Annotated in this window: 95 protein-coding genes, 3 tRNA genes, 3 pseudogenes and 1 other annotated feature (1 of these 102 running past the window's edge); of the genes and pseudogenes, 90 read left to right on the forward strand and 11 right to left on the reverse strand. The window is 38.6% G+C overall.

What is annotated here, in order from left to right:
• Positions 1 to 249: 249 nt before the first annotated feature.
• The 18 genes from QM867_RS00005 to QM867_RS00090 all read left to right on the forward strand — a co-directional run bounded on the left by QM867_RS00005 (position 250) and on the right by QM867_RS00090 (position 16,995).
• On the forward strand, positions 250 to 1,272 hold the full coding sequence (locus QM867_RS00005) for a branched-chain amino acid aminotransferase (RefSeq protein ID WP_075227703.1): 1,023 nt from the start codon (positions 250 to 252) through the stop codon (positions 1,270 to 1,272).
• Positions 1,273 to 1,293: 21 nt separating this feature from the next.
• Entirely contained in the window at positions 1,294 to 3,261 is a 1,968-nt protein-coding gene (locus tag QM867_RS00010; RefSeq protein ID WP_075231267.1) for a peptide ABC transporter substrate-binding protein, read from the forward strand.
• Between the two features lie 34 nt (positions 3,262 to 3,295).
• On the forward strand, positions 3,296 to 3,985 hold the full coding sequence (locus QM867_RS00015) for a DUF969 domain-containing protein (RefSeq protein WP_045763732.1): 690 nt from the start codon (positions 3,296 to 3,298) through the stop codon (positions 3,983 to 3,985).
• Complete coding sequence (locus tag QM867_RS00020) at positions 3,982 to 4,905, forward strand: DUF979 domain-containing protein (RefSeq protein WP_153224839.1); 924 nt, start codon at positions 3,982 to 3,984, stop codon at positions 4,903 to 4,905. Before QM867_RS00015 ends, QM867_RS00020 begins: the two co-directional genes overlap by 4 nt.
• 13 nt (positions 4,906 to 4,918) lie before the next feature.
• Positions 4,919 to 5,563 carry a pyroglutamyl-peptidase I gene (gene pcp, locus QM867_RS00025; protein ID WP_153224840.1) on the forward strand — a complete coding sequence of 215 codons (645 nt, stop codon included), beginning with the start codon at positions 4,919 to 4,921 and terminating at the stop codon, positions 5,561 to 5,563.
• Positions 5,564 to 5,697: 134 nt separating this feature from the next.
• On the forward strand, positions 5,698 to 5,928 hold the full coding sequence (locus QM867_RS00030) for a DUF2969 domain-containing protein (RefSeq protein WP_000037108.1): 231 nt from the start codon (positions 5,698 to 5,700) through the stop codon (positions 5,926 to 5,928).
• A gap of 49 nt (positions 5,929 to 5,977) precedes the next feature.
• Positions 5,978 to 6,058: transfer RNA gene (locus QM867_RS00035), tRNA-Tyr, on the forward strand.
• A gap of 9 nt (positions 6,059 to 6,067) precedes the next feature.
• Positions 6,068 to 6,139, forward strand: a tRNA-Gln gene (locus tag QM867_RS00040).
• A gap of 162 nt (positions 6,140 to 6,301) precedes the next feature.
• Positions 6,302 to 7,504 carry a 30S ribosomal protein S1 gene (rpsA, locus tag QM867_RS00045; RefSeq protein WP_001001618.1) on the forward strand — a complete coding sequence of 401 codons (1,203 nt, stop codon included), beginning with the start codon at positions 6,302 to 6,304 and terminating at the stop codon, positions 7,502 to 7,504.
• 84 nt (positions 7,505 to 7,588) lie between these two features.
• On the forward strand, positions 7,589 to 8,086 hold the full coding sequence (locus tag QM867_RS00050) for a GAF domain-containing protein (RefSeq protein WP_414314852.1): 498 nt from the start codon (positions 7,589 to 7,591) through the stop codon (positions 8,084 to 8,086).
• Positions 8,086 to 9,750, forward strand: coding sequence for a DNA polymerase III subunit gamma/tau (dnaX, locus tag QM867_RS00055; protein WP_414314853.1), 1,665 nt, complete (start codon positions 8,086 to 8,088; stop codon positions 9,748 to 9,750). Before QM867_RS00050 ends, dnaX begins: the two co-directional genes overlap by 1 nt.
• Positions 9,751 to 9,772: 22 nt before the next feature.
• A complete protein-coding gene (locus QM867_RS00060) occupies positions 9,773 to 9,967 on the forward strand; it encodes a DUF3272 family protein (RefSeq protein WP_049503772.1) in 195 nt (64 codons plus the stop codon).
• A 153-nt stretch (positions 9,968 to 10,120) separates the two neighbouring features.
• Positions 10,121 to 10,891 (forward strand): Fe-S cluster assembly ATPase SufC, encoded by a 771-nt coding sequence (sufC, locus tag QM867_RS00065; protein WP_049503774.1) that lies wholly within the window; start codon positions 10,121 to 10,123, stop codon positions 10,889 to 10,891.
• Positions 10,892 to 10,918: 27 nt separating this feature from the next.
• Positions 10,919 to 12,181, forward strand: coding sequence for a Fe-S cluster assembly protein SufD (gene sufD / locus QM867_RS00070; protein ID WP_084945975.1), 1,263 nt, complete (start codon positions 10,919 to 10,921; stop codon positions 12,179 to 12,181).
• Positions 12,182 to 12,191: 10 nt separating this feature from the next.
• On the forward strand, positions 12,192 to 13,418 hold the full coding sequence (locus QM867_RS00075; protein ID WP_414314854.1) for a cysteine desulfurase: 1,227 nt from the start codon (positions 12,192 to 12,194) through the stop codon (positions 13,416 to 13,418).
• Complete coding sequence (sufU, locus tag QM867_RS00080) at positions 13,405 to 13,845, forward strand: Fe-S cluster assembly sulfur transfer protein SufU (RefSeq protein WP_153197539.1); 441 nt, start codon at positions 13,405 to 13,407, stop codon at positions 13,843 to 13,845. Before QM867_RS00075 ends, sufU begins: the two co-directional genes overlap by 14 nt.
• A gap of 57 nt (positions 13,846 to 13,902) precedes the next feature.
• Positions 13,903 to 15,315 carry a Fe-S cluster assembly protein SufB gene (gene sufB / locus QM867_RS00085; RefSeq protein WP_000797050.1) on the forward strand — a complete coding sequence of 471 codons (1,413 nt, stop codon included), beginning with the start codon at positions 13,903 to 13,905 and terminating at the stop codon, positions 15,313 to 15,315.
• A gap of 282 nt (positions 15,316 to 15,597) precedes the next feature.
• Positions 15,598 to 16,995 carry an APC family permease gene (locus QM867_RS00090; protein WP_414314855.1) on the forward strand — a complete coding sequence of 466 codons (1,398 nt, stop codon included), beginning with the start codon at positions 15,598 to 15,600 and terminating at the stop codon, positions 16,993 to 16,995.
• 36 nt (positions 16,996 to 17,031) lie between these two features.
• On the opposite strand, the gene pbp3 is transcribed toward QM867_RS00090, so the two are convergent.
• Positions 17,032 to 18,273 carry a D-alanyl-D-alanine carboxypeptidase PBP3 gene (gene pbp3, locus QM867_RS00095; RefSeq protein ID WP_414314856.1) on the reverse strand — a complete coding sequence of 414 codons (1,242 nt, stop codon included), beginning with the start codon at positions 18,271 to 18,273 and terminating at the stop codon, positions 17,032 to 17,034.
• A 106-nt stretch (positions 18,274 to 18,379) separates the two neighbouring features.
• Here pbp3 and QM867_RS00100 point away from each other — a divergent pair, with 106 nt between their 5' ends.
• The 15 genes from QM867_RS00100 (at position 18,380) to QM867_RS00170 (ending at position 32,449) form a co-directional block, all read left to right on the forward strand.
• Positions 18,380 to 19,489 (forward strand): AI-2E family transporter, encoded by a 1,110-nt coding sequence (locus tag QM867_RS00100; protein ID WP_414314857.1) that lies wholly within the window; start codon positions 18,380 to 18,382, stop codon positions 19,487 to 19,489.
• A gap of 413 nt (positions 19,490 to 19,902) precedes the next feature.
• Positions 19,903 to 21,099 carry an elongation factor Tu gene (tuf, locus tag QM867_RS00105; RefSeq protein ID WP_001040718.1) on the forward strand — a complete coding sequence of 399 codons (1,197 nt, stop codon included), beginning with the start codon at positions 19,903 to 19,905 and terminating at the stop codon, positions 21,097 to 21,099.
• A 157-nt stretch (positions 21,100 to 21,256) separates the two neighbouring features.
• Complete coding sequence (proB, locus tag QM867_RS00110) at positions 21,257 to 22,366, forward strand: glutamate 5-kinase (protein WP_414314858.1); 1,110 nt, start codon at positions 21,257 to 21,259, stop codon at positions 22,364 to 22,366.
• Positions 22,367 to 22,375: 9 nt separating this feature from the next.
• Positions 22,376 to 23,638 (forward strand): glutamate-5-semialdehyde dehydrogenase, encoded by a 1,263-nt coding sequence (locus QM867_RS00115; protein WP_414314859.1) that lies wholly within the window; start codon positions 22,376 to 22,378, stop codon positions 23,636 to 23,638.
• Positions 23,639 to 23,641: 3 nt separating this feature from the next.
• Complete coding sequence (gene proC, locus QM867_RS00120) at positions 23,642 to 24,439, forward strand: pyrroline-5-carboxylate reductase (RefSeq protein WP_281335438.1); 798 nt, start codon at positions 23,642 to 23,644, stop codon at positions 24,437 to 24,439.
• Positions 24,440 to 24,558: 119 nt separating this feature from the next.
• A complete protein-coding gene (gene tmk, locus QM867_RS00125) occupies positions 24,559 to 25,197 on the forward strand; it encodes a dTMP kinase (RefSeq protein WP_414314860.1) in 639 nt (212 codons plus the stop codon).
• On the forward strand, positions 25,194 to 26,090 hold the full coding sequence (locus QM867_RS00130; protein WP_414314861.1) for a DNA polymerase III subunit delta': 897 nt from the start codon (positions 25,194 to 25,196) through the stop codon (positions 26,088 to 26,090). The genes tmk and QM867_RS00130 overlap by 4 nt, the downstream gene beginning before the upstream one ends.
• A gap of 24 nt (positions 26,091 to 26,114) precedes the next feature.
• The gene (gene yabA / locus QM867_RS00135; protein WP_414314862.1) at positions 26,115 to 26,432 is read left to right on the forward strand and encodes a DNA replication initiation control protein YabA; all 318 of its coding nucleotides are present in this window, start codon (positions 26,115 to 26,117) and stop codon (positions 26,430 to 26,432) included.
• 2 nt (positions 26,433 to 26,434) lie between these two features.
• Complete coding sequence (gene rsmI / locus QM867_RS00140) at positions 26,435 to 27,313, forward strand: 16S rRNA (cytidine(1402)-2'-O)-methyltransferase (protein ID WP_414314863.1); 879 nt, start codon at positions 26,435 to 26,437, stop codon at positions 27,311 to 27,313.
• 134 nt (positions 27,314 to 27,447) lie between these two features.
• Positions 27,448 to 28,782 (forward strand): methylenetetrahydrofolate--tRNA-(uracil(54)-C(5))-methyltransferase (FADH(2)-oxidizing) TrmFO, encoded by a 1,335-nt coding sequence (gene trmFO, locus QM867_RS00145; RefSeq protein WP_414314864.1) that lies wholly within the window; start codon positions 27,448 to 27,450, stop codon positions 28,780 to 28,782.
• A gap of 86 nt (positions 28,783 to 28,868) precedes the next feature.
• Positions 28,869 to 29,603 carry a UMP kinase gene (gene pyrH, locus QM867_RS00150; protein WP_000433488.1) on the forward strand — a complete coding sequence of 245 codons (735 nt, stop codon included), beginning with the start codon at positions 28,869 to 28,871 and terminating at the stop codon, positions 29,601 to 29,603.
• Positions 29,604 to 29,611: 8 nt separating this feature from the next.
• Positions 29,612 to 30,169, forward strand: a complete 558-nt coding sequence (gene frr, locus QM867_RS00155) for a ribosome recycling factor (RefSeq protein ID WP_414314865.1) — start codon at positions 29,612 to 29,614, stop codon at positions 30,167 to 30,169.
• 60 nt (positions 30,170 to 30,229) lie between these two features.
• Positions 30,230 to 31,084: an RNA-binding virulence regulatory protein CvfB gene (cvfB, locus tag QM867_RS00160; protein WP_414314866.1), complete on the forward strand. Its 855-nt coding sequence runs from the start codon at positions 30,230 to 30,232 to the stop codon at positions 31,082 to 31,084.
• Positions 31,085 to 31,092: 8 nt separating this feature from the next.
• Positions 31,093 to 31,308, forward strand: a complete 216-nt coding sequence (locus tag QM867_RS00165) for a YozE family protein (RefSeq protein ID WP_414294210.1) — start codon at positions 31,093 to 31,095, stop codon at positions 31,306 to 31,308.
• A gap of 154 nt (positions 31,309 to 31,462) precedes the next feature.
• A complete protein-coding gene (locus QM867_RS00170) occupies positions 31,463 to 32,449 on the forward strand; it encodes a PhoH family protein (protein WP_414312814.1) in 987 nt (328 codons plus the stop codon).
• On the opposite strand, the pseudogene QM867_RS00175 reads toward QM867_RS00170, so the two are convergent.
• A pseudogene (locus QM867_RS00175) lies at positions 32,348 to 33,333 on the reverse strand (transposase). The gene QM867_RS00170 and the pseudogene QM867_RS00175 overlap by 102 nt on opposite strands.
• Before the next feature lie 312 nt (positions 33,334 to 33,645).
• Here QM867_RS00175 and QM867_RS00180 point away from each other — a divergent pair.
• Positions 33,646 to 40,242 carry a S8 family serine peptidase gene (locus QM867_RS00180; protein ID WP_414314867.1) on the forward strand — a complete coding sequence of 2,199 codons (6,597 nt, stop codon included), beginning with the start codon at positions 33,646 to 33,648 and terminating at the stop codon, positions 40,240 to 40,242.
• A gap of 352 nt (positions 40,243 to 40,594) precedes the next feature.
• On the opposite strand, the gene ald is transcribed toward QM867_RS00180, so the two are convergent.
• Positions 40,595 to 41,707 (reverse strand): alanine dehydrogenase, encoded by a 1,113-nt coding sequence (gene ald, locus QM867_RS00185; protein ID WP_000904721.1) that lies wholly within the window; start codon positions 41,705 to 41,707, stop codon positions 40,595 to 40,597.
• Positions 41,708 to 41,875: 168 nt separating this feature from the next.
• Here ald and QM867_RS00190 point away from each other — a divergent pair, with 168 nt between their 5' ends.
• From QM867_RS00190 to QM867_RS00250, 13 genes are all read left to right on the forward strand, one after another.
• Positions 41,876 to 42,445, forward strand: coding sequence for a GNAT family N-acetyltransferase (locus tag QM867_RS00190; RefSeq protein WP_414314868.1), 570 nt, complete (start codon positions 41,876 to 41,878; stop codon positions 42,443 to 42,445).
• 65 nt (positions 42,446 to 42,510) lie between these two features.
• On the forward strand, positions 42,511 to 43,152 hold the full coding sequence (locus tag QM867_RS00195; RefSeq protein WP_075231238.1) for a helix-hairpin-helix domain-containing protein: 642 nt from the start codon (positions 42,511 to 42,513) through the stop codon (positions 43,150 to 43,152).
• Complete coding sequence (locus tag QM867_RS00200) at positions 43,136 to 45,355, forward strand: ComEC/Rec2 family competence protein (protein ID WP_414314869.1); 2,220 nt, start codon at positions 43,136 to 43,138, stop codon at positions 45,353 to 45,355. The genes QM867_RS00195 and QM867_RS00200 overlap by 17 nt, the downstream gene beginning before the upstream one ends.
• 125 nt (positions 45,356 to 45,480) lie before the next feature.
• On the forward strand, positions 45,481 to 46,767 hold the full coding sequence (locus tag QM867_RS00205; RefSeq protein WP_000169115.1) for a peptidase U32 family protein: 1,287 nt from the start codon (positions 45,481 to 45,483) through the stop codon (positions 46,765 to 46,767).
• Positions 46,768 to 46,780: 13 nt separating this feature from the next.
• Positions 46,781 to 47,092 carry a CHY zinc finger protein gene (locus QM867_RS00210; RefSeq protein ID WP_414314870.1) on the forward strand — a complete coding sequence of 104 codons (312 nt, stop codon included), beginning with the start codon at positions 46,781 to 46,783 and terminating at the stop codon, positions 47,090 to 47,092.
• Positions 47,093 to 47,321: 229 nt separating this feature from the next.
• Complete coding sequence (locus tag QM867_RS00215) at positions 47,322 to 47,522, forward strand: F0F1 ATP synthase subunit C (protein WP_001054551.1); 201 nt, start codon at positions 47,322 to 47,324, stop codon at positions 47,520 to 47,522.
• A 32-nt stretch (positions 47,523 to 47,554) separates the two neighbouring features.
• Positions 47,555 to 48,271, forward strand: coding sequence for a F0F1 ATP synthase subunit A (gene atpB / locus QM867_RS00220; protein WP_000392935.1), 717 nt, complete (start codon positions 47,555 to 47,557; stop codon positions 48,269 to 48,271).
• Between the two features lie 18 nt (positions 48,272 to 48,289).
• Positions 48,290 to 48,784, forward strand: a complete 495-nt coding sequence (atpF, locus tag QM867_RS00225; protein ID WP_414314871.1) for a F0F1 ATP synthase subunit B — start codon at positions 48,290 to 48,292, stop codon at positions 48,782 to 48,784.
• A complete protein-coding gene (locus QM867_RS00230) occupies positions 48,784 to 49,320 on the forward strand; it encodes a F0F1 ATP synthase subunit delta (RefSeq protein ID WP_414314872.1) in 537 nt (178 codons plus the stop codon). Before atpF ends, QM867_RS00230 begins: the two co-directional genes overlap by 1 nt.
• A 14-nt stretch (positions 49,321 to 49,334) precedes the next feature.
• The gene (gene atpA / locus QM867_RS00235) at positions 49,335 to 50,840 is read left to right on the forward strand and encodes a F0F1 ATP synthase subunit alpha (RefSeq protein ID WP_049503616.1); all 1,506 of its coding nucleotides are present in this window, start codon (positions 49,335 to 49,337) and stop codon (positions 50,838 to 50,840) included.
• A 15-nt stretch (positions 50,841 to 50,855) separates the two neighbouring features.
• Positions 50,856 to 51,734 (forward strand): F0F1 ATP synthase subunit gamma, encoded by an 879-nt coding sequence (locus tag QM867_RS00240; RefSeq protein WP_045763457.1) that lies wholly within the window; start codon positions 50,856 to 50,858, stop codon positions 51,732 to 51,734.
• An 81-nt stretch (positions 51,735 to 51,815) separates the two neighbouring features.
• Positions 51,816 to 53,222, forward strand: coding sequence for a F0F1 ATP synthase subunit beta (gene atpD, locus QM867_RS00245; protein WP_000094353.1), 1,407 nt, complete (start codon positions 51,816 to 51,818; stop codon positions 53,220 to 53,222).
• 10 nt (positions 53,223 to 53,232) lie between these two features.
• Positions 53,233 to 53,652, forward strand: coding sequence for a F0F1 ATP synthase subunit epsilon (locus tag QM867_RS00250; protein WP_049503620.1), 420 nt, complete (start codon positions 53,233 to 53,235; stop codon positions 53,650 to 53,652).
• A gap of 41 nt (positions 53,653 to 53,693) precedes the next feature.
• Here QM867_RS00250 and QM867_RS00255 read toward each other — a convergent pair whose 3' ends face one another.
• Positions 53,694 to 54,701: a lactonase family protein gene (locus QM867_RS00255; RefSeq protein WP_414314873.1), complete on the reverse strand. Its 1,008-nt coding sequence runs from the start codon at positions 54,699 to 54,701 to the stop codon at positions 53,694 to 53,696.
• Positions 54,702 to 54,910: 209 nt separating this feature from the next.
• On the opposite strand from QM867_RS00255, the gene QM867_RS00260 reads away from it, so the two are divergent.
• The 5 genes from QM867_RS00260 (at position 54,911) to QM867_RS00280 (ending at position 59,356) form a co-directional block, all read left to right on the forward strand.
• Entirely contained in the window at positions 54,911 to 56,074 is a 1,164-nt protein-coding gene (locus QM867_RS00260) for an AI-2E family transporter (RefSeq protein WP_414314874.1), read from the forward strand.
• Positions 56,064 to 57,293: a tetratricopeptide repeat protein gene (locus QM867_RS00265; protein WP_414314875.1), complete on the forward strand. Its 1,230-nt coding sequence runs from the start codon at positions 56,064 to 56,066 to the stop codon at positions 57,291 to 57,293. The genes QM867_RS00260 and QM867_RS00265 overlap by 11 nt, the downstream gene beginning before the upstream one ends.
• 181 nt (positions 57,294 to 57,474) lie before the next feature.
• Positions 57,475 to 58,311, forward strand: coding sequence for a DegV family protein (locus QM867_RS00270; RefSeq protein WP_049509469.1), 837 nt, complete (start codon positions 57,475 to 57,477; stop codon positions 58,309 to 58,311).
• 106 nt (positions 58,312 to 58,417) lie between these two features.
• Entirely contained in the window at positions 58,418 to 58,693 is a 276-nt protein-coding gene (locus tag QM867_RS00275) for an HU family DNA-binding protein (protein WP_001284633.1), read from the forward strand.
• Between the two features lie 342 nt (positions 58,694 to 59,035).
• Positions 59,036 to 59,356 carry a heavy metal-binding domain-containing protein gene (locus QM867_RS00280; protein WP_414314876.1) on the forward strand — a complete coding sequence of 107 codons (321 nt, stop codon included), beginning with the start codon at positions 59,036 to 59,038 and terminating at the stop codon, positions 59,354 to 59,356.
• 45 nt (positions 59,357 to 59,401) lie between these two features.
• Here QM867_RS00280 and QM867_RS00285 read toward each other — a convergent pair whose 3' ends face one another.
• Positions 59,402 to 59,644: a type B 50S ribosomal protein L31 gene (locus QM867_RS00285; RefSeq protein WP_000710764.1), complete on the reverse strand. Its 243-nt coding sequence runs from the start codon at positions 59,642 to 59,644 to the stop codon at positions 59,402 to 59,404.
• Between the two features lie 96 nt (positions 59,645 to 59,740).
• Positions 59,741 to 60,676 carry a DHH family phosphoesterase gene (locus QM867_RS00290; RefSeq protein WP_153224980.1) on the reverse strand — a complete coding sequence of 312 codons (936 nt, stop codon included), beginning with the start codon at positions 60,674 to 60,676 and terminating at the stop codon, positions 59,741 to 59,743.
• Positions 60,677 to 60,779: 103 nt separating this feature from the next.
• Here QM867_RS00290 and QM867_RS00295 point away from each other — a divergent pair, with 103 nt between their 5' ends.
• From QM867_RS00295 to QM867_RS00445, 31 genes and pseudogenes are all read left to right on the forward strand, one after another.
• On the forward strand, positions 60,780 to 61,223 hold the full coding sequence (locus QM867_RS00295) for a flavodoxin (protein WP_001162134.1): 444 nt from the start codon (positions 60,780 to 60,782) through the stop codon (positions 61,221 to 61,223).
• A gap of 116 nt (positions 61,224 to 61,339) precedes the next feature.
• Positions 61,340 to 61,606, forward strand: coding sequence for a chorismate mutase (locus QM867_RS00300; RefSeq protein WP_153224979.1), 267 nt, complete (start codon positions 61,340 to 61,342; stop codon positions 61,604 to 61,606).
• Complete coding sequence (gene crcB, locus QM867_RS00305) at positions 61,603 to 61,977, forward strand: fluoride efflux transporter CrcB (RefSeq protein WP_153224978.1); 375 nt, start codon at positions 61,603 to 61,605, stop codon at positions 61,975 to 61,977. Before QM867_RS00300 ends, crcB (QM867_RS00305) begins: the two co-directional genes overlap by 4 nt.
• The gene (gene crcB, locus QM867_RS00310) at positions 61,971 to 62,318 is read left to right on the forward strand and encodes a fluoride efflux transporter CrcB (RefSeq protein ID WP_414314877.1); all 348 of its coding nucleotides are present in this window, start codon (positions 61,971 to 61,973) and stop codon (positions 62,316 to 62,318) included. The genes crcB (QM867_RS00305) and crcB (QM867_RS00310) overlap by 7 nt, the downstream gene beginning before the upstream one ends.
• Before the next feature lie 67 nt (positions 62,319 to 62,385).
• Positions 62,386 to 62,753: pseudogene (locus QM867_RS00315) on the forward strand (hypothetical protein).
• Positions 62,754 to 62,766: 13 nt separating this feature from the next.
• Entirely contained in the window at positions 62,767 to 63,228 is a 462-nt protein-coding gene (locus tag QM867_RS00320; protein ID WP_414314878.1) for a hypothetical protein, read from the forward strand.
• 1 nt (position 63,229) lies between these two features.
• On the forward strand, positions 63,230 to 63,901 hold the full coding sequence (locus QM867_RS00325) for a DUF2786 domain-containing protein (RefSeq protein ID WP_414314879.1): 672 nt from the start codon (positions 63,230 to 63,232) through the stop codon (positions 63,899 to 63,901).
• A 38-nt stretch (positions 63,902 to 63,939) separates the two neighbouring features.
• Positions 63,940 to 64,122 carry a hypothetical protein gene (locus QM867_RS00330; RefSeq protein WP_009729741.1) on the forward strand — a complete coding sequence of 61 codons (183 nt, stop codon included), beginning with the start codon at positions 63,940 to 63,942 and terminating at the stop codon, positions 64,120 to 64,122.
• Complete coding sequence (locus QM867_RS00335) at positions 64,122 to 65,246, forward strand: replication initiator protein A (protein WP_414314880.1); 1,125 nt, start codon at positions 64,122 to 64,124, stop codon at positions 65,244 to 65,246. Before QM867_RS00330 ends, QM867_RS00335 begins: the two co-directional genes overlap by 1 nt.
• 338 nt (positions 65,247 to 65,584) lie before the next feature.
• Positions 65,585 to 65,902: a hypothetical protein gene (locus QM867_RS00340; protein ID WP_101785728.1), complete on the forward strand. Its 318-nt coding sequence runs from the start codon at positions 65,585 to 65,587 to the stop codon at positions 65,900 to 65,902.
• 190 nt (positions 65,903 to 66,092) lie between these two features.
• Positions 66,093 to 68,690, forward strand: a complete 2,598-nt coding sequence (locus QM867_RS00345; protein ID WP_414314881.1) for an SEC10/PgrA surface exclusion domain-containing protein — start codon at positions 66,093 to 66,095, stop codon at positions 68,688 to 68,690.
• A gap of 148 nt (positions 68,691 to 68,838) precedes the next feature.
• Positions 68,839 to 73,113, forward strand: a complete 4,275-nt coding sequence (locus QM867_RS00350) for an SspB-related isopeptide-forming adhesin (RefSeq protein ID WP_414314882.1) — start codon at positions 68,839 to 68,841, stop codon at positions 73,111 to 73,113.
• A 73-nt stretch (positions 73,114 to 73,186) separates the two neighbouring features.
• Positions 73,187 to 73,606, forward strand: coding sequence for a hypothetical protein (locus QM867_RS00355; RefSeq protein ID WP_414314883.1), 420 nt, complete (start codon positions 73,187 to 73,189; stop codon positions 73,604 to 73,606).
• A 75-nt stretch (positions 73,607 to 73,681) separates the two neighbouring features.
• Positions 73,682 to 73,909 (forward strand): hypothetical protein, encoded by a 228-nt coding sequence (locus tag QM867_RS00360; protein ID WP_050087313.1) that lies wholly within the window; start codon positions 73,682 to 73,684, stop codon positions 73,907 to 73,909.
• A 9-nt stretch (positions 73,910 to 73,918) separates the two neighbouring features.
• Positions 73,919 to 74,668 carry a conjugal transfer protein TrbL gene (locus QM867_RS00365; RefSeq protein WP_414314884.1) on the forward strand — a complete coding sequence of 250 codons (750 nt, stop codon included), beginning with the start codon at positions 73,919 to 73,921 and terminating at the stop codon, positions 74,666 to 74,668.
• A gap of 56 nt (positions 74,669 to 74,724) precedes the next feature.
• Positions 74,725 to 75,099: a hypothetical protein gene (locus tag QM867_RS00370; protein WP_061863978.1), complete on the forward strand. Its 375-nt coding sequence runs from the start codon at positions 74,725 to 74,727 to the stop codon at positions 75,097 to 75,099.
• The gene (locus tag QM867_RS00375) at positions 75,041 to 77,404 is read left to right on the forward strand and encodes a VirB4-like conjugal transfer ATPase, CD1110 family (RefSeq protein ID WP_414314885.1); all 2,364 of its coding nucleotides are present in this window, start codon (positions 75,041 to 75,043) and stop codon (positions 77,402 to 77,404) included. Before QM867_RS00370 ends, QM867_RS00375 begins: the two co-directional genes overlap by 59 nt.
• A 10-nt stretch (positions 77,405 to 77,414) precedes the next feature.
• Entirely contained in the window at positions 77,415 to 80,117 is a 2,703-nt protein-coding gene (locus tag QM867_RS00380) for a phage tail tip lysozyme (RefSeq protein ID WP_414314886.1), read from the forward strand.
• A gap of 36 nt (positions 80,118 to 80,153) precedes the next feature.
• Positions 80,154 to 80,804 (forward strand): hypothetical protein, encoded by a 651-nt coding sequence (locus QM867_RS00385; RefSeq protein WP_414314887.1) that lies wholly within the window; start codon positions 80,154 to 80,156, stop codon positions 80,802 to 80,804.
• A gap of 10 nt (positions 80,805 to 80,814) precedes the next feature.
• Positions 80,815 to 81,054, forward strand: a complete 240-nt coding sequence (locus QM867_RS00390) for a hypothetical protein (RefSeq protein WP_414314888.1) — start codon at positions 80,815 to 80,817, stop codon at positions 81,052 to 81,054.
• The gene (locus tag QM867_RS00395; protein WP_414314889.1) at positions 81,047 to 81,949 is read left to right on the forward strand and encodes a hypothetical protein; all 903 of its coding nucleotides are present in this window, start codon (positions 81,047 to 81,049) and stop codon (positions 81,947 to 81,949) included. The genes QM867_RS00390 and QM867_RS00395 overlap by 8 nt, the downstream gene beginning before the upstream one ends.
• Position 81,950: 1 nt before the next feature.
• A complete protein-coding gene (locus QM867_RS00400; RefSeq protein WP_414314890.1) occupies positions 81,951 to 82,499 on the forward strand; it encodes a DUF3801 domain-containing protein in 549 nt (182 codons plus the stop codon).
• Positions 82,496 to 84,331 carry a VirD4-like conjugal transfer protein, CD1115 family gene (locus QM867_RS00405; protein ID WP_414314891.1) on the forward strand — a complete coding sequence of 612 codons (1,836 nt, stop codon included), beginning with the start codon at positions 82,496 to 82,498 and terminating at the stop codon, positions 84,329 to 84,331. The genes QM867_RS00400 and QM867_RS00405 overlap by 4 nt, the downstream gene beginning before the upstream one ends.
• Before the next feature lie 12 nt (positions 84,332 to 84,343).
• Positions 84,344 to 85,699, forward strand: coding sequence for a hypothetical protein (locus QM867_RS00410; RefSeq protein WP_414314892.1), 1,356 nt, complete (start codon positions 84,344 to 84,346; stop codon positions 85,697 to 85,699).
• Between the two features lie 11 nt (positions 85,700 to 85,710).
• Entirely contained in the window at positions 85,711 to 90,591 is a 4,881-nt protein-coding gene (locus tag QM867_RS00415) for a PBECR4 domain-containing protein (RefSeq protein WP_414314893.1), read from the forward strand.
• A 48-nt stretch (positions 90,592 to 90,639) separates the two neighbouring features.
• Complete coding sequence (locus QM867_RS00420; protein ID WP_084911294.1) at positions 90,640 to 90,948, forward strand: hypothetical protein; 309 nt, start codon at positions 90,640 to 90,642, stop codon at positions 90,946 to 90,948.
• A 220-nt stretch (positions 90,949 to 91,168) separates the two neighbouring features.
• Positions 91,169 to 91,537, forward strand: coding sequence for a plasmid mobilization protein (locus QM867_RS00425; protein ID WP_414314894.1), 369 nt, complete (start codon positions 91,169 to 91,171; stop codon positions 91,535 to 91,537).
• Positions 91,528 to 93,204: a helical hairpin domain-containing protein gene (locus QM867_RS00430; RefSeq protein WP_414314895.1), complete on the forward strand. Its 1,677-nt coding sequence runs from the start codon at positions 91,528 to 91,530 to the stop codon at positions 93,202 to 93,204. Before QM867_RS00425 ends, QM867_RS00430 begins: the two co-directional genes overlap by 10 nt.
• 131 nt (positions 93,205 to 93,335) lie before the next feature.
• Positions 93,336 to 94,703: an ISLre2 family transposase gene (locus QM867_RS00435; RefSeq protein WP_414314896.1), complete on the forward strand. Its 1,368-nt coding sequence runs from the start codon at positions 93,336 to 93,338 to the stop codon at positions 94,701 to 94,703.
• A gap of 378 nt (positions 94,704 to 95,081) precedes the next feature.
• On the forward strand, positions 95,082 to 95,429 hold the full coding sequence (rplS, locus tag QM867_RS00440) for a 50S ribosomal protein L19 (protein ID WP_001068669.1): 348 nt from the start codon (positions 95,082 to 95,084) through the stop codon (positions 95,427 to 95,429).
• A gap of 42 nt (positions 95,430 to 95,471) precedes the next feature.
• Positions 95,472 to 95,543 (forward strand) — tRNA-Arg (locus QM867_RS00445).
• Between the two features lie 54 nt (positions 95,544 to 95,597).
• On the opposite strand, the gene yidA is transcribed toward QM867_RS00445, so the two are convergent.
• Both yidA and QM867_RS00455 read right to left on the reverse strand, forming a co-directional pair.
• Positions 95,598 to 96,404 (reverse strand): sugar-phosphatase, encoded by an 807-nt coding sequence (gene yidA, locus QM867_RS00450; protein ID WP_153224976.1) that lies wholly within the window; start codon positions 96,402 to 96,404, stop codon positions 95,598 to 95,600.
• A 12-nt stretch (positions 96,405 to 96,416) separates the two neighbouring features.
• Entirely contained in the window at positions 96,417 to 97,721 is a 1,305-nt protein-coding gene (locus QM867_RS00455; RefSeq protein WP_315638990.1) for an HD domain-containing protein, read from the reverse strand.
• A gap of 71 nt (positions 97,722 to 97,792) precedes the next feature.
• Between QM867_RS00455 and QM867_RS00460 the strand changes: the two genes are divergently transcribed.
• On the forward strand, positions 97,793 to 98,170 hold the full coding sequence (locus QM867_RS00460; RefSeq protein ID WP_414314897.1) for a DUF1934 domain-containing protein: 378 nt from the start codon (positions 97,793 to 97,795) through the stop codon (positions 98,168 to 98,170).
• A 114-nt stretch (positions 98,171 to 98,284) separates the two neighbouring features.
• Here QM867_RS00460 and QM867_RS00465 read toward each other — a convergent pair whose 3' ends face one another.
• Positions 98,285 to 99,367: a DEAD/DEAH box helicase gene (locus tag QM867_RS00465; protein WP_414314898.1), complete on the reverse strand. Its 1,083-nt coding sequence runs from the start codon at positions 99,365 to 99,367 to the stop codon at positions 98,285 to 98,287.
• Positions 99,364 to 100,341, reverse strand: coding sequence for a Gfo/Idh/MocA family protein (locus QM867_RS00470; protein WP_414314899.1), 978 nt, complete (start codon positions 100,339 to 100,341; stop codon positions 99,364 to 99,366). The genes QM867_RS00465 and QM867_RS00470 overlap by 4 nt, the downstream gene beginning before the upstream one ends.
• Positions 100,342 to 100,486: 145 nt before the next feature.
• Between QM867_RS00470 and QM867_RS00475 the strand changes: the two genes are divergently transcribed.
• From QM867_RS00475 to QM867_RS00500, 6 genes are all read left to right on the forward strand, one after another.
• Positions 100,487 to 101,173, forward strand: coding sequence for a YoaK family protein (locus tag QM867_RS00475; protein ID WP_061863170.1), 687 nt, complete (start codon positions 100,487 to 100,489; stop codon positions 101,171 to 101,173).
• A 64-nt stretch (positions 101,174 to 101,237) separates the two neighbouring features.
• Positions 101,238 to 101,324, forward strand: a sequence feature (ribosomal protein L21 leader region).
• A gap of 35 nt (positions 101,325 to 101,359) precedes the next feature.
• A complete protein-coding gene (gene rplU, locus QM867_RS00480) occupies positions 101,360 to 101,674 on the forward strand; it encodes a 50S ribosomal protein L21 (RefSeq protein WP_000109137.1) in 315 nt (104 codons plus the stop codon).
• Positions 101,675 to 101,689: 15 nt separating this feature from the next.
• Positions 101,690 to 102,034, forward strand: a complete 345-nt coding sequence (locus QM867_RS00485; RefSeq protein ID WP_075229048.1) for a ribosomal-processing cysteine protease Prp — start codon at positions 101,690 to 101,692, stop codon at positions 102,032 to 102,034.
• A gap of 16 nt (positions 102,035 to 102,050) precedes the next feature.
• The gene (gene rpmA, locus QM867_RS00490) at positions 102,051 to 102,344 is read left to right on the forward strand and encodes a 50S ribosomal protein L27 (RefSeq protein ID WP_075229047.1); all 294 of its coding nucleotides are present in this window, start codon (positions 102,051 to 102,053) and stop codon (positions 102,342 to 102,344) included.
• Between the two features lie 312 nt (positions 102,345 to 102,656).
• The gene (locus QM867_RS00495; protein WP_414314900.1) at positions 102,657 to 108,578 is read left to right on the forward strand and encodes a ZmpA/ZmpB/ZmpC family metallo-endopeptidase; all 5,922 of its coding nucleotides are present in this window, start codon (positions 102,657 to 102,659) and stop codon (positions 108,576 to 108,578) included.
• Positions 108,579 to 108,619: 41 nt separating this feature from the next.
• Positions 108,620 to 114,502 carry an SIALI-17 repeat-containing surface protein gene (locus tag QM867_RS00500; protein WP_414314901.1) on the forward strand — a complete coding sequence of 1,961 codons (5,883 nt, stop codon included), beginning with the start codon at positions 108,620 to 108,622 and terminating at the stop codon, positions 114,500 to 114,502.
• Between the two features lie 50 nt (positions 114,503 to 114,552).
• On the opposite strand, the pseudogene QM867_RS00505 reads toward QM867_RS00500, so the two are convergent.
• Positions 114,553 to 115,343 (reverse strand): annotated as a pseudogene (locus QM867_RS00505) (transposase); it runs 513 nt beyond the window's last position.

Below are 115,343 nucleotides of genomic sequence, written 5' to 3' on the forward strand. Positions count from 1 at the left end.
GATAGAGAATATCCCTTTTTATTTTGTTCTAAATTCGATTTTTGAATGGAATATCAGATGATGAGACAACATATTTTTGAAAACAGAAAAAGACAAACACCAAAAATGACGTTTGTCTTCGTTCTGAATCAGTCCTAGTGACTGATTTTTTATAAGTAAAATTTTCAGAAAATTACAAATAATACTTGAATTTTTAGGAGAATAGTGTAGAATAGAACACAGAGCTTGATTAGAATAAAGGAGATTGTCATGACAGTTACGATTGATTGGGAAAATCTCGGTTTTTCCTATATGAAACTACCTTATCGTTATATCGCTAATTTTAAAAATGGACAATGGTCTCAAGGAGAATTAACAGAAGATGCAACCTTGCATATTTCAGAATCATCTCCAAGCCTTCACTATGGACAGCAAGCATTTGAAGGATTGAAAGCCTATCGTACAAAGGATGGCAGTATTCAACTCTTCCGTCCAGATGAAAATGCTAAACGACTCCAACGTACCTGTGATCGTCTCTTGATGCCACAAGTTCCAACAGAAATGTTTGTAGAGGCTTGTAAAGCCGTTGTTCGTGCAAATGAAGAATATGTACCCCCTTATGGAACTGGTGGAACTCTTTACCTTCGTCCGCTCTTGATTGGTGTTGGAGATATCATTGGGGTAAAACCAGCTGAGGAGTATATTTTTACCATCTTTGCTATGCCAGTTGGAAATTACTTTAAGGGTGGATTGGTTCCCACAAACTTCTTGATTCAAGACGAGTATGACCGTGCTGCACCAAATGGAACAGGAGCTGCCAAGGTTGGTGGTAACTATGCAGCTAGTCTTTTGCCAGGAAAAATGGCTAAATCTCGTCATTTCTCAGATGTTATTTATCTAGACCCATCAACCCACACCAAGATTGAAGAAGTCGGTTCAGCGAACTTCTTTGGAATTACAGCTGATAATGAGTTTGTAACCCCATTGAGTCCGTCAATTTTGCCATCGATTACCAAGTATTCATTGCTTTACTTGGCAGAGCATCGTTTAGGCTTGAAGCCTGTTGAGGGAAATGTACCAATTGATAACTTGGCTCGATTTGTAGAAGCAGGTGCCTGCGGTACTGCGGCAGTTATCTCACCAATTGGAGGAATCCAACATGGTGATGACTTCCACGTTTTCTACAGTGAGACAGAGGTTGGTCCAGTGACTCGTAAACTATACGATGAATTGACAGGTATTCAATTTGGTGACATTGAAGCACCAGAAGGTTGGATTGTAAAAGTAGATTAAAAATTATTAAAGGAGATCTTTATGAAAACGAAAAAGTGGATGTTAACAGCAGGAGTGGTCCTGAGTACAGCAGTTCTTCTTGTAGCCTGTGGTAAAGCCGACAAGGAAGCAGATGCGCCTACAACCTTCTCTTATGTCTATGGAGTAGACCCATCATCTTTGGACTACAGTATCGCAACTCGTACTTCAACAACTGATATCATCGGTAACGTTGTTGATGGTTTGTTGGAAAACGATGAATATGGAAATTTGATTCCTTCCCTCGCTGAGGATTGGAGTGTCTCACAAGACGGTTTGACTTATACTTATAAACTTCGTAAAGGGGTTAAATGGTACACGTCAGAAGGTGAAGAATACGCTGAAGTAACTGCGCATGATTTTGTTACAGGGTTGAAACACGTAGCTGATGGCAAATCAGACGGTGTCACTCTTATTCAAAACTCAATCAAGGGCTTGAATGAATATATGACTGGTGAGACTAATGATTTCTCTACAGTCGGTGTTAAGGCAGTAGATGACTATACTGTTGAGTACACTCTAAATGCACCTGAAACTTTCTGGAATTCAAAAGTAACTTCAGCAACTATGTTACCAGTAAATGAAGAATTCCTCAAAGCATCAGGTAAGAATTACGGAACGGTCAGCCCAGCTGGTATTCTTTATAACGGTCCATATATCTTGAAGACATTGACTTCAAAATCTTTAATCGAATATGAAAAGAACCCAAATTATTGGGATAAAGAGAAGGTTAAAATCGAGAAAGTTAAATTAACTTACTATGATGGTTCAGACCAAGAATCCTTGATCCGTAGCTTCTCTTCAGGTGTTTACACAACAGCTCGCCTCTTCCCAAGTAGCTCAAACTTTGCCTCAACTTTGGAACAATACGGAGATAAAATTACTTACAGCCCACAGGATTCAACTAGTTACTACTTTACCTTTAACGTAAACCGTCAATCTTTCAATAAGACAGCGAAAACAAGTGAAGAACAGAAAACTTCTACAAAAGAAGCAATGTTGAACAAGGACTTCCGTCAAGCAATCAACTTTGCCTTCAACCGTCATTCTTATGCTGCCCAGCTCAATGGTGAAGATGGTGCGGATAAGATTATTCGTAATAGCTTAGTACCAGATAACTTTGTACAATCTGGTGGTAAAAACTTTGGTGATATCGCTCAAAAAGAATTGGTCAACTATGGAGACCAATGGAAAGGTGTTGAGCTCGTTGACGGAAAAGATACCATCTACAATCCTGACAAAGCCAAAGCTTCATTTGAAAAAGCTAAGAAAGAATTGGAAGCAAAAGGTGTAACCTTCCCAATTCACTTGGATGTCCCAGTTGAACAAACAGATACCATTGCCGTTCAACAAAGCAATTCCTTCAAACAATCAATCGAGTCAACTCTTGGTTCTGAAAATGTCGTGATCGATGTCCTTCAGATGACTGATAACGAGAAGGAAAGCATTACATCTCAAGCACGTGTTCCTGCTCAAAAAGACTATGACTTGAACAGTACTGGATGGGCTCCAAGCTACCAAGATCCAGCAAGTTATCTCAATATCATGGATCCTAAGACCGGTTCTGCTATGAAACACCTTGGTATTACGAAAGGAAAAGACAAGGAAGTAGTAGCTCAACTAGGTTTGGACGAATATAAGAAACTCTTGGATGATGCAGTTTCTGAGACAAATGACTTGGATAAGAGATATGAAAAATATGCTAAAGCGCAAGCATGGCTCACTGATAGTTCTCTCTTGATGCCAACAGCTTCATCAGGTGGTTCACCAGTTGTCAGCAATATTGTTCCTTTCTCTAAACCATACTCACAAGTTGGTATTAAGGGTGATCCATACATCTTCAAGGGAATGAAATTGCAAAAAGAGATTGTATCTGCTAAAGAATATCAAGCAGCTCTTGAAAAATGGCAAAAAGAAAAATTGGAATCAAACAATAAATACCAAAAAGAATTAGAAAGTCATGTCAAATAAAACAGACTAGTACTTTTGGAATAAAGGGGCCTATATGGAATGGATTAAACTAATAGGGATAGTTATCATTGTGATTGGTTTTATCTATAAATTAGATACCATTGCAACGGTAGTCTTAGCTAGTTTAGTTACCGCTCTAGTTTCTGGAGTTTCTCTTGTTGAGTTCTTGGAAATTTTGGGAAAAGAATTTAGTAATCAACGAGTTCTGACGATTTTTATGGTAACCTTGCCACTGGTAGGTTTATCTGAAACTTTTGGCCTCAAGCAACGTTCGATTGACTTGATTCAAAAGATAAAGGGACTAACAGTTGGAAGTTTTTATACAGTGTATTTCTTTTTTCGGGAACTTGATGGTTTCTTTGCCATTCGTCTAGGAGGACATCCGCAGTTTGTAAGGCCTTTGGTTCAACCCATGGGACAAGCAGCAGCAGAGTCACAATTAGGTAGAAAATTAACGGAGCAGGAGAGCGAAGCGCTAAAAGCGCGTGCAGCAGCAAATGATAATTTCGCAAATTTCTTTGCTCAAAACACTTTCGTTGGTGCAGGTGGTGTCCTCTTGATAGGGGGCACACTGGACCAATTAGGTTACGAAAGTAATTATGCAGGAATTGCTTCAGCTTCGCTTATAGTTGCAGGAATTGCCCTATTTATAGTTGGGATTTACAATTACCTGTTTGATAGAAAACTGCTAGCAAATAAGGTTAGTAAAGGGAAAGAAGAATGACCAATCTAGCAAGACAGTTATTAGAGTTGACCTATATTGTGATTGGTTGTCAATTCCTTCACACGGCCTATTGTAGCTATAAAGACAAAACAAACCCAGTTCGATGTGGAACGGCTGGGTTTTGGGCTTTATTGGGCATCAGTTTTATCGGTGGTTCCTATCTACCTTCTGTCTGTATTGGAGTTATCGTAGTGCTATTAGCCCTGCTAACTCTCTTTAAACAGGTTCGTATCGGCACCTTACCGTCTCTGGATGAAGTCAAGGCAAATATTGAAGCTAAACGACTAAAGAATAAAATTTTTATTCCAGTCATGTTAATGGCTTTGATTGCTTTGGTATTAGCAAAAATGATCCCTGAGTTTAGTAAGATTGCTATCAGTCTTGCTGCATTTTTCGCAACCATCTCTCTTTTATTGATTACTAAGAGTTCTCCTAGAAGTTTGTTAGCAGAAAACAATCGCATGGTGCAACAAGTTTCAACCAGTGGGATTGTGCCTCAACTTTTAGGTGCTTTAGGGGCAATATTTACCGTAGCAGGAGTTGGAGACCTGATTTCTCACTTGATAAGTGGTTTAGTTCCATCGGGCAGTCGTTTTATGGGTGTGGTAGCTTATGTCCTTGGGATGGTTCTATTCTCCATGATAATGGGTAACGCCTTTGCTGCCTTTACTGTTATTACTGCTGGAATTGGTGTTCCCTTTGTATTTGCCTTGGGAGCTGATCCAATCGTGGCAGGTGCTCTTGCTATGACAGCAGGTTGTTGTGGAACTTTATTAAGCCCAATGGCTGCCAATTTCAATACCTTACCTGTAGTACTTTTGGATATGAAAGATCCAAATGGCGTTATCAAAGCGCAAGTAGGAGTAGCTATTATCATGATTATCATACATGTATTTTTGATGTACTTTTTGGCATTTTAGCAAAGGAAATAAAATGAAAATATTAGTTACAGGTTTTGATCCTTTTGGTGGTGAAAAGGTTAATCCAGCCTTGGAAGCTGTTAAATTATTACCGAAAGAAATCCATGGGGCTGAGGTTTATTGGGCAGAAATCCCAACGGTCTTTTATAAATCAGCAGAGATTTTAGAAACAGAAATTGAACGATATCAGCCAGATGTAGTGTTCTGCATCGGCCAGGCAGGTGGAAGAGCGAGTCTAACACCTGAGAGAGTCGCTATCAATCAAGATGATGCTAGAATTCCAGATAACCAAGGAAATCAGCCGATAGACACACCTATTCGACTAGATGGAGAAGCTGCCTATTTTAGCACACTCCCTATTAAAGCAATGGTACAAGCTGTAAAAGAGGAAGGGCTACCAGCTACAGTGTCCAATACAGCAGGAACCTTTGTTTGTAATCATTTGATGTACCAGGCTCTCTATTTAGCAGATAAAAAGTTTCCACATATGAGAGCAGGTTTTATGCATATTCCTTATATGACAGAACAGGTGATCAATAAACCTAATACAGCATCTATGAGTTTACCTGATATCGTCAGAGGTATCGAAGCTGCGATTGGTGCTATCGTAGATTATAAAGATAAGGACATAAAATTAGTGGGTGGGGCAACCCACTAACAATGAATCTTCCCTAGATTAAAAAATAAAATTTTGTCACAAAAACTCTTTATCAAGGTTGTCTTGATAAAGAGTTTTTTCTTGCCAGTTTTTTAAATTTCTTGTACAATAGGAAGAGTGAAAAGAGGTATCGTATGAGTAAAAAAGATAAAAAAATTGAAATTCAATTAACAGACGCAACTGTTTTAGTTGGTAAGGAAAAGTATGAAGGGTATACTTTAACGATTGGTAAAAAGGTTATTGGTGAAATTGCCGAATTAGACAATCAATTTGCGATCATAAAGAATGGAAATGTCGATAGTTTTTATAAAAAACTTGAAAAAGCTGTGGAAATTTTGATTGAAAACTATAATTTAGCAAAATAAAGCTTGTTTTTTGTAAATTTTCATGATATAATAGTTTTTGTTGAACATTGGAGAGATAGCGAAGAGGATAAACGCGGCGGACTGTAAATCCGCTCCTTCGGGTTCGGGGGTTCGAATCCCTCTCTCTCCATTTCACTTTTGGGGTATAGCCAAGCGGTAAGGCAAGGGACTTTGACTCCCTCATGCGTTGGTTCGAATCCAGCTACCCCAGTTCTTAGGTAATAAATTCAAGGATAAAAAGAAAAATATCTTAGGGTATTTTATTTTTATAATTGAAGGACGTGAACGATATAACATGTCTTTGCGGGTGCTTAGGAAAAAATTATAAGTATGTCAAGTTTAAGAAAAACTTGATTGTTGGAGGATTTTTTAGATGAACGAATTTGAAGATTTGCTAAATAGCGTTAGCCAAGTTGAGCCAGGTGATGTTGTTAGTGCTGAAGTATTGACAGTTGATGCTACTCAAGCTAACGTTGCAATCTCTGGAACTGGTGTTGAAGGTGTCTTGACTCTTCGCGAATTGACAAACGATCGCGATGCAGATATCAATGACTTTGTAAAAGTAGGTGAAGTATTGGATGTTCTTGTACTTCGTCAAGTAGTTGGTAAAGATACTGATACAGTAACATACCTTGTATCTAAAAAACGCCTTGAAGCTCGCAAAGCATGGGACAAACTTGTAGGACGTGAAGAAGAAGTTGTTACAGTTAAAGGAACTCGCGCTGTTAAGGGTGGACTTTCAGTAGAATTTGAAGGTGTACGTGGATTTATCCCAGCTTCAATGTTGGATACTCGTTTTGTACGTAACACTGAGCGTTTTGTAGGTCAAGAGTTTGATGCTAAAATCAAAGAAGTTGATCCTAAAGAAAACCGCTTCATCCTTTCACGTCGTGAAGTTGTAGAAGCAGCTACAGCAGCAGCTCGTGCTGAAGTATTCGGTAAATTGGCTGTTGGTGATGTAGTAACTGGTAAAGTTGCTCGTATCACAAGCTTCGGTGCTTTCATCGACCTTGGTGGTGTTGACGGATTGGTTCACTTGACTGAATTGTCACACGAACGTAACGTTTCACCAAAATCAGTTGTAACTGTTGGTGAAGAAGTTGAAGTGAAAATCCTTGATCTTAACGAAGAAGAAGGACGTGTATCACTTTCACTTAAAGCTACAACACCTGGACCATGGGATGGCGTTGAACAAAAATTGGCTAAAGGTGATGTTGTAGAAGGTACAGTTAAACGTTTGACTGACTTCGGTGCATTTGTTGAAGTATTGCCAGGTATCGATGGACTTGTTCACGTATCACAAATTTCACACAAACGTATTGAAAATCCAAAAGAAGCTCTTAAAGTTGGTCAAGAAGTTACAGTTAAAGTTCTTGAAGTTAACGCTGATGCAGAACGCGTTTCACTTTCTATCAAGGCTCTTGAAGAACGTCCAGCTCAAGAAGAAGGACAAAAAGAAGAAAAACGCGCTCCACGTCCACGTCGTCCAAAACGTCAAGAAAAACGTGACTTTGAACTTCCTGAAACTCAAACAGGATTCTCAATGGCTGACTTGTTCGGAGACATCGAACTTTAATTCATTCGAATTTGAAAAAAATCCTTTGTTTTTAAACAGAGGATTTTTCTTTTTTCTACTAGCATTTTTTGATATAATGGTTTTATGTTATATTCAGAAAAAGAATCACTTTATCAAACAATAAATGAACAGCTCTCTTATCTTTTAGAAGGAGAGCCCAATGTGTTGGCTAATCTATCAAATGCCAGTGCTCTGCTAAAAACAAACTTTCCCAATACTGTTTTTGCAGGTTTCTACCTATTCGATGGACATGAACTTATCTTGGGTCCTTTTCAAGGTGGAGTTTCTTGTGTGAGAATCTCTCTTGGTAAAGGGGTTTGTGGCGAATCAGCAGCTAGTCGTCAAACAGTGATTGTTGGTGATGTTAAAACCTATCCAAACTATATTTCTTGTGATAGTAGTGCTCGTAGTGAAATTGTTGTGCCGATGGTTAAAGAGGGACGTCTTCTGGGCGTTCTAGATTTAGATTCATCTCTTGTTGATGATTATGATGACTTGGATCTGAAATATCTAGAAGAGTTTGTTGCTATTTTGTTAGAGAAAACCGAATGGAATTTTTCAATGTTTGAGGAGAAAGCGTAATGTATCAGGCCCTTTATCGAAAATATAGAAGTCAAACATTTTCACAGTTAGTAGGCCAGGAAATTGTTGCAAAAACTCTGAAACAAGCCGTAGAGCAGGAAAAGATTAGCCATGCCTATCTATTTTCAGGGCCTCGTGGAACTGGAAAAACCAGTGTAGCCAAAATTTTTGCCAAGGCTATGAACTGCCCTAATCAAGAGGGAGGAGAACCTTGCAATAACTGTTATATCTGTCAAGCTGTAACAGACGGTAGCTTGGAAGACGTTATCGAAATGGACGCGGCCTCTAACAATGGAGTGGATGAAATTCGTGATATCCGTGATAAATCAACCTATGCTCCAAGTATAGCTCAGTATAAGGTCTATATCATTGATGAGGTTCATATGCTTTCAACAGGAGCCTTCAATGCCCTTTTGAAAACTCTTGAGGAACCAACTCCAAATGTAGTCTTTATTTTGGCAACGACTGAGCTTCATAAGATTCCTGCAACCATCTTATCTCGGGTTCAGAGATTTGAATTTAAGTCTATCAAGACTCAGGATATTCGAGACCATATCTTCCATATTTTAGAAAAGGAAGGGATTGATTATGAGTCTGAGGCTGTTGAGATTATCGCTCGTAGAGCAGAAGGTGGTATGCGGGATGCTTTGTCCATTTTAGACCAAGCATTGAGCTTGACTCAAGATGCTAGATTAACAACAGCTGTTTCCGAGGAAATTACGGGGACCATTAGTCTAAGTGCTTTGGACGATTATGTGGCTGCTTTGGCACAAAAGGATGTGCCTCGTGCTTTGGAAAATCTTGATTTGATTTTTGATAACGGAAAGAGCATGACACGATTTGTAACGGATTTGTTGCAGTATTTACGAGATATTTTGATTGTCCAAACTGGTGGGGAGAATACTCACTATAGTGATCTCTTTAAGGATAACCTAGGTCTTTCACAGGCTGTTTTGTTCGAGATGATTGGAATTACAACAAGTAGTTTAGCTGATATCAAGGCTAGCTTACAGCCTAAGATTTATGCTGAAATGATGACCATTCGTCTAGCTGAGCTTGAAGTTAAGCCTGAAATAACAGGTCAAGTCGCTGGTGAATTGGCAACACTAAGAGAAGAAGTTGCACGATTGAAACAGGCTCTAGCAAATGTTAATACAAGTCCCAAGCAGGCCACACCAGCACCAAGTCGCCCAGTTAACAGCAAGTCAATTTATCGCGTAGATCGCAATAAGGTTCAGTCTATTCTTCAAGAAGCTGTTGAAAATCCTGATTTAGCCCGTCAAAATCTAATCCGTCTCCAAAATGCTTGGGGAGAAGTTATTGAAAGCTTGTCAGGTCCAGATAAGGCACTTTTAGTCGGTTCTCAACCTGTTGCGGCTAATGAGCACCACGCGATTCTTGCATTTGAATCTAACTTCAATGCTGGCCAAACCATGAAACGTGATAATCTGAACACCATGTTTGGCAATATCCTTAGTCAAGCAGCGGGATTTTCACCAGAGATTCTTGCTATTTCCATGGAAGAATGGAAAGAAGTCAGGGCTGATTTCTCAGCTAAGGCTAAATCGTCACAAGGTCAACCAGTTAAGGAAGAAGTGGAAGAATCTGTCCTTCCTCAAGGATTTGAATTTCTAGCGGATAAAGTGACCATAGAAGAAGACTAAAAGGATATTGTGACATAATACGATGAACAGACAACAATTTATAATCATGGCCTTATTTACTGCTGCTGAGACCTATTTCCTTAATGAATCCATCATGGAGCAACGGTATATTATGGCCTTGCTTTGGGCTATTTTAATTCTAAGAAATTTTAGAGTCAGCTATATTATGGGTAAAATTGTCAACGCTATTGATGACCATTTTCGAGGAAAGAAGTAACCCTCAGCTTCTAGACAAAATTAAAGCCTTTTAGGCTTTTTTTTGTTATACTATTAAAGTATATTTATTGACATTTTATCGTTTTTTACTAGAAAAATAAGGACAATTTTCTAGCAAAAATGGTAAAACGGATTGAAAAAGAAAGGAACTATCATGTCAGTATTAGAGATCAAAGATCTTCACGTTGAAATTGAAGGAAAAGAAATTTTAAAAGGGGTCAATCTGACTCTTAAAACAGGAGAGATTGCAGCTATCATGGGACCAAATGGTACTGGTAAATCAACTCTTTCTGCCGCTATTATGGGAAATCCTAACTATGAAGTAACCAAAGGTGAAGTCTTGTTTGATGGCGTAAATATCCTTGAATTGGAAGTGGACGAGCGTGCGCGTATGGGACTTTTCCTTGCTATGCAATATCCATCAGAAATTCCTGGAATTACCAACGCTGAGTTTCTTCGTGCAGCTATAAATGCTGGTAAAGAAGATGATGAGAAGATTTCAGTGCGTGAGTTTATCACTAAGCTAGACGAAAAAATGGAATTGCTCAACATGAAAGAAGAAATGGCAGAGCGTTACCTCAACGAAGGTTTCTCAGGTGGTGAGAAAAAACGTAACGAAATTCTTCAACTCTTGATGTTGGAACCAACTTTTGCTCTTCTTGATGAGATTGACTCAGGTCTTGATATTGACGCTCTTAAAGTTGTATCTAAAGGTGTGAATGCTATGCGTGGTGAAGGCTTTGGTGCTATGATTATCACTCACTACCAACGTCTTTTGAACTACATCACACCAGACGTGGTACATGTGATGATGGAAGGGCGTGTTGTCCTTTCTGGTGGTCCAGAATTGGCTGCGCGTTTGGAACGTGAAGGATACGCAAAACTAGCTGAAGAACTTGGCTACGACTACAAGGAAGAATTGTAATTCCCTCGTATCTTTTAGGAGAAGTAAATGACTAAAGAAACTATTAAACTTTTTTCAGAAATGCACGCCGAACCAAGCTGGTTGGCTGATCTCCGTCAAAAAGCTTTTGACAAGATTGAGAGCCTAGAATTGCCAGTCATTGAGCGTGTCAAATTCCACCGTTGGAATCTGGGTGATGGAACTATTACAGAAAGTGAACCGTCAGCAAATGTCCCTGACTTCACTGCTCTAGACAATCACTTGAAGTTGGTGCAAGTAGGAACCCAGACTGTTTTTGAACAAACTCCAGTTGAGTTGGCTGAACAAGGAGTGGTCTTTACAGACTTCCATTCAGCTTTAGAAGAAATTCCAGAGCTGATCGAAGAATTCTTCATGTCATCTGTTAAGTATGACGATGACAAGTTGGCAGCTTATCACACTGCGTACTTTAACAGTGGTGCTGTTCTCTATATCCCTGATAACGTAGAAATCACAGAACCAATTGAAGGTATTTTCTACCAAGACAGCGATAGCGATGTGCCATTTAACAAGCATATTCTGATCATTGCAGGTAAAAACTCTAAAATCAGCTACCTCGAACGTTTAGAATCACGCGGTGAGGGGAGTGCTAAGGCGACTGCTAATATCACTGTTGAAGTGATTGCACGTTCTGGTGCTCAAGTGAAATTTGCTGCAATTGATCGTCTTGGTGAGAATGTCACTGCCTACATTAGCCGCCGTGGTAAATTAGGCAACGATGCAAGCATTGACTGGGCTATCGGTGTCATGAACGAAGGAAATGTCGTTGCGGATTTTGATAGTGACTTGATTGGTAACGGTAGCCATGCCGACCTTAAAGTCGTAGCTCTTTCAAGTGGTCGTCAGGTACAAGGAATTGATACGCGAGTGACTAACTATGGTTGCAACTCTATCGGTAATATCCTTCAACATGGGGTTATCCTTGAAAAAGCAACTTTGACCTTCAATGGTATTGGCCACATTATCAAGGGTGCTAAGGGAGCAGATGCGCAACAAGAAAGTCGTGTTCTCATGCTTTCAGACCAAGCGCGTTCAGATGCTAACCCAATTCTTTTAATTGATGAAAATGACGTTACTGCAGGTCACGCGGCTTCTATCGGTCAGGTAGATCCAGAAGATATGTACTACCTCATGAGCCGTGGCTTGGATAAGGCAACTGCAGAACGCTTGGTTGTCCGTGGTTTCCTTGGTTCAGTTATCGTTGAGATTCCAGTCAAGGAAGTTCGTGATGAAATGATTGCAACTATCGAAGAAAAATTGTCAAAACGCTAAGGGGAAGCCTATGTTAGATGTAGAAGTGATTCGTAAGGATTTTCCAATTTTAGACCAGATTGTCAACGATGAACCTCTGGTTTATCTGGATAATGCCGCGACGACACAAAAACCACTAGCAGTTCTGGAAGCCATTAATCGCTACTATAAGCAGGATAATGCCAATGTTCATCGTGGGGTTCATACCTTGGCTGAACGTGCGACAGCTTCCTATGAGGCTGCTCGTGAAACTATTCGTAAGTTTATCAATGCAGGCTCAACAAAGGAAGTTCTCTTTACCAGAGGTACCACAACTAGTCTCAACTGGGTAGCGCGCTTTGCTGGGGAAGTTCTGACTGAGGGAGACCAGGTCTTGATTTCTGTCATGGAACACCATTCCAACATCATTCCTTGGCAGGAAGTCTGTCGTAAGACTGGAGCTGAGCTGGTCTTTGTCTATCTCAAGGATGGAGCTCTGGATATGGAAGACTTGCGTTCTAAATTGACTGACAAAGTTAAATTTGTTTCACTAGCTCACGCATCAAACGTTCTTGGTGTGGTTAATCCTATCAAGGAAATCACTCAAATGGCTCATGAAGTTGGAGCTATTATGGTGGTGGATGGTGCTCAGTCTACACCGCATATGAAGATTGATGTCCAGTACTTGGATGTAGATTTCTTTACTTTCTCAGGTCACAAGATGGCTGGTCCGACAGGCATCGGTGTTCTTTATGGCAAAGAAAAGTATCTGGAACAAATGTCACCGGTGGAGTTTGGTGGCGAGATGATTGATTTCGTTTATGAACAATCTGCAAGCTGGAAGGAATTGCCTTGGAAATTCGAGGCTGGAACTCCTAACATGGCAGGTGCTATCGGACTTGCTGCTGCAGTGGATTATCTAGAAAACATCGGTATGGATGCCATTGAATCTCATGAACAGGAATTAATCGCATACGTCTATCCAAAACTGCAGGCGATTGAAGGACTGACCATTTATGGTTCACAGGACTTGACTCAACGTTCAGGTGTCATTGCCTTTAACCTAGGCGACCTTCATCCTCACGACCTTGCGACTGCTTTGGATTATGAAGGAGTGGCTGTTCGAGCAGGTCACCACTGCGCCCAACCCTTGCTTCAGTATTTGGATGTCCCAGCAACAGCTCGCGCAAGTTTTTATATCTACAATACCAAGGCAGATTGCGACAAGCTAGTCGATGCTTTAAAAAAGACAAAGGAGTTTTTCAATGGCACTTTCTAAACTAGATAGCCTTTATATGGCAGTGGTAGCGGACCATTCGAAAAATCCACATCACCAAGGAAAGTTGGAAGATGCTGAGCAAATCAGTCTCAACAACCCAACCTGTGGAGATGTCATCAATCTCTCTGTCAAGTTTGATGCAGAAGATCGATTGGAGGATATCGCTTTTCTAAACTCAGGCTGTACCATCTCAACTGCCTCTGCTAGTATGATGACAGATGCAGTTTTGGGAAAGACCAAACAAGAAATCTTAGAACTTGCGATTATTTTTTCTGAGATGGTTCAAGGGCAAAAAGATGAACGCCAAGACAAACTAGGCGATGCAGCCTTCTTGTCAGGTGTTGCCAAATTTCCTCAACGAATCAAGTGTGCAACCCTAGCTTGGAATGCCCTGAAGAAAACAATTGAAAATCAAGAAAATAAGTAAGGCAAGTTTCTTTTGCCTTATGAATCAGTAGAAATGAAGAATGAAAGAAAGGATATTATGGCTGAAGAAAGAGTAGAACCAAAACCAATTGACCTTGGTGAGTATAAATTTGGTTTCCATGATGATGTAGAGCCTGTCCTATCGACAGGAAAAGGATTGAATGAAGATGTTATTCGTGAACTATCAGCTGCAAAGGGAGAACCTGAGTGGATGTTAGAATTCCGTTTGAAGTCTTATGAAACCTTCAAAAAAATGCCCATGCAAACTTGGGGAGCAGACTTGTCAGAGATTGATTTTGATGACTTGATTTACTACCAAAAACCATCTGATAAACCAGCTCGTTCATGGGATGACGTTCCTGAAAAAATCAAAGAAACCTTTGAACGTATCGGGATTCCAGAAGCTGAGCGTGCCTATCTAGCAGGTGCCTCTGCCCAGTATGAGTCAGAAGTGGTTTACCACAACATGAAGGAAGAGTTCCAGAAATTGGGGATTATCTTTACAGATACGGATTCTGCCCTCAAGGAATACCCAGACTTGTTTAAACAATACTTTGCTAAGTTGGTACCGCCAACAGATAACAAGTTGGCTGCCCTCAACTCAGCAGTGTGGTCTGGTGGAACCTTTATCTACGTACCAAAAGGGGTTAAGGTTGATATCCCACTTCAAACTTACTTCCGTATTAACAACGAAAATACAGGTCAGTTTGAACGTACCTTGATTATCGTTGATGAGGGAGCAAGTGTCCACTACGTAGAAGGATGTACTGCACCTACTTATTCAAGTAACAGTTTGCACGCTGCCATCGTAGAAATCTTTGCCTTGGATGGAGCTTATATGCGTTATACAACCATCCAAAACTGGTCTGATAACGTTTATAACTTGGTTACTAAGCGTGCTAAGGCTCAAAAAGATGCTACTGTTGAGTGGATTGATGGGAACTTGGGTGCAAAAACGACTATGAAATACCCATCTGTTTACCTAGATGGAGAAGGGGCGCGTGGTACTATGCTCTCTATCGCCTTTGCCAATGCAGGACAACACCAAGACACAGGTGCTAAGATGATCCACAATGCTCCACATACAAGCTCGTCTATCGTGTCTAAATCCATCGCTAAAGGCGGAGGAAAGGTTGACTACCGTGGACAGGTAACCTTTAATAAAAATTCTAAGAAATCTGTTTCTCACATCGAGTGTGATACCATTATTATGGATGACTTGTCAGCATCAGATACTATTCCATTTAATGAAATTCATAACTCGCAAGTAGCTTTGGAACACGAAGCTAAGGTATCTAAGATTTCTGAAGAACAACTTTATTACCTCATGAGCCGTGGATTGTCAGAATCTGAGGCAACTGAGATGATTGTCATGGGATTTGTTGAACCCTTCACTAAAGAACTTCCGATGGAGTATGCTGTTGAGCTCAACCGCTTGATTAGCTATGAAATGGAAGGATCTGTCGGATAAACTTTATGAACAGAAACTGAGGCTGGGACAAAAGTCCTAGCCTCTCAATTGTCTTTGGATTGTTGAGCAAGACGCAGTGGTTGAGTGGGCTCTACTACGCTGATTTCATCAGCTTTTACAGCCCTACTCAACTGTGCGGAGGTGGGACGACGAAATCGAATTCTAACGAATTACTGATTTCTGTCCCACTCTCAGTTTTTTTGATGAAAAATGCTAATAAATATTCACAAAAATCCTTATATATGATAAAATAATACAATCTTATAAATTGGGAGATGAATGATGAATATTTTTAGAACCAAAGACGTTAGTCTAGGTAAAACAGAAATGCATCGCCATTTAAAACTATGGGACTTAATTCTCTTGGGAATTGGTGCTATGGTGGGAACAGGTATTTTTACGATTACAGGAACTGCTGCAGCAACATTAGCGGGGCCTGCTCTTGTTGTATCTATTGTAATTTCAGCTATCTGCGTTTCCTTATCAGCGCTCTTTTTTGCAGAATTTGCTTCTCGTGTTCCTGCAACGGGTGGAGCATATAGTTATTTATATGCAATTTTAGGAGAATTTCCAGCCTGGATTGCAGGTTGGCTGACTATCATGGAATTTATGACAGCTGTTTCTGGTGTTGCTTCTGGTTGGGCGGCCTATTTTAAAGGTTTGCTTAGCCATTATGGAATTTCCTTGCCACAAGCCTTGAATGGAACTTTTAATCCTGAACATGGTACTTATATTGATCTTTTACCGATTTTAGTAATTCTACTTGTTACAGGTGTTGTACTTTTAAATTCGAAAGCAGCTCTTCGTTTTAATTCTATTCTTGTCGTTTTAAAATTTTCTGCTCTTGCCTTATTTATCCTAGTTGGAATTTGGTACATTAAACCTGAAAATTGGTCAGATTTTGCACCATTTGGTTTTGGTCAAATTTACGGTGGAAGCACTGGAATTATGGCAGGTGCTTCACTCATGTTCTTTGGATTCTTAGGTTTTGAGTCCATTTCGATGGCAGTTGATGAAATTCAAAGTCCACAAAAGAATATTCCACGTGGGATTGTTTTATCCTTAACCATTGTAACCATTCTGTATGCTTTGGTTACCTTGATATTGACAGGTATCGTTCATTATAGCAAGCTCAATGTTGATGATGCAGTAGCTTTTTCTCTGAGAAGTATCGGTATTGGTTGGGCAGCTAATTATGTTTCACTCGTTGCAATTTTTACTTTGATTACGGTATGTATTTCCATGACTTACGCCTTGTCTCGAATGATTTATAGTTTGGCACGTGATGGACTATTACCTCAAAGCTTTAAAGAAGTGACCAAGACTAGTCGCGTCCCTAAGAATGCAACCATTTTAACAGGTGTTGTTTCAGCGATTGCAGCGGGAATTTTCCCACTGGCAAGTATCGCAGCCTTTCTCAATATCTGCACCTTAGCCTATCTCATTCTCCTAGCCTATGGGATCATCAAATTGAGAAAAGACAAGGGGATGCCCAAAGAGGGCGAGTTCAAAACTCCTCTGGTTCCTTTTTTACCAATCTTGTCTATTCTAATCTGCCTTTCATTTATGCTTCAGTATACCCTTGAAACATGGATGGCATTTGGAATTGCCTTGTTAATTGGAATTCTTATCTACTTTACTTATGGCTATAAACATTCAACTCTAGATGAAAATGAATAAAGAAAAAAATCGCGAAATTCGCGATTTTTCGATTTTTTATAACTTCTCGTTAACAAAACGAATGAAGCGATTCCACCAAACTTTTAAGAAGAAGGCTTTTTCGACATTTTTTTCTGCGACCATCTCAAAACTAGGTTTGTCAGTTGTAATGTATCCTTGACCAACTAGATCCTTGTCTTCATAAGTCAAATGTCCAACGACAGTTCCTGCCTCTAGTGGAGCAGTGTGTTCAGTCGTGTCTGCTGTGTAAGTAATAGTTGATTGTGTACGACTACCCAGACGTTGTACGATCTTGATATCTTCTTTTGCGACCGCTGTGACTGTGTCATCTTTTCCATCTAAAACAGGACTTTTACTATCCTCATAACTTTCACCCTGCTTGACGATGGTCTGGAGAGCAAAGGTAGAGGAAATATAATCTAAGAGAGAAGAAGTAGCTGTAAAGCGTGCATATGGATTGGTATCTTGGTTGTCAGCATTTAAAACAACAGTAATGATACGCATTCCTTTTTCGACTGTAGTACCTACAAAGGATGCTCCAGCCTTATCAGTCGTACCAGTTTTAAGTCCATCAACACCCCCACGATAGGCAGGCATTCCCTCCAACATATAGTTAGTAGAATTAATGGTCATACCAGCGAAAGTCGAAGAAGGTTTCTTGGTGATTTCTAAGACCTGAGGATACTTGAGGATGAGGTTGCGAGCAACGACAGCAACATCATAAGCGCTCAATTTATTTTCATCATCTTTCTTAGAACCAGGATAGATATTATTCCCAAGAGTTTCATTGTTAAGACCAGTTGTATTGACGAGGGTAGCATCTTGAATCCCCCATTCCAGTAGTTTGGCCTTCATCATATCAACGAAGTCTTTTTCAGAGCCAGCAATTTTTTCAGCTAGGGCAATGGCTGCACTGTTAGCACTGGATACCAGAGTAGCTTCTAGCAATTCCTCAACTGTGTAGTTACGAGCTTCCATAGGAACGTTACTCGCTTCAGAATTAGTAGTGAGCTGGTAAGGATAATCTGAGATTTCTACAGGAGTAGAAAGAGTGATTTTGCCTTGCTCTAGAGCTTCATATACTAGGTAAACGGTAAGTAGTTTACTGATAGAGGCAATTTCAACCGGTTGGGTCGCATCTTTTTCATACAAAATCTTACCACTGTTAGCCTCAACAGCGATGGCATGTTTTGCTGCGACATCAAAATCCTGAGCAAAAACAGTAGTAGCAGAACCAAATGAAATAAGCGTGATTAATGTTAAAAATAATTTCTTCATAGTAACTTTATTCTATCATAAAGACAAAAAATATTCTTGTTTTTATGATGAAGGCTATCAATCTTTTTTTGAAATATGGTAAAATAGGGAAAAGAGGAGGTGGCCTATGTTTCGGAGAAACAAACTATTCTTCTGGACAACTGAAATTCTACTAATAACCTTAATTTTCTATCTATGGAAAGAAATGGGTGCTATTATCACACCCTTTGTAAGTGTGCTGAATACAATTATGATCCCTTTTTTATTGGGAGGATTTTTGTATTACCTAACCAACCCAATTGTTATCTTTTTAGAGAAGGAATGTAAAATCAATCGAATCATTGGGATTTTGTTAACCCTTTGTGCCTTAGTTTGTGCACTCGTACTTAGTTTTGTTTATCTGCTGCCGATTTTGATTAATCAGTTAAGTAGCTTAATTTACTCGAGTCAAAACATTTACGGTCGTCTTCAAGATTTAGTCATTGAGTTATCAAAACATCCAGCCCAGCAAAATCTAGATATCCAACAAACTATTCAGCAACTGAACCTCTCTTATGTTGATATTTTGCAAAATATCTTGAACAGTGTGACAAATAGTGTTGGAAGTGTTCTATCTGCACTCGTAAGCACTGTATTGATTATCATCATGACACCAGTTTTCTTGATTTACTTATTACTTGATGGGCATAAATTTTTACCCATGCTAGAAAGAACTATATTAAAACGAGATAAATTGAACATATCTGGTTTATTGACAAACCTAAATACAACTATTTCTCGTTACATTAGTGGAGTGTCTATAGATGCAGTTATTATTGGATGTTTAGCTTTTATCGGTTATAGTGTGATTGGTCTAAGATATGCCTTGGTCTTCGCCATTTTTTCTGGATTGGCTAATTTGATTCCGTATGTAGGACCAAGCATTGGCTTGATTCCAATGATCATCTCAAATCTCTTCACCGATCCTCATAAAATGATTATTGCTGTCATTTATATGTTGATTATTCAGCAAGTTGATGGAAATATTTTATATCCACGTATTGTGGGTGGGGTTATGAAGGTTCACCCGATTACTATTTTAGTCTTGCTTTTATTATCAAGTAATATTTATGGTGTGATTGGGATGATTGTTGCTGTTCCAACCTATTCCATTTTAAAAGAGATTGCTAAATTCTTAGCGCGACTGTATGAAAATCATAAGGAAGCACAAGAAGTTAAGAAACATCTATCAGAATAAAGATGTCGGGATAAAAAATCCCGACCTTTTTTTGATCATTGTATCTTTGGCGCTGTAGTTGATCAAACTTTTTATTGGTTTTAAAACTCTCTAATCTCTTATGATGAAACTTTAATTTTTTCAATACACAACTTTTTACAAACAACTGAATGATTGAAGTCTTTCGGGGCTGAAAATAGGAAATTCAGACTTGGGTTATCGAATTATGGTCTATCGCCTTTTGCTAAAATAAGCCTATTTATAGATATTTTAAATAAATTGATAGAGGAAGTAGAGCGAGAATAAGAATAATTCACAAAAACTTTGTAAAACACTTGCAATTTAGCTGAAATTTGATAAAATAGTAAGGAAAGTTAGACTGTATTGCCTACTGTCTATCTATAAAATATATTTTATTGGAGGCTTTTACTCAAATGGCAAAAGAAAAATACGATCGTAGTAAACCACACGTTAACATTGGTACTATCGGACACGTTGACCACGGTAAAACTACCCTAACTGCAGCTATCACAACTGTTTTGGCACGTCGCTTGCCTTCAGCAGTTAACCAACCTAAAGACTATGCGTCTATCGATGCTGCTCCAGAAGAACGCGAACGCGGTATCACAATCAACACTGCGCACGTTGAGTACGAAACTGAAAAACGTCACTATGCTCACATCGACGCTCCAGGACACGCGGACTACGTTAAAAACATGATCACTGGTGCCGCTCAAATGGACGGAGCTATCCTTGTAGTAGCTTCAACTGACGGACCAATGCCACAAACTCGTGAGCACATCCTTCTTTCACGTCAGGTTGGTGTTAAACACCTTATCGTCTTCATGAACAAGATCGACTTGGTTGACGACGAAGAATTGCTTGAATTGGTTGAAATGGAAATCCGTGACCTTCTTTCAGAATACGACTTCCCAGGTGACGATCTTCCAGTTATCCAAGGTTCAGCTCTTAAAGCTCTTGAAGGTGACTCTAAATACGAAGATATCATCATGGAATTGATGAACACTGTTGATGAGTACATCCCAGAACCAGAACGTGACACTGACAAACCATTGCTTCTTCCAGTCGAAGACGTATTCTCAATCACTGGACGTGGTACAGTTGCTTCAGGACGTATCGACCGTGGTACTGTTCGTGTCAACGATGAAATCGAAATCGTTGGTATCAAAGAAGAAACTAAAAAAGCTGTTGTTACTGGTGTTGAAATGTTCCGTAAACAACTTGACGAAGGTCTTGCAGGAGACAACGTAGGTGTCCTTCTTCGTGGTGTTCAACGTGACGAAATCGAACGTGGACAAGTTATCGCTAAACCAGGTTCAATCAACCCACACACTAAATTCAAAGGTGAAGTTTACATCCTTACTAAAGAAGAAGGTGGACGTCACACTCCATTCTTCAACAACTACCGTCCACAATTCTACTTCCGTACTACTGACGTTACAGGTTCAATCGAACTTCCAGCAGGTACTGAAATGGTAATGCCAGGTGATAACGTGACAATCGACGTTGAGTTGATCCACCCAATCGCCGTAGAACAAGGTACTACATTCTCTATCCGTGAGGGTGGACGTACTGTTGGTTCAGGTATGGTTACAGAAATCGAAGCTTAATTCGATTTAGTTCCCAGAAGAACAATTATTTAAGTCAGACACTAAAAGAATCTTGCTATGCAAGGTTCTTTTTTTGTGATCAAAAGTGAGAGAGTTACTTTTTTACAATTTCATAAAATCATGGTAAAATGGTTAAATATTAAATTTGGAGAAAAATATGAAGTACAAGCGTATCGTATTTAAAGTGGGAACTTCATCCTTGACACATAAAGATGGAAGTTTATCTCGCAGTAAAGTAAAAGCTATCACACAACAGCTTGCAATGCTGCATGAAGCAGGTCATGAGCTGATTTTGGTATCTTCTGGGGCTGTTGCAGCAGGTTTTGGAGCCTTAGGATTTAAAAAACGACCGACCAAGATTGCGGATAAGCAGGCTTCAGCTGCAGTTGGTCAAGGATTGCTTCTGGAAGAATATACAACAAATTTGCTCTTAAGACAGATTGTTTCAGCGCAAATCTTGCTAACTCAGGATGATTTTGTCGATAAGCGACGTTATAAAAATGCTCATCAAGCTTTGTCAGTCCTGCTTAATCGTGGTGCGATTCCTATTATCAATGAAAATGACAGTGTCGTTATTGATGAACTCAAGGTCGGGGATAATGATACGCTCAGTGCTCAGGTTGCAGCAATGGTGCAGGCAGATCTTTTGGTCCTCTTAACAGATGTAGACGGTCTTTATACTGGTAATCCTAACTCGGATCCAAGAGCTAAACGTCTGGAGAGAATTGAGACCATCAATCGAGAAATTATAGATATGGCTGGTGGTGCTGGATCTTCAAATGGAACAGGTGGTATGTTGACGAAAATAAAAGCTGCTACCATTGCAACTGAGTCAGGTGTTCCCGTATATATCTGTTCTTCCTTAAAACCTGATGCTTTAATTGAAGCAGCTGAAGAAACTCTTGATGGTTCTTTCTTTGTTGCACAAGAAAAGGGACTTCGTACCCAGAAACAATGGCTAGCCTTTTATGCCAAAAGTCAGGGAGCAATTTGGGTTGATAAAGGGGCGGCAGAAGCCCTCTCTCAACATGGAAAGAGTCTCCTTTTATCAGGAGTTGTAGATGTTGAGAGCAATTTTTCTTATGGTGATATTGTAACGGTATTTGATAAGGAAACTGGAAAATCACTTGGGAAAGGACGCGTGCAATTTGGGGCATCTGCTTTGGAGGATATGTTACGTTCTCAAAAAGCTAAGGGGGTCTTGATTCACCGTGATGACTGGATTTCCATTACGCCTGAAATCCAACTACTCTTTACAGAATTTTAGAGGTAAACTATGGTAAGTACACAAGAACAATTTGAACTGGTACAGGCAGTTAAAAAAACCATCAATACTGCTAGTGAAACAGTAAAAAACCAAGCCTTGCTAGCTATGGCCGATCACTTATTGACAGCTACTGAGGAGATTTTAGCGGCTAATGCTCGCGATATGGAAGTAGCCAAAGGCAAAATCTCAGATGTGATGCTCGATCGTCTTTATTTGGATGCAAGTCGTATCCAAGCGATGGCAACAGGCATTCGTGATGTGGTTGCTTTACCAGATCCAATCGGTGAAGTCCTAGAAACAAGTCAGCTTGAAAATGGTTTGGTCATTACTAAGAAGCGTGTGGCTATGGGTGTTATTGGCATTATCTATGAAAGTCGTCCAAATGTGACTTCTGATGCAGCTGCCCTTGCTCTCAAGAGTGGAAATGCAGTTGTTCTTCGTAGCGGTAAGGATGCCTACCAAACAGCTCATGCTATTGTTACAGCCTTGAAGAAGGGCTTGGAAACTACCACCATTCATCCAGACGTCATTCAATTAGTAGAAGATACTAGCCGTGAAAGTAGTTATGCCATGATGAAGGCTAAGGGTTATCTAGATCTTCTTATTCCTCGTGGAGGGGCTGGCTTAATCAATGCCGTCGTTGAGAATGCTATTGTGCCAGTTATCGAGACAGGGACTGGGATTGTCCATGTTTATGTGGATAAGGATGCAGATGAAGACAAGGCTCTGTCTATCATCAATAATGCTAAAACAAGTCGTCCTTCTGTTTGTAATGCCATGGAGGTTCTGCTGGTTCATGAAGACAAGGCAGCAAGCTTCCTTCCTCGCTTGGAGCAAGTGCTGGTTGAGAATCGAAAAGAAGCTGGGTTGGAACCAATTCAATTGCGTTTGGATGAGAAAGCAAGTCGGTTCGTTTCAGGTCAAGCAGCTGAGGCCCAAGACTTTGACACCGAGTTTTTAGACTATATCCTAGCGGTTAAGGTCGTGAGCAGTTTAGAAGAAGCGGTTGAGCATATCGAAGCCCACAGTACCCATCATTCGGATGCCATTATGACGGAAAATGCTGAAGCTGCAACTTTCTTTACAGATCAAGTGGACTCTGCAGCTGTCTATGTCAATGCTTCAACTCGTTTCACCGATGGTGGCCAATTTGGTCTTGGTTGTGAAATGGGGATTTCTACTCAGAAACTGCATGCGCGTGGTCCAATGGGCTTAAAAGAATTGACTAGCTATAAGTATGTAGTTACTGGTGACGGACAGATAAGGGAGTAAGAGATGAAGATTGGATTTATAGGTTTGGGAAATATGGGTGCTAGTTTAGCTAAGGTAGTCTTGCAGGCAAAAACTAGTCATCAGATTCTCCTTGCTAATCGTAGTCAAGCTAAGGTGGATGCTTTTATTGCCAATTATGGTGGTCTGGCTTCTAGCAATGACGAAATCTTTGCAGAAGCAGATGTGATTTTTCTAGGAGTTAAACCAGCACAGTTCTCAGAACTGCTTTCTCAATATCAGCCAGTCCTTGAGAAACGAGAAAGTCTTCTTTTGATTTCCATGGCTGCTGGTTTGACCTTGGAAAAACTTGCTAGTCTTCTTCCAAGTCACCATAGGATTATTCGTATTATGCCTAATACCCCTGTTGCTATTGGGCAAGGAGTGATTAGTTATGCCTTGTCTGCAAATTGTCATCCAGAAGACAATGAACTATTTTGTCAACTGTTAGCCAAGGCTGGCCAGTTAGTTGAATTAAGCGATGCTTTAATAGATGCAGCAACAGGGCTTGCAGGCTGTGGACCAGCCTTTGTCTATCTATTTATCGAAGCCTTGGCGGATGCAGGTGTTCAGACAGGATTGCCACGAGAAATGGCTCTGAAAATGGCGGCTCAAACAGTAGTTGGTGCAGGTCAAATGGTACTAGAAAGTCAGCAACATCCTGGAGTCTTAAAAGACCAAGTTTGCAGCCCTGGAGGTTCGACCATTGCTGGTGTAGCAAGTCTAGAAGAACATGCTTTTAGAGGAACCGTTATGGATGCTGTCAACCAAGCCTACAAAAAAACTCAAGAATTAGGTAAATAAGAGGTGAGTGTTAAAACTCACCCTCTTTTTTTCTTACAAAGAAGGAAATGAAAAAAGCTTTTCACAAATCCCCATTTTTTTGATAGAATAGAAGAGAGAAAAATAGAAATGAGTCAGACATGTCAAAAGGATTTTTAGTCTCTCTTGAGGGACCAGAGGGAGCAGGAAAAACAAGCGTTCTTGAAGCCCTAATCCCTGTATTAGAGAATAGGGGAGTAGAAGTTTTAACAACGCGCGAACCAGGTGGGGTCTTAATTGGAGAAAAAATTCGCGAAGTTATCCTAGATCCTAGTCACACTGAAATGGATCCTAAGACTGAGCTTCTCCTCTATATTGCTAGTCGTCGACAACACTTGGTGGAAAAGGTCTTACCAGCACTTGCAGCTGGAAAACTGGTTATCATGGATCGCTTTATCGATAGTTCTGTTGCTTATCAGGGCTTTGGGCGTGGTTTAGATATCGATGCCATTGATTGGCTTAATGAATTTGCGACTGATGGACTGAAACCTGATTTGACTCTTTATTTTGATATTGAGGTCGAAGAGGGACTGGCACGTATTGCTGCCAACAGTAATCGGGAAGTCAATCGTTTGGACATGGAAGGTCTGGATCTACACCGAAAAGTTCGTCAAGGTTACCTTTCTCTTCTTGAAAGAGAAGGAAATCGCATCGAAAAAATCGATGCTAGCCTACCACTTGATCAAGTGATTAAAAATACGCAACAGCTACTTTTTGATAGGATGGGATTAAGGAGATGAAGCAAGAGCAATTAAGAGCTTGTCAACCTCTACAATTTGAACGTTTTGTCCATATCTTGGAGCAAGGGCAACTCAATCACGCCTATCTCTTTTCAGGTAATTTTGGAAGTTTAGAGATGGCCCTTTTTTTGTCTAAAAGTCTCTTTTGTAGTGAGAAAACTGGTGTTTTTCCTTGTGAAAAATGTCGGAATTGTAAATTGATTGAGCAGGAAGAGTTTCCTGATGTGACCATAATTAAACCTTTGAATCAAGTTATTAAGACGGAGCGTATTCGAGAATTAGTTGGTCAATTTTCCCAGTCTGGTATTGAAAATCAACGTCAGGTCTTTATCATCGAACAAGCAGAAAAAATGCATGTGAATGCTGCAAATTCACTCTTGAAGGTTATTGAAGAGCCACAAAGTGAGATTTATATTTTCTTTTTGACCGATGATGAGGAACAGATGTTACCAACGATTCGAAGTCGGACACAGATTTTCCAATTTAAGAAGCAAGTCTCTACTTTAATGTCACAGCTTGAAGAGGCTGGTTTAGTAAAAAATAAAGCTAAGCTATTGGCTCAGTTTAGTCAATCTCAGGCGGAGGCTGATAAGCTTGTCCATCAAGCAGGATTTTGGACACTAGTCGATGAAAGTGAACGCCTTTTTTCTTGGCTTTTAGCTCATAAAAAAGAATCTTACTTGCAAGTTGCGAAACTAACGAGTCTGGCTGATGATAAAGAAAAGCAAGATTACGTGCTCAGGATTTTAGAGGTACTAGCTGGTCAAGAGATTCTCAATGTTTCTGCGCGGAACATCTTGCAAAATCTCGTCCAAACTCGTAAAATGTGGCGGGCCAATGTTAGCTTTCAAAACGCTTTGGAATACCTGGTTTTACAAAAAAATTTAAAGTAAAGATAGATTATAGAAAGGGCTGTAATGAATAAAAAAGAATTATTTGATGCTTTAGATGACTTTTCACAGCAATTGTTGGTAACCTTGGCAGACGTCGAAGCTATCAAGAAAAATCTCAAGAGTTTGGTAGAGGAAAATACAGCTCTTCGTTTAGAAAATGATAAACTGAGAGAACGATTAGGAGAAGTGGAAGAGACAGCTCCAGCTAAGACTAAACATGTAAGGGAAAATGTCCGTCGCATTTATGAGGACGGTTTTCATGTTTGCCGTGACTTTTATGGTCAACGTCGAGAGCAAGATGCGGAATGCATGTTTTGTGATGAATTGTTATTTAGGAAGTAAGTATGCAGATTCAAAAGAGTTTTAAGGGACATACTCCCTATGGTAAGCTTTATCTAGTCGCAACGCCAATTGGTAATCTAGATGATATGACTTTTCGCGCCATTCAGACCTTGAAAGAGGTCGACTGGATCGCGGCAGAAGATACTCGTAATACTGGACTTTTGCTCAAGCATTTTGAGATCTCAACCAAGCAAATTAGTTTTCACGAACATAACGCCAAGGAAAAAATTCCTGATTTGATTGGTTTGTTGAAGCAAGGTCAAAATCTTGCCCAAGTATCTGATGCAGGGATGCCTAGTATTTCTGACCCGGGGCATGATTTGGTCAAGGCTGCCATAGAAGAAGACATCGCAGTTGTCACAGTTCCAGGAGCTAGTGCAGGGATTTCTGCCTTGATTGCCAGTGGCTTAGCACCACAACCTCACATTTTTTATGGTTTCTTACCACGAAAATCGGGCCAGCAAAAGCAGTTTTTCGAAGCGAAAAAAGCTTATCCAGAGACCCAGATTTTCTATGAATCACCTCACCGTGTGGCGGATACGCTAGAAAATATGCTAGAAGTCTACGGTGATCGCTCGGTGGTTTTGGTCAGGGAATTGACTAAAATCTATGAAGAATACCAACGAGGAAAGATTTCAGAGCTACTAGAAAGTATTTCTGAAACACCTCTTAAAGGCGAATGCCTTCTCATTGTGGAGGGTGCTAGTCAAGAAGTAGAAGATAAGGATGAAGAGGACTTGTTCTTAGAAATCCAAGAACGAATCCAACAAGGAATCAAGAAAAATCAAGCCATTAAGGAAGTTGCGAAGATTTATCAGTGGAACAAAAGCCAGCTCTACGCTGCTTATCACGAATGGGAAGACAATCAATCCAATGACTAAACAGGGAAGTTTGCCTTCTTCCCTTTTTTTGTTATACTAGAAGAAGAAAAAAATAGAAAGATTTGTGGGTGTCAAACAGTCTAGTAACTTGTTCTGGAATGAACTTAAGTTTCACCCAAAGAGGTATTAGTGTCGTGTCTCAATCTTATATCAATGTTATCGGTGCGGGCTTGGCGGGTTCTGAAGCAGCCTACCAAATCGCAGAGCGTGGTATTCCGGTTAAACTTTATGAAATGCGTGGTGTCAAATCAACACCTCAGCATAAAACAGACAATTTTGCTGAGTTGGTTTGCTCAAACTCCTTGCGTGGAGATGCTCTTACAAATGCTGTAGGTCTCCTCAAGGAAGAAATGCGTCGCTTAGGTTCTCTTATCTTGGAATCGGCAGAAGCAACACGTGTTCCTGCTGGTGGTGCTCTCGCGGTTGACCGCGATGGTTTCTCTCAAATGGTTACTGAAAAGATTGCCAATCATCCTTTGATTGAGGTCGTTCGTGACGAAATTACAGAATTGCCAACGGATGCTATTACAGTTGTTGCGACTGGTCCTTTGACTAGTGATGCTCTTGCTGAGAAAATTCACGCTCTTAATGGCGGTGACGGTTTTTATTTCTACGATGCTGCAGCGCCTATTGTGGATGTCAACACCATTGATATGAGCAAGGTTTATCTCAAATCTCGTTATGATAAGGGAGAAGCAGCCTATCTCAATGCTCCTATGACCAAACAAGAGTTTATGGATTTCCATGAAGCCTTGGTCAATGCGGAAGAAGCGCCACTTAATTCTTTCGAAGAAGAAAAATACTTCGAAGGCTGTATGCCAATCGAAGTTATGGCCAAACGTGGTATTAAAACCATGCTTTATGGACCTATGAAGCCAGTCGGACTTGAGTATCCAGACGATTACACAGGACCTCGTGATGGAGACTTTAAAACTCCTTATGCGGTCGTTCAGCTTCGTCAGGACAATGCTGCAGGTAGTCTTTATAACATCGTTGGTTTCCAAACTCACCTTAAATGGGGAGAGCAGAAGCGTGTCTTCCAAATGATTCCAGGTCTTGAAAACGCTGAGTTTGTCCGTTATGGAGTTATGCACCGTAATTCTTATATGGATTCACCAAATCTTCTTGAGCAGACTTATCGTTCTAAGAAGCAGCCAAATCTATTCTTTGCTGGTCAGATGACGGGTGTGGAAGGCTATGTTGAGTCAGCGGCATCAGGTCTAGTAGCTGGTATTAACGCAGCTCGTCTTTTCAATGGCGAAAGCAAGGCTATTTTTCCAGAGACAACAGCAATTGGAAGTCTAGCTCATTACATCACCCATGCTGACAGTAAACACTTCCAACCAATGAACGTCAATTTCGGAATTATCAAGGAATTGGAAGGCAACCGCATTCGTGATAAGAAGGCTCGTTATGAAAAAATTGCAGAGCGTGCTTTGGCTGATTTGGAAAACTTTTTATCTGTTTAAAATTTTCAAAAGAATAACTCATGAGACTATAAAATTCTCAAAAAATGTGATAAAATAGTTTGAATAAAATAAAGGAGCGAAGTCAGGTGGAACCCAAATATAAACGTATTTTGATTAAGTTATCAGGTGAGGCCCTTGCTGGCGAACGTGGTGTCGGAATTGATATCAAAACTGTTCAAGCAATGGCTCAAGAAATTCAAGAAGTACATAACTTAGGTATTGAGATTGCCCTCGTTATTGGTGGAGGAAATCTCTGGCGTGGAGAACCTGCTGCAGAAGCTGGAATGGATCGTGTTCAAGCAGACTATACAGGAATGCTTGGAACCGTTATGAATGCTCTTGTAATGGCAGATTCATTGCAACAAGTTGGTGTGGATACACGTGTTCAAACAGCCATTGCCATGCAACAAGTGGCAGAGCCTTACGTACGTGGACGTGCCCTTCGTCACCTTGAAAAAGGTCGTATCGTTATCTTTGGTGCTGGAATTGGTTCACCATACTTCTCAACAGATACAACAGCGGCTCTTCGTGCAGCTGAAATCGAAGCAGATGCCATCCTCATGGCTAAAAATGGTGTCGACGGTGTTTACAATGCCGATCCTAAGAAAGACAAGACAGCCGTTAAGTTTGAAGAATTGACTCACCGTGACGTTATCAACAAAGGACTTCGTATCATGGACTCAACAGCTTCAACCCTCTCAATGGACAACGACATTGACTTGGTTGTCTTCAATATGAACCAACCAGGCAACATCAAACGTGTCGTATTTGGGGAAAATATCGGAACAACAGTTTCAAATAATATCGAAGAAAAGGAATAAGAAAGATTATGGCTAACGCAATTATTGAAAAAGCTAAAGAGAGAATGACCCAATCTCACCACTCACTTGCTCGTGAGTTTGGAAGTATTCGTGCTGGCCGTGCTAATGCTAGCTTGCTTGACCGCATCCACGTTGAGTACTATGGTGTTGAAACACCACTTAACCAAATTGCTTCTATCACAATCCCAGAAGCGCGTGTTTTGTTGGTAACACCATTTGACAAATCATCTTTGAAAGATATCGAACGTGCTTTGAATGCTTCAGACCTAGGTATCACACCAGCTAACGATGGTTCTGTTATTCGTTTGGTGATCCCAGCTCTAACAGAAGAAACTCGTCGCGACCTCGCTAAAGAAGTGAAAAAAGTCGGTGAGAATGCTAAAGTTGCTATCCGTAATATCCGTCGTGACGCTATGGATGAAGCTAAGAAACAAGAAAAAGCTAAAGAAATCACTGAAGACGAATTGAAGACTCTTGAAAAAGATATTCAAAAAGCAACAGACGATGCTGTAAAACACATCGACGAAATGACTGCCAATAAAGAAAAAGAAATCTTGGAAGTCTAAGAAATAAACAGAAAAACTCAGTTGGCATTGCTGGCTGAGTTTTATTCGAAAGAAGGAAACATGAATACAAATCTTGCAAGTTTTATCGTTGGACTCATCATCGATGAAAATGACCGTTTTTACTTTGTTCAAAAGGATGGTCAAACATATGCTCTAGCTAAAGAAGAAGGTCCCCATACAGTTGGTGATACGGTCAAAGGTTTTGCTTATACAGACATGAAGCAAAAGCTACGTTTGACAACTATAGAGGTCACTGCAACTCAGGACCAATTTGGTTGGGGAACCGTAACAGAAGTCCGTAAGGATTTGGGTGTCTTTGTTGATACAGGTCTTCCTGACAAGGAAATCGTTGTGTCACTTGATATTCTACCTGAGCTTAAAGAACTTTGGCCAAAGAAAGGCGATCGCCTATACATTCGTCTAGAAGTGGACAAGAAGGACCGTATCTGGGGCGTATTGGCTTATCAGGAAGATTTCCAACGATTGGCTCGTCCTGCCTACAATAACATGCAGAATCAAAATTGGCCAGCCATTGTTTACCGTCTTAAGCTATCAGGAACCTTTGTCTATTTACCGGAAAATAATATGCTGGGCTTCATCCATCCAAGTGAGCGTTATGCAGAACCTCGTTTGGGCCAAGTTTTAGACGCACGTGTTATTGGTTTCCGTGAAGTTGATCGCACACTAAATCTTTCACTAAAACCACGTTCTTTTGAGATGTTGGAAAACGATGCACAGATGATCTTGACTTACTTGGAAAACAATGGTGGCTTCATGACCCTGAATGACAAGTCAGCGCCAGATGATATCAAGGCTACCTTTGGTATTTCTAAAGGTCAATTTAAAAAAGCGCTCGGTGGTTTGATGAAAGCTGGTAAAATTAAACAAGACCAGTTTGGTACGGAACTAATCTAGGGAGGCTTATGAGAAAATCATTTTATACTTGGCTGATGACCGAACGCAATCCTAAAAGCAATAGTTCAAAAGCAATTTTAGCGGATTTGGCTTTTGAGGAGTCTGGCTTCCCAAAGCATACAGATGATTTCGATCAAGTCAGTCGTTTTTTAGAGGAACATGCTAGCTTTTCCTTTAATATGGGAGAGTTTGATCGAATTTGGCAAGAATATCTAGAACATTAAGGCTACTAGATGGGGTTGGGGATAGTAATTTCTCAGCCTATTTGCTATAATATAGTCATTCAGTTTAATTTTTACTAGCTTCTAATCGACTTTTTAACTACTAAAAGTAAACGAAACATTATATAAAATTAAAAGAGTTAGAGAGGTTCTTTATTTGAAGGAACATTCAATAGACATTCAGCTTAGTCATCCAGATGATTTATTTCATCTTTTTGGTTCTAATGAGCGCCACCTTCGTTTGATGGAGGATGAGTTAGGTGTCATCATCCACGCTCGTACAGAGATTGTACAAGTCTTGGGGGAGGAGTCAGCTTGTGAGGAAGCCCGCCAAGTTATCCAAGCCTTGATGGTCTTGGTCAATCGTGGAATGACTGTTGGAACTCCGGATGTGGTGACAGCCATTACAATGGTTAAGAATAATGAAATCGATAAGTTTGTCGCCCTTTATGAAGAAGAGATTATCAAAGATAATACAGGTAAGCCCATCCGTGTTAAAACCCTGGGTCAAAAGCTTTATGTGGATAGTGTCAAGCAACACGATGTGACCTTTGGTATTGGGCCGGCAGGAACAGGTAAGACCTTCTTAGCAGTGACTTTGGCCGTAACAGCCCTCAAGCGTGGACAAGTCAAGCGAATCATACTGACACGTCCAGCAGTAGAAGCAGGAGAGAGTCTAGGATTTCTTCCAGGAGATCTCAAGGAAAAGGTTGATCCTTATCTTCGTCCAGTTTATGATGCCTTGTATCAGATTCTAGGAAAAGACCAAACGACTCGTCTCATGGAGCGTGAAATTATCGAAATCGCGCCCCTGGCCTATATGCGCGGTCGTACCTTAGATGACGCCTTCGTTATCTTGGATGAAGCGCAAAATACAACCATCATGCAGATGAAGATGTTCTTGACACGTTTAGGCTTTAATTCTAAAATGATTGTCAATGGTGATATTAGCCAGATTGACCTACCCCGTAATGTTAAGTCAGGTTTGATTGATGCCCAAGAAAAACTTAAGAATATTCACCAGATCGACTTTGTACACTTCTCAGCCAAGGATGTGGTTCGCCACCCAGTCGTTGCTCAGATTATCAGAGCCTATGAACCTCGACCTGTCAAAGCTGAAGAAAGTGAAGAAGAAAGAGAATAAGGAAAAAGGACCTAGGCAAAAACTAGCTTCTAAATAAAACCACACAGTGATTTCAGTCTTGAATACAATCAAGCTGAAAGAAACACTGTGTGGTTTTTGAATAGTTGATGTTTTAGAGGCTAGATTCTTGGCTAATTTGGTGAGATTCATGCTCATAAAGATGAATCCTATCTCTGTTGCGACAGCTTGTTTACCTCTGACATGCACTCTGCGCACGCCGAAAACTACCAAAAACGGGTTCAACATCAATTTTCCGTTTGGCATAAATTTGAAAGCTTTCTTCACTATGTAATGTTTGCGTAAGGAGTTCCTTAAAGTAATTCCAAGTTTGATTATAATGGATTTGTTTCTGATTTCTACTATCTGTTTTAGCCAACTGTTCTAACTCAGGAGTATCTTGAATTTTATTCGCCTCATAAATCTTGAAATCACGTTGAAAGCCATACTTATCAGTTCGACTAGAGTAGTTCTTAAAGGAATAAACTAGTCCGTCGGGCTTTATAAACTGGTCCGTGTCCTCAAGATATTCCCAGTTCATTGGGTTATCTGTGCTCGTTTAGTACTTTTTAGTCAATTTTGATTAGGTTGTTGGCATGTTTACTGGAGCGGAAATTATTAATCGTTTTATAGCTAACATAGGTATCTTGGCTCAACCATTTCATGGGAATGATTTCTTCGTTCAATTGAACGATTTTACGTCCCAAGAACACTTGACGACCATAAGCGAATATGGTCATCTTCATGAGCATGGTTGGACGAAAGGCAGGGCGACCAGTGTGAGAGGTCTATTTCAGTAATATTTGACTAGGGATATTGTCAACAAATAGGCTAATCATTCTCGCTTCGTGAGTTGATGGAATATCGTAGGAATGATTTACTTCCAAACTTAAATGATTTTAGTGGTTCAACTTGATTCCTACTATTTTTGATGGTGTGAATGTGCCTATAATGTATCTCAGTTAACTACGAAACTTTTTATTATTTTTAACATATGTTAAAAATAAAATTAATAGACCTTAATTTTTCTTGACTTAACTTTTTTTAATTGATATACTATTTTTCAGAGAGCTAACAATTATATATAAATGTACTACTCTATTTCCTAGATAATACTTAGTAAAACTTTTTATAACAAAGGCTAGCAAAGTTAAAGTTTTCTATCTATTGGAAGTTAAATAAATATGTAAGGAATTAAAATGAAAAAAAGTACAGTATTGTCATTAACCACAGCTGCAGTTATTTTAGCAGCATATGTCCCTAATGAGGTAGTTTTAGCAGACACATCTAGCTCTGAAGATGCTTTAAATATCTCTGATAAAGAAACATTAGTAGGTAAACAAAACGAAAACAAAGAAAAACTTGAAGATATTCATAATGTTATAGAAACTTCAAAGGATACTGAAGAGAAGAAAACAACGGTTATTGAGGAAAAAGAAGTTGTTAGTAAAGAATCTGTGATAGATAACAAAACTAGCAATGAAGAAGAAACAATCAAAGAAGATTCCAATCAATCCAAAGAAGATAAAGTGGACTCGTCTGCAAGTAAAGACCCAGAAAGTCCCAAAAAAGAGGATAAACTTGTCTATATTGCTGAATTTAAAGATAAAGAATCTGGAGAAAAAGCAATCAAGGAATTATCCAATCTTAAGGATACAAAAGTTTTATATACTTATGATACAGTTTTTAATGGTGTTGCAATAGAAACAACTCCAGATAATCTGGACAAAATTAAACTAATAGAAGGTATCTCATCGGTTGAACGATCACAAAAAGTCCAGCCAATGATGAATCATGCTAGGAAGGAAATTGGAGTTGAAGAGGCAATTGATTACCTAAAATCTATCAATGCTCCATTTGGTAAAAATTTTGATGGTAGAGGTATGGTCATTTCAAATATCGATACCGGGACAGATTATAGGCACAAGGCTATGAGGATTGATGATGATGCTAAAGGCTCAATGAGATTCAAAAAAGAAGACTTAAAAGGTACTGATAAAAATTTCTGGTTGAGTGATAAAATCCCTCATGCTTTCAATTATTATAATGGTGGTAAAATTACTGTAGAAAAAGCTGATGATGGGAGCGATTATTTTGATCCACATGGGATGCATATTGCAGGGATTCTTGCGGGAAATGATACTGAAAAAGATATTAAAAACTTTAACGGAATAGATGGAATTGCTCCTAATGCACAGATCTTCTCTTATAAAATGTACTCTGACGCAGGATCTGGCTTCGCAGGAGATGAAACAATGTTTCATGCTATTGAAGATTCGATCAAACACAATGTCGATGTTGTTTCGGTATCATCTGGCTTTACAGGAACAGGTCTTGTAGGTGAGAAATATTGGGAAGCTATTAGAGCGCTAAGAAAAGCAGGCATTCCAATGGTTGTAGCTACGGGTAACTATGCAACTTCTGCTTCAAGTTCTTCATGGGATTTGGTGGCAAATAATAATCTGAAAATGACCGACACTGGAAATGTAACGCGAACAGCAGCACATGAAGATGCGATAGCAGTCGCTTCTGCTAAAAATCAAACAGTTGAGTTTGATAAAGTTAATATAGGTGGAGAAAATTTTAAATACAGAAATATAGGGGCCTTTTTCGATAAGAATAAAATCACAACAAATGAAGATGGTTCAAAAGCTCCTAGTAAATTAAACTTTGTATATATAGGCAAAGGCCAAGACCAAGATTTGATAGGATTGGATCTTAAGGGCAAAATTGCAGTAATGGATCGAATTTATACCAAGGATTTAAAAGATGCTTTTAAACGAGCTACGGATAAGGGCGCACGCGCCATTATGGTTGTAAATACTGTCAATTACTACAATAGAGATAATTGGACAGAGCTTCCAGCCATGGGATATGAAGCGGATGAAGGGACTAAAAGTCAAGTATTTTCAATTTCAGGAGATGATGGTGTAAAGCTATGGAACATGATTAATCCTGATAAAAAAACTGAGGTTAAAAGAAATAGTAAGGAAGATTTCAAAGATAAATTAGAACAATACTATCCAATTGATATGGCAAGCTATAATTCTAATAAACCGAATGTAGGTGATGAAAAAGAAATTGACTTTAAGTTTGCACCTGACACAGACAAAGAATTGTATAAAGAAGATGTCATAGTTCCAGCAGGATCTACATCTTGGGGGCCAAGAACAGATTTACTTTTAAAACCTGATGTCTCAGCACCAGGTAAAAATATTAAATCCACTCTCAATGTCATTAATGGGAAATCAACTTATGGTTATATGTCAGGGACTAGTATGGCAACTCCAATCGTGGCAGCTTCTACTGTTTTGATTAGACCAAAGTTAAAGGAAATGCTTGAAAGACCTGCCTTGAAAAATCTTAAGGGAGATGACAAAATAGACCTTACAAGTCTTACAAAAATTGCCCTACAAAATACTGCACGGCCTATGATGGATGCGACTTCTTGGAAAGAAAAAAGTCAATACTTTGCATCACCTAGACAACAGGGAGCAGGGCTAATTAATGTTGCCAATGCTTTGAGAAATGAAGTTGTAGCGACTTTCAAAAACACAGATTCTAAAGGTTTGGTAAACTCTTATGGTTCTATTTCTCTTAAAGAAATAAAAGGAGATAAAAAATACTTTACAATTAAGCTTCACAATACATCAAATAGACCTTTAACCTTTAAAGTTTCAGCATCAGCGATAACGACAGATGCTCTAACTGACAGATTAAAACTGGATGAAACATATAAAGACGAAAAATCAACAGATGGGAAGCAAATTGTTCCAGAAATTCACCCAGAAAAAGTCAAAGGAGCAAATATTACATTTGAGCATGATACTTTCACTATAAGCCCAAATTCTAGCTTTGATTTAAATGCGGTTATAAATGTTGGAGAGGCTAAAAATAAAAATAAATTTGTAGAATCATTTATTCATTTTGAGTCAGTGGAAGAAATGGAAGCTCTAAACTCCAATGGGAAGAAAACAAATTTCCAACCTTCTTTGTCGATGCCTCTAATGGGATTTGCTGGGAATTGGAACCACGAACCAATCCTTGATAAATGGGCCTGGGAAGAAGGTTCAAAATCAAAAACAATGGAAGGTTATGATGATGATGGCAAACCGAAAATTCCAGGAACCTTAAATAAGGGGATTGGTGGAGAACATGGTATAGATAAATTTAATCCAGCAGGAGTTATACAAAATAGAAAAGATAAAAATACAACATCCCTAGATCAAAATCCAGAATTATTTGCTTTCAATAACGAAGGGATCAACGCACCATCATCAAGTGGTTCTAATATTGCTAAAATTTATCCTTTAGATTCAAATGGAAATCCTCAAGATGCTCAACTTGAGAGAGGATTAACACCTTCTCCACTTGTATTAAGAAGTGCAGAAGAAGGAATGATTTCAATAGTAAATACAAATAAAGAGGGAGAAAATCAAAGAGATTTAAAAGTCATTTCGAGAGAACACTTTATTAAAGGAATTTTAAACTCTAAGAGAAATGATGCAAAGGGAATCAAATCTTCTAAACTAAAGGTTTGGGGTGACTTGAAGTGGGATGGACTCATTTATAACCCTAGAGGTAGGGAAGAAAATGCACCAGAGAGCAAGGATAACCAAGATCCAGCTACTAGGATAAGAGGTCAATTTGAACCGATTGCAGAAGGTCAATATTTCTATAAATTTAAATATAGATTAACCAAGGATTACCCATGGCAGGTTTCCTATATTCCTGTAAAAATTGATAACACAGCTCCTAAGATTGTTTCAATTGATTTTTCAAATCCTGAAAAAATTAAGTTGATTACAAAGGATACTTATCACAAGGTAAAAGAGCAATACAAGAATGAAACTCTATTTGCGAGAGATCAGAAAGAACATCCTGAAAAATTTGACGAGATTGCAAACGAAGTTTGGTATGCTGGCGCCGCTCTGGTTAATGAAGATGGAGAGGTTGAGAAAAATCTTGAAGTAACTTACGCAGGTGAGGGTCAAGGAAGAAATAGGAAACTTGACAAAGACGGAAATACCATTTATGAAATTAATGGTGCAGGAGATTTAAGAGGAAAAATCATTGAAGTCATTGCATTAGATGGTTCTAGCAATTTCACAAAGATTCATAGAATTAAATTTGCTGATCATGCTGATGAAAAGGGGATGATTTCCTATTATCTAGTAGATCCTGACCAAGATTCATCTAAATACCAAAAGCTTGGAGAAATTCCTGAATCTAAATTTAAGAATTTAAAAAGTGTTAAAGATGATAGCCTAAACAAAGAGACAGCTGAAGTAGAAGATCATCAAGAAAATGAAGAGTCTATCGAAGAAAAATCTAGCTTGACTATTCATAAAACGATTTCAACAATTAGAGAGTTTGAAAGTAAAGACTTGAAGAAACTCATTAAAAAGAAATTTAGAGAAGTTGATGACTTTACAAGTGAAACTGGTAAGAGGACAGAAGAATACGATTATAAATACGATGATAAGGGAAATATCATTGCTTATGACGATGGTAGTGCCTTAGAATATGAAACTGAAAAACTTGACGAAATCAAATCAAAAATTTATGGTGTTCTAAGCCCGTCTAAAGATGGACACTTTGAAATTCTTGGAAAGATAAGTAATGTTTCTAAAAATGCCAAGGTATATTATGGTAATAAATATAAATCGATAGAAATCAAAACGACCAAGTATGATTCCCACTCAAAAACGATGACATTTGATTTATACGCTAATATTAATGATATTGTGGATGGATTAGCTTTTTCAGGAGATATGAGATTCTTTGTTAAAGATGATGATCAGATAAAAGCTGAAACTAAAATTAGAATGCCTGAAAAAAATAAGGAAACTAAAACAGAATATCCCTATGCATCAAGTTATGGGAATGTAATAGAATTAGGAGAAGGAGATCTTTCAAAAAACAAACCAAACAATTTAACGGACATGGAATCTGGTAAAATCTATTCTGATTCAGAAAAACAACAATATCTGTTAAAAGATAACATCATTCTAAGAAAAGGCTATGCACTAAAAGTGACTACCTATAATCCTGGAAAAACGGATATGTTAGAAGGAAATGGAGTCTATAGCCAGGAAGATATAGCAAAAATCCAAAAGGCCAATCCTAATCTAAGAGTCTTATCAGAAAAAATAATTTATGCTGATAGTAGAAATGTTGAAGATGGAAGAAGTACTCAACCCGTATTAATGTCGGCTTTGGACGGCTTTAACATTGTAAGGTATCAAGTGTTTAGATTTAAAATGAACGATAAAGGGGAGGCAATCGATAAAGATGGAAATCTTGTAACAGATCCTTCTAAACTGGTATTATTTGGTAAGGATGGTAAAGAGTACACTGGAGAGGATAAGTCCAATGTAGAAGCTATAAAAGAAGATGGCTCTACGTTATTTATTGATGCAAAACCAGTAAATCTTTCAATGGACAAGAACTACTTTAATCCATCTAAATCTAATAAAATTTATGTACGAAATCCAGAATTTTATTTAAGAGGTAAGATTTCTGATAAGGGTGGTTTTAACTGGGAGTTGAGAGTTAATGAATCTGTTGTAGATAATTATTTAATCTACGGAGATTTACACATTGATAACACTAGAGATTTTAACGTTAAGCTTAATGTTAAAGACGGTGACATCATGGACTGGGGAATGAAAGACTATAAAGCAAACGGATTCCCAGATAAGGTAACAGATATGGATGGAAATGTTTATCTTAAAACTGGCTATAGCGATTTGAATGTGAAAGCGGTTGGAGTACACTATCAATTTTTATATGATAATGTCAAACCCGAAGTAAACATTGATCCTAAGGGAAATACTAGTATTGAATATGCTGACGGAAAATCTGTAGTCTTTAACATCAATGATAAAAGAAATAATGGATTCGATGGTGAGATTCAAGACAAACATATTTATGTAAATGGAAAAGAATATAAATCATTTGATGATATTAAACAACTAACAGATAAGACACTAAACATTAAGATTGTTGTAAAAGATTTTGCAAGAAATACGACCGTAAAAGAATTCATTTTAAACAAAGATACGGGAGAGGTAAGCGAACTAAAACCTCATACAGTAACTGTGACCATTCAAAATGGAAAAGAAATGAGTTCAACGATAGTGGCGGAAGAAGATTTCATTTTACCTGTCTATAAGGGTGAATTAGAAGAAGGCTATCAATTTGATGGCTGGGAAATTTCTGGTTTCGAAGGGAAAAAAGACGCTGGCTATGTTCTTAATCTATCAAAAGATACCCTTATAAAACCTGTATTCAAGAAAATAGAGGAGAAAAAGGAGGAAGAAAATAAACCTACTTTTGATGTATCGAAAAAGAAAGATAACGCGCAAGTAAATCATAATAAATTAGATGAAAGTCACAGAAAGGAGAATTTCCAAAGAGAAAATCATTCACATAAATCTGATTCGACTAAGGATGTCACAGCTACAGTTACTGTACAAGTAAATTATAGTCAATTAAATGAAAGTCACAGAAAAGAGGATTTCCAAAGAGAAAATCATTCACGCAAATCTGATTCAACTAAGGATGTTAAAGCTACAAAAAATGATAAAAACTTTGAAAATAAGAAGGAAGTCCTTCTTAATGAACCAGAGAACATAGCTAGTAAAGATACCAATATCGGTAGTAAATCAACTGCTAACGATGATAGGTTGCCAAAAACCGGTACAGTTAGCGAAGTCTTCACGTCATTAGTTGCCGGAATAATGTTTACCGTAGGTGCATTTCTTGGATTGAAGAAAAAAGATCAAGACTAAGACAAAAGCCATAGATGAAGAAATGCTTTATGTGCTGAGATGAGATAGTGTGATGATGAAACAGTTTTGTGAAAATAGCCATCTATCACTCAATTATTTAGTTTCCTTTACTATTAATACTCTTTTTGGATTTAGTAATGGACTTAGTTTCTATAACTAATAAATTGATTGAAAGGGTTAGTATTGACAATATTGGTCACATTGATTAGAAAATAGAGTCTATCAAAATTTAAATTATAAACCATGACATGAGAAAACGAGCATCTCCAAGAACGGAAATGCTCGTTTTTGAGATTTAAAAGCTAGTTTTTATGTAGCTTCTTATTTTTGTAGTTTTAATTTATAAATCATTTTAGACAAGTTCACTGATTGAAGTGAAGTCACGTTCCAAGCCTTCTGCAACAGGTTGGCTAGTGAGGATACCTTGATAAGTTGTAACTCCTTCACGTAAACCAGCATCATCAGAAATAGCTTTCTTAAATCCTTTTCCTGCCAAGGCTTCGATATATGGAAGAGTCACATTAGTAAGGGCAATCGTAGATGTGCGAGCAACTGCTCCAGGAATGTTAGCAACGGCATAGTGAAGAACACCGTGTTTTTCATAGACAGGTTCATCGTGAGTTGTTACACGGTCAGCTGTCGCTATAACACCACCTTGGTCAACAGCAACGTCAACAATGACAGAACCAGGACGCATTTGTTGAACCATGTCATCTGTTACCAATTTTGGTGCTTTGGCACCAGGAATCAAGACAGCACCGATCACAACGTCTGCTTCACGTACACTTGCTTCGATATTAAATGGATTAGACATGAGGGTTTGGATTTGGTGGCCAAAGACGTCTTCAAGGACTGAGAGGCGTTTAGCGCTGATATCAAGAATGGTTACTTGAGCTCCCAAACCAAGAGCGATACGAGCTGCGTGAGTACCAACGACACCACCACCAATGATGGTTACTTTTCCTTTAGGAACACCAGGAACACCACCGAGTAGAACTCCTGAACCACCAGCTTGTTTAGTCAAAAAGTGGGCTCCAATTTGGACAGCCATACGACCTGCAACCTCACTCATTGGAACGAGAAGTGGAAGTTGTCCTTGAGTATCACGGACAGTCTCATAAGCAACACCAGTTGTTTTAGCTGCAAGCATAGCATCAGCCAATTCTGGAGCAGCTGCCATGTGCAAGTAGGTGAAGAGAAGTAAATCCTCACGCAAGAACTGGTACTCACTAGCTAGCGGTTCCTTGACTTTAACAACCAATTCTGCAGCCCAGGCTTCAGCAGCAGTTGCGACAATTTCAGCTCCTTGTTTTTCATAGTCAGCATCAGTAAAACCAGATCCAAGTCCAGCATTTGTTTCGATGAGGACACGGTGGCCACGACCAACGAGACTTTGTACACCAGCAGGTGTCAAAGCAACACGATTTTCATTATTTTTAATTTCCTTTGGAATTCCAATTAGCATAGGATAACTCACTTTCTATTACGCTGTTTCAATTTTTGTATCACATCATTCTTTAGAGTTTTTGTGATGACTTTATTGTATATGAAACCGCTTTAAATTGCAAGAAAAACTTGTAAACCTATTTCTTTTATGCTATTCTTTTAGCAACCTATTTTCGGAGGTGTAATCATGGAATCACTATTTATCAAACTAGCTAAGCATCCAATTATCGAAACAGAACGCTTAGTGCTTAGACCAGTAACGCTCGATGATGCAGAAGCTATGTTTGAGTATGCCTCAGATATAGAAAATACACGCTATACTTTTCCAACCAATCAAAGTTTAGAGGAAACCAAGAATAATATTGCCCAGTTTTATCTAGCCAATCCCTTGGGGCGATGGGGAATTGAACTAAAAAGTACTGGAGAGTTTATCGGAACTATTGACCTGCACAAGATGGACACTGTTCTTAAGAAGGCAGCCATTGGTTATATTATCCATCAAAAATATTGGAATCAAGGTTTGACGACAGAAGCCAACAGAGCTGTAATTGAACTGACTTTTGAAAAGATTGGGATGAATAAGTTGACGGCCCTTCACGATAAGGATAATCCTGCGTCAGGAAAAGTCATGGAGAAATCAGGTATGCACTTCTCCCACGAAGAACCATATGCTAGAATGGACTATAAAGAACCAGGACGAATTGTAACACGTGTACATTACATTTTAACCAAGGAGGATTATTTTGCAAATAAGTAAGCAGTTGAAAAGATTTTTCAGCTGTTTTTTCTTTCTCTTACGAATAAGCTAAGAGAGGAGAAAATATGGAAGAACTTATTGAGAAAATCAAAGAATATAAAATTATCGTTATCTGTGTTAGTTTGGGTTTGGTCTTGGGTGGATTTTTCCTCCTAAAACCAGTCGCTCAAACACCTGCTAAGGAAAGTAATTTGCAGTCTGAAGTTATAGCTGTTCCAAAGGATTCGACGGATGAAAAGGAAGATGGAAATCAGAAGGAAGAAGTGGTGGAGCAAGATCTGATTACTGTCGATGTCAAAGGGGCTGTCAAAACACCAGGGATTTATGATTTGCCAGTTGGAAGTCGTATCAATGATGCTGTTCAAAAAGCTGGTGGACTGACAGATAATGCAGACAATAAATCTATCAATCTTGCTCAGAAAATTAGTGACGAAGCACTTGTCTATGTTCCAACTAAGGAAGAAGCTACCAGTCAAGCAACACAATCAAATGCTTCTAACAGCAAGGAAAATAAGAAAGTCAATCTCAATAAAGCCAGTTTAGAGGAACTGAAACAAGTCAAAGGCTTAGGTGCTAAACGTGCTCAAGATATTATTGACCATCGTGATTCCAACGGTAAGTTTAAGTCAGTTGATGAGCTCAAAAAGGTTTCTGGTATTGGTGCAAAAACGATAGAAAAGTTAAAAGAGTATGTTACAGTGGATTAGTCGCTTTCCAATTCCAAAAATCTATCTCAGCTTTCTCTTGCTCTGGCTCTACTATGCTATCTTTTCAGCTAGTTTTCTAGCACTTTTTGGGTTTGTATTTTTAGTATTTTGTCTTTTTATCCACCATCCTTGGAAAGTTGTACTAAAGGTTTTTCTGATTTGTGGACTATTTGCTAGTTGGTTTTTATTTCAAAAATGGCAACAAGAAGAAGCTAGTCGGAATCTTGTAGACACGATTGATACAGTGAGAATATTACCTGACACCATCAAGGTAAATGGTGATAGCTTATCTTTTCGTGGCAAGGCTGAAGGTAGACTCTTTCAAGTTTATTATAAACTCCAGTCAGAAGTTGAAAAGGAAAAATTTCAGCAGTTGTCTGATCTGCATGAAATGGTTGTAAAAGGTAAGCTAGCTAGTCCACAAGGAGTCAGTAATTTTGCGGGATTTGATTATCGGAACTATCTCAAAACTCAAGGAATTTATCAGACCTTGACTATATCTGAAATTATTGAGTTAAAGAAATCAAGTAGTTGGGATATCGGAGAAAATCTATCAAGCTTGAGGAGAAAAGCAGTTGTCTGGATTAAACGGAATTTTCCCGATCCCATGCGCAACTATATGACCGGTCTTTTATTGGGGCATTTGGACACAGACTTTGAGGAAATGAACGAACTTTATTCCAGCCTAGGGATTATTCACCTTTTTGCTTTGTCTGGAATGCAGGTCGGATTTTTCATGAATGCTTTTAAAAAGTCACTCTTGCGATTGGGCTTGACGCAAGAGAAGTTCAAATGGCTAGCTTATCCCTTTTCTTTGTTTTATGCAGGCTTGACAGGATTTTCAGCTTCAGTTATTCGTAGTCTTCTACAAAAGCTATTGGCTCAGCATGGTTTTAAGTCACTGGATAATTTTGCTTTGACGATTACTATTCTATTTCTTATCATGCCGAACTTTTTCTTAACTGCTGGGGGAGTTCTTTCCTGTGCTTATGCCTTTATCCTGACAATGACTGGTGAGGAAGTAGCAGGGATAAAAGGTCTGGTTAGAGAGAGTTGCATTATTTCCTTGGGAATTCTGCCAATTTTATCTTTTTACTTTTCTGAATTTCAACCGTGGTCCATTCTTTTGACCTTTGCTTTTTCATTATTATTTGATATGGTTCTGTTACCACTCTTATCGATTCTCTTCTGTCTGTCATTTATATATCCCATCACCCAGTTCAACTTTCTCTTTGAATGGTTAGAAAACATCATACGCTATATTTCTCAGCTATCTACGAGGCCTCTTGTTTTTGGTCAGCCGAGTCTTTGGATTTTAATCCTTCTTTTGATTACTTTAGCTCTCATCTACGACTATCGAAAGAATTTGAAAAAAATATCTATGCTTGTCATAGTTGCCATCTCACTCTTTTTAGTAACCAAGCATCCACTAGAAAATGAAATCACAGTCCTAGATATGGAACAGGGGCGAAGCATTTTCCTAAGAGACATGACAGGGAAGACCATACTACTGGATGTTGGTGAAAAGCTAGCAGTTGAAAAGAAAGAAGTCTGGCAGGAGAAAGCTATTACCAGCAATGCCAAACGTAGTTTAATTCCTTATCTGAAAAGTCGAGGAGTGGCCAAGATTGATCAGTTGGTTCTGACGACTAGTGATACTAAGCAGTTAGATCATGTGTTAGAGATCAGTAAAGCCTTCCAGCTTAGAGAAATTCTAGTAACTGAAGAAACTCTATCACAGAGAGAATTCATGGATAAGTTGAAGGAGAGCAAAGTCAAGATAGTTGCCATCAAAACTGGACAGCAGTTACCTATTTTTGGGAGTAATTTGGAAGTAATCGCAACTCAAAATAAGGATAAAAGTGATTCAATTACAATGTATGGAAAGTTACTAAACCAAACCTTTCTAGTTACTGGAAATACAGAGGAAAAGTTCTTGACGAGTCATTCCTCAAAACTCCAAGCAGATGTAGTAATAACTCATCAGCAAGCATCGAAGAAAAAGACAGATGGTGAGGTCTTCAAAACTTTACAAGCTAAAATCACAGTCATTTCAATAGACAAGAAAAAATCATTTAAACTTAAAAATGGGGAGAATAACCAAGAAGATAAAGAACTTGAGAATTTGGTATTAAAAACTGATAAAAAGGGTGCTATACGTTTTAAAGGCTGGACTACTTGGAATGTTGAAACTGTTCAATAATGTTTTCAGAGACAACTAAACATTAAAATTGTCTAAACAATCATTCAAGGCTTGATTTTGAATCCTGTTTACTATAAAATAGTTAAGATTGGTGTCAAACTTTTATATTGCAAATAGGAGAAAAAATGACAAAAACTTTGAAACGTCCTGAGGTTCTATCACCTGCAGGAACTCTTGAAAAACTAAAAGTAGCTGTTCAATACGGAGCAGATGCTGTCTTTATCGGTGGTCAGGCCTATGGTCTACGTAGCCGTGCTGGTAACTTCACTTTCGAACAAATGGAAGAAGGAGTTCAGTTCGCGGCTAAGTATGGAGCTAAGGTATATGTGGCTGCTAATATGGTTATGCACGAAGGAAATGAAGAAGGTGCCGGAGAATGGTTCCGTAAGTTGCGTGATATTGGAATTGCAGCTGTTATCGTTTCTGACCCTGCCTTAATCATGATTGCAGCAACAGAAGCACCAGGACTTGAAATTCACCTTTCAACACAAGCTAGTGCGACCAACTATGAAACTCTTGAATTCTGGAAAGAACTTGGATTGACTCGCGTTGTTTTGGCGCGTGAGGTTTCTATGGAAGAATTGGCAGAAATTCGCAAACGTACAGACGTAGAGATTGAAGCCTTCGTACATGGTGCGATGTGTATTTCATACTCTGGTCGTTGTACCCTTTCTAACCATATGAGTATGCGTGACGCCAACCGTGGTGGATGTTCACAATCTTGCCGTTGGAAATATGACCTTTACGATATGCCATTTGGTAAAGAACGTAAGAGTCTCAAGGGAGAAATTCCTGAAGAATTTTCAATGTCAGCTGTTGATATGTCTATGATTGACCATATCCCAGATATGATTGAAAATGGTGTGGATAGTTTGAAGATTGAAGGTCGTATGAAGTCTATCCACTATGTTTCAACGGTGACAAACTGCTACAAGGCTGCGGTTGATGCCTACCTTGAAAGTCCTGAAAAGTTTGAAGCTATCAAGCAAGACTTGATTGATGAAATGTGGAAGGTTGCCCAACGTGAATTGGCTACAGGTTTCTACTACGGGACACCATCTGAAAATGAACAATTGTTTGGTGCTCGTCGTAAGATTCCAGAATACAAGTTTGTTGCTGAAGTAGTAGCTTATGATGATGCAACACAAACAGCAACTATTCGCCAACGTAACGTTATCAACGAAGGAGACCAAGTTGAGTTTTATGGCCCAGGTTTCCGCCATTTTGAAACTTATATCGAAGACCTTCACGATGCCAAAGGTAATAAGATTGACCGTGCACCAAATCCAATGGAACTTTTAACCATCAAGGTTCCACAACCAGTACAAGCAGGTGATATGGTCCGTGCTTTGAAAGAAGGCTTGATCAATCTTTACAAAGAAGATGGAACAAGCGTCACAGTTCGTGCATAGATAAGAAAAGTCAATGGTTCAAGCTCATGGATTACTAGTAGATAATGAAAGCAGATGTGTTCATTACCATAGTGATAAAGATATCGTAGCGCTCCAGTGTTATGAGTGTCAGAAATACTATGCCTGTTATCAGTGTCACAATGAACTAGAGTCGCACACATTTTCTCCTTATCCTTTAAATCTAAAACAGGATAAACCTATCTTATGTGGTTCCTGTAAGAAGACCCTAACTTATGAGGAGTATAAAGAGAAGGGGAGTTGTCCTTATTGTGCAGCACTCTTTAATCCAGCTTGCCAGAGTCATCATTCCTATTATTTTAAATAAGAAACGATAAATCCAGGTTGTAAAACCTGGATTTTTGTTTTCAGAAAAATAGGAAAGATAAAGAAAATAACCTGAAAAGACATTAAAATTTTCTATATAGTTGTCTTGAAAATCGTAAAAATAGAAATAAATGATTAGAAACGCTTTCAATGCTAGTAAAAAGTTGACAAAAGCAAATTTTAGGACTAAACTAGGGAAGTAAATTTAATTTAAAAAAGGAGAATTCGTCATGAATTTAACATTTTTCGGTCTATGTCTTGCCTGTATGGGTGTATCTCTTGCAGAAGGATTTTTGATGAACGGTTTGTTCAAATCTGCAGCACGCCAACCAGATATCATTCCACAATTGCGTAGTTTGATGATCATGGGGATTGCCTTTATCGAAGGAACTTTCTTTGTAACCTTGGCGATGTCATTCGTTATCAAATAGACAACTCTATTTAGAAATGGAGGTGTCAAACCATGGAAGAAAGTTTGAATCCAACCGTTAATATTGGACCAATATCCTTTGATTTGACCCTGCTTGCCATGTCTCTTGTAACTGTTTTGATGGTTTTTGCCTTTGTCTACTGGGCAAGTCGTAAAATGGCCATCCGTCCAAAGGGCAAACAGAATGCTCTTGAGATGATTTATGACTTTGTGATTGGTTTTACAAAACCAAACATTGGAGATTCATATATCAAGGATTATTCCTTGTTCTTGTTCTCTCTATTTCTGTTTATCTTGGTTGCCAACAATATTGGCTTAATGGCAAAAGTACAAACAACAAACGGTTATAACTTGTGGACTTCCCCAACAGCCAACCTTGGATACGATTTATCCCTCTCCTTATTGATCACTTTGATCGCCCATGTAGAAGGAATTCGTCGTAGAGGCGTTAAAGAATATTTGAGAGCATTTGTTACTCCTGGCTTTATGACTCCGATGAACGTTTTAGAAGAGTTCACCAATTTTGCCTCCTTGGCGATTCGGATTTACGGAAATATTTTCGCCGGTGAGGTCTTGGCAGGATTGTTATTAGCCTTGTCACAATATGCCTTTTATTGGTATCCTTTTGCCTTTATTGCAAACATGTTATGGACAGCCTTTTCAATTTTCATTTCATGTATTCAAGCGTATGTATTTACCATGTTGTCTTCTATGTACATTGGTAAAAAGGTAAATGGTGAGGAAGAGTAAGTAGAGGAGGATTAGAAGATGGATTTAACTATTAGTACCATTATCGGTGACTTTATTCTTATCGCTGGTTCCTTCCTTTTATTAATTTTTTTAGTTAAGAAATATGCTTGGGGAAATATTACCAGTATTTTGGATCAACGTGCTGAAAAGATTTCTTCAGATATTGATGGTGCTGAGGAAGCTCGTAAAAAGGCTGAGGAACTAGCAAGTAAGCGAGAGGCTGAGCTAGCAGGTAGCCGTACCGAAGCTAAAACTATTATCGAGAATGCAAAGGAAACTGCAGAGAAAAGTAGAGCCGATATTTTAGCCGAAGCTAAACTTGAAGCAGGCCGCTTAAAAGAAAAAGCCAACCAAGAAATTGCGCAAAACAAAGCTGAGGCTTTACAAAGCGTTAAAGGTGAGGTAGCAGATTTGACAGTTAGTTTAGCTGGAAAAATCATCTCACAAAACCTTGACGGTCATGCCCATAAAGAACTCATTGATCAGTATATCGATCAGCTAGGAGAAGCTTAATGGACAAAAAGACAGTAAAGGTAATTGAAAAATACAGCATGCCTTTTGTCCAATTGGTGATTGAAAAAGGAGAAGAAGACCGTATCTTTTCAGACTTGACTCAAATTAAGCAAGTCGCTGAAGAAACAGACTTGCCTTCTTTTTTGACTCAGGTAGATGTTGATGAGTCTGACAAGGAAAAAACAGTCAGTTATTTCCAAGACTCTGCATCGCCATTATTACAAAACTTTATTCAAGTTCTGTTGTACAACCATCGATCAAATCTTTTTTATGATGTGATTGTAGATTGTTTAAACCGTCTTGAGAAAGAAACGAATCGTTTTGAAGTAACGATTATGTCTGCTCATCCTCTAACCGATGAACAGAAAGAACGTCTACTTCCTATTATAGAGAAAAAGATGTCTTTAAAAGTGCGTAGCATTAAAGAAGAAATCGACGATAGTTTAATCGGTGGTTTTGTTATTATCGCCAATCACAAGACAATTGATGTTAGTATTAAACAACAACTTAAAGTTGTTAAGGAAAATTTGAAATAGAAAGTGGTGTTCTTTTGGCAATTAACGCACAAGAAATCAGCGCTTTAATTAAGCAACAAATTGAAAATTTCAAACCCAATTTTGATGTGACTGAAACTGGTGTTGTAACCTACATTGGTGACGGAATTGCGCGTGCTCATGGCCTTGAAAATGCCATGAGTGGAGAGTTGTTGATTTTTGAAAACGGCTCTTATGGTATGGCGCAAAACTTAGAATCAACAGATGTTGGTATTATCATCCTTGGAGACTTTACAGATATCCGCGAAGGCGATACCATTCGTCGTACAGGAAAAATCATGGAAGTTCCAGTTGGTGATAGCTTGATTGGACGTGTCGTGGATCCACTTGGTCGTCCAGTAGATGGACTTGGTCCAATCGACACAAACAAAACTCGTCCAGTTGAAGCACCAGCTCCTGGTGTTATGCAACGTAAATCAGTATCACAACCATTGCAAACTGGTTTGAAAGCTATTGATGCCCTTGTTCCAATCGGTCGTGGACAACGTGAGTTGATTATCGGTGACCGTCAAACAGGGAAAACTACCATCGCTATCGATGCAATCTTGAACCAAAAAGGTCAAGATATGATTTGTATCTATGTAGCGATTGGTCAAAAAGAATCAACAGTTCGTACACAAGTAGAAACACTTCGCCAGTATGGAGCCTTGGATTACACAATCGTTGTGACAGCGTCAGCTTCACAACCTTCTCCATTGCTTTTCCTTGCACCTTATGCAGGGGTTGCTATGGCCGAAGAATTTATGTACCAAGGTAAGCATGTCTTGATTGTTTATGATGACTTATCTAAACAAGCGGTAGCTTATCGTGAACTTTCTCTCTTGCTCCGTCGTCCACCAGGTCGTGAAGCCTTCCCAGGGGATGTCTTCTACCTTCATAGCCGTCTACTTGAGCGTTCAGCTAAAGTTTCGGATGAATTGGGTGGAGGATCTATCACAGCCCTTCCGTTTATCGAGACACAAGCCGGAGATATCTCAGCCTATATCGCTACAAACGTAATCTCTATTACGGATGGACAAATCTTCCTAAGTGATAGTCTCTTTAATGCAGGTATCCGTCCAGCTATTGATGCGGGTTCTTCCGTATCTCGTGTTGGTGGTTCTGCACAGATTAAGGCCATGAAGAAAGTTGCTGGTACACTCCGTATCGACCTTGCTTCATACCGTGAGTTGGAAGCCTTCACTAAATTTGGTTCAGACTTGGATGCGGCTACTCAGGCTAAATTGAACCGTGGTCGTCGTACTGTAGAAGTATTGAAACAACCTGTTCACAAACCATTACCTGTTGAGAAACAAGTTACTATTCTCTATGCTTTGACCCATGGTTTCTTGGATACAATTCCTGTAGACGATATCGTTCGTTTCGAAGAAGAGTTCCATATGTTCTTTGATGCTCAACATCCTGAAATTTTGGAAACCATTCGTGAAACAAAAGACTTGCCAGATGAAGCAGTCTTGGATGCTGCGATTACTGAGTTTCTCAATCAATCAAGCTTCCAATAAGAATAGAGGTGTCAGATGGCAGTATCTCTAAATGATATTAAAACAAAAATCGCCTCAACAAAAAATACTAGTCAAATTACTAACGCTATGCAGATGGTTTCTGCAGCTAAGTTAGGTCGTTCTGAAGAAGCAGCTCGTAACTTCCAAGTGTATGCACAAAAAGTGCGTAAACTAGTTACAGACATCCTCCACGGAGATGGTGCAGGCGGATCAACTAACCCTATGTTGATCAGTCGCCCCGTCAAAAAAACAGGCTATATCGTCATTACATCTGACCGTGGTCTTGTTGGAGGATATAATTCTTCAATCTTAAAAGCTGTCATGGAAATTCAGCAAGAATACCATCCTTCAGGTGATGATTTTGAAGTCATCTGTATTGGTGGTATGGGAGCCGATTTCTTCAAATCACGCGGTATTCAACCAATCTATGAATTGCGTGGACTTGCAAGCCAACCAAGCTTTGATGAAGTTCGTAAGATTATTACAAAAACGATTGAAATGTATCAAAACGAACTTTTTGATGAGCTTTATGTTTGCTACAACCACCACGTGAATACACTGACAAGTCAAATGCGTGTGGAGCAGATGCTTCCAATCGTGGACTTGGATCCAAATGAAGCAGATGATAACTATAGCTTGACATTTGACCTTGAAACAAGTCGTGAAGAAATCTTGGATCAACTATTGCCTCAGTTTGCAGAAAGTATGATTTATGGTGCTATTATTGATGCCAAGACAGCTGAAAATGCTGCTGGTATGACAGCCATGCAAACAGCGACTGATAATGCAAAAAAAGTGATTAATGATTTGACAATCCAGTATAACCGTGCCAGACAGGCGGCGATTACACAAGAAATCACAGAAATCGTGGCAGGAGCTAGCGCTTTAGAATAAAGCCATCCTGCTCATATCAATGAACTTAGGACCTAGCAAAACTAGGAACCGACAGTATCTTATATAGAATAGGAGAAGGAGATGAGTTCAGGTAAAATTGCTCAGGTTATCGGACCCGTTGTAGACGTTTTGTTTGCAGCAGGTGAAAAACTACCTGAGATTAACAATGCACTTGTCGTCTACAAAAATGACGAAAAGAAAACAAAAATCGTCCTTGAAGTAGCCTTAGAGTTGGGGGATGGTATGATTCGTACCATTGCCATGGAATCAACAGATGGTTTGACTCGTGGAATGGAAGTGTTGGACACAGGTCGTCCAATCTCTGTACCAGTAGGTAAAGAAACCTTGGGACGTGTCTTCAACGTTTTGGGAGATACCATTGACTTGGAAGCTCCTTTTGGAGAAGACGCAGAGCGTCAGCCAATTCATAAAAAAGCACCTACTTTTGATGAGTTGTCTACCTCTTCAGAAATCCTCGAAACAGGGATTAAGGTTATCGACCTTCTTGCCCCATATCTTAAAGGTGGTAAGGTCGGGCTCTTCGGTGGTGCCGGAGTTGGTAAAACTGTCTTGATTCAAGAATTGATCCATAACATTGCCCAAGAACACGGTGGTATTTCAGTATTTACCGGTGTTGGGGAACGTACTCGTGAAGGGAACGACCTATATTGGGAAATGAAAGAATCAGGCGTTATCGAGAAAACAGCCATGGTATTTGGTCAGATGAATGAGCCACCAGGAGCACGTATGCGTGTTGCCCTTACTGGTTTGACAATCGCTGAATACTTCCGTGATGTAGAAGGCCAAGACGTTCTTCTCTTCATTGACAATATCTTCCGTTTCACACAAGCTGGTTCAGAAGTATCTGCCCTTTTGGGTCGTATGCCATCAGCCGTTGGTTACCAACCAACTCTCGCAACAGAAATGGGTCAATTGCAAGAACGTATCACTTCAACTAAGAAAGGTTCTGTAACCTCTATCCAGGCTATCTACGTGCCAGCGGATGACTATACTGACCCAGCGCCAGCAACAGCCTTCGCCCACTTGGATTCAACAACAAACTTGGAACGTAAATTGGTTCAATTGGGTATTTATCCAGCCGTTGACCCACTTGCTTCAAGTTCACGTGCCTTGGCACCTGAAATCGTTGGAGAAGAACACTACGCAGTTGCTGCTGAGGTTAAACGTGTCCTTCAACGTTACCATGAATTGCAAGATATCATTGCGATCCTTGGTATGGATGAACTTTCTGATGAAGAAAAGACTTTGGTTGCTCGTGCCCGTCGTATTCAGTTCTTCCTTTCACAAAACTTCAACGTTGCGGAACAATTTACTGGTCAACCAGGTTCTTATGTTCCTGTAGCGGAAACAGTTCGTGGATTTAAGGAAATTCTTGACGGAAAACACGATCATCTCCCAGAAGATGCCTTCCGTGGAGTAGGTTCAATCGAAGATGTTATTGCTAAGGCTGAAAAAATGGGATTTTAAGAGGTGATCTATGGCTCAGTTAACTGTCCAGATCGTGACACCAGATGGCCTCGTCTATGATCACCATGCCAGCTTTGTATCGGTTCGAACTCTGGATGGTGAGATGGGGATCTTGCCACGACATCAAAATATGATTGCGGTATTAGCAGTTGATGAAGTTAAAGTCAAACGTATTGATGATGATTCTCATGTCAACTGGATAGCAGTAAATGGAGGAATCATTGAGATTGCTAATGATGTCATTACCATTATTGCAGACTCAGCTGAGCGTGCTCGTGATATCGATATTAGCCGTGCAGAACGTGCCAAACTTCGTGCAGAACGTGAAATCGAAGAAGCACAAGACAAACACTTGATTGACCAAGAGCGACGTGCTAAGATTGCATTACAACGTGCTATTAACCGAATCAATGTCGGAAATAAACTATAAAAAAATGAACTTGATTTGAGAATCAAGTTCATTTTTTATGTTTAAAATGTGACGCAAACCGCTTCGGGAACGTGGAAATCATTGGAAAGTTCTGCAAGACGACCAGTCTCTGGATTACGTTTAAAGACAGTTGCATTATCAGAATCCTGGTGAACGGCGATGAGGAATTCTTGGTCTGGTGAGAGAATAAAGTCACGAGGAGTTTTCCCGTTTGTAGGAACGAATTCCAACAATTCTAAACTACCATCAGCGAGAATAGTGTAAACTACAATAGAATCGTGACCACGGTTTGATGCATACAGATATTTTCCATCTTGTGAGAGACGAATAGCAGCAGTTCCATTAAAGTCATTAAATCCTTCAGGAAGAGTAGAAATAACTTGCATTTTTTCAAATGCACCAACACCATCATAAATCAATACTTCAATTGTACTATTGAGTTCACAGATGAGATAGGCAATCTTGTAGTGATTGTGAAAAACAAGGTGACGTGCACCAGCACCAGGACTACAATTGTAGGTATTTAGCTTATTTAGTTTTCCTTCTGGATTGACATCATAAGTAGTAACCTCATCAGTACCTAAGTCGCAAGTGACTAAATACTGATCTGGTGTTAAATCTGTATAGTGTACATGTGGAGAAGCTTGATTTTCATGAGGACCATGACCGCTATGCTGAACTGTATCAGCCAATTCTAGACTACCATCTTCTTTACGTTTATAGACCAAAACTTGTCCCTTGTGATAGTTAGCACCATATACTAGGCCACGTTTCTCGTCAACTGCAACATAACAGTGAGGAGCACCTTCTGTCACAACATGGTTTAGCAAAGTACCATCAGTTTGATAGGCAGCAATTCCACCTTGTCCATCTTTGCTACCGACAGTGTAGAGGTGATTTTCTTGATCAAATGCAAGATAGGTAGGACTTGGCTCAGCCGCAAATAGTTTAAGATTGGATAGTTTCCCAGTTTCTGTATCAAAATCAGCTTGATAAATCCCTTGGGATAAACGACGTGTGTAAGTTCCGAAATAAATTGTTTCAATCATAGCTATACCTCTAAATAAAGATGTTTCTATTATATCATAAATTAGGAGACCTGAAGAAAATAGTGAAAAAAGTATGAAACATCTAAGTATAAAATTAGTAAAATGCAAGGTCTCTTTGTTAAAGTTATCAATCGTCACTTCAACACTTTAAAAACAGTTTATTCCCTATAAAAATGGTATAATGAAAGGACAAAGGAAAGGAAGTAGATATGGAACAAAAAGAGAAACATTTTAATTTATCTTGGTTTTTTAAATGGTTTTTAGATAATAAGGCTGTTACTGTATTTTTGGTAGCCTTGTTATTAGGTCTGAATATTTTTATTTTAAGTAAGATTAGTTTTTTATTTATCCCTGTCGTTGATTTTTTATCAGTGGTCATGTTGCCTGTTATTTTATCAGGATTGCTTTTTTATCTCTTAAATCCACTGGTGGATTTGATGGAGAAGTATAAGATAAATCGTGTCTTAGCCATTAGTATTATCTTTGTCATTATCGCCATACTCTTGATTATTGGTCTGGCCGTTGCGATTCCAAATCTTCAACGTCAAGTAGTTATTTTTGCGCAAAATGTACCAAATTATCTCGAAGATGCTGACAGAGTTATTGATGATCTTGTAACTAAGCGGTTACCAGATGACTTTAGACCTCAACTAGAACAGGTTCTGGCTCAATTCTCAACACAAGCAACTGCTTGGGCAAGTAATATTTCATCAAAAGCTGTGAACTGGGTGAGTGCTCTTATTAGTGGAACGTCACAAGTCATTGTTGCTTTGATTATCATGCCCTTTATGCTCTTTTATCTCCTTAGAGATGGAAAAGGTTTGAGAGATCATATCACTCAATTCTTACCAAATAAATTGAGAGAACCAGTAGGTAAGGTTCTAACGGATGTGAACCAACAACTTTCTAACTATGTTAGAGGACAAATTACTGTTGCTGTTATCGTAGCGATTATGTTTATCATATTCTTTAAGATTATTGGTTTGAGATATGCAGTGACTCTTGGAATTACTGCAGGGGTTTTAAATCTTATCCCTTATCTTGGAAGTTTCCTTGCCATGCTACCAGCTCTGGTCTTAGGTTTAATTGCTGGACCAGTTATGCTCTTGAAAGTTATTATCGTTTTTATTGTAGAGCAGACAATTGAAGGTCGTTTTGTATCTCCATTGATTTTAGGTAGTCAATTAAACATCCATCCAATCACTATTCTATTTGTTTTGTTGACGTCTGGTTCTATGTTTGGTGTTTGGGGAGTCCTATTAGGAATTCCTGTTTATGCTTCAGCAAAAGTTGTTATTTCAGCGATTTTTGAATGGTATAAAAAAGTTAGTGGTCTGTATGAGTTAGAAGAGGAGGTTGAAAGTGAGCAATAGTCAAGAAATGCTTGAAGCTCTGGATCAGCAAGATTTAACAAAAGCTGATCACTATTTTCAAAAAGCTTTGGAAGAAGACCCTGATGATCTTCTTCTGGAACTGGCTTATTATCTAGAAGGTATTGGTTTTTATCCACAAGCTCGTCAAATCTATGAAAAACTAGCTCCAATATTTCCAGAAGTAAATCTCAATCTAGCTAGTATCGCAAGCGAAGACGGACAAATTGAAGAAGCGTTTGCCTATCTAGAAGAAATTCAACCCAATAGCGATTCTTATGTATCTGCGCTTGTTTTAAAGGCTGATTTCTATCAAATGGAAGGATTGACGGATGTAGCTCGTGAGAAGCTCTTAGAAGCTCTTAATTACTCTGATGATCCTCTATTTATTTTTGGGCTAGCAGAGTTAGATAGTGAACTTGGAAATGATTTAGAAGCGATTAAGGGCTATGCTCAACTGGATAATCGTGAAATATATGAGCAGACAGGGATTTCGACCTATCAACGAATTGGAACTGCCTATGCTCGACTTGGAAAGTTTGAATCAGCTATAGAGTTTTTAGAAAAAGCTTTAGAGTTAGAGTATGAAGATCAGACTGCATTTGAATTAGCAAGTCTTTACTTTGATCAAGAGGAATATCAAAAGGCAGTTTTATATTTTAAACAGCTGGATACTATTTCTCCAGATTTTGAAGGGTATGAATATGGTTATAGTCAGGCTCTACATAAGGAACACCAGACTGAGCAAGCCTTACTGATTGCTCAACAAGGTTTGGAAAAAAATCCATTCGAAACACGTTTACTACTCCTTGCTTCACAATTATCTTACGAATTGCATCAACCTGAGCAGGCGGAAGCTTATCTTCTTCAAGCCCAAGAAGATGCGGAAGACCAAGAAGAAATCCTCTTGCGACTAGCAACCATGTATCAGGAGCAAGAAAGGTATGAGGATATTCTAGCCTTAGAAGTATATGAGCCAGAAAATCTCTTGACTAAGTGGATGATTGCACGGAGTTACCAAGAAACTGAAGATTTGGATGCTGCCTATGAATTTTATCAGGCATTGGTTCCAGAACTCAAGGAAAATCCTGAGTTTTTAGAGCAATACATTCATCTATTACGCGAACTTGGAAGGTTTGAAGAAGCAAAAGAACAAATTCAACACTATCTCAAGTTGGTTCCTGATGACATACAAATGCAAGATTTGTATGAACGCTTATGATAAATGAACAGTAGTCGTCTTAGCAGGCGACTATTTTTATAAAAATAAAGATTTAAAAATCTATAAATTACATCATAAAAATGAATAGATACAGTATGAATTTTTAGCTTTTTTTTGATATAATTGTTATAGTTAAATTGAAAAACTCACTCAAAAAGTGAAACATAGAAAGATTTGAATTATGACACAAGTAAAAATCGTAACAGATTCTTCTGTTACAATTGAACCAGAAGTGGTCAAAGAATTAAATATTACCGTCGTTCCGCTCTCTGTAATGATTGATAGTGTTCTTTATTCGGATGCTGATCTTGAAGAAGGGGAATTTCTTCGCTTGATGAAAGAGAGTAAAAATCTGCCTAAAACAAGTCAACCTCCTGTTGGACTCTTTGCTGAGATTTTTGATGAGTTGAGTAAAGACGGTAGTCAAATTTTAGCCATTCATATGTCTCATGCCTTATCAGGAACTGTCGAAGCAGCTCGGCAAGGTGCAAGTTTGTCAACAGCTAATGTGACTGTATTGGATAGTTCCTTTACAGATCAAGCCCTAAAATTTCAAGTAGTTGAAGCAGCTAAGTTAGCTCAAGAAGGACAAGACATTGAGACAATTGTGGCTCATGTTGAAGAAGTAAAGAAGAACACAGAGCTCTATATTGGTGTTTCTACCTTGGAAAACCTTGTTAAAGGTGGTCGTATTGGCCGAGTGACAGGTCTTTTAAGCTCTCTATTAAATATCCGCGTAGTCATGCAGATGAAAGATGATGAATTGCAACCAATCGTTAAAGGACGTGGAGCTAAAACCTTTAAGAAATGGTTGGATGAACTAGTTTCAAAACTGTCAGAGCGTTCTGTTGCAGAAATTGGTATTTCCTATTCTGGAACTCGGGACTGGGCAGAAGAGATGAAAGAAATCTTACAACCATTCGTTGAAAAACCAATCTCTGTACTTGAAACAGGTTCTATTATTCAGACCCATACAGGTGAAAATGCTTGGGCTATTTTGGTCAGATACGAGTCCTAAAAAAATAAAGAAAATAGCAAGAAATAGCGTTTTTGACTTGACCTACAAGAGAATTTAGGATATGATTGTAATTGTTAATTAGAAAATATTTGGAGGAATTATTAACATGGCAAACAAACAAGATTTGATCGCTAAAGTAGCAGAAGCTACAGAATTGACAAAGAAAGACTCAGCAGCAGCAGTTGATGCTGTATTTGCAGCAGTAGCTGATTACCTTGCAGCTGGTGAAAAAGTTCAATTGATCGGTTTTGGTAATTTCGAAGTTCGTGAGCGTGCAGCACGTAAAGGTCGCAACCCACAAACTGGTAAAGAAATCACTATCGCAGCTTCAAAAGTTCCAGCATTCAAAGCTGGTAAAGCTCTTAAAGACGCTGTTAAATAATGAATTTAGAAAAAGCCTATTGTATCAAGCTTGCTAGCTTGGTCAGTAGGCTTTTTTTGTGTATAGGGGGCAAAATGGGGGCATGAGAGAACAGTATTTTCTATACCAGTCATAGATTTTAAGCTCTACTATTGTTAAGAATAGGGAGGCTGAGAAGCCTATCTCAAGTTAGGCTTACAAAGAAAAGATTTAGGCCACCATTCATACAATTGGCACTAAATGGATATCAAACAAGGATGGTGAGAAGAGTTTCCTTTCAAGCACTGATCCTTTTATAGAATTTCTTGACAGAGTTATTGAAAGGGATTACAATTATATAAAAGAAGTTAGGAGGAAAGGAAGATGATTATTTCAACTACGGGAATTGAAGGCAAGAAAATCCTAGCCTACAAAGGAATCGTCTTTGGTGAAGTGGTTGCTGGCGTTAATATGTTCAAAGATATGGCTGCTGGCTTCCGTAATGTTTTTGGAGGACGAGCTAGTAGTTATGAAGGCGAGTTGACTCAAGCAAGAGAAGAAGCTCTAGCAGAAATGATGGAGCGTGCAAGTGAACGTGGAGCAAATGCTATTATAGGTATAAAAATGGACTATGAAACTTTAGGGGCTGAAAATGCTATGCTGATGGTAACTTGTAGTGGTACAGCAGTTGTGATTGAGTCCTAATTTGAAGAAACAAAAAAAGAACAGCCGGAACTGTTCTTTTTATGATTATTTGAGACCGTATTTTTTGTTGAAACGATCCACGCGTCCATCTGCTTGAGTGAACTTTTGACGTCCAGTGTAGAATGGGTGTGAGTCTGATGAAATTTCCACACGGATCAATGGGTAAGTTTCGCCTTCGAACTCAACAGTTTCGTTAGAGCGTTTTGTTGAACCGCTAAGGAATTGGTAACCAGTAGTTGTGTCCATGAAGACAACTGGGCGATATTCTGGATGGATATCTTTTTTCATTTTGCAATATTTCCTTTCTGCCATGGTCTCTTTGCGAGCCATAGATTGTTACCATACTAGTCTATCAGATTCTGATAAGTTTGGCAAGCTTTTTATCTATTTTTTCAGTAAGTTTTTTAATTTTTGATAGATAACTTCATTTTCCTCTAGGCTATAGGAGTTAGCACCACTTGCAAGTGGGTGACCTCCACCATCATGTTCTTTTGCAACACCATTGATTGGAACGAATTTACTGCGAAGTCGAACGCGATAGTGGCCATCTGCTTGTTCCACAAATATTCCCCAAAGATTAACTGTATCGATACGGCCTGGAGCTCCAACAATGGCTGCTGTTTCTGCATCTGTTACCTGATATGTTTTTAGAATTTCTTGAGTCAGTAAGACACGTGCGATACCATTTTCATCAACTTCTAGGTGATCATAGACATAACCTTGAAGTTTAGCAATTTTAAAGCTCATAGTGTCCATTTTACGTGTTAATTCAGCATAGTCAAAGTTATGTTCTCTTAGTTTACTAGCAATTCGAAGGGTACGAGCAGAAGTAGACGGATAAAGGAAACGGCCTGTATCGCCAATAATTCCAGCGCAGAGCATTTTAGCAGCGTAGTCGGATAATTCTAGGTTAGTTGCTTCAGCAAAGAGAGCAATCATCTCACTGGCACTGCTAGAGTTGGTATCTACCCAAACAAGATCTCCATAGACTTCGTCATTTGGATGGTGGTCAATCTTAATGAGAAAATCACCTTGACTATAGCGCTTATCATCAATACGAGCAGTATTAGCTGTATCACAGACGATGACAAGGGCTCCTTGGTAGGCACTATCTTCGACAGAATCCATTTCAGCCATCCAAGTAAGAGTTGGTTCATCAAAACCAACGGCTTTGATGGTTTTTTCTGGGAAATGATGTTCCAGCAAGGATTTCAATCCAGCCTGACTTCCCAAGGCATCAGGGTCTGGTTTCATATGACGATGAATGATAATCGTGTCGTATTCTTTGATTTTTTCTAAAATTTGGTGGCAAATTTCCATAAGTGACCTCAATTCTTTCTTATTTCATTTTAGCACAAGAGTTTTTATTTTTAAAATGAAAAAGATGTGATATAATGGAGAAAGATAAATTGAGGAGGACGATATGGCATTAGCAAAAATTGTATTTGCCAGTATGACCGGTAATACCGAAGAAATTGCAGATATTGTAGCAGATAAATTGCGTGAATTGGGCTTAGAGGTGGATGTTGATGAGTGTACAACTGTTGACGCATCTGACTTTCTTGAAGCAGATATCGCAATCGTTGCAACCTACACTTACGGTGATGGAGAGTTACCAGATGAGATGATGGACTTCTACGAGGACCTAGCAGATCTTAATTTGAGTGGTAAAATCTACGGTGTAGTAGGATCAGGTGATACTTTCTACGATGAGTTCTGTAAAGCTGTTGATGACTTTGATCGTGTATTTGTGGCAACAGGAGCTGAAAAGGGATCAGAGTGTGTCAAAGTGGATCTCTCTGCAGAAGAAGAAGATATCGAACGCTTGGAACAATTTGCAGAAGAATTGGCTGCTAAAGTAGGATAAGCATGAAGTTGCACTGATGAAAGTTGTCAGTGCAGTTTTTGTTAGATAACCCTAAGAATGTACTGGCCCATTTAGAAGCTTTTTGATACAATCATTCAAATAATGAAGGAGACTCTATGGATTTAGATATTATTAGACAAGAAATCGATCAAATTGATGACCAAATCGTAAAACTCTTAGAAGAAAGAATGCATCTAGTTGAGGGGGTAGTTGCTTATAAAAAAGCTTCAGGAAAAGCTATTCTCGATACTAAAAGAGAAGAAGCCATCTTTGAGAAGGTCAGAAGTCATGTCAGAAATAAAAAATACGAAGAGACAATCGTTGAGACTTTTTCTGATATTCTCAAACGTTCACGCGATTATCAGGATAAAAACATCAAATGAAAAAAGAACAATTTTACCCACTAGGAATCTTTCTAGCTGCCATGCTAGGAGGACTTATCCGATATCAGATTTCGAGATGGTTGCCAGCTAGTCCAGGCTTTCCATGGGGAACTCTCTTTGCTAACTATCTAGGAATTTTCTGCTTAGTCTATCTTGTCAAAGGTTATTTGGTTTATAAGGGAAGCAGTAAAGGTGTCATTTTAGCGCTTGGAACTGGCTTCTGTGGAGGATTAACGACTTTTTCAAGCCTCATGTTAGATGGCGTAAAATTGCTGGATAGAGGTTCTTACCTAAGTCTAGTAGTCTATCTAGTTCTGAGCATTGGTGGTGGACTTTTATTGGCTTATTATTTAGGGAGGAAGAAATGGTAGTATTATATCTAGCACTTGCTTGTGGATTAGGTGCTCTCGTGCGTTATTTCTTTTCACGTTATAATCAGGGTTCAGTACTGCCTCTAGGAACTCTCATAGCTAATCTACTGGGCTGTTTTTTGATCGGCTTATTTTACAATCATGTGGAGTCTAAAGAAGTATATCTTATCCTTGCCACAGGATTTTGTGGAGGTCTAACCACTTTTTCAACCTTGAATGACGAACTCCAAAGGTTGCTAAGCGATAAGAAGGTATTTTATTCTTACCTGATTTTGACCTACCTAGGTGGTTTAGTTGCGATTTTTTTAGGAATTCTGCTATGTAAGTGTCTAGTGTTTTGAGGTAAATAGAAAATATTGAGTTAACGGAAAATTCCGTTAACTCTTTTTTGTGTTTTGGGAGGAAAATATGTCAGATAATATTGAAATTATTATGGATATTGATTCGTTAGAAATTTTCGATGTAATAGATCTTGATAAGAATGAAAATATGGTTGATTGTATCCCTGAAGGAAATTCTGATGAAAAAGTATCTGTATACGATGATCTCAATAGAGTTTGGCTTGGAGACGCCTATTACTATAGACCTTCTAGTCTTCTCTGGAGAGTTATAAAAGATGATGTTATTCATGAATTATATCTTAGAATTAAGCTTGGCACTTATCCTTACTCCAGAAGAGCGAGAGATGGAACTTGGGGCAGACTAGACAATTGACTCAGGACGAAGCCTTGTGGTTGACTCTGGAGTTTAATCCAGAATTGATGGGATATGTGTAGGAAGGAATAATGCATGGAAGCTGGAATTTGTAGACGATGTGCTTGTAACTGGGTTACACCTTGCATCAATGAAAAGTCTGGTCCTTGTTGGTGGGTAGATAAAAATAGAACGCTGTGTAGTCACTGTTTTTATGGATTTAATGATGACTCTTGTCAGACAAAAGTTTATTACAGACCAGGGCATGATTGGCTTGAGAGAGATTGGGAATTTGCTTGGGAAATACTGACAAATTCAAAAAGTCATTGGGTATATGATATGGAACATGATGTGTTGTGTGTGGTTGGGTTAGGAGATCATATTGGAGCCGTTAGATTTATTGTAAGGAACTTTTATGGACTTAATCGTATTTATCGCGAGGAGATTCCTAAATGGCAAGAAATTATTGGGGATAATATGATTTTTTATAATGCAAAGGTTAATGATTCAAAACATTACGCTAGTTCTTTACCTAGAAAGTATAAACATGTGGATTGATATGGATAATAAAATTATTGAGAAGATACAAAATCTTTTAGAATTAGCTTACGATGCACCAAACGATGAAGAGGGGCAGACTGCACTTCTGATGGCTCAAAGACTTATGGTGAAGCATAATCTTTCTATGAATGATTTAACGAATAGTAAAACTCAAAAAGATATTGGTGAAACAATAGGAACATGGGAATATAGACTTCCATGGTGGCAAGAAAAGTTGGCAGGTATTTTAGGTGAAAATTTTAGATGTAAAACGATAAGAAGACGACTTCCTGAAGACGGCATCACACAGATAATTTTCTTTGGATATCAATCTGATGCTGAACTTTGTAGTAAGGTTTACGAAGGTGCGCTCTTATACCTTAAATATCGGCTGAAACGACTTTTCCCTACAGTCTCAAGAGCAAGATGGAAAGACTATAAGAAATCGTACTTACTCGGTTTCTTAAACGGAGTAGATCAACGTTTTCAGGCTCAGGTTCAATCATCAGAAGAATTTGGTTTGATGGTAAAAATCCCAGCAGAAGTTTTGGAAGAACAACAGCGTCGCATGGGAAGTTTAAAAAATAGAACCATTAATGTCAAAGTTGATGTTGATTATGAAGCTTATATAGCTGGTCTAGAGCACGCAAAAGAAACAAGGTTATTACCAGAAGAATTACTTCAAGTATGAATATAAAGTAGCTTACCCTCATGAAGAAAGGAGCACATATGAAACAACACCAAACAAAGGTCTCAAGGTTGACTAGAGACGTAATGATTTTAGATTTGATGAATACAATGGGATGGACTAAAAGCCGTGCTATTGCAGCTATTGAAGAGTTAGAACAAACTCATCTTGTCTATTTTCCTGAAGCTGGTGGCTTGAGATTACAAGTTGTAGGAGGCTACTAATGGCAGATATCACGATTGACCAACTAGCCACTCTAACTTTTTATCAAATTCCAGAAATCTTTTTCACCCGTATTCAACACAACGAGAACGGCTATGTCAAATTGACTAGTTCTTACACGGGTCTCTCATCTGATGCTAAGTTAGCTTATGGCGCTCTCTATAATCGTTGTAAATTAAGTATCAGTTCATTCCAGAAGGGAAATAGAGATTACGTTGATGAAAATGGAGCGGTCTTTCTAATTTTTACAGTTTCTGACCTGATGCTGCTATTGGACAAGGGAAAGATGAAAGTTACTAAGATCAAGAAAGAACTGCAAGAACATGGTCTCTTACGAGAAGTTAGGCAAGGGCTCAATAAGCCAAATAGACTTTATCTTCAACTAGTGGATGCTAATTTAGAAATAGTGGAGCACTATTCAGCTGATGGTGAGTTACTGAAGAGGGTTAATGCTTTTGGTAAAGTTCTCTATGAAAAAGCACCCCAAAGCCTTGATAATAGCGAAAGTATCAAAAACGGACGTCCGCAAAATGGACTTCAAAACGTCCACGAAGCGGACGGAATAAATACAGAGAGGAGTCAGACAGAATCCTCATACGATACTAATCGATACGAGGACGAGTCATCTTTATCTGATTTATCAATCTCTGAAGCATTTAAAATGGGACAACATGGTTTTCTTTCTTCTCAACTAGTTCGGAAAATCAGTTTGTTTGGGAAAGATGCAAAAATTCTTGAAAATAAAATCTATCAATCGAAACGCAAAGTCGAGAAAGATTACAACAACCTCTTAGCTAATCAGGAAATTTATGGAGAGGTTTGGTTGCAGGATCTTGAACGTGAACTTGATAAATTGATTTTCAAAATTAAAACAGGAGAGGCTGAAGGAAAACCAATCCAGAATGTTCCGGCATACTTCTACAAAATGATGATTCGTTTTTGGAAGATGGCTTTACTCATCGAAAAAGAACAGGGCTTCATGGAGGTATCAGGACAAAGTGAGTACGCTAGACAATACCCTGCTGAGTGTCCTAGTCTGATTGCGTATTATTATCCAGATAAACTGTCGGAGACGAAACTGAATCACTATTTAGCTGAGTTGTCTAAAGACACCGCAACATGTTAAGAGAAAGATAGTTGACTTTCTGGAATTAAGATAGTTCTATATTTGTAAAATACTTGACCTGAGCAAGTCCTAAAACTACTCTTGTTCTTTGAAAATTGAATATCCCCACTGTCCCGATTAGCGCAGTCTAGGCATAAAAAGAAGAATAGGGGCGGTGTGTATCTAGAAAGTATATCTAGTGCTGACTGCATGATGTAAAGTCACGGTTGACTTGTCCCGTAAGACGAAAGAGTTTGCGATTTCTAAACTATAAATCGTGCGTAAAAAACACAGTAGAGATGTACGGCATCAACTCGGCATGGCTGTAAATCAGCCTTTGATTCAAAAAGGAGGACAATATGAATCAAATAAAATCAACTAGTGAGGTCACACTCACTGACTTAAGACGACTAGGTTTGCAAGGTGATGCAACCGCACGGCTTGCAAGTGGTGAAGAAATGAAATTAACTAGTAAGTATGGTCTTATTCCTAAAACAGGATATGTGGCAGGAAAACTTCAAACCGTTGAAATGATTGCAGATTACTCTAAAATCTATAGAGATATACGCACCATTAAACGTGGAGACATTTTAGTTGCCAGACGAATTAAACAAGGAAATAAATCAATCTTACAGCTAACCGGTAAAGGTTATCACCGACCTAGCGGTAAAATTTAACAGATAGAGTCCTCGTCTATCTGTTTCATCAAGGAGAGGAAATTTGATATGTTCTAAATATCCTATCTTTGATTAAGCGGATAGATGAATGAAAATCAAGAAAAAAATTGAGAAAAAACTCTAAAAATAGTAAAATAAAAGCATAAAATAAATATTTTAAGAACGTTTTTAAACAAAAAGGAGAAATCAAATGGAAATGATGAATGAAGTTAAGAAAGTTTTATTGGCTGGCGCAATCGCAACGGCAGCGGTTGGAGCAACGACTCAAGTTTCCGCAGAAGAATTAAAGCCTACAGAGCCAATTTCAGGGAGCCAACAGAAGACAGCAACTAAAAAAACAGTTACAGAAACTGATGTTGTTATCTCCCAAGGAAATGTGGATCAGGCAAACACAGTTGTAAAAAAACATGAGGAGATTGTAAACACAGCTCAAAATGAGGTGAACGATGCTGAGAAAGTAGTTGATGAAGCTACAGAAACTGTTACTCAAGCGGAGAAAGTAGTCAAGGAGGCTACCCCTAAAAATATCCAGGATGCAAAAGAAGATGTCTCTACAAAAGAAATTGCTGAGAAGAAGGCTCAAGAAGAACTGACCTCTGCTGGAGAGGAACAAAAGCTAGCTGAAAAGAATGTTACTGATCAGGAAGCAAATGTCACAGAAGCTACGAGAAAGCTAGCTGACAAAACAGAAGAAGTTACAGATGCAGAACAAATTGTAGCTGAAAAACAAGCGATTCTAGACGGAACTGGAGTTGCGGGTATTGTTGCTAATGCTGAAGCTGCTGAGCGAAACTTGGAAATGAGCGAAAAAGCTGAATCACAAGCTCGACAAGAGTTGGAACTTGCTAAAAAAGCAGACGAACAACGTGCTTCTAAGTTGGAGCAGGCAGAAGAAGATGTAACGAGTACAGAAGCAACTAGGTTGGTGAAAGCTCAGGAACTAGATCAAGCAACCACTCAAGCTACTAACGCTGAAAATCAGTATCAAGTAGCTAAAGAGAATCTATCTAAAGCTCAAAGTATCCTGGATAGTTTGACAACGACCTCTATCACTTATCCTGCTGGCTACGTAGAAGCTTTAAAAGCTTACTTCAATAATCCAACTGAAGAAAATTCAAATAAGTTACAAGAAATTGCTAAGAGAGGAATGACTGCTGCTGGATTTAGCTCACCAGATGGTGGTGATACTTATTACAGTAATCCAACTTCTCCATTTAAGCAGAGTGAAGCAGATAAAAAGACGGTGATTGCTGATGTCAACAATTTATCTGCTGAAATTCAAGATGAACTTGCCATTTTCAATGCACATTTGATTAATGATTTCCGTCAATTGATGGGAACAGATGATATTCCAGTTTTAGTGAATCGAGATATGCAGAAAGTGGCACAGAAAGCAAGCAAACTATCTACTAATCAGTACGGCCATGACCTAGATGCTTTGAACACTGTTGCGAAAGAAGTTGGTTTAAATCAAGGTAATCAAGGTCTGCTTGCTGAAAACATTGGCTTTCAAAATGCAGGTGATGTAGTAACATTAGCTGATCTGAAACAACAGGCATACAACAACGTGATTATGATGCTGTTTTATGATAAGCATGCTGATTGGGGCCATGCTTTAAACTTTGCAGGACTAGATCGTAAGTCAGTCACTCTACAATATATCGGTGTAGCAACCCGAAAGACAGATCTTGGTTTGATTGCGATGCACTATGTTGGAACAGATTCTAAAACAATTGATTTGCTGAAAAATGGTTTCCATCAAAATGTTAAAGTTGATACTAAGAACAATCTAGCTAGTCTTCAGGAAAGAATTCAAGTAGCTAGAAATTCTGTGGCACAGGCTCAGGATACTTATGAGACTGAGAAAACGAATCATAAGGATGCTCAAGCTAGAAAAGCACAAGCACAGACAGAATATACTCAAGCAGAAGATGCTGCGCAAAATGCAGTGACTAATCGTAATGATATTCAGAATATTGCTTTAAAAACTCCTGAAGCAGAAGCTAAGTTGAAGCAGGCGGAAGCAAACCTTGAAAAAGCTGGCTTAGAAAACAAACAAGCGCAAGAGGCTTTGGAACAGTTGAATGCAGATGTGCAAAACAAACGTGAAGCACTTGCGTTAGCTAAAGATAAACTAGCTGAAAAACAAACTGAATGGGAATCACTGAATGAAGCTTTGACTGCTGAGAAAGAGGCATTGTTTGCTAAACAAGGTAAACTTACTCGAATTAAAGAACTTGTCCTCAGTCGTCAAGCTGTGCTTTCAGAAACAACTGAAGCCTTGAAAGCATCAAAAGAGCGAGTGGAAGTTTTGCAAAATGCCCCACAACTCTTAGAAAATGCAAAACTGAATCTTGAATCTGCTCAAGAAGTTTTGAAAGAAAAGAAATCCGTTCTTGAGTTAGCACTAGCAAAACTAGAAGCTGCAAAAGTAGAACAAAGAAAGGTATTAGAGGCTCATAAAGAGTTGTTGTCGGCTTATCGTGATTATCTGGAAGCACAACAAGAAATTAAGTATCAAAAAGAGTTAGAGGCTCAGAAGGCAAGTATTGAGCAAGCTGGAGGTCATCCGATTCCAGTGATTCAAAATGGTAAGATTGTAAAGTATGTGCAAGATCAAGTTAATAATCAAGTTGCAAAAGTCAAAGATCCAGTCTATCAAGCACCTGCTGCAACATATGAATTACCTAAGACAGGAGAAAAATCTTCTAGTCTTTGGCTCTTTGGAATGGTAACTATTTCACTTTTAAGTTTGTTGAAAATCAAACGAGAATCTAAGGAAAATTAAATTAAGTAAAGTAAAGTCATCAAGGTTTCTTGGTGACTTTTTTGTTGGAGAAAGAAATGAGAATTATATATTTTAGGGCGAGAGCTCCTTCAAATTATATCGAAAGCGAATAATATTGAATACTATATTAAAAGTTAAAGGAGAAATCATGAAATTCAATAATGAAACAAGAGCATTCGGTTCTATCCGAAAAACACGACGATGGGGAACATGTGGAGTTATTCTTGGTTTAGCTGCATTGATGGGAACAGTTCAGGTTGCTAAGGCAGATGAATCTACTTCGTTTGTACCAACTACGGAAGTTGCTAATACTGCTTCCAATCTGAAAGACTCCCAGCCAGCGCCAACGGCTGACAATCAGGCGGTGATTGGTCAAGCAAATCAAGCACAAGGTTCTGTTTCAGTTACAGTAGATAATACAAATGTGACTGAGGCCGTTGCTAAAGCTAAAGCAGAAGGAGTTAATGTTGTTAAGGATCCTACTGTAGATAAAGGTACAACAGCTAGCTCCGATGCTACTCATGCAGTACAGAGTGAAATTGCAACAGCTCAAAATGAACAACAGAAACAGATTGAACAAGTGACTTCTGATTATGTAAGTCAAAAAGATGAATACAAAAAAGAAGTTGATACAGCCACTTCTAACAATAAGAAAATCCAAACGGAGAATCAAGCACTAGAAGATGCATATAAACAAGCGACTGCTGTAGCTAAAAAGACTCAGAAAGAGTTGAACCTGAGTAAGGAAGCGGTGAAGCAGGAATTTCCAGATGCTAAAATTACCGAAACAACGAAGACGATTGTAGTAGATCCAAATTCAAAGAGTTCTTATGATCAGTATACGCAAATCGTTAATACTATTCAAAAATCTAACAAGCAAGCTGTTGTAGATCATGCTGCTAAGGTGAAGCAGGATATTGAAGAACTTGCCAACCGAAATCAGAGTGCAAAAGAAAAAGTGGATGCCGATAACAAATTGATTATGGCTGAAAACAACAAGATTGTAGAGGATCAGAAGCGCTATGAAAAAGAATTAGCTGAAGCTGAAAAAAATAAGACCAAAGATGGTTGGTTATCAGAGGTTGCAACTCAAGCGTTGGTTTATAAAAATGAACCGAATGCTATGGTAGATGTTAAAGGTGTAACAAATTATATTAGCGCTAAAGGCTTAGCTGAATCTTTTAAGGATATGAGTCGAAGTCTTGGGCGAACTAACGAGATAACTGAGGTTGTTACTTATTTTTCACGTCATGAAGTATCAGATGATTTAAGTCAAAAACCTGATCGTTACTCATCTAAGTTTGAGTTTTACGAAAATGTAGGAACATTTAACTATTCAGGTAAAGGTTTAAAACTTGGAGCTGTGACGTCTAAAGTTGGTCAAACCATTACAGTCACTTATTCTAATTTGAAAAACTCAACGTTCAAAGGTAAGCCAATTTCTAGAATGGAGTTGGATTTGACCGTTCTCTCCGATTCTGAAAATGTTAAGTCAGATGTCATTTACGGTATTCATCAAAATCCTACTTATGGTATTGAAGTTGCAACGCTCCAACAGGATAAGGGGCAAGACTATGATTTGAGACTTTCTGTAAAACCACGTTTTTATGATGCAGAGGGTACTCAGATTGTTTTTGAAGATGTTAAAGACGCAGATAAGCAAGCTAAAGGTATCCTTGCTATTTCAAGTTTAAGTTCCAATAAGGGTCATGTGGAAGCACTTAAGCCAACAGATTCAGCTCGCTTCATCCCGATTACAGGCTCTTCTATTGTAAAACATGATAATGGTTATGTTTACTCAAACGAAATGGAAAACTCTAATGGAGCTCATTTCGGGTTGGATGGACACGGAATCATTGACAGCAAGGAAAGTCCGTATTTTTGGTATGTATCAGGCGCAGTTGCTTTGAAAGGAGCAAATCCTGAATACATTTTACGAATTACAAGTTGGGATAAACTTGGGGATAGGCATGGGTTAGAGCGTTGGGTACCGTCAATTTGGTTTACAGTAACAAGTGAATTGTCAGTTCCTACCGTCACACCTCCAAGCCCAAACAAAGTGAAACCCCTTAAACCATTTACTCCTGAGAAACTACAACCTTCAGAATTGAACTTGCAGACAGTTGAGTTGCCTCCAAAACCAAATCCTAAACCGGATGAAAAAATTCCTGAGAAACTACAACCACCTACAGTACATTATAATAACTATAAACTCTCTACACAACCTCAAATTAAGAAGTCTGTTCAGAATGCAGATGGTGTGGATATTGACGGAAAATATGTCGCTAAAAACAGCTTGACTAAGTGGATACTCAATGTAGAGGCACTTCCTGCTGGTCGTCCGTTGACAACTAGACTGGTGGCGATTGATCCGACCCCAAGTGGATTTAACCCTGAATTGGACTTAATCAAAAAAGATAACCCAAATTGGGATATTAGTTTTGATCAAAACAATAAATTGACGATTAAAGCTACAGAAACTTTGCTTAAATCAGTTAACGGTAATCTAAGCAAAGCTTATAAAATTGCCCCGTTTATTTACTGGGGACGACCTCAGAATGATGCTGCAGACTATGTTAATGGGTTTGAGTTTCTTGTAAATGGTGGTAAAGACGATGGTGGTTATAGTCGCAAGAGTAATATCGCTAAGTTTTCAACACCAGGCAAAAAGGATCCAGATTCTCATAAACCAAATGATCCAAAAGATCCAAACAGAACAGCTATCAAGCCTGAAAAGCATAATTACAATGCTGAAGGTAAGCTGACAGATGGAAAGGCTATGGTTCCTGAAGCAACCAATCACTATGTTTCTAAAATGACTAACCTCCCATACAAAGGCAATCAATCTGCAAAAGAAGCAATTCAACGTGGCTTTGGATTCGTTGAGGATTATCCGGAAGAAGCAGTAACCCCATTGGAGAGTCAATTTAAGATTCGAGATGCAGCAGGAAAAGAAGTTAATGGGCTTAAAATGTATCATGTACTTTCTAAGGAAACTTTGACGGATGCATTGAAGAAGATGGTAGAAGATTCTGGTATTTCCCCAACAGGGGCCTTCTATATGTGGGTTGCAGAAAAACCAGAAGAATTTTATAAGGCTTATGTTCAAACTGGTATGGATTTGTACTTCCATACACCAATGAAAAACAAACCTGGTTTTACTGGTGAGTACAAAAACCAAGTGCATCAGATTCAGTTTGGAAATGGATACTACTCAAACATTTTGAAGAACTATGTTCCCGTTCCGACACCACGTAAGATCAATAGGAACAAGGCAGGTGTCAACATCAATGGGAAACAAGTCTTACCAGGTTCGGTAAACTACTACAAGGTAACCGCAGATTATAGTCAATACAAGGGCATTGAAGTAGATAAAGACCGTATTGGTAAAGGCTTCTACATTGTTGATGATTATCCAGAAGAAGCTGTTACGATCAATCAAGATGGTGTTCAAGTGACTGATTCTAAAGGGCGAGTAGTTAAAGGTTTGAAAATGGCTCTTTATGAAAGTCTAGAAAAGGCACCATCAGGTGTCCAAGAAGCCTTGAAGTCTAGCAATTTCACTCCGAAAGGAGCGATTCAAGTATTTGAGGCGGAGAATCAAGAGGAATACTACAAAACCTACGTTCAAACTGGAGAAGTTCTGACGATTACTAATCCAATGCCTGTTAAGAAAGAATTGGGTCAAACAGGTGGTAAGTATGAGAATACAGCCTATCAAATTGATTTTGGGATGGCCTATGTGACTGAAACAGTAGTCAATAATGTTCCGAAGATTGAACCGAAGAAAGATGTAGTGATCGACCATCTAAGCAAAGAAAGCTTGGATGGAAAAGAGGTCAAACTGAATCAAACATTTAATTACAAATTAGTTGGTTCCCTAGTGCCAAAAGATCGCTCAGAACAGTTATTTGAGTATAAATTTAGCGATGACTACGATGAAACACATGATGATTATCAGAGTGTCTATCAAGTGTTTGCTGCTGTAGATTTTGAAACAAGTGATGGCCAAAAATTTAAAGCTGGTGATGAATTAACTAAGTTCACAAGTCAAGTAGTAGACAAAGCTAAAGGTAAAGTAGATATTAGCTTTGATGATACTTTCTTGAAGTCAATTTTAGAGACATCAGAGTTTCAAGCAGAAGTATATCTACAAATGACACGCATTCAGTCAGGAACAGTAGAAAATACTAACTATCATACAGTTAACGGTGTGGAAGTTGTTTCCAATACGGTTGTGAATCATACTCCAGAAGAGCCAAAAACTCCTGAAGAACATCCGCAACAACCAGTAACTCAGCCAGAACGAAGCTTGCCTTCAACAGGGGAGAAGGATTCTGCAGATTTACTATTAGCTGCTCTAGCAATGGGAAGTGTTGCTACAGGTCTGCTCTACAGCAAGCGTAAGAAAAAAGAGGCTTAGAGAATACTCTAGGAACCTTTGAAATAAGCTATTTTTATGGTATAATAACGGTAAATAGTGGAGGAGTAGGATTATGAAATTTGGGAATGATTTTTCCTGGTTATGGGTAGCTATCATTAGAATTTTTACAGCTCCCTTTTATATCGTTCTTTGGTGTATTAATGTTGTAAAATCCACTATTGGTATGTTTATTCTGTGGGTTATAGCTAAAATATGTATAACAATCGTATTGATTGGGGGAATGGCAATCATTCATCATCTATTCAATTTCCCAAGCGAAAACATAATTGATAATATTTTTGGATGGTATACACCGCATATTTTAGGAATGTCCCATGATTCACTTATTAATGCTGGTCAAGTGGTTGATGCACCAAAAGGAGGAGGGTTATTTTTCCCATATCCGAATATTGAAGTTCCAATTATTATTGGCCTCAGTATTCTAGTAGCTACTGTTCGGACGATTTATCGTGAAGAATTTGATGAATTATAAAAATAGTATTGTGTTTGGCACTGTAGAAATCTCTGCAGTGCCTTTTGTTATAAAAAATTAAAAGAGGTAAAACAAATGGAAATCATTACAAAAATTATTACTGGTCTAGGTGGAGTTGGAACAGTTACGGGTCTTTTCTGGATCTGGACTGGTGCGGTCGATTTTATTCAAGGAAGAAAGAACAAAGATAAGCAAAGACAAGATGATGGGTCTGATTCTATGACTAATGGTGTATATCTGGCCATAGCTTCTGCGGGGATTGCAGCCGCAATCGTTGCAACATTATCTCAGATAAAATTTTAGGAGTAGCCTATGAATTTAGATATTAGAGAGCTAACAAGCTCTCTTTCTAGTTATAGCTCTGCTACAAATCAAGCTGTAAATATGATGGCTGATGCAGTCAGACCTATTGGGTATATCCTTTTAGGTCTTTTTTTCTGGTTTGAAATGGCATCATGGTCACAAATGGTCAAGTCGAGGGGAGGTGCATTAACACAGAAGATTTGGTTAGAGGCTTTAATGAAATATTTATTTGCCTTAATCATGATCTCTGCTTCATCTCAGATTTGTGATGCCATTCTGGAATTACTTAATATTGTTGTGAAAGTGATTGCTCATGTAACACCTACCGTTAAAACAACCATTGATTCTAATATTTCTGGTGGGAAAGGAATGTTTGAAAAAGCTATCATTACCTTAGTCGGAAAAGCTGTAAGTGGAGTGGCTAACATAATTTTAGGGATTATTGTTTTCCTACGTTACTTGGATTTGTATATGCTTAAAGCTATAGCTCCATTGTTAGTAGCGTTCTTTATGATGGACTCGTTACGCTCTGTTACGATTAACTTCTTGAAATACTTTGCGGCCTCTGCCCTTATTGGTGTCATACTAATTATTGTTTCTGTTGTTTATGATTCGATTGTTGCAGCAGATATCCTAAAGGTTACTGCTGGTTCCAGTGATTCCTGGGGAACAGCCTTTGCTTCAATTGCTAAGGGGGTTATCTATATCTTTGTAATGGTTGGGTCTAGTCGAAAAGCTAAGCAACTCTTAGGAGTGTAATCCATGTCTAGAATAATTGGAATTAATCGATCTTATTTTGTATGAAAGGAAAATAATTGAAAAAAATTGGATCAGAATTTTTAAGAGAATTTGAAACTGAGGACAAGCCAATTCTATTTGGTTTAACTACTAGAATGATTGTTCTATATGTGTGTTTAGTAATAGCTGTCTCAGGGACAATTACTATTTATTTCTTTGGTTTACCTGATTGGTACATTTATCTTTGGGATGCTATATTTGTAGTTCCTGGGGCAATGTACGGTACAGGCATGACAAAAAGAATGCGGATTAAAGAAAAAATCAATTTCTTTTTCCGAATTCAACAAAGAAGCTATGAGACAGAATTTGGAAAGGTAGGAATGTATACGAAAGATGAGTTTATTCAAAAGCAAAAGAGAAAAACTAGAAAACGCAGAAAAGAAAAGAATTGAGCGTTTGCGTCGTCAGATGAAACCTACGACACAAAACACCATCAATTATACGCTGCTCCATGAAGATGGATTAATGCACATTGCACGTGAGAAGTATTCTCGTAGCTTTATGCTGGGGGATGCTTCTTACTCTACAGCTCAACAAGATGAAAAAGAGAGCATCATTGATACAACGATGGATGCTCTTAATTCACTGGATGAGGGAAGTAACTATCAACTCCTAGTAATTAACCGTAGAGTATCGGATAACTCCTTGCAGAATATCTTGTTTGAAGAAACAAACGATGGCTACGATGACTATCGTGAGGAGTTGAACGAGATGATCAAGGAGCGATTTACGACACATGCTAACAACTTCGAGGTACATAAGTATGTGACCATTTCAACGAACGCTGATGATCGAAAACAGGCTCAGTTGTTACTACAAGATATTGGAGTTTCCCTGGGAACGCAATTTCAGGAATCTGATATTACATTTAAGGAAATGAACGGCTTGGATCGTCTAAAGGTCTTTTCTGAATTGTTACGAGATAACCCGTATGTCAATTTTGATTACAGGGAAATTGCTTTATCTGGTCTGTCAACGAAATCATTTATTGCTCCAAACAGGATTGAATTTCAGGAAAAACGGATGGTTATAGACGATCGTTGGTGCAAGGTGCTCTATGCACGTCGCTATCCTAACTGGATGTCTGATCGTCTTATTCGAGATTTGACGACACTGGGGCTGGAGCTAGCTATTACGATCCATGCAGAACCCTATGAGAATGTTGAAATTTTAGAGAAGATTGACGATGCAGAAACAGATGCTGAAATTGGGAAGCTACGTTCTAAACGTAAGGCTGCTCAATCTGGTATCTTTGATGATGCAGTGGTTGCTGGTCGTGACCAAGAAATCTCAGAAGCTACCAAGAAGTGGCGAGATGAGATTACTGAGTATGATCAGAAAATCTTTTCTGGTTTGATTGCAGTGTATTTTAAGGCAGATAGTCAGGAGGAACTACAACGTAATGAGCAGAAGATTAAGCGTGCTGGTCGGAAGCTAGGGGTAGAATTTGAAGATCTTTATTATTACCAGGAAGAGGCTCTAAATACGATTCTACCTATCGGAGAGTGCTTCGTAAATGTGAAGAAGAATTTCATGAGAAAGATGACTACAGCTAATATTGCTACACAAGTCCCTTTTACTAACGTGGATTTGAAGTCTGACAGCTCCCTTGCTCGCTACTATGGCCAGAATCAGTTATCAAACAATATCATTACACTAGATCGAAAACGTGATCTGAATACGGGTTCAGGCGTTGTACTTGGTTCCTCTGGTTCTGGTAAATCTACTACGATTAAGGGTGGAGAAGTCATTCCGACTTTGCTGAAATATCCAGAAGATCGAGTAATTATTGTGGATCCCGAAGATGAATATTCTGATATTGGCCGTGCTTTCGGTGCTCAGATGGTGGATATTTCGATTGGTTCTAAAACACATATCAATCTTTTGGATCTACCAGACCTGGATCGTTTAGACGATGAGGATGATGATCCGATTGGAGATAAGGCAAACTTGTTGATGGGATTGTTTGAATCTATTCTATCTGAGGTGACAGATGCACAGATTGGGATTATTGACCGGGTAACAAGTGTGACTTATGAGCGATATTTGACAGAGGATTTCACTCCAACGTTAAAAGAGTGGCACCAGGTATTGAAGGAACAACCAGAACCAGAAGCTCAAGATTTGGCTTTGGCGGTAGAAACCTATACAACTGGTTCTCAAGATATTTTCGCTCACAATACCAACGTGGATCTCAATCATCGCTTTGTTATCTTTAATTTGAAGAAGTTGTCGCATAAGTTGAAGCCGTTCGCATTGATGGTTATTCAGGATTATATCTGGAATCAAATTGTGGAGAATCAAGGAAAATGTACTACATGGGTTTACTTTGATGAGATGCAGATTCTATTTAAAAATAAGGCTCAAGCAGACTTCTTCACTACGTTATATTCACGTATTCGGAAATACGGTGCGATTCCAACAGGAATTACCCAGAACGTTGAAACGCTAGCTGCTGTTGAAGAAGGCCGGAAATTGCTCTCAAACAGTGAGTTCATGATTTTGCTCAAACAAAAGCCCCAGGATTTGGCTATCCTAAAAGAGATTGTCAATCTGACTGATAAACAGATTCGCTACTTAGCCAGACCAAAAGCTAAAGGTACAGGATTAATTGTAGCAGGGCCAGTTGTGGTGCCTTTTGAAAATCCAATACCAAAGAATACTAAGTTGTATAACTTAGTCGCAACAGACGCTTAGGAGTCTCACTATGGATCAGGAGAAAGGCAGACCAAAAACAATCGGTCATAAGATAGATCAGAAGCTGGAAACAGTCCGGAAAAATTATCGCACTGTTCAACAAGATAGTGCTAAGCAAATGAAGGAGCTAAAAGAACAAACACGTTCTAAGCGCCAAATAGTGAAGAAGAGTCGGAAACAATTTAGAGCTTCAAAGGCCAAGGTAAAGTCTCTAAAAAAAGCATATAAAAGTTTACAGAAACAAGAAAAATCATTAACTCCAGAAGGTGCAAAAAAGCTAGCATCACTCAAGAAAGAGCTAGATAAGGCAAAACTAGAGAAGAGGATTTCCAAAAAAGTCTTCAAAACCACTCAAGAGGCTAATGGTGGTTCACGCAAGAAGAAGTTTCTCCGTGCTACTAAACAGGCTATAGAACGATCAACCAGTCAACAGGCTAGTTCTACAGCTCATCAGGATGATACCCTTTCAGATATAGCACGAACTAAGAATCAGTATCAAGATATACAGATTCAAGGAAAACGTATTAAAACGATTGGGAAGTATAGCGGTAAGCTTGGCCAAGGAGTAGTTAAATCAAGCTATGGTCTAGGAAATAGATTCTACAATAAGGCTAAAGGGAGAGGCTTCACTCGAACCCCAAGAGAATTTTCTTGGGAAGGGAAGTTATCTCGACAGATACAGGCTTATAGAAAACGCTTAGCTGCATCTAAGACAGGGAAGGCTGCTAAGAAGGCTAGAAAGGTCTATCGTTTTGGATCTAAACCAATTAAAGCTATTATCAAAAATCCTTTTGGCTTTAAGGCTTATCTGATTGCTTTTGGTCTGCTTTTGTTTCTGGCAATACTTGGTATTGGTAGTTCAGGAATTACCCGTCAAGATGAGTTTGATATGAATGATACCTGGTTGTATATTTCAAAATTGGATCGTGAAAAATCGAATGATAAGGTAGATTATTGGACAAAAATTGATGATCCACTTTTGTACTTGAATTATAAGTATGATGATATTTCAGATAAACTTCGTATAGACGGGAACAAGTATCTTTCGCAAAATAATCGAGGGAAGCTTTACTTAGATACCTTATGGAAGAATTTGAATGGGGATAAAGATAATCTTAAAACAATGGAAGATCTTTATACAAAAAATGACCTTTACAAGTTGAGTGAGGATGAGTTAGAAGAGTATAAAGAACTCTTAGAAATTGCTCGAGATAGCGGAAAATATATGTTGCTACAAGAGCTAGACAATCCATTTTATACAGAAGATCAGCCTGAATCAGAAGCTCCCCTTCAGATTATTGAGCGTTTTGGTTATAAAACTACGAAGGAAATCTTTAATGGTTCTGTTTTGCAGGCCACAGGTGGACAGGCTTTACTAGCTGTTTTAGATGGGAAAGTCGAAGTAAATGGTAATGATATAGAAATCAGTGATGAGAATTCCAAGTTCCTGTATAAGAATGTAGATACGATTCGTTACAAAACAGGAGATCATGTCAAATCTGGAGATATCATAGGAAAGGTGGCATCTGAAGGAAATCAAACGGTTTATTATCAAAAACTAGAACCTGATCGTTCAAATAAGAAAGACAAAGATGGTAATGTTGAAAAGAGTTGGACTTATGTCAATGTCGGTTTTTACTTCCAGCGTGTAGAGTACACACAAGCAACGTCTGTTGTGAGTAGCATTGAAACATCTGGAGAGAAAGGAAAACGTGCGAGAGCTTTTGCAGAAGCGATCAAAAAAAATATACCAGAAGCAACAGATGAAGGAATTGCAGCCGTTTTGGGTGGATATGATATTGAGAGTTCCATAACTTTTAAACGCTATGAAACAGACTTTCTAACCAATAATCAATTTGATAAGGTTGCTAAAGAGCCAACTGCAGAAAATCTAGTTGGTAACTGGGATGCTTTCCAGGCTATGTATCCGAAACTACGTTTAAATAAAGGAGAGTACATGGTCAATGGTTTACACTATATTGGGATTGGGATTGGTCAGTTTACTGGACCTCGTGCTCTTGCATTGTGGAATTTTGCAAAAACTATGAATGGAGATATCTGGTCTGCGGAAGTTCAAACTAAATTCCTATTAGAAGAAGATGATCCACTTAGACGTGCAGCATTCAGAAGAATTGTAACATCGACAGGTTCCGTAGAAGCTCTTGCGGAGGACTTTTTGAATTCTTGGTTGGGAGTACCAGGTAATAAGCTTCTAGAGCGACAAACTGCAGCTCGACAATGGTTGAATTTCTTAAAAAATAAAGGAGGTTCAACAGGAATTTCGAGCCAACAAGTTCCAGCAGAGTATAAAGACAAACTTCCGTATGGACTCCCTACCGATCAAGCAATTCTAGAGGGGCAAGGTTATCCAGGTAATGCCTATGCACTAGGAAATTGTACTTGGTATGTCTATAACCGTTTTGCCCAGATTGGAATAGGAATTTATCCGTATTTAGGGAATGCCAATCAATGGGTTGATAGTGGTCAAGCTCAAGGATATGAAATTTCAACGACTCCTAAACCAGGTTCTGCAGTTGTATTCATGAATGGTGTAGCTGGAGCATCACCAATCTATGGTCACGTGGGATTCTGTGAGTACGTTAATAGTGATGGTAGCTTCTTAATGTCAGAAATGAACTTTGGTGGTTTATACCTAACGACTTGGCGAACCTTGACACCACAATCAGGCATCTACTTTGTTACGCCAAAATAAGAAAGGAAAAGAATGTATAATCAAAAGTTAATCAAAATGGTAAAGAGACTCCTTATTGGAGTTGTAGCCGTTTTATGTATTGTTCTGGGCTATTCTATTGCTCAAGTACAACAGAATTTGAGACAGAATAGTCAAGTTCAGGAAGAGGCTAAGCAGAAACCAGAAGAGAAACAACAGGAACAACTATCTCTTACTGAACAACAGGTCGAGGACTTTCTAATTGCTTACTATACCAAAAAGGATTTAGAAGAGAATCGTCCACGCTATAAGCCTTTTATGACGGATTCTATGTATCAGGAAACTGTTCAAGAAGAACAGAAACCAGTCAATCAGACCTATAAGGGGTATGTAGTTGACCAGTCTTATGAATCAGGCTCTATCTACATTGATAAAACACATAAAGTTGCTTTAGCCCAGATTCAATATTCTAGCACTACCTTAGCAGAAAAAGATAATCGAGATTCTAAGGGCCTTGCTGGTATCACTAAGGCTACAATTCGATTGACCTATGTAGAACAATCAGGGAAGCTATTAATCAATAAAATTGAGCCTATTGTCTTGACTGAGGCAAAGGGGCAAAGTATAGGCACCTATTCAGATACTAGCAGTTCAAGCTCGACACCCGTTTCCTCTACATCAACAACTACATCTTCTGAACAAACAACCGCAACCAGTAGTAACCAATAAGGAGAATTGAATGAATAAAAAAATAAAACAACTTGAAGGTAAGCTTGAGAAAGTAAGGAGAGAGAAGGAAAAAGCGCAACGACAAAAAGAAGCAGCAGATGAAAAAATCAAGAATTACATAAATAAAGAAAAAGATTTGGAAGCGCAGCTTTTTGTGGCACTATCAGAAGAAAGTGGCTTATCCTACCAGGAAATGAAGGAACTCATTCTTCCAGAACAATCAAGTAACCAAGGAGTGAATCATGTATAAAATTATCAATCAACTGACTAAGCAAGAGGAAACATTTGAGTACCGAGATGATTTATTATCAAGGCTAGAAATCATCAATGAGCGAATGAAGAGTAATAGAATAACCGGAACTTATCGGCTTTATTCTTTCAGTTCTGAAGGAGAGATCTTACAAGAACTTAGTCTTGAAATACCTTTTGTTGGAATCATTGATCAGTTGCTGGAAAATTTTGGTACGAGTGTTGGGAAGAAAAAAAGAGGTTTTCTTCATTTTTTAGCAAAACATAAAGAAAAGAACTCCTCACTAGGAACACCAGAACCTCAAACCCAACCCGAAATCCAATCAAAACCAGATCCTGAACTAGAAGATCTAACGGTCAAGAAAGAGGCTAATATGGCTCGTCAAAGAATTGCTGAGCTAGTTTCTCAGAAGTCTCGAGATGAGGTTGGAGAGGAAGTACCTTTGGAAGATAAAATTACCTATTCTTCTAGTAAATGGACTACAGATGATTTCAGTAGATTAGATGAAAATGAGGAAGAACGAGTAGAACCTTCACAAGATGAAAATACACAGGATGCAGCTACAGAAGAAGTAGCACCAGTTGTTGATACATTTAGTCAGAAAGAGAATAAAACGCTTCCTAATCAAAAGACTGAATCTTCCTTCTCTCTTTCTCATGCAGCTGCAGTAAATGTGCCTTCAGAGGTTATTGATAGCTTTGAGGCTCAGACGGTTACTTATAAGCAATCTATTAAAAATAAAATCAAATCCAACGAAGATTTTATCAAGGAAGCCAATGAGGAAATTGATAAGTGCCAAAATAGGATCGATGAGTTGAAACAACAGATTCTTGCGAAAGACTATCAAGCTACACAATTGAAAGATCTTTATTTCAAAATTGAAGAGGTGAGCTAAAATGGAACAAGAACAAGTGGTAGCCCAATTAGGACGGGCAACTCTTGTGACAGGAGAAGTAATCTTAAAAGGACTCTTCTTGGTGAGCTCTAAAGCAGTTGAAATTTATCAAGCCAGAGGGGAGAATGTAGTCTTTACTGGTGATACAGACTGGAATAAATTCATGGCAACAGCAGATGCTAAAGAAGTCCAGCAATTACTACATAATGAAGTCAATCTCGAGGCAGTTCGAAAAGAACTGGGCCAATACGGGATTGGCTTTTCTTTTTATACTCATCCAGATGGAAAGACAACTCTTGCTTTTAATGCAAAAGATAAAGGTGTTGTCGAACAAGCCTTTAAGGATGTTCTAGAAGGCATCACAAGAGATCCTAAAGGATTCAATGAGCGCAATCTTAAAAATGGGAAAACGACTTCTTTTGAGGAGAAATTGAAACATTTCAAAGCTGTTGAACAAGAGAAAATCCATTCCTTCCAGGTAAACATTCATACCAAGGAGTTTGTTCTTCCGGAAAATATCGAACCACAGATTGGAGGGAAAATGAAGTGATTATAGAAAAGAAGAAACGGAAACTTAGACCGTATTTGTTGTTAGGAATTGGTCTATTCTACCTCTTTCATTGGCTCTTTAAACTATGGCTATTGGCACCCGATACGGATTCAGTAACGGATGTATTTGGTCTTGAAAAGTTTAATTGGATGAGCGACCATCTGAGCGATAAATCTTGGTTTGATTTTCAATTCACACCAACTTCTTTATTGATTGGTATGAGTGGGTTTCTGATTGCTATTCTGCTGTATTTGAGAGTAACGGATACAGGGACATACAGGTATGGGGAGGAGCATGGATCGGCACGTTTTGCGACGAAAGACGAACTGATGCGCTTCCGAGATGAAGATTCTGAAAAGAATATGATTTTCACTCAAAATAGCCAGATGGGACTATTTAATAACCGCTTGAGCTTTGAAAATCAAATCAATAAAAATGTCTTGGTATATGGAGGTACGGGTGACTGGAAGACACGGAGTTTTGTAAAGCCGAATTTATTACAAGGGAACTCTAGCTTTTTGACAACGGATACCAAAGGACTTCTCATTCATGAGATTGGGAAATCTCTACTGGAAAAAGGATATAAGCTGAAGATTTTCGATCTGATTACTTTCTTGAATTCAGATGGCTTCAACGTTTTTAGATATGTTCATAATGAAATGGATATAGACCGGGTAGCTGAAGCAATCACGGAATCTCTGAATAGAAATGGTCATGAAAGTGATCCTTTCTGGCCAGCGGCTAATAAGCTTCTGATGCGTTCTCTTATTGGCTATCTTTATTTTGATAGTCAGCTCGATCACTATATGCCAAACCTGGGTCAGGTTACGGATATGATTCGAGAATTGAGAAGGAATCATCCAGAAGCGGAGAGTCCGGTTGAATTGATGTTTGAAGATTTAGAGCGTAGATTGCCGGGAAATTATGCCTGCAGGCAGTGGAGCCTGTTTAATAAAAACTTTGATGGCCAAACACGGGCTTCTGTTTATGCCATTTTTGCGACTACTTTCTCAGTGTTTGACCATGAACAGTTGAGAAAGATTATTGAAAAAGACACGCTCGAGATTGAGAAATGGAATACAGAAAAGACTGCTGTATTCATTCATATTCCAGAAGTAGATCCAGCTTATCAGTTTTTGTCAGCCCTTCTTTTTAGTACCATTTTTGATGTCTTGATAAAGACTGCAGATGTAATCCTGCTAGGTGAGCATCCAACAAAGTCTAAAAAGGATTTACTGCATGTTCAGATAGAGGCGGATGAGTTTGGACAGATTGGCAAGATTCCTAATCTGCCCCCCACTATCTCTGTTATTCGGTCTCGAGAAATCTCTATTAAAATGATGGTTCAATCTCAAAGTCAGATTGAAGTATTATACGGTAAAGAGAACACGAAAACGATTATCAATAACTGTGGGGCTATTCTTTATCTGGGAACAAATGATCCGGATACTTTGAGAGCTTTATCTGAGAGATCTGGTAAGCAGACTTTGAATGATCAGAACTATAGCGAGAGCAGGGGAAGAAATGCCAGCAGCTCTAAGCAGAACTCTAAAATTGGTCGAGAACTGTTGACACCGCATGAGGTGGCTACGATTGGAACAACAGAAGCCCTACTCTTCTTATCCAAACAAAATGTTTTTCGAGATCAAAAATTTAACCTAGACACGCATCCAAGAGCTCATCTTTTAAGTAATGGACCGAATGATGACAACTGGTATCGATACAAGCGCTATCTGAGCGATATTGATGAGTGGAAAGATCAGGTTGGGGAAGAAAATGTTATTCATATTGGGATTAAGGAAGTTGAGGAAGTTCCGCTCAGAGTGAGTTAGAAAGGATAAAGAATGAATACACTACCACAAAAACAATTTAAACGAATGAAGCGTGAAGTTGAGGAAGAGACTGCTCGAGGGATTGGTTATTTTGAGGGGATTTTAGAACATATCCCTTCTTACCCCCTATCTGAAGCAGTAAAAGAGTTAGCTTTATCTGGCTGGATTACGCCTCATACAGATGTCATCGATGTCCAGAATATGATTGTTACAGAATCTATAAAATGGATGAACTACCAGGACTTCAAAGAAGTTGCTCCCTACTTATTTTCATATCCTCGAGAGCAACGAGAGAAAGATTTATTGGTTCAGCCAGTGAAAATCTCCAGAGAGTACTTTGAGGAATTGAAGGCCAATGCAGAAGAATTATTTCATTTGAAGCAAGACTTGCTTCAGATTAATAATCAATTAGATGCTAAAATCCAGGAATTGGAGATGGATCAGCTACCAAATGGTGATCAGGTCATTGGAGTTGATCTGGAAGCTGAGGAGGTATTGTTACTACGAACTTCAGAAAATGCTCAAGTTGAGGAGTGGGAGGTTCGTAAAGATGGCTTGATTACTGATTATCGTTCCAATCTTTCAGAATCAGCTCAAATTGTAGAGGCTTTGCTTGAAATGAAAAATTCAGAGATTGATACTATTCTCTACGAGGAAGTAATCAACTATTCCAAGAGAACTTGGCCAGATTCGGAGCCAATACAACTTCCAGAAAGTATCAAGGAAATGTTGAATCAAGAAGCTAAGCTCGATCCATCATATTATCAAATAGCCCAGTTTGAAACATTAAGACAAGCCTATATCTATGGGATGATTTCACTTAGCTTTCAGGAACATTTCCCTCATTATTCAGATTTCGTTAGGAACTATGTCGAAGATAGGGAACAATATGAATTTTTCGACTATCGTACAGAAGCAGTCTCTCTAGCTCAGGAAATCTTAGTCCCCCGTTTAGACGATATTAATCGGATTTTAAGCACTAACAATCAGGAGCTAATTGTTCAAGAAGTCACTGGGTATTCTCAGGGTGAAAGCTGGAATCTGGCCTATTTGAGGAATACAAAAGCTGAAGATCGAGAATCGGTTCAGTTCTATCTTGAAAATGAAATTGGAGCTTGGTATAAGGGAAGTTTGACAGAATTAGCTGTTATCCGATTTGAGGATATCGATCCGGAGAAGGGCTTCAATGGCCAGCAGGAAGCTGTCTATCACATTGATGATAACTTGTTACTCCAGGATAAACTCAAACAAGTCCAGCACCTTATTCCTGATTTAGAGCGTTTCGTAGAAGCAGAAGAAGTTGAGAAACAGCTTAACCAGACTCAGGATTTAGCAGCAGAAAAAGAAGCGTCAGAATATTCATTGTAAGGAGGTAACAGATGCCATTAACGAAAGAAGCGGCTAAAAACCTATCTATCCTTTCTGTTGCGGAACAGCTGGGAATGGAGTTAAAGCGCACGGGGAACTATAGCTATACATGGACAGAACACGATTCATTTGTCATCGATGCAAGGAAGAATGACTTTCATTGGAATTCTCGATCAGAATTTGGAGATGTGATTCAATTAGTTCAAACTATCCGGGGTGTTACTTACAAGGAAGCGATGCACTTCTTGGAAACAGGAGAATTTAAGAAAGTGGATTTGGCGGTTCAGATAGCCCCAAAAGAGCCCTTTTACTATAACCTGGAAAAATATGAGCATCAGGATTTCAAGGCTTCTAGAAGCTACCTGAAGACTCAGAGAGGCCTTTCAGATGACACGATTAATTTCTTTTTGAGTCAGGGGAGTATGGCGGAGGCAACCCAAAAAAAAGGAGACTATTTCGAGCCTGTGATTGTCTTTAAATATAAAGACAACACGGGCTTTTTAGCTGGCGCTAGTCTCCAGGGGATAGTAGAGAATCGAGTGCACTATCCAGAACGTGGTCGCTTAAAACAAATTATGAGAAATTCAGACGGACAACTAGGATTTTCAATTGATATTGGTATCCCTAAACGTTTGGTATTTGCGGAAGCTCCAATCGATCTTATGAGCTACTATGAGCTTCATAAAGATAGGCTTCAGGATGTCCGCTTAGTAGCTATGGATGGGATTAAAGATGGTATCATTAGTCGAAGATTTATGGAATTATATGCCGAGATGAACGGTAAATCCTATCAAGTGGATCAGAATGCTGGAAAAGCACTAGAAACTGTCGCTAGAACAACGAATTTTTTTAAAGATGGTCAGAATCAAGATATGATTACCTTGGCTGTAGATAATGATGCTGCAGGACAGAATTTTATCACTCGATTGCAGGAGAAGGGGATTCCAGTCCAGATTGCGATTCCGCCTATCGTTCAGCTTAACCAGGAAAAGGAAGATTGGAATGATTTCCTGAAGAGGAGGAATGAAGCTCCTAAGGAGCTGGCGCACGTTTACACAGCAGATGAAAAGTCCTGGCATTACCAGGGCTTTTTTGAGAAGGAAATAGCTCTTGCAAAAGCGCAAGAGTTAACTGCAGATGATGTAAAAGCCTTTGTGTCAGACTGGCAATTGACAAGGGAAGAAGTCCGTCAAGAATATACAAGGATTGTCGATCAAGAGAAAGAAAGGAAACATACTATGTCGGAAGTACATGAAGCAGGGGCTGAGTATGAAGTAGAAAAGCCTGACAACAGTCGTCTTGCCCAGGCACGTCGAAAATTGGAACGACTAAGGGGTGAACAAGATGAGGCTATTTCAAGAGCTTATTCCCACCAAACACTAACAAATGGGCAACCCATGAATGATAAGCGAGGCGGTTCTAGCTTTATGCGTAAGCAAGAACAAATAGAGGGTCAAGTCTTCTCAAAGATGGATGAGATTAGGCAACAGGAAGAGCGAGTAGAGCGCCTGGAGCACCAACAACATTTGAAAGAAATGGGGTTGAATCGTCAGGGAAGTGGTCTGGAGATGAGTGTTCAAAATATACCTAGAATCCGTGAAGAGCTGGAAAAAGCTGAACGTGGGGAGTCGTTCTTTACCAAAGCTACTCTTAAACGCTATCAAGAAGAGTTGACTAGACTTGAGGCCATATCTGAACAAATGGGTAAAACGAGCATTCAACCAGCAACTCAAGCCTTAATTGATGAGGGGCTAGTGAACCAGTGGCAAAAACAACCAAATACGTATTTTGTAAAAGGGTTACGAAGAGTTGCCCTGGAGTTGACTGAAGAAGGAGAGTTTCAATTATCTTCACAAACTAAGTATCATCCGAAAACAGATGAGGAAAGACTGAAGGTGGATGAATTACTTGCCAAACAAGGGCAAGAAAATGCTGGAGTAAAACAAATGATAGAGGAAGAGCAAAGTTCAGCTGAAGAAAATATCCAATTAGGGTCAGTTGAATCAGAAGAAAAAGAAAAGTCTCTTGAGAGCATACAAGAGACTGCTAATAATTCTGAACAAAACAAAAAGGCTGAGACAAAACTCGGGGATTTTCCTGAAGGATCTCAGGTGGCAGCACCTCTACCAGAAGCGAATATATCGCAACCTTTGAATGACTTGTCACCAAGTCAAACTCGATCTCAACCTTTACTTCATTTTAGCATAAATGAGGATAGAAAGTCAATTTATAAGGATAACTACCATCCTATCTCAGATAAAGATTTGCTGAAACTAAACAGATATGCACCTCATCTTCAAAATGCTGCTCAATGGTACTTGTCAAACGTAGCAGACTCACAAGTTACCTATTTTTACCAGGATGGTGCAGATACAAATAGCCTTGCTATCTCCTATAACAAAGAAAGTTTTATACACTTAACAGGTATTTATCCTTATAGAGAAGGGCAAACTGCAGGACAAACTTTATTGGATTTTGCTGCTGGAAATGGACAATTTGATAATATTTTGATTGCCAACAGAGGTGCTGCATTTGATAAGTTGAAAGTTCTCCCTGAATTACCTGCCATAGTAGATTCAGAGTCCTTTTATTTTGGAGACTTATCAGATGTAGAAAAGTTTCATAGTCTAAATTTGGATAAGGCAATTCGTTCAAATGACCAAGATGTTTTACTTGCTTTTAGGACAGTAGATGGTACAGTTCTACCAGCTAGTCTTATGCGATTAAGAAAAAGCCTTAATCTTCTACTAGATCAGACAAATCAGGAAAAGATTATTTTAGGTGTCTTTAGAGAGCGAGATGGTCACATCGAGCAACTTTCAATCAATGAAGAATATGTTAAAGACAAAGGTGCAGAAATGCTGTCAGTTTTGAAGAATAAGCAGTTTGAAGAAGTTTCTAAAGAAATTGAACAAACAACGTTAGAGAACACATTGAATAAAACCTCACTTGATTCAGCTATGTTTACTCAAGTCCTAGATACTGTTTATAATTTAGGTGTGCCAGGTGATATCTCAAAAACTCCAGAAGAATTTCATCAAGCCTGGAATCAGTACCTTGACTATGCTAAACAGTACAATGATAAATTTGATAAGATTGTTGCTGCAGCTGGAGAAGATCATCTCCTAGATACAAATTCAGATTTTTATAAAGAATGGAAACAAGATCAGGTCTATAAGGAAAATTACCATGTGCGCCTTCAATGGTCTGAGGAGCGTCTAGATGGCCCGCAATTGCCCTTTAAAGAAACAGAGCTGATATCTTATCAAGATTTTACTAGAGAGCTTTACAAGGCCAATCAGAGCTTTTATTTGTTGCATCAGGAAGGGCTAAAACAAGTGACTGATGGTCGCCCAGAAGGTTACATCTCTCCAACTAAGATCCAGTTTAGTATCTACGCTCCTAATGGTGAACTGATTCAGGATAGCATTCGTTACAATATCGGTGAGGAGATTAATCCAATCGCTCATAAAGAAAGACTTGGTACACGAGAAATGAGAGAGCATTCAGAGCTGATGAAGATAGATGGGACATTATTTAATCAGTATCATCTGGAGAGATTAGCGAGTGAACAAACCATCGAAAACATTCGGGAAGAATTTGAAAAAACACAAGTCAAGAATTCGCAAAATACACCAGATAATCCATACGAAAAAATTTATCAGTATAACCGAAAAGATGAGAGAGATCGTGATTTAGATGGTGATGGTATTTCCAATTCTGATGAGATGTTGCAAGGAACAGATCCATACAATGCTGCTTCTAACCTTCATAAAAAGCAGGAAGATCGAGAAAGAAGGACAGATGCTGAAGTGGCTGCAGGAGCTATTATTACCGAAGCAGTTGCTACTAAAAAATCAGAACAAACTATTTCCCAGTTGGTTTCAAATAAAGATACAAAAGCTTTGGCTGAGCATTTGAAAGAGGGAATGAAGAACTATTTGGACTCAGAACAGTTTAGATCATTCTTGGATACGATGAGTAAGTTTCACAACTACTCACTCAACAATATTCATTTGCTGAAGATGCAGAACCCTAATGTTTCCCAAGTGGCAAGTTTTAACAAATGGAAAACGGATTTTGAAAGAACAGTCAAAAAGGGTTCTAAAGCTCTGAAAATTTGGGTTCCGTATCAAGTAAAAACTAAGATTTCTGCTAATCAAAATGAGTTGAGTTTTTCTCCATCTGAGAATGAAATGGAAGATAAGGAAGTCACAGTTACTCGATTCAAGTTAGGGAATGTCTTTGATGTCTCTCAAACCGAAGGAAAAGAATTGCCAAAAGCAATTAATGAATTGACTGGTTCTGTTAAGGATTATGAAGATTTGTATCGAGCAGCCAAAGCAGTTTCGATGGATAATCAGGTTCCTATCAGTTTTGAAGATATTAAAAAAGAAAGCGCAAATGGTTATTACTCTCCAGATGAAAATCGAATTGTCATTTCAAAAGGATTAAAGGGTCAAGAACATATTCTAAAAACAATTTTTCATGAAATGGCTCACTCAGATTTACACAGAGGAACTAATGCACAATATGGTGATGACCAATACCGTAAGCAAGAATTACAAGCTGAAAGTGTGGCCTATGTCGTAGCTAATCATTTTGGTTTTGATACTAGTAGCTACAGTTTTGGATATTTGGCTATTTGGGCAAAAGATAAAAATGGTTTTGAAGATATGGTAGAGCAACTGCAGGTTGTCCAGAAGGAAGCAAAAAGTTTGATTGATCGAATGGATGCTAAGTTGGAACTGGTGAAAAATAAAAGCGTAACGAAAGATAAATTTGCTGATAAACTCCAACAGGCAAAAGAAAAATCTGAGCAGTTGGGTAATCAAAAGGCGGAGGCTGTAAAGCAGGTGGAAGAAAAAAAGTCCCTGAGCAGCCCTCACTAATGGAGGCACTAACCCGTCGGAAGAAAAACAAAAAAGGAGAAACAGAAGATGATTGAAAATCTAAGACAAGAAACTTTTGATATTTTAATGGAGATATTTTTTGAGAATGAGGCTACAGATTCGCCAAAAGTGAATGAAGTCAACCAGCATATTTCTCGTAAAGAATGTCTCTACATTCTTCGTAGAGATATGCGAATCAAAACAAACTACGAGTTAGAAGAAGTAGAAATGTATCCCATTGCACTTAAAGAAATTGAAGGAATGAGTGATGAAAGATTTGAGCAACTAAAAGACGAAATTCTAAAAATGGAGCTGGTTGATACAATGGAGCTTCTACTAGAAGACTTAAAAGTTTAGTCAAACTTTTCCCTCGTGATAGAACAACATTCCTGCTTGCAGGGATTAGGGGATTGGGGATTTCCCCAAAAATTTAAAAAGTCAAGAATAGTCAGGTGTTGCACCCTGACTATCTTTGACCTTTTTAAAAACAGCATTTGGGGACCCAAGTGCTATGCTTGCCAGAAGAAAAGGGGCTGAGCCCCTAAATCAAGAAATAGCAGAACAGAGGTGATGATTTTTGAAAAATGGAGAAAAACGAAAACGGATGATTCAGAAAAAAATCCGTTTGACGGAGGAGGAAGCTCGGTTTATTTCAACTAAAGTTACAGAATCTGGAATGACAAATTTTAATGCCTTTGCCCGAATCATGTTGATTATGGGGGAGGTCAAAATCTTAAATTTTGAAGAATTGAAAGAATTGCGAAAGGAAATAAATCGAATAGGGGTCAATATAAATCAGGTCGCAAAAAAGGTGAATGAAGATGATCAGGCCAGTCTAAATGAATTGAGTCAGATTCTTGAATTGCAGAAACATTTGAAAGATACAGTCAGTCAATTTATCCAAAAACAGGAAAATCAAACAAAGGAACAAGACAGATGGTTGTAACAAAAGTCCTGCAGATAAAAGGAGTGGCTTCTTTGGGTCGCTCTACAAAATATATTGAGGATGAAGCAAAGACGGTCGAGCTGACTGATACAAAAAGTTTAAATAATGCTTTGCTCTATATTGAGAATCCATCTAAAACGAGTTTCTTAGAACAAGATGAACAGCTTGAATTTCCAGCAGTGGTTAAAGATGGCCGGGTGGTTAAGCAGCTTGTTTCTACTTATGGTATCACAGATGCCAGTACAGCGACAGAAGAATTTCTTTTGACAAAAAAGAATGCAGCTCAACGAGCAGGGACAAAAGAACTATCTGATATTCAAAACCCGAATCGAGTTTTAGCTCATCACATCATTCAATCATTTTCTCCTGAAGATGATCTAACTCCTCAAGAAATTCATGAGATTGGGCGGAAAACAATTTTAGAATTGACTGGAGGTCAACATGAATTTGTCATTGCTACACACATGGATAAGGGACACATTCATAATCACATTATCTTCAATTCAACTAACTCTGTTACCTTAAACAAATTTCGTTGGCAGAGAGGTACCAAAAAAAGTTTAGAGAAAATTTCAGACAAGTATGCGGATTTAGCTGGAGCTAAAATTCTTAAAGAGAGATTATGGACTAATCGAAAAACCTATCATGCCTATCGACAAAAAAACTCTTTTCGTTATGAGATCAAATCACGCATAGATTTTCTTTTGAAACACTCAACCTCTTTAGAGGATTTTAAGATCAAGGCACGAGCTTTAAATCTTGAAGTTGATACTTCAGGGAAGGAAATAAAATATCGTTTAACTGATCAGGAACAAACAAGAAATGTGAGGGATCGTACACTGTCCAAAAAAGGAAATTATTCTTTAGAGAAAATTTCTGAGAGAGTAATTGCCAACGAGGTGACTTTTTCTGTCGATGAAATAAAATCCGAATATGAAAAAATGATAGCAGAACGAGAAGATGATTTTGAAATGAGAATCACAGTTGAAGAATGGCAGGTGATGGAAGAAACAAAAAATGGAATCTATCTTGAAATGGAATTTGGGATTAGAAATAAGGGAACCATTCTTATTCCAGCTCATCAGATTGAAAAAGCAGAAGATGGCTCTTATGAAATTTTTATCAGAAAAAATGATTTCTACTATTTTGTTAATCCTGAACACGCTGATAAGAATCGGTATATGAAGGGAGAAACAGTCGCTTCCCAGTTGTCGTATGATAATGGAGAAATGATTGTCCGGAAAAATCCGAAAATCTCTAGTTTGGATCAGCTTGTTCGTGAATATAATTATCTATCTGCTCATGGAGTGACAGAAGGACAGCAATTTGATGAATTGTTAAATCGTTTTGAAGAGGAACTGGAAGAAGTAGATAACTTGCTTGATAAACTAGATCAACGTTTGGGTGAGCTTAATAAAATTCAGTCTGCATTTCTTGCATTGGAATCAAGCGATCCTCAGGAAGTGAAACTAGCTGTTTCTATTCTGAAAGACTTGAGAGTAGATCCTAGCACTCGTAAAGCTGAGATTGATAAACTTGTTAAAGAGGCGACCTTTGAGCGCCAGGCTTTGTATCAACGAGTAGAAGCAATTACAAAAGATTATAAGTTACATCAAGACATTGAGAAAAATGTGGAGCAGCGTAAGGATAGAGAAACTTCATTGTAAAAAAATAATTATAATCAAACAACCTTCCCAATAAGGGAAGGCTTTTATCTTTGCTGACAAAAAACATTTGAACTCTCGAACTAAAATCTTTATACTTTTTTATTATGATTTTAGTTGGGAGTGTTTTTATTTTGGATACAAAAATTATTGATGAAAGAGAATTTGTAGAGAAATTTAAGGAGAAAAATCTACAAGGATTTCATAAATTTGTAAGTGATTATGACAACTATATTGCTCCCACAATGAGAGCTAGAGGTTACAAATTTGTAAACTATGCTGAGAGAACCGTTACATTTACGTTTGGCCAGGTAACTTTTTCAAGAAGGCGCTGGTATAAGAATGGAAAATGTAGGATTCCAGTTGATGAAAAGTTAGGTTTGGAGAAACGTATTGCTTATTCCAAAGAATTACTGTATCAGATCACTAAACTAGCTACAATGTTACCATATCGGAAAGTAGTGGAAGTCATTGAACTGATGTACCAGGTTTGTATCACTAAAGACACGGTGTTAAAAGCGATAAAGCTAGCAAGTCAATTGTTAAACGAAAAAGAAGATTATCGATTTTATCGTGATGAAGTGGTTGCTCAAAAAATTGAGGCTCCTGTTATTTATCTTGAAGGAGACGGTGTCTGGATAAAGGTCAGTGGACGTGAAAAAGAACAACAGAATAAAGAGTTATCTCATTTTGTCATCCATACCGGAACGGAGGTGTGCGGAAAGAGGAAGATTTTAAAGAATAAGGTCGAAATTGTGTCACCCAATAATCGAACAGCAAGAAAAAGAGTAGTAGATTATATTTATAATCATTTTAAAATTACGTCAGATACTCTACTTGTGACAAATTCAGATATGGGGCACGGATATACTCCACATTTATTTAAAGAGATATCACATGATCTAGGAATTAAGCATCATCAACATTTTTGGGATCGATACCATCTGAACAAAGAAATAAAAAAGTTGGTCAAACCGTATTCCGTAGAGCTACTAGATCAATTTATGAAAGCCATAGATAGCCATTGCAAGCAGAAATTGAAAACAGCTATTGATACTCTAGAATCATTCGTCCTACTTAATCAGAACGAAAAGAAGATTGATACTTTTAAGGTTTTTAAGAATAGAATCCTTGGAAATTTTAAATATACGCAGCCGCCTGAACAGAGGAATCTAGATACAGCGAGTTTAGGAATTATGGAAAGCCAGCATAGGAAAATCAGTTATCGTATGAAAAATAGAGGGATGTATTGGTCATTAAATCATGCAGATGCTATGTCCCATCTTATTTTGTTGTCTTACAATCAAGAACTCCGAGATTTATTTTTTGGTAATTGGAGAAATGAATATGAAAAATACCGCTCAGAAGGAATGAGCGGTGCAGAAGTACGAAAAAAAATTGATCAAGCTCCAAGGAGTTTAGGAACAATTGTAAATGCTTCTTGGAAAGGCCGAAAACAGCGAGACAAACAACGTTTTGCAGGGAAAAAAATCAATAAATAAAATGTCATAAACTCAGTAAACTCTTGACTTATAGTAGTAAATATTGTATAATAATCTTATCAATAAAAAGAGGCACGCAGCAACGTACCTCTCATTAAGATAAACAATTTGCGCTTGTTTATCAGTAAGATTAATACTATCAGAAATTTTAGTAGATGTCAAGGCTGAGCAAGTAAAATTGTTTAGTCTTGTTTTTACATTTCCGTTTTTGATGTATTTTTTTACTACCTCAAAAGAATAGACACAAACTTCTGCTATAAATTTCTTTACTTTTTTGTGGAAATTTGGTAAACTGTATCTTGTGTGTAATGGACGCACAAAAATACAGTTTATCCGCTGAGGAAGATTCCTCAAGATTGACAAAGATAGGAGAATAAAATGAATCCATTAATCCAAAGCTTGACTGAAGGTCAACTTCGTACAGATATCCCATCATTCCGTCCTGGTGACACTGTTCGTGTACACGCGAAAGTTGTCGAAGGTAACCGTGAACGTATCCAGATTTTTGAAGGTGTTGTTATCGCACGTAAAGGTGCTGGTATCTCAGAAAACTACACAGTTCGTAAAATCTCTAACGGTGTAGGTGTTGAGCGTATCTTCCCAATCCACACTCCACGTGTTGAAAAAATCGAAGTTGTACGTTACGGTAAAGTACGTCGTGCGAAATTGTACTACTTGCGTGCACTTCAAGGTAAGGCAGCTCGTATCAAAGAAATCCGTCGTTAATTCGACTAAAGAACTCTGCTCATTCAGCAGAGTTTTTATCTAGCTCCCTTAGTTCAATGGATATAACAACTCCCTCCTAAGGAGTAGTTGCTGGTTCGATTCCGGCAGGGGGCAGTAATCAGACATCAAAAACCGCTCGGCTGAGCGGTTTTCATCTATTCTTTCCTTTTACAACACCCAAGTTCGAATGGCATGGGCTACGCCAGATTCATCATTTGTTTTGGTGATGTATTTGGCGATTTTTTTGAGTTCTGGATTTCCATTTTCCATAACAACTGGGTTACCTACTACTTCAAGCATAGCACGGTCATTTTCTTCGTCTCCGATAGCCATGGTTTCATCCTTGCTTAGTCCAAGTTTTTCAGCTAGGTGAGTGATAGCTGAGCCCTTGTCTACATTCTTTTTAAGGAGCTCAAGGTAGAAAGGAGCAGATTTGTTGATGGAGTAGCGCTCATAAAATTCTGCAGGAATCTTTTCAATAGCGGCATCCAGAATTTCAGGCTCATCGATAAACATACACTTGACGATTTCCTTGTCAGCCATTTCTTCAGGTGTACGGTAGAAAATAGGCATGCTGACGAGGGTTGATTCGTGAACGGTATATTTTCCGATATTACGATTGGCAGTATAGATGCCGTCCTTGGTAATAGCGTGCATATGGACGCCAAGTTTGCGGCTAAGGAATTCCATATCCAGATAATCCTCATAAGTCAAGGATTCGCTGATAATTTCATGTCCTGTAGCTGTTTCTTGAACAAGGGCACCGTTGAATGTAACAACGTAGTCACCTTGGTCTCTCAACTGCAAGTCATCCAGAAGTTTGGCAACACCTGCGATAGGGCGGCCAGTTGCAATCACGACTTTGACATCAGCTTTTTTGGCATCTTGGATGGCAGAAAAGACTTCAGGAGTGATTTCCTTTTGGCTATTGACTAGGGTTCCGTCAATATCGACGGCGATTAGTTTAATACTCATAAATTTCCTCTTCTAGTTTTTATTTGGAGTAAAATGATCATTCTCAATCAAGTGTAAAAATTGCTGGGTAATGCTTGCAAAAATGCTATTTTGGTCCAACATTTCTTTCGGGAAATAAAAACGATTATCTCCGTGGCGACTGCCAGCAAGGGATTGAACGATAGGCGAAAGGCTAGAAAGTTCTGCTAGTTCACCATTTTTCTGTAAAATCTCAATCTGTGTCCGTGGGTTTTCTGATTCGGGCCGATAGATATCATAAGGAAGGTCAAAGTTCTTATGAATAGCTGTGTAATAGTCAGGATCAAAGCCGATATCTTCTACCAGTTTTCTCATAGATGCAAGCTGTTCTTGATCCTCTTGAGAAAAGGTGATGGATTTAAAGACCTTGCGATTGACAAAGCGTTGCGATAAGTCTGCGAGAATCTTGTCAGGACTAGTCATCCAGAGCTGGAAATAGGTATTCATAACTCCGTCATCCAAAGACAAATAGTCAGTCAAGCTAACATTCTTTTCGAAAAATGGCAGTAGATGCGGGGATGTAAGAGTAAAGAAGTCCTTATTGTCTGGATAAAGTTCTTTAGCACGTTTCAAAAGATTCTGCAGAAGGACTTCCATAGCACGTGTGGCAGGATGGAAATAAACCTGCATATACATTTGATAGCGACTAAGAACATAGTCTTCGATGGCATGCATCCCGTTTCGTTGAAAGGCAATTCCGTTCTCGATAGGGCGAATAACTCGTAAGATACGTGTTAGGTCAAATTCCCCATAAGAAGCCCCTGTAAAATAGGAGTCACGTAAGAGATAGTCCATGCGGTCTGCATCGATTTGACTCGAAATCAATTGAACCACCTGCTTATTTGGATAAGTGTGGTCTATAACGCTAGCTACCTTTTCAGGGAAATCTGGAGCTACCTGTAAAAGAACCTGGTGAATCTCTGTTTCAGGACGTTGTATAATTTCCTGCGTAATCGCCTCATGATCGGTATCAAAGAGATTTTCAAAGGTATGCGAGTAGGCACCATGTCCTAAGTCATGAAGGAGGGCTGCAGTCATGGTTAGGAGGGACTCCGAGGAATCCCATTCTTTAGGATACTTTTCCTCAAAAATCTCGGTGATACGGCGTGCAATCTCGTAAACACCCAGACAGTGAGAGAAACGACTATGTTCTCCACCATGAAAGGTGTAACTGGATGTTCCTAGCTGCTTGATACGACGAAGCCGTTGAAATTCTTTGGTATTGATTAAGTCATAGATAATCTGATTATCAACATGGATATAATTGTGAACAGGGTCACGAAATACTTTTTCATTCATAAAACCATTATAGCAAAAAGCCACAGTTTTTGGTAAAATAGTAGGATAAGAGTGAAGAAAGAGGACTTGAAGTGAAGATTCGAATGAGAAATACCATCCAATTTGATGAACAATTGGAAGTGATCGACCAACTTTATGATGTTGAGTTACGTGAGAAAGGTGATTTTTCCTATCTCTTTTTTTACAATGAAGAGAAGGAAAAAGTGGTACTCAAGTTTAATGATACAGAGTTGGTGATGTCTCGATTTTCCAACCCTAAGACCATCATGCGTTTTCTGAAGGAAGCTGATAGTTTAGCCTATATTCCTACACCAATGGGGATACAGGAGTTTATCATCCAAACAAGCCATTATCAAGTTGAACAACAAAAGATTGAACTAGCCTATCAACTACAAAACAAAGAAGGAAATCCATTTGCAAACTATTGCTTAGAAATTACCTGGGGGTAAAAAGTCGGTGGAGGAGAGATTGGTAGATAAAGCTTCGATTTCCTAGTTCCAAATCAGCTAGCAGGCAAAATATTTTTACTAATAAAAAATGAGGTTGGGATTTTATCCCAGCCTCTATTTGATATATAGTTCTTGATTTTTCAAAACAATTTCACGTACACTTGCAAATTTCTTTAGTTTTTTAAGATCTTCTGGATGTGTAACGAGGGTAATAACATATCCCTCCTTACCCATACGACCTGTACGCCCAGCACGGTGAGTATAGGTTTCAATATCTCTAGGGACGTCAAAGTTAATCACGCATTCCAAGCTATCAATGTCGATGCCACGAGCGAGAAGGTCTGTGGCAAGAAGTAGTGTTAGCTGATTATCTTTGAATTTTTCTAAGATAACTTTTCTAAATTTGACGTTGACATCGCTAGCTAGTGAAACAGCTAAAACATCACGATACTGCAATTTTTCCTCGGCACTTCCAAGGTCTGACAAGCTATTGAAGAATACCAGTCCACGGAAGTCTTCGACATGTGCCAGTTTTCTAAGCATATCTACTCGATGACGTTGGTCTACTTGCATGTAGAAGTGTTGAATGTTGTCCAACTTTTGATCAGAGAGGTCGATGGTGCGAGTGTTAGGCGCAATCTTATCTTGGTCAAACTTGGTAGTGGCACTCATATAGATGAGTTGGTGGTCGCGAGGTGCGTAGTTGGTAATTTTCTCGACAAAATGGATTTGAGAATCATCTAGCAACTGGTCAAACTCATCAAGTATGATAGTCTCCACATTCATCATCTTGATTTTCTTCAATTTAATCAGTTCAAAGATACGCCCAGGAGTTCCAATCAGAATTTCTGGGCCTTTTTTCAGTCGTTCGATTTGACGTTTCTGACTCGAACCAGAAAGGAAGAGCTGAGCAGTCAAGCCAATAGCTTCACCCCAGGTTTTAGTTACCTCAAAAATCTGACCAGCCAGTTCAGTATTTGGCGCTAAAATCAATAGTTGCTGCGCTTTTTTCTTTTGGAGACGAAGAAGACTTGGTAGGAGATAAGCTAAAGTCTTACCTGTACCAGTTGGACTAACTCCAAGAAGGGTTTGACCGTCTAAAATCGGATCAAAAAGCTGAGTTTGAATAGGGGTGAATTCTTGAAAGCCGAGGTGTTCGGTTAGCTCTTGCCATTCTTTAGGTAGTTTGGTTTTCATTTTTCTGCCTCAAATCTAATGCCAGCAGTCTGGCGCATGGTGTAGAGTAGCTTATGGACGTGTGTTGCATCATCCAACCAAGCTTGGTAAAGTTCTAGGTTTGGCTGCTTGATCATGTTAGCAAAAGCAGCGATCTCCTCAGTCATGGTGTGAGGTGCTTGCTGAATAGGTAGATGTGTTTCATTACCTTTATGATCAGTGAAAATAGCTGAGCGGACATGTTCAATAGTGTTGAGCGTCAAGGTTCCATCTGTTGTATATATTTCGCAAGGAAGATTAGAAGTAATATTTTTACCAGCCTTGATATGGACTTGATAACCGGGATAAGATAAGATACCATCTCCATTTAAATCAATGGTGTTGTCAAGTTGTTGAGCTTGATAGGACGCATCAAGTGCCTTACCAAACAAGCGAACCGCAGCATAGATCGGATAAATTCCCAAGTCCATGAGAGCCCCACCAGCAAAACGGTTTGAAAATACATTCGGAGTGTTTCCAGAAAGAAGGTCTGGCATCTTAGAAGAATACTTGGCATAGTTGAAATCTGCACATAAAATTTGCTTGTCTGCTAAGAAGTTTTTAATAATTGTGAAGGCTTCCTCATGATAGTTTCTTGCTGCTTCAAAGATAAAACAATGATTTTCTTGAGCTATTTCAACTAAATCCTGCCATTCTTGTGGTTGAGTCACCGCTGGTTTTTCAAGGATAACATGTTTAGCCGATGCTAGAGCAAGCTTGGCTTGAGTATAATGCAGAGAATTGGGACTTGCGATATAGACAATATCAAAATCAGACTGGAAGAAATCCTCTAAATTATCAAATAGACTAACATCTGTATAGGAACTAGCAAATTGCTGAGCAGTCGTGAGCTTTCTTGAATAAACAGCCACTAACTGGGATTCCTGACTAGTATGAGCAGCTTCTATAAAGTGGTGACTGATTGCACCAGTACCGATAATACCGAGTTTAAGCATGAAATCTCCTTTTCTACAAGTAATGACTGCTTTCATTATATCACAGATAGACTAAACTAGCCAAAGGGAGACAATTCTTTTATTTGACACTTCGAATTTTCCTCAAAAAATGTTACAATAGATTCAGAAAAAATAGGAGTGTAGTATGAGATTATTACCTATGAGAAAAATTTCTCGTCATTCAAAAAGATTGGCGCTTTTTTTGACTTTTTGTGCGGGTTATGTAGATGCCTATACCTTTATCATACGTGGGAATACTCTAGTTGCAGGCCAAACGGGGAATGTCGTTTTCCTTTCCGTTGGTCTCATTCAAGACAATGTTTCAGATGCCAGTGCAAAGGTAATGACCTTGATTTCCTTTATGGTAGGTGTTTTCCTCTTGACAGTCTATAAAGAAAAGTTGAGGATTGTAAGAAAACCAATTCTATCCCTTATTCCACTAGCAATTTTATCTTTGATAATAGGATTTGTTCCCTTGACGGTTGATAATATATACATAGTACCACCGTTAGCATTTTGTATGGGACTTGTAACAACAGCATTCGGAGAAGTTTCAGGAATTGCATACAACAATGCGTTTATGACTGGAAATATCAAACGAACTATGTTAGCGTTTGGGGAATATGTTCGCACAAAACATACACCTTTTTTAAGAGAAGGACTCATCTTTGTTAGCTTGCTGTCGAGTTTTGTTATTGGGGTTGTTGTATCAGCTTATCTTAGTATTTTTTATGAAGAAAAAACAATTTTAGGAATTCCAATCATGATGAGTATTTTTTATCTAAGTATGCTTTTTGCATCTTGGAGGAAAAAAATAAGAGAAAAAGTTTAAATTCGATGATAAATACTTGTCAAAAACTAGGAATCATGCTATACTTGAAGAGTTGACTATGCACGATCCTGTGCAACCGCACGAACATCGTTGCTTGATTTTCAAGTGTAAGTGGTTCGTCCCACGATGCTAGGCGAGTCTTCACAAAAATATGGGGAAACCCCAAAAAATCATAGGAGGTGCATAATGAGCACATACGCAATTATCAAAACTGGCGGAAAACAAGTTAAAGTTGAAGTTGGTCAAGCAATCTACGTTGAAAAATTGAACGTTGAAGCTGGTCAAGAAGTTACTTTTAACGAAGTTGTTCTTGTTGGTGGTGAAAACACTGTTGTCGGAACTCCACTTGTTGCTGGAGCTACTGTAGTTGGAACTGTTGAAAAACAAGGAAAACAAAAGAAAGTTGTTACTTACAAGTACAAACCTAAAAAAGGTAGCCACCGTAAACAAGGTCACCGTCAACCATATACTAAAGTTGTCATCAACGCAATCAACGCTTAATTTTAAGGAGAACACATGATACAAGCAGTCTTTGAGAGAGCCGAAGATGGCGAGCTGAGGAGTGCGGAGATTACTGGACACGCCAAAATTGGCGAAAACGGCTTTGACGTCGTGTGTGCATCGGTTTCTACGCTTGCCACTAACTTTGTCAATTCAATTGAGAAATTTGCAGGCTATGAACCAATCTTACAATTAAACGAAGATGAAGATGGTTATCTAATGGTGGAAATTCCTAAAGATATCCCTTCACATCAGAGAGAAATGACTCAGTTGTTTTTTGAATCATTTTTCTTAGGTATGGCAAACTTATCGGAGGACTCTTCTGAGTTCGTCCAAACCAGAGTTATCACAGAAAACTAACACGGAGGAAAACATTATGTTAAAAATGACTCTTACTAACATGCAACTTTTCGCCCACAAAAAAGGTGGAGGTTCTACATCAAACGGACGCGATTCACAAGCAAAACGTCTTGGAGCTAAAGCAGCTGACGGACAAACTGTAACAGGTGGATCAATCCTTTACCGTCAACGTGGTACACACATCTATCCAGGTGTAAACGTTGGACGTGGTGGAGACGATACTTTGTTCGCTAAAGTTGAGGGCGTAGTACGCTTTGAACGTAAAGGTCGCGATAAAAAACAAGTTTCTGTTTACCCAATCGCAAAATAAAAAGGTCCAGTGAACCTTTTTATCCCGAGCCTTGAAATGTAAATGTAAAGGTGAGGAAGCTAGAAGTAGCATAAAATAAGGCTTTCCGAGTTTTCGGAGAGCCTATTTTTTTATCCAAAAAGAATATAAGAAATTCAAACCCTGCTCCTTCGTATTTTATATATAAAACAAAGTATGAAAACGTAACGCAATTTTAAGACTTTTTTGTAAATTAAGAGTATAATTAAAGTGTGTTACCTTTTTATAAAATAACAAGCTAATATAATAAATTTTAGCTTGCATATTTTTAAAATTTTATTTCAAGGAGGAATCATGGAAAAGTATTTTGGTGAAAAACAGCAGCGTTTTTCATTTAGAAAATTATCAGTAGGACTTGTATCTGCAACGATTTCAAGTTTATTTTTTATGTCTGTATTAGCTAGTTCATCTATAGAAGCTCAAGAGACTAAAGGTGTTCACTATAAATATGTGACAGAGTCAGAGTTATCATCAGAAGAAAAGAAACAGCTTGTCTATGACATTCCGACATACATGGAGAATGATGATGAAACTTATTATCTTGTTTATAAATTAAATTCCCAAAATCAATTGGGAGAATTGCCAAATACTGGAAGTAAGAATGATGTTCAAACCTTGGTTGCTGGTGCTAGCTTAGCTGCTCTGGGGATTTTAATTTTTGCCGTTTCTAAGAAAAAGGTTAAGAATAAAACAGTATTACATTTAGTATTGGTTGCAGGGATAGGAAACGGTGTCCTAGTATCAGCTCATGCTTTAGAAAATAATCTCTTACTGAATTACAATACTGACTATGAATTAATCTCAGGAGAAAAATTACCTCTTCCTAAAGATATTTCAGGTTACACTTATATTGGATATATCAAAGAGGGAAACGTAACTTCTGAATCTAAAGTAAGCAATCAAGAGAAATCAGCAGCCACTCCTACAAAACAACAAAAGGTGGATTATAGTGTTACACCGAATTTTGTCGAGAATCCATCAACAGTACAAGCTATGCAGGAACAAACATCTGTTTCTTCAACTAAGCCGACAGAAGTTCAAGTAGTTGAAAAACCTATCTCTGCAGAATTAACCAATCCAAGAAAAGAAGAGAAACAATCTTCAAATTCTGCTGTTGTACGCGCAAAAGGCAAACCTGAAGTCCAACCCGCCTTGCCAGAGGCTGTAGTCAGTGACAAAGGCGAACCTGAAGTCCAACCTGCCTTGCCAGAGGCTGTAGTCAGTGATAAAGGTGAGCCTGCGATCCAGCCAGAATTACCCCAAGCAGTTGTAACCGACAAGGGTGAGCCTGCAGTCCAACCCGCCTTACCAGAAGCGGTTGTAACTGACAAAGGTGAACCAGCAGTCCAAGCAGAGTTGCCAGAAGCTGTAGTCAGTGACAAAGGTGAGCCTGCAGTCCAACCCGCCTTGCCCGAAGCAGTTGTAACTGACAAAGGTGAACCAGCAGTCCAAGCAGAGTTGCCAGAAGCTGTAGTCAGTGACAAAGGTGAGCCTGCAGTCCAACCCGCCTTGCCCGAAGCAGTTGTTACTGATAAAGGAGAACCTGAAGTTCAACCTGCGTTACCCGAAGCAGTCGTGACTGATAAGGGTGAGCCTGAAGTTCAGTCTGAATTACCAGAAGCGGTTGTAACTGACAAAGGTGAGCCTGAAGTTCAACCCGCCTTGCCCGAAGCAGTTGTTACTGATAAAGGAGAACCTGAAGTTCAACCTGAATTGCCAGAAGCAGTTGTTACTGATAAAGGAGAACCTGAAGTTCAACCTGAATTGCCAGAAGCAGTTATAACAGACAAAGGTAAACCTGAAGTTCAACCTGAACTACCAGAAGCAGTTGTGACTGACAAAGGTGAGCCGGAAGTTCAACCTGCGTTACCAGAAGCAGTCGTGACTGATAAGGGTGAGCCTGCAATTCAACCTGAACTACCAGAAGCAGTTGTAAGCGATAAAGGCGAACCTGCAATTCAGCCAGAGTTACCAGAAGCTTTAGTAAGTGACAAAGGCGAACCAGAAGTTCAACCTGAATTGCCAGAGGCTGTAATAACCAACAAGGGTGAACCAGCGATCCAGCCAGAGTTACCAGAAGCAGTTGTAAGCGATAAAGGAGAACCAGAAGTTCAACCTGAATTGCCAGAAGCAGTTGTTACTGATAAAGGAGAACCTGAAGTTCACCCAGAGTTACCAGAAGCTGTTGTAACTGATAAAGGTGAGCCTGCAGTCCAACCCGCCTTACCAGAAGCAGTTGTAACTGACAAAGGTGAGCCTGAACAGGTAGATCCACTTCCTGAATATAAGGGGAATATTGAGCAATTAAAACCTGAAACTCCGATTGAGAAGCCGAAAGAAACAGATCCAGAAAAAACACTCGAATTAAGAAATGTTTCTGATGTAGAGCTCTATAGCCAGACGAATGGAATTTATAAACAGCATGTTTCGTTGGATGGTGTTCCAAACAATACAGATACTTACTTTGTCAAGGTAAAATCTTCGGCATTTAAAGATGTCTATCTACCAGTCGCCTCAATAACTGAAGAGGAAAGAAATGGTCAGTCAGTTTATAAAATTACAGCTAAGGCTGAGAAACTCCAGCAAGAGCAGAACAATAAATATGTCGACCATTTCACCTTCTACCTCGATAAGAAGTCTAAAGAGGAAAATACAAACTTTACTTCCTTTAGTAATCTGGTCAAAGCTATAAACCAAAATCTCTCTGGAACCTATCATTTAGCAGCTAGCCTGAATGCTAACGAAGTGGAGCTTGGTCCTGATGATAAATCCTATATCAAGGGAACCTTTACTGGTCAGTTGATTGGAGAAAAAGATGGTAAGAAGTATGCTATCTATAATTTGAAAAAACCTCTGTTTGAAAACTTGAGTGGTGCTACAGTAGAAAAACTGAGTCTAAAAAATGTTACTATTTCAGGGAAAAATGATATTGCTTCACTGGCAAATGAAGCTCAGAATAACACAAAAATTAAGCAAGTTCATGTGGATGGTGTACTCGCCGGTGAACGTGGTATCGGTGGTTTGTTGGCTAAGGCAGACCAATCAAGCATCACAGAGAGTAGTTTCAAGGGAAGAATTGTCAATACCTATGAAACAACTGCTGCCTATAATATCGGTGGCCTGGTCGGTCATTTGACAGGAAACAAAGCTTCACTGACTAAATCAAAAGCGACAGTAGCCATTTCATCCAACACCAATAGTTCAGATCAGACTGTTGGTGGGCTAGCAGGTCTAATAGACCAAGATGCGCATATACAGGATAGCTATGCTGAAGGTGATATCAATAATGTCAAGCACTTTGGTAGAGTCGCGGGTGTAGCAGGATATTTGTGGGATCGAAAAACAAATGAGGAACAGCATGCAGGAAGATTGACCAATGTACTAAGTGATGTCAATGTAACCAACGGGAATGCCATTACCGGTTACCACTACAATGGAATGAAGGTGAAGGACACATTCAGCAGCAAAGCGAACAGAGTATACAATGTCACCTTGGTTAGGGATGAAGTCATCAGCAAAGAATCCTTTGAAGAAAGAGGAACAATGCTAGATGCTTCTGAAGTGACTAATAAAAAAGCAGAAATCAATCCTCTCACTCCTCCAACAGTGGAGCCCCTTTCAACAAGTGGTAGTAAAGAAAGTGATTTTTCTAAGGTAGCCCATTATCAAGCTAACCGTGCTTTGGTTTATAAGAACATTGAAAAATTGTTACCTTTCTATAACAAGGCGACCATCGTGAAATACGGAAACCTGGTTAAGGAGAACAGTCTCTTATATCAAAAAGAACTCTTGTCCGCAGTTATGATGAAGGATGACCAAGTAATCACAGATATTGTTTCTAACAAACAGACTGCAAATAAACTCTTGCTTCACTATCAGGACCATTCATCTGAGAAGCTCGATCTCAAGTACCAGACTGATTTTGCCAAGCTAGCAGAATATAGTTTAGGGGATACAGGACTCCTCTACACTCCAAATCAATTCTTGTATGACCAAGACTCTATCATTAAGCAAGTCGTACCTGACTTACAAAAGATTGACTATAAGTCGGATGCCATCAGAAAGACACTCGGAATTTCTCCAGATGTCAAGCAAACTGAGCTCTATCTGGAAGACCAGTTCGCCAAAACAAAACAAGATTTGGCAAACAGTTTGAAAAAACTCTTGTCAGCAGATGCTGGACTTGCTGGTGACAACTCAGTTACCAGAGGCTATCTTGTAGATAAAATCAAGAACAATAAGGAAGCCTTACTACTCGGTTTAACTTATTTAGAACGTTGGTATAACTTTAGCTATGGTCAAGTGAATGTCAAAGACCTAGTTATGTATCATCCGGACTTCTTTGGTAAAGGAAATACTTCACCACTAGATACTCTGATTGAGTTAGGGAAATCAGGATTTAATAATCTGCTTGCTAAGAACAACGTTGATACTTATGGTATCAGTCTTGCCAGCCATCATGGAACGACAGATTTGTTTAGCACGCTAGAAAATTACCGAAAAGTCTTTTTACCAAACACTAGCAACAATGACTGGTTTAAAAAACAGACCAAAGCTTTCATTGTCGAAGAAAAATCCACTATTGCAGAGGTCAAAGCCAAGCAAGAGCAAGCAGGGACTAAGTATTCTATCGGTGTTTATGACAGAATTACTAGTAGTACTTGGAAATACCGCAATATGGTCTTGCCTCTCCTCACCTTGCCAGAAAGATCTGTATTTGTCATCTCAACCTTGTCTAGCCTAGGATTTGGCGCTTACGATCGCTACCGCAACAGCGATTATAAGGCTGGAGATGAACTCAATAAGTTTGTTGAAGATAATGCACGTGAAACAGCCAAACGTCAGCGAGATCACTATGATTATTGGTATCGTATTTTAGATAAAGAAGGACGTGAAAAGCTCTATCGTACAATTTTACTTTATGATGCCTATAAGTTTGGAGATGATACAACATCTGGAAAAGCTACAGTTGAGGCTCAGTTTGATAGTACCAATCCGGCGATGAAGAATTTCTTTGGTCCAGTGGGGAATAAAGTAGTTCACAATCACCATGGTGCTTATGCAACTGGAGATGGCGTTTACTATATGTCCTATCGTATGTTAGATAAGGATGGAGCTATCACCTATACCCATGAGATGACACATGATTCAGATCAGGATATTTACCTTGGTGGCTATGGTCGAAGAAGTGGCTTAGGACCGGAGTTCTTCGCAAAAGGCTTATTGCAAGCTCCTGATCAACCAAGTGATGCAACCATTACCATCAACTCTATCTTGAAACATAAAACATCAGATAGTACAGAAGGCCAGCGATTGCAAGTACTTGATCCAACTACAAGATTTAATGACGCAGCAGATCTTCAGAACTACGTCCACAATATGTTTGATGTCGTTTACATGTTGGAATATCTCGAAGGGCAATCTATTGTGAAACAGCTAGATGCTTATCAGAAAATGACGGCTCTGAGAAAAATCGAGAATAAATACGTGAAAGATCCTGCAGATGGAAATGAGGTTTACGCTACTAACGTTGTACAAAATCTGACAGAAGAAGATGCCAAAAAATTGACTACCTTTGATAGTTTAATTAAAAATAATATCTTGTCAGCTCGTGAATATAAGTCTGGGGAATATGAAAGAAACGGTTACTATACGATTAAACTCTTTGCCCCAATCTATTCGGCTCTGAGCAGTAAGGGAACTCCGGGTGATTTGATGGGACGTAGGATTGCTTATGAACTTCTGGCTGCCAAAGGTTTTAAGGATGGAATGGTACCTTATATCTCAAACCAATACGAGGAAGTTGCTAAACAACAAGGGAAAACTATCAATCTTTATGGTAAAGAACGAGGATTGGTGACAGATGATCTTGTTTTGGAAAAGGTATTTGAAGGTAAGTATAAAACTTGGGCAGAATTTAAGACAGCTATGTACCAAGAACGGGTGGGTCAGTTTGGAAACTTGAAAAAGGTGACCTTCAACGATCCAACCAAATCTTGGGCAAGTTTTGCAAGAAAGACGATTCATAGTGTAGAAGAACTGCAGCGATTAATGGACGAAGCTGTTCGTAAGGATGCAGATGAGAACCGTTATTCTTGGGACAACTATAATCCAGAATATGATAGTGCAGTTCATAAGTTAAAGAGAGCAGTGTTTAAGGCCTATCTAAATCAAACTGATGATTTTAGAAGTTCAATTTTTGAAAATAAAAAATAGTGTTTACTATTAGGAAATAAAATTAAAGAAGGTGATTACGCTTGTCATTATTTAAAAAAGAACGGTTTTCAATCCGAAAAATCTGTGGGATTGTTGGTTCAGTTTTACTCGGAAGTATCTTGGTTGCACCGTCAGTCATTCATGCTTCTACCTATCATTACATTGAAAAAAGCGCTCTTACAAAGGAAGAACAAAGCAAGATTCAAGCAGGAATTCCTACTGATAATGAGGTAACTTATGCTCTTATTTATCAGCAGGAAGCTCTTCCTGCAACAGGTTCATCGACTTCTGTGCTTACAGCTTTAGGACTATTAGCTATTGGTAGTTTAGTTCTGTTGGTTCATAAAAAGAAAAAAGTTAGTAGTTTGTTCTTAGTTACTACTGTCGGACTAATTAGTCTTTCTAGTATGCAAGCTCTCGATATAAGCAATCCTTTGAGAACACCAAGTAATGAAGGTGTAGTTCAAATTGCTGGATATCGTTATATTGGATACTTACCTCTTGATGATGTAATCACAGAAGTGCAACATAAAGCTGAGAAACCAGAATACACTCAACCTGTAGGCACAGTACCTGACGAAACACCTAAAGCTGAAAAACCTGAGTACACTCAACCTGTAGGTACAGTACCTGACGAGGCTCCTAAGTCTGAAAAACCAGAATACACTCAACCAGTGGGCACAGTACCTGATGAAGCACCTAAAGCTGAGAAACCTGAGTACACTCAACCTGTAGGTATGGCTCCTGATGAAGCACCTAAAGCTGAGAAACCTGAGTACACTCAACCTGTAGGTATGGCTCCTGATGAAGCACCTAAAGCTGAGAAGCCAGAATACACTCAACCTGTAGGTATGGCTCCTGACGAAGCGCCTAAAACTGAGAAACCTGAATACACTAAACCTGTAGGCACAGTACCTGACGAAACACCTAAATCTGAGAAACCTGAGTACACTCAACCTGTAGGTACAGTACCAGATGAAGCTCCTAAGTCTGAAAAACCAGAATACACTAAACCTGTAGGTATGACTCCAGACGAAGCGCCTAAAGCAGACAAACCTGAGTACACTGAACCCGTAGGCACAGTACCAGATGAGGCTCCTAAGGCAGAGAAGCTAGAATATACAGCACCAGTTGGTGGTAATCTGGTTGAGCCTGAAGTTCATGAAAAACCAGAATATACTGAACCGATAGGCACAGTACCTGATGAAGCACCTAAGTCTGAAAAACCAGAATACACTAAACCAGTGGGTACAGTGCCAGACGAAGCGCCTAAGGCTGAGAAACCAGAATATACTAAACCAGTGGGCACAGTGCCAGACGAAGCACCTAAAGCTGAGAAACCAGAGTACACTGATCCTGTGGGTATAGTGCCAGACGAAGCACCTAAAGCAGAGAAACCAGAATACACTGCACCAGTAGGTACAGTTCCAGATGAGGCTCCTAAGGCAGAGAAACCAGAACATACAGCACCAGTTGGTGGTAATCTGGTTGAGCCTGAAGTTCATGAAAAACCAGAATATACTGAACCGATAGGCACAGTTCCTGACGAAGCACCTAAAGCTGAGAAACCAGAGTACACTGATCCTGTGGGTACAGTGCCAGACGAAGCGCCTAAAGCTGAGAAACCTGAGCACACTGATCCTGTGGGTATGGTTCCTGACGAAGCGCCTAAAGCTGACAAACCAGAGTACACTGAACCCGTAGGCACAGTCCCAGATGAGGCTCCTAAGGCAGAGAAGCTAGAATATACAGCACCAGTTGGTGGTAATCTGGTAGAACCTGAGGTTCAACCCGAGTTACCCGAAGCGGTGGTAACCGAAAAGGGTGAACCTGAAGTGCAAGCTGAGTTACCTGAATATACTACAAAAGTTGCACCAACTTTGACTTTGGATAAGGTTACAGAAGATGCGATGGATCGTTCAGCTAAATTGGATTACACTCTTGAAAATACAGGTAATGCTGAAATCAAGAGCATTATAGCTGAGATTAAGGATGGGAATACTGTTGTTAAGCGAGTTGACTTATCTAAAGAAAAATTGACAGATGCTGTTCAAGGTTTGGATTTATTCAAAGATTATAAGATTTCAACAACAATGATTTATAATCGAGGTGAAGGTGATGAAACTTCTAAATTGGACGAAAAACCTTTACGTTTAGAGTTGAAAAAAGTTGAAATTAAAAATATCGCATCTACTAATTTAGTGAAGGTAAATGACGATGGTACTGAAACATCTAGTGATTTTATGACTGAAAAACCTTCAGATGAAAATGTGAAGAAAATGTACTTAAAAATCACTAGTCGCGATAATAAGGTAACTCGTTTAGCTGTTGACTCTATTGAAGAAGTGACTGAAGAGGGTAAAAAACTTTATAAAATCACTGCTGAAGCGCAAGATTTGATTCAACATGCAGACTCTACTAAGGTTCGTAATAAGTATGTGCATTATATTGAAAAACCAGTTCCAAAAGTTGATAACGTTTATTATAACTTTAAAGAATTGGTAGATGCTATGAATGCTGATAAAAACGGTACATTTAAAATTGGTGCAGATTTGAATGCAGTTAACGTTAAGCCAGCAGGTAAAGCTTATGTTATGGCTAAGTTTAGAGGTACTTTATCAAGTGTAGAGAATCATCAGTACACGATTCATAACTTAGAAAGACCTTTGTTTAATGAGGCTGAAGGTGCTACACTCAAAAACTTTAACTTAGGTAATGTAAATATCAATATGCCTTGGGCTGATAAAGTTGCACCTATTGGTAATATGTTTAAGAAGTCTACACTTGAGAATATCAAAGTAGTAGGTTCAGTAACAGGAAATAACGATGTAACCGGTGCTGTTAATAAGTTAGATGAAGCTAATATGCGCAATGTAGCTTTTATTGGCAAGATTAACAGTCTTGGAGATAAAGGCTGGTGGTCTGGTGGACTTGTCAGCGAAAGTTGGATAAGTAACGTTGATAAAGCTTACGTTGATGCTAAGATTAGTGCCAATAAATCTAAATATGGTGGTTTAATTGGAAAACTAGATCATGGTATTGACTCGATGACAGTAGGTAAAAAAGGATTTCTCCGAAATGCTGTAATAAAAGGTACTATGAATTTGATTCAGCATGGCGAAAGTGGAGGTGTAATTCATAACAACTTTAACTGGGGTGTTATTGAAGACGTCGTAACAATGCTTAAAGTAAATAATGGTGAAATTGTCTATGGTTCACCAGCCTTGAATGATAATGACCAATATTTTGGATTAGATAATATCAAACGTGTAAATTATGTAAATGGTGTTGCAAGTGGTTTATCTTCCTACAAACATTCAAATCGTATTACTGGTATCTCTCAAGCAGAAGCAGATGCTAAAATCGCTAAGATGAATATCACAGCCAACACCTTTACTATTCAAGATCCTGTCGTAAACAAGTTAAATCGTATCATCGATAGAGATTCTGATTATAAAGCTATTCAGGACTATAAAGAGACAAGAGAAGTAGCTTATCGAAACTTGGAAAAATTGCAACCATTTTATAACAAAGAGTGGATTGTAAACCAAGGGAATAAGTTAACAGATGAGTCCAATCTTGTTAAGAAAACCGTTCTGTCTGTAACAGGTATGAAAGCAGGGCAATTTGTCACTGATTTATCAAGTGTGGATAAAATCATGATTCACTATGCCGATGGAACCAAAGAAGAATTTGGGGTATCTGCGGTTTCGGACTCTAAGGTAAAACAAGTCAAAGAATATAATGTAGATGGTTTAGGTGTAGTTTACACTCCTAATATGGTTGATAAGAACAGAGATTCCTTGATTACGAAAGTTAAAGAGAAGTTGAGTTCTGTTGCTTTAGACTCTGCTGAGGTTAAAGCTATTACAAATAACCCTTCATCTCTATACCTAGAAGAAAGCTTCGCTGAGGTTAGGGAGACGTTAGATAAGTTAGTGAAGTCCTTGTTAGAAAATGAAGACCATCAACTGAACAGTGATGAAGTGGCTGAGAAGGCGCTTCTCAAGAAAGTTGAAGATAATAAAGCTAAGATTATATTAGCCTTGACTTATCTAAATCGTTATTATGGTATCGACTATGATGGCTTGAACTTTAAGCATTTGATGATGTTTAAACCAGACTTTTATGGTAAAACACCAAGTATTTTAGATTTCTTGATTCGTATAGGTTCAGCAGAAAAGAATTTAAAAGGAGATAGAAGTTTAGAAGCTTATCGTGAAGTTATTGGTGGTACTATTGGAAAAGGTGAATTAAATGGCTTGTTAGGCTATAACATGCGTTTATTCACTAAGTACACCGACTTAAATGACTGGTTTATTCATGCTGCAAAGAATGTTTATGTTTCTGAGCCTGAGACGACTACAGAGGATTTCAAAGACAAGCGCCATCGTATCTATGACGGTTTGAACAATGACGTGCATAGTCGCATGATTTTACCGTTACTCAACTTGAAGAAAGCACATATTTTTGTCATTTCTACTTACAACACTTTGGCATTCAGTTCTTTTGAAAAATATGGGAAGAATACGGAAGAAGAACGAAATGCTTTCAAAGAGGAGATAAACAAAGTAGCGAAAGCTCAACAAAGATATTTAGACTTTTGGTCTCGTTTAGCTTTACCAAAAGTTCGTAATCAGCTCTTGAAGAGTCAAAACTCCGTACCAACGCCTGTTTGGGATAATCAAAATTATAGCGGTATTAAGAATGCTAGTCGCCGTGGTTATGGTTCAGATGGCAAGGTTGCAACTCCTATTCGTGAGCTATTTGGCCCAACTGATCGTTGGCATCAAGTTAACGGAGCGATGGGAGCGATGGCAAAAATTTATGAACGTCCATGGAAAGATGATCAGGTTTACTTCATGGTAACTGACATGATTAGTCAGTTTGGTATTTCAGCCTTTACACATGAAACAACTCACATAAACGACCGTATGGCTTACTATGGTGGAGATTGGCATCGTGAAGGTACTGACTTAGAAGCCTTTGCTCAAGGTATGTTACAAACCCCTGATAAATCTACTCCGAATAGTGAGTATAAAGCTCTGGGTATCAACATGGCTTATGAGCGTAAAAATGATGGTGAGCAGTACTACAATTATGATCCAGCTAAGTTAGACAGTCGAGACAAGATTGATAGTTATATGAAAAACTACAATGAGTCTATGATGATGTTAGATTACTTAGAAGCTACTGCCGTTATTAAGCAGAAGTTATCTGATAACTCTAAGTGGTTCAAGAAGATGGATAAAGAGTGGCGTACAAATGCGGATAGAAATCGTTTAATTGGAGAACCACACCAGTGGGACAAATTACGTGATTTGACGGAAGAAGAGAAGAAATTACCAATTGATAGCATTGACAAGTTGGTAGATAATAACTTTGTAACTCTTCATGGTATGCCAAATAACGGTCGCTTCCGTACGGAAGGTTTTGATAGTGCTTATCAAACGGTCAATATGATGGCAGGTATCTTTGGCGGGAATACGAGTCGAAGCACCGTAGGTTCTATTTCCTTTAAACACAATACTTTCCGTATGTGGGGGTACTATGGTTATGAGAATGGCTTTATCCCTTATGTTTCTAACAAGTTAAAAGGTGATGCCAACAGAGAAAATAAAGGGCTTTTAGGTGATGATTTCATTATCAAGAAAGTTTCTAATAATCAATTCCAAAACCTCGAAGAGTGGAAGAAACATTGGTATCATGAAGTGTATGCGAAAGCACAGAAAGGCTTTGTTGAGATTGAAGTAGACGGTTCTAAGATTTCAACTTACGCTCAACTTCAAAACTTATTTAACACTGCTGTTGAGAAAGACTTGAAAGAAGGTAGTTTCAAGCATACCGAAGGCCTCAAGTGGAAAGTTTATAAGAAATTATTACAAAACACAGATGGTTTCTTAAATCCATTGTTTAAAATATAAAAGGGACAAGTTTTTTGGCTCTTTGTCAACTGTAGTGGGTTGAAGAAAAGCTAATCTCGAGAAAGGACAAATTTCGTCCTTTCTTTTTTGATGTTCAGAGCGATAAAAATGCGTTTTTTGAAGTTTTCAAAGTTCTGAAAACCAAAGGCATTGCGTTTAATAAGTTTGATTAGATTATTAGTGGCTTCCAGTTTGGCGTTAGAATAGGGTAGTTGAAGAGCGTTGACAATTTTCTCTTTGTCCTTTAGAAAGGTTTTAAAGACAGTCTGAAAAAGAGGATGAACCAGCTTTAGATTGTCCTCAATGAGTCCAAAGAATTTCTTCGGCTCCTTATTCTGAAAGTGGAAAAGCAAGAGTTGATAGAGATGATAGTGATGTTTCAAGTCTTCGGAATAGCTCAAAAGCTTGTTTAGGATTTCCTTATTGGTTAAATGCATACGAAAAGTAGGGCGATAAAAACGTTTATCACTCAGTTTACGACTATCCTGATTGATTCATAATTTGGACACGAATACGGCTCATAGCACGGCTAAGATGTTGGAGTAAAACAGTCCAGTGGACTGTTTTAGCCTGAGTTTAGAAATATAAAAACGAAGGGTGAAAGCAATCCGACACAATTTTAGAGTACGGGAGTGAAACAGTCTGGGAGACTGTTTCAGCCTGAGCCTAGAAATTCGAAAGCGAAGTTGTCTAGTCAAGTCATAATAAGGGATAAACATATCCATAGTAATGATTTTGACAGAACTCTCATATTTAAGAAAATGATTTCGGATGATGGATTGTGTTCTACCTTCCAGAACTGTGATGATATTGAGATTGTCAAAATCTTGAGAAATGAAAC

Source organism: Streptococcus infantis (genome assembly GCF_047463635.1).
GTDB lineage: Bacteria > Bacillota > Bacilli > Lactobacillales > Streptococcaceae > Streptococcus > Streptococcus infantis_W.

Excerpts from the sequence above, each read along its gene's own strand:
- pbp3 (WP_414314856.1), bottom strand. The coding sequence starts at position 18,273 with ATGAAGAAATTATTTTTAACATTAATCACGCTTATTTCATTTGGTTCT.
- QM867_RS00430 (WP_414314895.1), top strand. The coding sequence starts at position 91,528 with ATGGTTGTAACAAAAGTCCTGCAGATAAAAGGAGTGGCTTCTTTGGGT.
- QM867_RS00495 (WP_414314900.1), top strand. The coding sequence starts at position 102,657 with ATGGAAAAGTATTTTGGTGAAAAACAGCAGCGTTTTTCATTTAGAAAA.
- rpsA (WP_001001618.1), top strand. The coding sequence starts at position 6,302 with ATGAACGAATTTGAAGATTTGCTAAATAGCGTTAGCCAAGTTGAGCCA.
- QM867_RS00285 (WP_000710764.1), bottom strand. The coding sequence starts at position 59,644 with ATGAAAAAAGATATCCATCCAGAATATCGCCCAGTTGTCTTCATGGAC.
- frr (WP_414314865.1), top strand. The coding sequence starts at position 29,612 with ATGGCTAACGCAATTATTGAAAAAGCTAAAGAGAGAATGACCCAATCT.
- QM867_RS00240 (WP_045763457.1), top strand. The coding sequence starts at position 50,856 with ATGGCAGTATCTCTAAATGATATTAAAACAAAAATCGCCTCAACAAAA.
- sufU (WP_153197539.1), top strand. The coding sequence starts at position 13,405 with ATGGCACTTTCTAAACTAGATAGCCTTTATATGGCAGTGGTAGCGGAC.
- QM867_RS00360 (WP_050087313.1), top strand. The coding sequence starts at position 73,682 with ATGGAAATCATTACAAAAATTATTACTGGTCTAGGTGGAGTTGGAACA.
- QM867_RS00280 (WP_414314876.1), top strand. The coding sequence starts at position 59,036 with ATGATTATTTCAACTACGGGAATTGAAGGCAAGAAAATCCTAGCCTAC.
- QM867_RS00475 (WP_061863170.1), top strand. The coding sequence starts at position 100,487 with ATGAGATTATTACCTATGAGAAAAATTTCTCGTCATTCAAAAAGATTG.
- QM867_RS00205 (WP_000169115.1), top strand. The coding sequence starts at position 45,481 with ATGACAAAAACTTTGAAACGTCCTGAGGTTCTATCACCTGCAGGAACT.
- QM867_RS00190 (WP_414314868.1), top strand. The coding sequence starts at position 41,876 with ATGGAATCACTATTTATCAAACTAGCTAAGCATCCAATTATCGAAACA.
- QM867_RS00375 (WP_414314885.1), top strand. The coding sequence starts at position 75,041 with ATGAGTTTATTCAAAAGCAAAAGAGAAAAACTAGAAAACGCAGAAAAG.
- tmk (WP_414314860.1), top strand. The coding sequence starts at position 24,559 with ATGTCAAAAGGATTTTTAGTCTCTCTTGAGGGACCAGAGGGAGCAGGA.
- QM867_RS00325 (WP_414314879.1), top strand. The coding sequence starts at position 63,230 with ATGGATAATAAAATTATTGAGAAGATACAAAATCTTTTAGAATTAGCT.
- rplU (WP_000109137.1), top strand. The coding sequence starts at position 101,360 with ATGAGCACATACGCAATTATCAAAACTGGCGGAAAACAAGTTAAAGTT.
- QM867_RS00100 (WP_414314857.1), top strand. The coding sequence starts at position 18,380 with ATGTTTCGGAGAAACAAACTATTCTTCTGGACAACTGAAATTCTACTA.
- QM867_RS00180 (WP_414314867.1), top strand. The coding sequence starts at position 33,646 with ATGAAAAAAAGTACAGTATTGTCATTAACCACAGCTGCAGTTATTTTA.
- QM867_RS00300 (WP_153224979.1), top strand. The coding sequence starts at position 61,340 with ATGGATTTAGATATTATTAGACAAGAAATCGATCAAATTGATGACCAA.
- QM867_RS00275 (WP_001284633.1), top strand. The coding sequence starts at position 58,418 with ATGGCAAACAAACAAGATTTGATCGCTAAAGTAGCAGAAGCTACAGAA.
- QM867_RS00465 (WP_414314898.1), bottom strand. The coding sequence starts at position 99,367 with ATGAAAACCAAACTACCTAAAGAATGGCAAGAGCTAACCGAACACCTC.
- QM867_RS00165 (WP_414294210.1), top strand. The coding sequence starts at position 31,093 with ATGAGAAAATCATTTTATACTTGGCTGATGACCGAACGCAATCCTAAA.
- sufB (WP_000797050.1), top strand. The coding sequence starts at position 13,903 with ATGGCTGAAGAAAGAGTAGAACCAAAACCAATTGACCTTGGTGAGTAT.
- crcB (WP_153224978.1), top strand. The coding sequence starts at position 61,603 with ATGAAAAAAGAACAATTTTACCCACTAGGAATCTTTCTAGCTGCCATG.
- QM867_RS00030 (WP_000037108.1), top strand. The coding sequence starts at position 5,698 with ATGAGTAAAAAAGATAAAAAAATTGAAATTCAATTAACAGACGCAACT.
- crcB (WP_414314877.1), top strand. The coding sequence starts at position 61,971 with ATGGTAGTATTATATCTAGCACTTGCTTGTGGATTAGGTGCTCTCGTG.
- rpmA (WP_075229047.1), top strand. The coding sequence starts at position 102,051 with ATGTTAAAAATGACTCTTACTAACATGCAACTTTTCGCCCACAAAAAA.
- QM867_RS00250 (WP_049503620.1), top strand. The coding sequence starts at position 53,233 with ATGGCTCAGTTAACTGTCCAGATCGTGACACCAGATGGCCTCGTCTAT.
- QM867_RS00015 (WP_045763732.1), top strand. The coding sequence starts at position 3,296 with ATGGAATGGATTAAACTAATAGGGATAGTTATCATTGTGATTGGTTTT.
- rsmI (WP_414314863.1), top strand. The coding sequence starts at position 26,435 with ATGCAGATTCAAAAGAGTTTTAAGGGACATACTCCCTATGGTAAGCTT.
- QM867_RS00340 (WP_101785728.1), top strand. The coding sequence starts at position 65,585 with ATGAATCAAATAAAATCAACTAGTGAGGTCACACTCACTGACTTAAGA.
- QM867_RS00380 (WP_414314886.1), top strand. The coding sequence starts at position 77,415 with ATGGATCAGGAGAAAGGCAGACCAAAAACAATCGGTCATAAGATAGAT.
- QM867_RS00365 (WP_414314884.1), top strand. The coding sequence starts at position 73,919 with ATGAATTTAGATATTAGAGAGCTAACAAGCTCTCTTTCTAGTTATAGC.
- QM867_RS00350 (WP_414314882.1), top strand. The coding sequence starts at position 68,839 with ATGAAATTCAATAATGAAACAAGAGCATTCGGTTCTATCCGAAAAACA.
- QM867_RS00010 (WP_075231267.1), top strand. The coding sequence starts at position 1,294 with ATGAAAACGAAAAAGTGGATGTTAACAGCAGGAGTGGTCCTGAGTACA.
- QM867_RS00400 (WP_414314890.1), top strand. The coding sequence starts at position 81,951 with ATGGAACAAGAACAAGTGGTAGCCCAATTAGGACGGGCAACTCTTGTG.
- QM867_RS00335 (WP_414314880.1), top strand. The coding sequence starts at position 64,122 with ATGGCAGATATCACGATTGACCAACTAGCCACTCTAACTTTTTATCAA.
- yidA (WP_153224976.1), bottom strand. The coding sequence starts at position 96,404 with ATGAGTATTAAACTAATCGCCGTCGATATTGACGGAACCCTAGTCAAT.
- atpF (WP_414314871.1), top strand. The coding sequence starts at position 48,290 with ATGGATTTAACTATTAGTACCATTATCGGTGACTTTATTCTTATCGCT.
- sufD (WP_084945975.1), top strand. The coding sequence starts at position 10,919 with ATGACTAAAGAAACTATTAAACTTTTTTCAGAAATGCACGCCGAACCA.
- cvfB (WP_414314866.1), top strand. The coding sequence starts at position 30,230 with ATGAATACAAATCTTGCAAGTTTTATCGTTGGACTCATCATCGATGAA.
- QM867_RS00355 (WP_414314883.1), top strand. The coding sequence starts at position 73,187 with ATGAAATTTGGGAATGATTTTTCCTGGTTATGGGTAGCTATCATTAGA.
- dnaX (WP_414314853.1), top strand. The coding sequence starts at position 8,086 with ATGTATCAGGCCCTTTATCGAAAATATAGAAGTCAAACATTTTCACAG.
- atpD (WP_000094353.1), top strand. The coding sequence starts at position 51,816 with ATGAGTTCAGGTAAAATTGCTCAGGTTATCGGACCCGTTGTAGACGTT.
- atpB (WP_000392935.1), top strand. The coding sequence starts at position 47,555 with ATGGAAGAAAGTTTGAATCCAACCGTTAATATTGGACCAATATCCTTT.
- tuf (WP_001040718.1), top strand. The coding sequence starts at position 19,903 with ATGGCAAAAGAAAAATACGATCGTAGTAAACCACACGTTAACATTGGT.
- QM867_RS00255 (WP_414314873.1), bottom strand. The coding sequence starts at position 54,701 with ATGATTGAAACAATTTATTTCGGAACTTACACACGTCGTTTATCCCAA.
- QM867_RS00410 (WP_414314892.1), top strand. The coding sequence starts at position 84,344 with ATGAATACACTACCACAAAAACAATTTAAACGAATGAAGCGTGAAGTT.
- QM867_RS00200 (WP_414314869.1), top strand. The coding sequence starts at position 43,136 with ATGTTACAGTGGATTAGTCGCTTTCCAATTCCAAAAATCTATCTCAGC.
- QM867_RS00210 (WP_414314870.1), top strand. The coding sequence starts at position 46,781 with ATGGTTCAAGCTCATGGATTACTAGTAGATAATGAAAGCAGATGTGTT.
- QM867_RS00090 (WP_414314855.1), top strand. The coding sequence starts at position 15,598 with ATGAATATTTTTAGAACCAAAGACGTTAGTCTAGGTAAAACAGAAATG.
- QM867_RS00485 (WP_075229048.1), top strand. The coding sequence starts at position 101,690 with ATGATACAAGCAGTCTTTGAGAGAGCCGAAGATGGCGAGCTGAGGAGT.
- QM867_RS00230 (WP_414314872.1), top strand. The coding sequence starts at position 48,784 with ATGGACAAAAAGACAGTAAAGGTAATTGAAAAATACAGCATGCCTTTT.
- sufC (WP_049503774.1), top strand. The coding sequence starts at position 10,121 with ATGTCAGTATTAGAGATCAAAGATCTTCACGTTGAAATTGAAGGAAAA.
- QM867_RS00420 (WP_084911294.1), top strand. The coding sequence starts at position 90,640 with ATGATTGAAAATCTAAGACAAGAAACTTTTGATATTTTAATGGAGATA.
- QM867_RS00395 (WP_414314889.1), top strand. The coding sequence starts at position 81,047 with ATGTATAAAATTATCAATCAACTGACTAAGCAAGAGGAAACATTTGAG.
- QM867_RS00345 (WP_414314881.1), top strand. The coding sequence starts at position 66,093 with ATGGAAATGATGAATGAAGTTAAGAAAGTTTTATTGGCTGGCGCAATC.
- QM867_RS00455 (WP_315638990.1), bottom strand. The coding sequence starts at position 97,721 with ATGAATGAAAAAGTATTTCGTGACCCTGTTCACAATTATATCCATGTT.
- pcp (WP_153224840.1), top strand. The coding sequence starts at position 4,919 with ATGAAAATATTAGTTACAGGTTTTGATCCTTTTGGTGGTGAAAAGGTT.
- QM867_RS00130 (WP_414314861.1), top strand. The coding sequence starts at position 25,194 with ATGAAGCAAGAGCAATTAAGAGCTTGTCAACCTCTACAATTTGAACGT.
- QM867_RS00390 (WP_414314888.1), top strand. The coding sequence starts at position 80,815 with ATGAATAAAAAAATAAAACAACTTGAAGGTAAGCTTGAGAAAGTAAGG.
- ald (WP_000904721.1), bottom strand. The coding sequence starts at position 41,707 with ATGCTAATTGGAATTCCAAAGGAAATTAAAAATAATGAAAATCGTGTT.
- QM867_RS00050 (WP_414314852.1), top strand. The coding sequence starts at position 7,589 with ATGTTATATTCAGAAAAAGAATCACTTTATCAAACAATAAATGAACAG.
- QM867_RS00060 (WP_049503772.1), top strand. The coding sequence starts at position 9,773 with ATGAACAGACAACAATTTATAATCATGGCCTTATTTACTGCTGCTGAG.
- proC (WP_281335438.1), top strand. The coding sequence starts at position 23,642 with ATGAAGATTGGATTTATAGGTTTGGGAAATATGGGTGCTAGTTTAGCT.
- QM867_RS00195 (WP_075231238.1), top strand. The coding sequence starts at position 42,511 with ATGGAAGAACTTATTGAGAAAATCAAAGAATATAAAATTATCGTTATC.
- QM867_RS00470 (WP_414314899.1), bottom strand. The coding sequence starts at position 100,341 with ATGCTTAAACTCGGTATTATCGGTACTGGTGCAATCAGTCACCACTTT.
- QM867_RS00115 (WP_414314859.1), top strand. The coding sequence starts at position 22,376 with ATGGTAAGTACACAAGAACAATTTGAACTGGTACAGGCAGTTAAAAAA.
- QM867_RS00075 (WP_414314854.1), top strand. The coding sequence starts at position 12,192 with ATGTTAGATGTAGAAGTGATTCGTAAGGATTTTCCAATTTTAGACCAG.
- QM867_RS00020 (WP_153224839.1), top strand. The coding sequence starts at position 3,982 with ATGACCAATCTAGCAAGACAGTTATTAGAGTTGACCTATATTGTGATT.
- QM867_RS00290 (WP_153224980.1), bottom strand. The coding sequence starts at position 60,676 with ATGGAAATTTGCCACCAAATTTTAGAAAAAATCAAAGAATACGACACG.
- QM867_RS00330 (WP_009729741.1), top strand. The coding sequence starts at position 63,940 with ATGAAACAACACCAAACAAAGGTCTCAAGGTTGACTAGAGACGTAATG.
- rplS (WP_001068669.1), top strand. The coding sequence starts at position 95,082 with ATGAATCCATTAATCCAAAGCTTGACTGAAGGTCAACTTCGTACAGAT.
- QM867_RS00320 (WP_414314878.1), top strand. The coding sequence starts at position 62,767 with ATGGAAGCTGGAATTTGTAGACGATGTGCTTGTAACTGGGTTACACCT.
- QM867_RS00270 (WP_049509469.1), top strand. The coding sequence starts at position 57,475 with ATGACACAAGTAAAAATCGTAACAGATTCTTCTGTTACAATTGAACCA.
- proB (WP_414314858.1), top strand. The coding sequence starts at position 21,257 with ATGAAGTACAAGCGTATCGTATTTAAAGTGGGAACTTCATCCTTGACA.
- QM867_RS00260 (WP_414314874.1), top strand. The coding sequence starts at position 54,911 with ATGGAACAAAAAGAGAAACATTTTAATTTATCTTGGTTTTTTAAATGG.
- QM867_RS00295 (WP_001162134.1), top strand. The coding sequence starts at position 60,780 with ATGGCATTAGCAAAAATTGTATTTGCCAGTATGACCGGTAATACCGAA.
- QM867_RS00215 (WP_001054551.1), top strand. The coding sequence starts at position 47,322 with ATGAATTTAACATTTTTCGGTCTATGTCTTGCCTGTATGGGTGTATCT.
- QM867_RS00005 (WP_075227703.1), top strand. The coding sequence starts at position 250 with ATGACAGTTACGATTGATTGGGAAAATCTCGGTTTTTCCTATATGAAA.
- QM867_RS00415 (WP_414314893.1), top strand. The coding sequence starts at position 85,711 with ATGCCATTAACGAAAGAAGCGGCTAAAAACCTATCTATCCTTTCTGTT.
- yabA (WP_414314862.1), top strand. The coding sequence starts at position 26,115 with ATGAATAAAAAAGAATTATTTGATGCTTTAGATGACTTTTCACAGCAA.
- QM867_RS00385 (WP_414314887.1), top strand. The coding sequence starts at position 80,154 with ATGGTAAAGAGACTCCTTATTGGAGTTGTAGCCGTTTTATGTATTGTT.